Source organism: Burkholderia sp. Ax-1724 (assembly GCF_011752995.1).
GTDB lineage: Bacteria > Pseudomonadota > Gammaproteobacteria > Burkholderiales > Burkholderiaceae > Paraburkholderia.
Genome location: NZ_VWWL01000010.1, coordinates 173,015 through 288,357, shown reverse-complemented (window position 1 = coordinate 288,357; position 115,343 = coordinate 173,015). Strand labels below are relative to the sequence as shown.

Below are 115,343 nucleotides of genomic sequence, written 5' to 3'. Positions count from 1 at the left end.
TCGCCGAACTTCAACGGCGGCAAGCTGCCGCAAACCCCGGCCGATCTCGCCAAAGTCCCGCTGCTGCGCTCCGACGACGAGCTATGGCGTCCGTGGTTCGACGCAGCCGGCCTGACCGACTGGCCGGAGCCGAAGCGCGGCGTGCTGTATCAGGATTCGTCGAATCTGCTGCAGGCGGCCATCGACGGCCAGGGGGTCGCGCTCACGCGCCGCTCGCTCGCGATGCACGAAATCGCGGCGGGCCGGCTCGTGCGGCTCTTCGACGTGGATGGGCCGAGTCCGTGGCAATACTATTTCATCTGCCCGCCGCAAATGCTCGAAACCGCGCGGGTCAAGGCGTTTCGCGACTGGGTGTTCGACGAGGTGGGACGCTTCAGGCAGCGCTTCGACCTCGCCTGCGAGGCCGGTCCCGCGGCCAGCGCGCGCCTCGCGGCGGAGGTGACGACGGAAGCGACGCCGGAAGCGGCGGCGCACGCATTGCGCGCCACGCCGTGAGCCGGGTCGTGTGAAGAAAGCAGGCGAGGAATCGCGCGCCGCTTACAGCACGACCTTGACCATCGGATGGCCGGTCAGCGCGCGATAGATGTCGTCGAGATGCGCGCGGCTCGTGGCGCGCACGTGGACGGTCAGCCCGGTGTAGGTGCCGCTGCTCGACGGCCGCGTTTCGACGCGCGAGGCGTCGACGTCGTTATCGAACTGGCGCACCACCGCGACGATCGTCTCGGCAAACTCGGGGTGCGATTTGCCCATGATCTTGATCGGGAAATCGCAGGGAAACTCGAACAGCGAGTCGTTCTCGGTACTCATTCTTTACTCCTTGCCGCACCTCGGCCTCAGCGGCCTCGGCTTGCCGATGCCGCAGCCGGCGAAACGCGCCGCGGCATCAACGGTGATTGCAGCGTAGCCCTTACTTTTTCTTGTTGAACATCAGCATCAGCGAATCCCAGACGCGGCCGACCACACCGGCCTGCGGCACCGGCTGCAGCGCGACCACCGGGAACTGCGCGAGCACCTTGCCGTCGGCAACGAACTTCGCAGTACCGACCTGCTGGCCGTTCGCGATCGGCGCGACGAGCGGATCGTTCAGCTCGATCTGCGGCTTCGCCTTGTCGCCCGCGCCCTTCGGCAGCGTGACGTACTGGTCGCTCTTCACGCCGACCTGCACGCTGTCCTGCGCCCCCTTGTAGACGCGCGGCGTGGCCACGACCTGGTTCGCCTTGTACAGACGCGTCGTGTCGTAGGCGGTGTAGCCGTAGTTCAGCATCTTCAGGCTGTCCTGCACGCGGTCGTGCTCCTTGGTCTCGCCCATCATCACCGAGACGAGACGGCGCGACGCGTCGGTCGTGCCCGGCAGCGAACGCTTCGCGCTCGCGATCAGGCAGTAGCCCGCCGCCTGCGTGTGACCGGTCTTCAGGCCGTCGACGGTCGGGTCGATCCACAGCAGACGGTTGCGGTTCGGCTGCTTGATCTTGTTGTACGTGAATTCCTTGACCGAGAAGATGTTGTAGTAGTCCGGATAATCGCGGATCAGCCGCGCCGACAGCACCGCGAGATCGCCCGCCGTGGTGTAGTGCTGCGGGTCGGGCATGCCGTTCACGTCGGCGAAATGCGTGTGCGTCATGCCGAGCTTCTGCGCTTCGGCGTTCATCATGTTGACGAACTGCGCCTCGCTGCCGCCGACCAGTTCGGCCAGCGCGATCGCCGCGTCGTTGCCCGACTGCACGATCATGCCGTACACGAGATCGTGCACGGTGACGGGCTTGTTCGCCTCGATGAACATGCGCGATTCGTCCGTCTTCACGCGGCGCACGGCCTCGCTCGGCATGACGGTCTGATCCATCGTGATCTTCTTCGTGTCGAGCGCCTCGAACACGAGATAGGCGGTCATCAGCTTGGTGAGCGAGGCCGGCTCGACGCGCTCCTCGGCATTGCCGGACGCGAGCACCTGGTTGCTGGTGGCGTCGACGAGCACCCACGAGCGCGCATTCACGGCCGGCGGCGGCACCTGCGCGAACGCGCCCGAGGCGGCGAGCGCGGCCGGCAGCACGAGACCGAGGGTGAGGGCGCGATTCAGCGAGACGGGAACGAACGAGGCGACGGACGGGAATGACGTACGGCCAGAAGAGGAGAAACGCATAGGGTCGATGGAGGCAGAAAAATACGTTGCGCGAGAGCACGCGTAGTTGGGGGAGCCGGTCGGCGGGCATCTGGCCGTAAAACGGCACGGCGCCCATTGGACTTCCGGCGGCGCAATCGGTTCGCGAACGCAGCGCTTCCCGCCCGGCCGCGCTGCGCGCGAAGCGGAACTCCGCGGCGCGCGAACTGCCGGATGGGCGGCGCTGCGCCCAAAAAAAGAGCGCCCATTATACGCGCGCTACCTGGCCGGCTTCGCGCATGGAGCGGTCGCAGGATGGCGATTCGCACACGTTTGCGCATGCCGGCCCGCGGGACGAAGCGCGGCGCGCGTTTTTACCGCCACGCGTCGACGATGATCCGCTTCAGGATGTGCAGCTTGCGGTGCAGGAAATGCTCGGCGCCCGGAATCACGACCACCGGCAGTTCCTGCGGCCGCGCCCAGTCGTACACGGATTGAATCGGCACGGTCTCGTCGACTTCGCCGTGAATCACGAGCGTGCTCTCCGGCACGGGCGCGACGTCCCAGCGGCTCGCCGCGGTGCCGACGAACACGATGCGTTCGATCTCCCGGCCTTCTTCGCGCAGCTTCGCGGCCACATGCGAGAGCACGACCGTGCCGAACGAAAAGCCCGCGAGCACGAGCGGCAGAGCGCCGTACTGCGCATCGGCGCGCATGTGTTCGAGCACCGCGCGCAGATCGTCGCGCTCGCCGACGCCCGCGTCGTGCTCGCCCTGGGTCTGGCCGACGCCGCGAAAATTCGAGCGATACGTGACGTAGTTCAGTTGCACGAGCGTGCGCGCGAGCGTCTGCGCGACCTTGTTGTCCATCGTGCCGCCAAAGAGCGGATGCGGATGCGCGACAAGCGCGATGCCGCGCGGCGCGGCGCCTTTTTCGCGCACGTCGTCGGGCAGGTCCAGCGCGACCTCGATCTTGCCGACCGGGCCGTCGATCAGATATTTCTTCGTGTTGACATTCATGAGGGTGCCTGTCGATCGTTCTGTGATTCGCGCCTGACGGCGCGCGTTATTAATCGATCTTCAGACGTTCGACGACCTTGCCGTTCGCGAGATGCGACTCGACGATCTCGTCGATGTCGCTCTCGTCGACGTAGGTGTACCAGACGCCCTCGGGATACACGACGAGCGTCGGGCCGAGTTCGCAGCGGTCGAGGCAGCCCGCCTTGTTGATGCGCACCTGGCCGGGACCGGCGAGGCCGAGCTGCTTCACGCGCTTTTTCGCGTATTCCTGCATCGCCTGCGCATTGCAGTTGGCGCAGCTCGGACGCTCGGCGCCGGGCTCGCGTTGATTGAGACAGAAGAAGACGTGATGCTTGTAGAAGGAATCCATGATGTCCGGGAGAGCGAAACTGAAAGGGAGTGCAATGGCGCTGTCAGCACACGGTATGCCGCGGCGCCCGTGGTGCGGACGATTATAACGAGCAGGCCCGGCGGCCGCCGGGGTCTGCTGGCCGGAAAGGCCGGCGCTTCGGCAGCACCGCATGGCGCTTCACGTGCGCTTGCATGGTATCCGACGCGGGCCCGCTGCATTTCGTGCGAGCCTCTTTCGCCCGGGCCGATGCGAACCCGAGCGAACCCGGCCCATCGGGCGCACTGCCCGCGCCTGTCCGCCCGATGCGCCCTCGCCTCGTTTTCCCCGGTCTCACGCGCGCTTCGCCCGACGCTTCAGCCACGCCTGCTCGACCGCGAACGCGAGCCACACCAGCGCCGCGTACGGCCAGACCCACGCGAGCCAGCGCGCGAGACCGTTGAAGTGCAGATACCGCCCTTGCCGCCAGTCGGCCAGCACCACGTCGAAATACGGATTCACCGGCAGCAGATTGACGAACACGAGCGCAACGACGAGCGCGATGGCCGCCAGCGCCGCGCGCACGCGGCGGCGCAACGGCAACGCAGCGAGTGCCGCGAGCGTGCCGCACGCGAGCCCGCTCAATGCGCCGGGCGTCGCCCAGTCGAACGCAAGGCCGGATTGCGATTGCAGAAACGTCGCGCCGGCCTTCACGCCCAAGGTCACGACGATGAACACCAGCAAGAGACGCACGCGCGGCGCATGCCGGCGCGCCGGCAACGACGCGAGCACGAGCGCGGCGAACAGGTTCAGCGTCGTGATCAGCGCTTCCCAGGCGTCGTCGGGCAGCCACGCGGCGGCGGCCGCCGGCCATGCGCCGACGTGCCACGCGGACGGCGTCCACGCAAGCAACGCGTCCTGGGTCGCCGGATCGACGCGCAGCCACAGCATGCGCGGCCAGTTACCGAGGCCGAACAGACGCGGCGCCGGATACATCGTCGCGAACGGCCAGGTGGCAACGAGACACGCGAGCGCCGCGCGGCCGCGCTCGAACCACAGCAGCCGCAAGCGCCTGAGCAAGCCGCGATCGAGCAGCGCGCCGGTCGCGGGCGACATCATCGCCGCGCCGAGCAGCGCGCCGAGCGTGTTGGCGGCGAGATCGAGATTGGACGCGACGCGCGTCGGCAGATAAGTCTGCACCGCTTCCATCGTGCCCGACAGCAGAGCGCCGAGCCCGAACGCCAGCGCAACGGCCACGGCGCCGCGCCAGCGCGGATACACCGCGAGCACCACGAGCGCGCCGAACGGCATATAGCCGAGCACATTGGTGACGACGTCGAACGCCGTCAGATACTGCGGCATCGGATCGAACAGATAGGCAAACGGCGCGATGCCGAGCGAGCGCCAGCCGGAAAACGGATACCACGAACCGTAGACGATCAGCGCCGCATACAGCAGCAGCGCCTGCCGGGCGAGCCCCGACGGACGGCGCAACCAGGGTCGTTCGCTCATGCAGCGCTCCCTCCCGTGCGCTCGTGCGCTACCCGCCCGTCACTGCGCGGCGGCGAGCGCCTGCGAGCCGAGCCATGCGACGATCTGCGCGACGAGGTCGTCGCTGGCCGCGGCGAGCGCCTGCGCGCCGCCGGCCGCGTCCGCCGAACGCGCGGGCGCGCGCGCCGCAAACGTCTGCTGGCCGACCACCTTGCCGTTCTGCGTCAACGTGACGCGCGCACCGACCGCGCCATGGCTCTCCGTCTGACTGTCGAACACCTGCTCGAACTCGGTCAGATCGACGCGCAGCACCGGTGCGGCCACGCCGTCCGCGCCCGTGAGCACGGTGCCGTGCGCGCCGAACGCGCCGCGCAGGCGCTGCGTCAGCAACTGCGACGGCATCATCGTCCAGTGGCTGTTCGCGTAGGTGGCCGTCTGCTGCGCGTCGGCGTAGCTCAGGCGATAGATGAGCCGGTCGGATTCGAGCACGGCCGGCGCGCCGACCTCGAGCACCTTGACGGCCGGCAGCCGGGCAGCGGCGGCCGTCTGCGGCGGCGGCCCGAAGTCGTAGCGGCTGTCCGACACCACCGCGGACGTGCCCGCGCAGCCCGCCGCCAGCACGCCGAACGCGAGCAGCGCCGCGAGCGCGGCGCGCGAGGACAACAGTCGGTGAATCGAGCGTGACATGGGCATCTTCCTTTCTTGAGCCAGCGGATTTAGTGGGCTGCCGGGGCGGCGCCAGCGGCGGGCCACGTGAAGCCGGCCTCGCCCGGACCCGGCGCCGGGCGCGGCGCGCCGAACAGCACGCTGCGCGGATTGGTGCTGAAGGTATCGGCGGCGCGGTCGATCGATTGCGCGGCCGAGCGCACGTCCTCGGTCAGCGAGTTCACGCGCGGCAGCGTCTCGTAGCCGACCCGCGCCGACAGATCCTGCAGCGACACGTTCATCTCGGCGAGCGCGTCGCCGGCCTGCTGCGCCGCCGTGCCGACCTTGTTCAGATTGCGCTCGAACGGGCCGTCCGGACGGTTCAGGCTCGTGATCATCCGGTTGGTCGAGGCGAGCGTGCGATTCAGCTGATCGACCGTGGCGGGCAGCTTGCCCGCGACCGGCGCGATCTGCTGGCTCAGCCCGGCGATCCCGGACGCGGCCTGCTGGATGCTCGCGGCCGTGTCGTGCAACTGCGCGACCATTTCCGGCGACAGCATGTCGTTGACGTTGTCGGTGACCTTTTCGAGCTTGCGCAGCAGCACGTCGCCGCGCTGCTGCAACTGGTCGAGCAGGCCCGGGCGCATCGGCAGCTGCGCGACCTGCTGCACCGACGACGGCAGCGGCGTCAGATCGCGCCCGGTGTCGTCGAGCTGGATGAACGCGATGCCGGTCACGCCTTGCAGGCCGAGGCTGCCGAACGTCGAATGGGTGATCGGCGCGTGTTCGTCGACCATGATGCGGATCATGATCTGCCCCGGATGGCTCGGATCGAACTTGATCGACTGCACGCGGCCGACGTCGAGCCCGCGAAAGCGCACCGCCGCGTCGGCAAAAAGCCCCGTCACGTTGGTGCGCGCGATCAGGTCGTACGGCACCCGCACGGTGCGATCGACGTTGAACAGAAATGCGGCGAGCGCGACCGCCGCCGTCAGCACGACCGTGAAAAGCCCGGCCCAGAATGCGTGTGCTTTGTTTTCCATTGTCAGGTTTCCTGGTTCATGGCGGCCCGGTTCATAACGGCAGACCTCATAGCGGCAACTCGGACGACGCCGCTTCGAGCGCGGCCCGCGGCAGCTTCGCGCGGCGCTCGGGCGGCAGCGCCTGCAGCGCGCGGCGCCCGCGCAGGCCGAGGAAATATTCGCGGATAAACGGATGATCGACGCCCGCCGCCTCTTCGACCGGCGCGTTGACGAGCACCTTGCGATCGGCAAGCACGGCGACGCGCGTCGAGATCGCGACCATTGTGTCGAGGTCGTGCGTAATCATCACGACCGTGAGGCCGAGCGCGCGATGCAGCGCGGAGATCAGCTCGACGAATTCGTCGGACGCCTGCGGGTCGAGCCCGGCGGTCGGTTCGTCGAGGAACAGCAGTTCGGGTTCGAGCGCAATCGCGCGCGCGATGCCGACCCGCTTGATCATGCCGCCCGACAGCGCCGACGGCATCTTCGACGCGTGCTTGCACGGCAGCCCGACCATTTCGAGCTTCAGCATCACGATGTCGCGCAGCAGGTCTTCGGGCACGCGGCCGAGCTCGCGCACCGGCTGCGCGACGTTGTCGAACACCGACAGCGACGAGAACAGCGCGCCGCGCTGGAACAGCATGCCGGAGCGGCTGCGCATCAGCAGCGCGGTGTCGGGCGAGATGGTCGCGAGGTCCTGGCCGAACAGCTTGATGGTGCCCGACGAGGGCCGCTCGAGGCCGAGAATCTGCCGCACCAGCGTGGTCTTGCCCGAACCCGAGCCGCCGACGATCGAGACGATCTCGCCGCGCCGCACCTCGAGGCTCAGGTGCTGATGCACGATGTTGCGGCCGTAGCGCTTGGTGATGTCGTTCACCTCGATCACCGGCTCGGCGATCGACGGCACGGGCTGGCCGCGCACGGCTTCGGTCAGTGGCGCGATCATCCGAGCCCCACGTTCTGGAAGAGGATCGCGAACACCGCGTCCGCGAGAATCACGATGGTGATCGAGGTCACCACCGAGGTCGTCGTGCCTTCGCCGAGACTCTGCGAATTGGCCTTGATACGGAAGCCGAAATGACAGCCGGTGATCGCGATCAGCATGCCGAACACCGCGCCCTTGCCGAGACCGATCCAGAGATTCGCGATCGGCACGACGACGGGCAGCTGCCGCGCGAAGAAGTTCATGTCGATGCCGAGCACGAGTTTCGCGGCGAGCGCGCCGCCCGTCAGCGAGATGATGTTGGTCCACATCACGAGCAGCGGCATCGCGATGCCGAGCGCGACCACGCGCGGCAGGATCAGCCGCAGGCCGTGCGGGATGCCCATCACGCGCATCGCGTCGAGTTCCTCGGTCACGCGCATCACGCCGATCTGCGCGGTGATCGCCGAGCCCGAGCGGCCCGCCACCAGAATCGCCGAGAGCACCGGGCCGAGTTCGCGGATCACCGCGAGGCCGAGAATATTGACGATGAACTGGTTCGCGCCAAAGATGCGCAACTGCTGCGCCGACAGATAGCTGAGCACGATGCCGATCAGGAACGCGACGAGCGCCGTGATCGGCAGCGCGCGCGCGCCGGCGTTGTAGATGTTCGCGGAGATTTCGGTCCACGGCGTGAGCTTCGGCTTGCGCACGATCGCGAGCAGGTCGAGCACGACGCGCCCGAGCATTGCGACGCCGCCGTACAGATGCTCGAAGAACGAGAAGAGCCCGAGGCCGAGGCGCGTGAACGGATCGAGGCGCTTGACCGGCTCGGCGCCCTCGCGCACCGTGTCGAGCAGCGCGATGCGCTCGAAGATGTCGCGTTGCGTGTCGGTGAGCGCGGTGCCGGGCGGCATCTTGTGGCCCCATACGCGCCACAGCGCCTGGCCGCCGACGTGATCCATCCTGTCGATACGCGACAGGTCCCACTCGCCGATGCCCTGCGCGCCGGTCAGCGAACGCAGCAGCGGGATCACGTGCCCGGTGTCGCGATCGCGCGCGAGCGCGAGCGCCGTCCACTGGCCCGAGAGACGGACGATCTTGCCTTGGCTGCCGGCCGCGACTTCGAGGCCGGGCGGAGTGTCGTAGTTCAAGGATCGCGGAAGCTGGTTATCGGATGAAGGGCCATTGTAGCGAACGACGGGCCGATGATGTCCGCACCGATCCGCACGCCAATCCCGCCGAAGGTCGCTGTCGCTACAATAGGTGCCATGAATGCTTCCAAGTCTCCCACGCCCTCTCCTGCAACGGCCAATGCGGCCGAGGCCGACTGGCGCATCGACCGCGAGCGCGCGGTCAGGCTGTTCGGTGCGCATGCGCATGACTGGCCGATCGAAATCGTCGAGGAAACCGGCTCGACCAATGCCGACCTGATGGCCCGCGTGAAGGCGCTGCCGCGCCGCGCGAGCGCGCTGCCGCGGCCGATCGTGCGGGTCGCGTATCTGCAAACCGCGGGGCGCGGCCGCCGCGGCCGGCCGTGGTATGCGGAACCCGGCAATGCGCTGCTGTTTTCGGTCGCCTGCGTGCTGCCGCGTCCGCTCGAAGGGCTCGCGGGACTGAGCCTCGCGGTGGGCGTCGCGCTCGTCGACGGGCTGCGCTCGCTGCCGGTCGCCGGTCCCGGGCAGATCGCATTGAAGTGGCCGAACGACGTGCTGCTCGAAGGCGACAAGCTCGCCGGCATCCTGATCGAAACCGCGTGGAGCACCGAGTACGCGAGCGCGGTCGTGATCGGCATCGGCACCAACGTGAAGGGCGCCGACGCACTCGCGGCGAAGGTCGGCGCGCTGCATGCCGACGTGCCGCCGCAGGCGCGCGGCACCGTGCCGACCGCGCTGCAGCGCGCGCTGCCGAACGCGAATCTGACCGACACGCTCGCCGCCGAGCTGAACGCGCTCGAACCGGCGTTGCAGCGCTTCGGCGCCGACGGCTTCGCGCCGTTCCAGCCGCGCTGGAACGCCGTGCATGCGTACGCGGGCCGCGACGTCGTGCTGCTCGAACAAGGCGAGGAAATCGCGCGCGGCGTGGCAGCCGGCGTCGACGAACACGGCCAGTTGCTGCTCGATACGGCCGCCGGTCGCCAGAGCATCGCGACCGGCGACGTGTCGCTGCGCCTCGCCGACGGTGCCGCATGACGCAGCACGCGCCTTCTCTGCTGATCGACGCGGGCAATAGCCGGATCAAATGGGCATGCGTGGACGCGGATGGCACGCAACTGGCGGCCGGAGCGCTAGCACACGAGGATGTCGCGCGGTACGGCTTGCAAGCCGATGCGGGGCCGGTGTCCGGTCTGCGGGGGGATTCGACGCCTGGCTTGCAGTCGGGCTTGCAGGCTGTGTCGCGGAGTAACGCGTCGGCGGGCTCGACGCCCACGTTGCGGCCTGCTTCATCGCCCGGATGGTCGGGCTTGCCGACACCGCGCGGCGCGTGGTTGTCCAACGTCGCCGGCGCGGACGTCGCGGCGCGCATTGCCGCGCTCGTCGACGCGCACTGGCCGCAACTGCCGCTCACGACGATCCGCGCGAGCGCGCGTCAATGCGGCGTCGTCAATGGCTACACGACGCCGCACACGCTCGGCAGCGATCGCTGGGCCGGCATGATCGGCGCGCATGCGGCGTTTCCCGGCGAACATCTGCTGCTCGCGACATTCGGCACCGCGACGACGCTCGAAGCGTTGCGCGCGGACGGCTCGTTCGTCGGCGGACTGATCGCGCCGGGCTGGACGCTGATGATGCGCTCGCTCGGCGAACACACCGCGCAATTGCCGACGCTCGATGCCGCGCGCGCACGCGGCCTGCTCGACGCCGGCAACGACGCCGGGGCAGGCCGCCGCGGCCCGTTTTTCGCGACCGATACGCCGCGTTCGCTCTCGGCCGGCTGCACGCTCGCGCAGGCGGGACTGGTCGAGCGCATGTGGCGCGATCTGCAGGACGAGTGGCAGGTGCCGGTGCGGCTCGTCGTCAACGGCGGCGCCGCGGACGAGGTGGCGAGCGCGCTCAAAGTACCGCATACTCGCCACGATTCGCTCGTGCTGTCGGGCCTCGCGCTGATTGCCGCCGAGGATTCGGCGCGGCAGGGCGGTTGATCGACGTCATGATCGGTGCGCGACAAATGCGGGGAGCCAAGTCCGCGACCGGCACCCGACTCGCGCACTCGTGAACCGCCACGGCAGGTCGCCCGCGCGCCCGCTTCCGGCACCTCACCCTGATCCCGGCTCAACTTCTTCTGGACTGGAACCCTCAACCATGCTTCGCGGGCTGATCGCCATTCTGATTCTTGCCAACGTGCTGGCTTTCGCCACATCGCTGGGCGCATTCGGGCCGGTGCCCAGCGCCAGTAGCCGCGAGCCCAATCACCTGAACCGGCAGATTCATCCGGAGTCGCTGACAGTGCGGCCCGTCAGCGCCGCCGATGCGGCCGACCAGGCGGTCGTCGGCGGACCGGCGCCGCAAGCGCCGATTTCGACGTCGGCGTTGCCGCAGTAGCGAAGCGGCTGAAGCGATCGAAGCAGTCGGTCAGCCCTGCGTGCGCACCTTCTTCAGCAGCGCGGTCGTCGAGCGATCGTGCTCGAACGGAATCGCCAGCGCCTTGCCGCCCCAGCCGCGCACGATTGCCGATTCGGGCAGCGCGTCCATATCGTAGTCGCCGCCCTTCACGAGCACGTCCGGCCGCAGCGCCGAAATCAGTTCGACCGGCGTTTTTTCGCCGAAGCTCACCACGTAGTCGACGCTTTCGAGCGCCGCGAGCAAGGCCATCCGGTCGGCTTCGTGGTTGATCGGCCGGTCGTCGCCCTTGCCGAGCATGCGCACCGACGCATCGCTATTCACGCCGACGATCAGACAGGCGCCGAGCGCCTTCGCATCGGCGAGATAGGTCACGTGTCCGCGATGCAGAATGTCGAACACTCCGTTCGTGAGTACGACCGGCGCGGTCAGCGAAGGACGCAGTTTCACCAGGGCATCGCGCGTCAGAATCTTGCGTTCGAAAATAGCGGGCATCGCGGGGGTATGGAAAGAGGAAAAAGAAAGTGCCGTCACGATACACGCTGGACGGCCTCAAGCAAAACGGTCCGGCAAGCTCGCGCCTGCCGGACCGTTTCTATTTGCCTTTCGATGCCGTGCTTTAAAGCAGCGCCTCAAGGCAATGCCTCAAAGCAACAGGGGAACCGTGCAACCTCGTTTGCGGTGACTGCGCCGCAGCCCGGCTCCGCGCATCGGGATCGAAGCGCCACCACCACTGCCGGCGTCAGCGCTCATGCCCTCACGCCGGTTGCGCCGGCGCCTGACCGTCGGCCTGCAAACGCGCGACCACTTCCTTGCGATAACGATTCAGTTCCTGCGCCGTGTCGAACGTGCGCTCGAACAGCAGCGACAGGTTGTGGAGGATGCGCTCGACCACTTTCTTTTCCCAGCCGTCGTCGAAACGGATCTGCTCGTCGAGCCAGCGCTCGAGCCATTCCGGATCGGGCAGGCGCGATTGAATCGTGTCGCGCGGGAACAGCGCCTGATTCACGTGCAGGTTGGTCGGGTGCAGCGGCTTTTCGGTGCGGCGCGCCGACGCCATCAGCACGCCGATTTTCGCGAACGCGGCACGCGCGATGTCGCCGGTTTGCGCCATCGCCTTCTTCATGTAGCGCAGATACGCGCCGCCATGCCGCGCCTCGTCGCGCGAAATGGTTTCGTAGATGTGCTTGATGACCGGCTCGGTGTGCCATTCGGCGGCACGGCGATACCAGTGATTGAGGCGGATTTCGCCGCAGAAGTGCAGCATCAGCGTTTCGAGCGGCGGCGCGGGATCGAACTCGAAGCGCACCGCGTGCAGTTCCTCTTCGGTCGGGACCAGTTCCGGCTTGAAGCGGCGCAGATATTCCATCAGCACCAGCGAATGCTTCTGTTCCTCGAAGAACCACACGCTCATGAACGCGGAGAAATCGCTGTCGTGATGGTTGTCACGCAGAAACATTTCCGTGGCGGGCAACGCCGACCATTCGGTGATCGCGTTCATCTTGATCGTCGCGGCCTGCTCGTCGGTCAAGAGCGATGCATCGAACTTGTCCCAGGGAATGTCCTTCTCCATGTCCCAGCGAACGGATTCGAGCGATTTATAAAGTTCCGGATAAAGCATGGTGTTCATAGTCCCGCCCCTGTTCTGCGCATACTGTCTGTGTCTGTTGCTGCTACGTGTAACCGTTTTGCCACGGCGAACGAACGTACCGTTTGTCGGCCAAGCATTCAATTTTACGCGCTAATCTGCTGCCCATAGGCATCGGGAAGCAAAGAAGTCCGGGCGTTGGCACAGGAACCTGAAACATGAATCAGGCGCTGTGCGGCCAACCGTGGGTGAGGAATACCCTGTGCCTGAGGTCGAGCCAGTCTGCGTTGGAAACCGCACCGTCCAGCCCTGCGCCGGTGGTGCCGGCGGCAAACGACGCGTGGGCGGCGGGATTGGTTCTTTTCTGCGTGCCCCCAAAGCCAGATAAAGCTTACACAATCATAGCATGCGGACCAGGTGAAATCTGTGACAGAACCGGCTCGATCGCACGATGGTATTGACTTTCCGCAACACTGAGCCGAGTTCGCGGAAGCGGCAATGAGCGACGCTGCGGCAATGGCGGAGCGCGGCCGAAGCGACGCCCCGCCACCGCGCTCATTGCGGCTTCTTCGCCCCCCCTGCGCTCGCGCCAGCCGCGCGTTTGGCCGCCGGCGCCGCGCGCTTCGCGGCCGGCCGTTTCGCGGTGGGCTTCGCGCCTCGCGCTGCGGCATCGGGCGCGGCGGCGCCACCCGTCGCCGCGCCCTTGTCCGGCGTGCCGCCGGCGGCTGCGGCCGGCTGCGTCATCGCGAACTGCGCAATCTGATTGAACTGCGATTGCAGCAGATTCCACCACGCCGATGCATCGAACGACGCCGCCGCGGGTGCTTCCTCTTCCCGGCTTTGCGTGCCTTCCGCTGCGGCCGCGCTGTCCGGAGCCGGAGCCGGCGCTGGTTTCGCGGGCTGCGTCCAGCCCGGCGCTGGCGCGGGGCTCGCCGCCTGAGCGGGTGCGGGACTCGGCACCGGAGCCGGCGCGGCAGCGGCCGGCTGCGCCATCGACGACTGCGCGAACGCGCCGAAAGCACGCAAGGTCGACAGCGTCGCGCGCTGCACTTCGAGCGCCTGGATCGCCGATTGCAGCATGCTCAGATTCAGCTTCAGCCACTGCTCGACCGCGCGCATGTCGGTGATGCGCTTGTCGAGCTCCTCGACATTGGTGAGCGGCGCCATCATGTCGGACATCATCGACAGCGACGGCGCGAGGCCGCCGCCCGGCTGCGCGCCGGGCAACGCCGAGCCGAACGGCGACAGCCGCATCATGCCCCACATGCGATCGAGCATTTCAGCGGGCGGGAAACCGGGAAAGCCGGGAAAGGGCGGCGTGGTGCCAGTCGTGTCGGTCATGCTTGTCGCCTCGGTGCATAAGAAGATGTCGGGCGCGCGGAGCCGCGCGGGTTGAGTCGATCATACCGTGTGAAATGGTGGCTCAGGGGGCTCGCCGCGTTGCGTGCCGGCAGCCGCCGACCCGCCACGCCAACCCGCCCGCACGGCTGCCCGCGTCCTGGCTGCGCCGTTATCTGCCTCTACCTGCGGCTACCGGCTTCTACCTACCGCTGGCCGTGCCGCCATGTTCTCGTGCCACGCCCCACGCGACCCGTTGCGGCCAGTCGGTCGTGCCACGCCCCGCGCCACTACTCGCTGCGATCCGTTTCGCCACCCGCAGCGCCACCGCTCTCGCTTCCACCTCCGTCACCGGCCCTCTCCCGCGACGCCTCCCGCCACGGATCGCCGCCGCCAAAATCCGGCGCGCGCCGCTCGCGCAGCGAGTTCAGCCCTTCGCGCACGTCGGGCCCGGCGAAGCCCATGAATTCGAGCGCGAGCGACGTATCGAACGCCGGCCCTGCCGTGCGCAGCCAATTGTTCAGCGCGTACTTGGTCCAGCGGATCGCCGTCTGCGAACCGTCTGCGAGTTTGCGCGCGACGTCGAATGCCTTCGGCAGCAGATCGCTCTCGTCGACGGCCAGCGATACGAGGCCGATGCGCTCTGCTTCCTCGCCGCTCACGGGCTCGCACAGCAGCAGGTAGTACTTGGCCTTCGCCATCCCGCACAGCAGCGGCCAGGCGATCGCCGCGTGATCGCCGGCCGCGACGCCGAGGCGCGTATGACCGTCGATGATGCGCGCCGTCTTCGCCGCGATCGAGATGTCGGCGAGCAGGCCCGCGACGAGTCCCGCGCCGACCGCGGGACCGTGCATCGCCGAGACGATCGGCTTGCCGCAATTGATCACGTTGTAGACGAGATCGCGCGCCTCGCGCCACACCCGCGCGCGCACATCGAAGTCGTTCGCCATGTCTTCGACGAGTTGCAGATCGCCGCCCGCCGAAAAGCCCTTGCCTTCGCCGCGAATGATCGCGACGCGCGTGTCGGGATCGCGCTCGATGTCGCGCCAGATTTCGGCCAGTTCGTAATGCATGCGCGCGTTCGCCGTGGCGAGTCCGCTGCGGTTCGCGCCCTCGCCGCTCATCACGATTTCGAGCACGCCGTGCGGATGGCGATGCAATTGCAGCGAGCGGTAGTAGGCGTAGTAGGCGTCGTTACGGTGAGGTGCGTCGGACATGATGGGCGATCCGTCGGTTGGTGAAGCGTGGACTCGTCGTGCGCGTGTTCGAACCGTGCCCGCAGACCGGAGCTACGGAGCCGGAACTGCGAAGTCGAAGCTGCGAAGCCGGAGCTACAAAGCCGGACCCGCGAAGCGAGGCAGCAACGCGGCCGCAAACCACGCTCCCCCGGCCGACACGATGACACGCTTCATCGCGGCTGATAAACCCACTTCCCGTTGCTGATCTCGACCATCACCCGGGCGCGCTGATCGAGGCCGATGTGATCGGTCGCGCTCATGTTGACGACGCCGTTGGTATCCGCGACACCCTGCGTGGTTTCGAGCGCGTCGCGCAGCGCGCGCCGGAACGGCGGCGTGCCCGGCGCGCCCGCCTTCAGCGCAACCGGTATCGCGTGATCGAGCAGCACGCCCGCATCCCACGTGTAGGAGCCGAACGCCGACACGCTGCCCGCTCCATGCTGTGCCTCGAAGCGCGCGATGTAGTCGAGCGCGAGGCGCTTCGCCGGATGATCGGCCGGCAATTGCGCGGCCACCAGCACCGGGCTCGCGGGCAGGAACGTGCCGTTGCAATCGGCGCCGCACACGCGCAGGAAGTCGTTATTGCCGACGCCGTGATTGTGATAGATCAACCCTTTGTAGCCGCGCTCGCGCAGCGTCTTCGGCGGCAGCGCGGCGGGCGTGCCGGCCGCGCCGACCACGACCGCGTCGGGATGCGCCGCGAGAATCTTCAGCACCTGGCCCGTCACGCTCGGGTCCGTGCGATTGAAGCGCTCGCTCGCCACCATGTCGATGTGATGCAGTTTCGCAAACTTCGCGACCTCGGCGTAGAACGTCTCGCCGAGCGCATCGGCCTGGCCGATGAACGCGATCGTCTTGACGCCGTGCGCGCTCGCATGCTCGGCGATGGCCGAGGCCATCATCGCGTCGGTCTGCGGCGTCTTGAAGACCCAGCGGCGTTTCGCGTCGACCGGCTCGATGATTTTCGCCGACGACGCGAGCGAGATCATCGGCGTTTCGCCGTCGGACACCACGTCGATCATCGCGAGCGAATTCGGCGTGATGGACGAGCCGATGATCGCGTCGACGTGATTCTCCGAGATGAGCTTTCTCGTGTCCTGCACGGCCTGGGTCGTGTCGGACGCATCGTCGAGCACGATGTATTCGACGCTCTGTCCGCCGATCTGTTTCGGCAGCAGCGCGACCGTGTCGCGCGCGGGAATGCCGAGCGATGCGGCCGGCCCGGTCAGCGACAGCACGAGACCGATCTTGACCTGGGCGAGTGCCGTCAGGGGCAGTAAGCAGGCCAGCGCGGCACACAGCGTCGCGGCACGGCGCGCGAGGCGCGTGCGGCGCCTGGACAGACGGCTCGCGCTGGTGTCCAGGCGTGCGCTCACAGCCGTGCCAGCATGAGCACCCACGCCCATGTTCGCGTTCGTGCCTGCGTTTGTGCCTGCGTTCGCCCGTAACGCGCCAGCACCTCGGTTTCCAGCTTCGGGGAAGTCAAATCGCGGCATGCCGTCTCCTCACGTCGGGTTGTCGTTCTGATGTTGCCGATGCGTTGCTGCATTCGATCCGCCGGCCGCGCCGGCCATGCCGGCGCGCCAGTCAGTGTAGCCGCGCGTGAAAGCCGCGGCATCGGGCGAAACCCTTTCGTAAGCGGTGCCGCGCAAACCGCGCACGCAAGCGCGTTAGTCCGCCGCGTCGTCGAGCGGCGCGATGCTCTGCTCGATCGAACCGAAAATCGACTTGCCTGCTTCGTCGAACATTTCGATCTTCACGATATCGCCATACTTCATGAATTCGGTTTGCGGCGCGCCGTGCTCGATCGTTTCGAGGCAGCGTTTCTCGGCGATACAGCAGTAGCCGCGCTTCGCATCCTTGTTCGACACCGTGCCCGAACCGACGATCGAGCCGGCACGCAGATTGCGCGTCTTCGCCGCATGCGCGATCAGTTGACCGAAGTGAAACACCATGTCGGTGCCGGCGTCGGGCTGGCCGACCTTCCGGCCGTTCCAGTGGACGATCATCGGCCGATGCACGCGGCCTTCGCGCCAGTGCTCGCCGAGTTCGTCGGGCGTGACCGCGACCGGTGCGAACGAGGTGGCCGGCTTGCTCTGGAAGAAGCCGAAGCCCTTCGCGAGTTCGGCGGGAATCAGATTGCGCAGCGAGACGTCGTTCGCGAGCGTAATCAGCCGCACGCCGCGCAGCGCCTGCTCGGGCGTCGCGCCCATCGGCACGTCGCCGGTGATAACCGCGACTTCCGCCTCGAAGTCGATGCCGAACGCTTCCGATGCGCACGGCACGTCGTCTTTCGGGCCGATGAAGTCGTCGCTGCCGCCCTGATACATGAGCGGATCGGTCCAGAATTCCGGCGGCATCTCGGCGCCGCGCGCGCGCCGCACGAGCTCGACGTGGTTCACGTACGCGGAGCCGTCGGCCCACTGGAACGCGCGCGGCAGCGGCGCCATGCAGTCTTTCGCGTCGAACGCGAAGCTGTTGCGCGCGCGGCCCTGGTTGAGCGCTTCGTAGAGATCGTGCAGTTGCGGCGCGTAGAAAGCCCAGTCGTCGAGCACGCGCTGCAGCGTGGGCGCGATCGCGTCGGCAATCGCCGCGGTGTGCAGGTCGCGGGACACGACGATCAGTTGACCGTCGCGCGTGCCGTCCTTCAGCGAGGCAAGTTTCATAGAGCTGTGAACCGTAGGTTAGTGACGAGGGAAGGAATCTATTCTACGATGGTGAATCGGCGTGGCCGCGGTTCGTGCGGCGCAGCGGTTGCCGTGCGCGAGTTGATCCGCGCTGCACGCTTCCTGCTGGAGGTTGTCTGCACGTTTCCGCTGCGCCGTTATCGCACTGCCGTGGCGCTGTATTGTGCCGCTGCTTCGGCGTGATTTCGTTGCTATGTCGTCGTTGTTATGTCGTCGCTATTTTTCGTCGCCGTTGCGCCGCCGTTACGTCATCGCGCGCACCTTGATTCGCGCCGCCACGCCATTACCGAACGCCCCATCCCGCGCCTTTTGCACATGTCCGCCAACGCCCGCTCCGGTACGCTTCGCCCTCACGCCGCCCCCACCTCGGCCGATCCGCTCGAAACCGATCCGGCCGACGCCGCCAGTCTCGACGACGACACCGGCGAGCCCGGCGAAGAGAAACTGCGCTCGGGCATCCAGTCGATCGAGGTCGGCTTCAGGCTGCTCGACGTGCTGACCTGCGAACCGCGCGCGATGATGCTGCGCGATCTCGCGCAGCGCGCGGGCATGAGTCCGGCGAAGGCGCATCGCTATCTCGTGAGCTTTCTGCGTCTCGGCGTCGTCGCGCAGGACCCGCTCTCGGGCCGCTACGAACTGGGCGGCTTCGCGCTGCAACTGGGGCTCGCGCGGCTCGCGCGCGTCGATGGCGTGGCGCTCGCGCGCATCGCGCTCCCCGAACTGCGGGACCGGCTCGACCTGACCGTGGGCATCGCGGTATGGGGCAACCAGGGACCGACGATGGTGCACTGGATGGAATCGAGCCATCCGGCCAAGGCCTCGCTGAAACTCGGCGACGTGATGCCGCTGCTCAGTTCGGCCACCGGTCTGCTGTTCGCCGCCTACCTGCCGCAAGGCAAGACCGCCGCGATGCTCGAACGCGAACTGGCCGACTCGCGTCGCTCGTCGTATAGCGGTGCACCACGCACCCGCGAAGAGGTCGGCAAGGTGCTCGACGAAGTGCGCGCGCACGCGGCGGCGCGCGTCGAAGGCATGCTGCTGCCGACCATCCACGCGTTCTGCATGCCGGTGTTCGATTCGACCGGCGCGCTCGCGCTCGGCCTCGTCGCGCTCGGCCATGAAGGCGCGTTCGATATCCGCTGGGGCGGCGAGGTCGATCTCGCACTGCGCGAATGCGCGCGCAAGCTCTCGTACGAGCTCGGGTATAGCGCCACGCCGCGCAGCGAAAACGGCTGACGGCACGCGCACGGATTCGATCGCCGATGGTTCACGCTCCCGTCACCCGCGCCGCCGATCGCATGCCGCCCGACGGCAATGGGCGGCCAGGCGCATTGCGCATCGGGCGCTGGATCGTGGTGCTCGCGGCGGTGGCGATTCTGCACTGGATCGCCGCACAGTGGTTCGAGCGCACACGCCTGAATCTGACGCCGGCCGATCGCGAGCATGTGCCGGTGCAGGTCGCATTGCTGACGCCCGAGCGGGTCGAACGTCAACCCGAACCTCAGCCCGAACATCCGCCTGCCGCGACGCCGCCCGCGCCGTCTTCCGCGCATAGGCCCACGGCGCATCCGCCGCGCGAGCACGTGTTGACCGCGTTGCAGCCGGCCAGCCCACATGAGCCGGCCGAAGCGCCGGCCTCGGAAGCGGCGGCGAGCGCGCCGGCCGCCGCGGCCGGCTCCCATGCAAGCACCAATGCCAATACGAACGCCGCGGCGAGCGCCCCTGCCGCGGCCAGCGCGCCGCAAGCGTCGAAGGGCGTGAAGTTTTCGGTGCCGCCGTCCGCCGAACTCGAATACGACACGTTCTACAACGGCGTGCGCAATCAGCCCGGCACGATCCACTGGGCCAGCAACGCACAGGGCTACGAAATGATCGTGTCGGTGCCGCTGCCGTTCGTCGGGCCGTTCGTGTTTGCGAGCCACGGCGGCATCGACGCGTTCGGCCTCGCGCCCGCGCAGTACAGCGAAAAACGCGGCCGCCGTGCGGAAGACATTGCGATCTTCAATCGCGCCGACAAAAAAATCGCCTTCACGCGCACACCTTTGACGCTGCCGCTTCCCGACGGCGCACAGGATCGCTTCAGCGTCGTGATGCAACTCGCGAGTCTCGTGCGCGGCGATCCCGATGCCTATAAGCCCGGCGTCACGCGACAGTTTTTTGTCGTCGATAACGACAGCGGCGAGAACTGGCCGATCGAGACCATCGGCGACGAAACGATTCGCGCGGCGCAAGGCTATCTCGAGACGCGCCATTTCAAACGTCTGCCGCGCCACGACGGCGATCAGCGCCGCATCGACGTATGGCTCGCGCCGTCGCTCGGCTGGCTGCCCGCGCGCATCCTGCAAACGGAGCCGAACGGCACGCAATTCGAACTCGTGTGGCGCGGCAAGCTCGGGTTAGAGGGCGCGTCGCCGAATGGGGACGGCAATGGTGGTACCGCTTCCGTTCCGCCTGGGAGCACACCCGTCTCGTCTGGTGACAACGCGCCCGCGAGCGCATCGGCGGTGATGCAAGGAACGCCACCCGCCGCGCCGGTCGATTCGGGCACACCCGAAATCATCAAGCCCTGAGCGCGGTCGGGCCGGGGCCATGCGCCGATCCAACCCGGCACAGGCCGGGGGGCCGGGCGCTTCGCGATGGTTTGCGAGGCAACGAAAAATTTCGCTCCGCGCGGCAGACACGGAGCGATCCGATGCCCTACACTGACGATGGCGTGTCGCCACGATCCAGGCAGATACGGGCACGCCGCCTGCTGTCACACAGGCGACAGCGGACGCGCTCGAAGGCGCCCGCTTCACAAGCTGCCCGATGCCGCGCATCCCGCGTCCATCGGGCGATCCCATCGATTTTCCGCATGACTTGAATCGTTTCTGGAGAGGCCGGTCTAACCGTTAGGTTCGGAATTTTTACCCGCGTCGCACGAGCGTCAATCCGGACCCACCCCTTGAATTCCATCACACATGCTCCACCTATGGTGCAGAAAGGGCGGAAGCCCAACGGAAATAAGGAGTGTCGCCATGCAAATGATCTACAACAGCCCCAACTATTGCGTCGTCGAGTTTCCGCCGCAGGAAGGCCTGCTGGCCATGAAGTCGGGCGGCTACGAGATCGTCGACAAGAACATGCAGCGCGAAATCTATATCGACGGTGCACTGGCGGCGCGTTTTCGCGAACATGTCCAGCAACTGATCGCAGGCGAGCCGTCGCTCGACGAGGTCGATGAATTCCTCGGGCAATTCGACAGCCTCATGCATCAGCCCGTGGTGCTTCACTAAGCTTCTTCACCGAGGTTCTTCACGAATCCAAGGTGATCCGGCCTTGGGTATCGCCATCGTCTTTTGGTATGAATTTCCGCGTTCGCGTAGAGCGAACCTGCATTGGACTGGACGGTGTCGGCCCGCACTCCACCGACACTGCCTCAGACTCGCTACGTCCAAGGCAGCCCGGATCGACCAGCAACCATTCAACCGCCAACACCCTGTTGCGCGATGTCGCGGCTCGCACGTCGCGTCATTTTTTTGGAGCCCGGCTTATATAGCCGCCAGCGATCGCTGCGACAGCCGTAAGAACGAACCACGCGCAGAAGAAGATATTGGCTGCCTCGGGGTTCGTGTCGAACAGACTTCCAACACCATGAAGTGCCAGGACGCCATATAAATACAGGCCGCCCCACACGATGACCGTCATCGCACCTGCACCTGAAGCGGCGCCAAAGACGATACGCAAAATAGTGCTCATTTGATTGGGAAGAAAAGAATTACGCTCGCCGCTTTCGAATGCAACGGGTAACCGCAAACCATGCGGCGCCCAATACGAGCGCGACGACGACCCAACACGCAATCGTTAGCGCCAAGAGACAAAGCGTTTCAACGTCGTCTTCGTCGTACATTGCGACAATGCCGCTTGCCCAAACGGCAGCGCGCATCGCATGCCATAGCCACACTGGAATCCATAGCGAGGTATGGGAGATAAACGCTCCAAGAAACCAGCCTCCGACAAGCGACGAGGCGATATACGCTAGCGCGCATATCATGCGCCGAAGACGTCCCTTCATCGCCCCCACCGTTCCGTAGGCATGCAACGTGGAACCCCTCAAACGAAATGTTGTAAGGCGGCCTTTATAGCATCGACGAGAATTAGCGAATCTCAATAATGGCCGCACATCAAACGCATGGCCGATGCGTCAGCGGCACTCACCATCCTTGCCGTTCAATTAACGACCGCCACCCGCACCTCACACCTGCGCGACGTCTCCCCCGCCACATAACGCGCGCCCAGCGCCCGCGCCAGACGCATCCGCCCGTCAACGGCTACAATGACGGGTTTCCCGCCAACGCCGGCGCAAGCCCCCGTCCGCCATGAACCAGCCTGCCCAAACCGTCACGCCAGTCCGTTCTGAGTCCGCCTACACGCGCGGCACGGCGCTGCCCGCGCTGCTGAATTCGCGCATCCTGATCCTCGACGGCGCGATGGGCACGATGATCCAGCGCTACAAGCTCGACGAAGCCCGCTATCGCGGCGAGCGCTTCAAGGACTACGAGCGCGACATCAAGGGCAACAACGAACTGCTGTCGATCACGCAGCCGCAAATCATTAGCGAGATTCACGAGCAGTACCTGGCGGCAGGCGCCGACATCATCGAGACCAACACGTTCGGCGCGACCACGGTCGCGCAAGCCGACTACGGCATGGAGTCGCTTGCCGTCGAGATGAACCTTGAATCGGCGAAGCTCGCGCGCGCCGCGTGCGACAAATACTCGACGCCCGACAAGCCGCGCTTCGTCGCCGGCGCGATCGGACCGACGCCGAAGACCGCGAGCATTTCGCCCGACGTCAACGATCCGGGCGCGCGCAACGTGACCTTCGACGAACTGCGCACGGCCTACTACGAGCAGGCGAAAGCGCTGCTCGACGGCGGCGCAGACCTGTTCCTCGTCGAAACGATCTTCGACACGCTCAACGCCAAGGCCGCGCTGTTCGCGCTCGACGAACTGTTCGAGGACACCGGCGAGCGTCTGCCGATCATGATCTCGGGCACCGTCACCGACGCCTCGGGCCGCATTCTGTCGGGGCAGACCGTCGAGGCGTTCTGGAACTCGCTGCGTCACGCGAAGCCGCTCACGTTCGGCCTGAACTGCGCGCTCGGCGCGGCGCTGATGCGCCCGTACGTCGCCGAACTCGCGAAGCTCTGCGACACCTACGTGTCGTGCTATCCGAACGCGGGCCTGCCGAACCCGATGAGCGACACTGGCTTCGACGAACTGCCCGCCGATACCTCGGGCCTGCTCAAGGAATTCGCCGAAGCGGGCCTCGTGAACATCGCGGGCGGCTGCTGCGGCACGACGCCCGAGCACATCGCGGCCATCGCGAAGGCGCTCTCCGAACTGAAGCCGCGCAAGTGGCCGAACCAGTACCGCGACGCGGCCTGAACCCCGGCCGCCACGCACCGCGCACAGGCACGACGCTCCGCTCGCCCTTTAATCCAGGTACCGCACGCACCCGACCCGCACCCACGCCATGACCGATCACACCATGCGCCTTGCCGGCCTCGAGCCGTTCAACGTCACGTCCGGGACGCTCTTCATCAACGTCGGCGAACGCACCAACGTGACCGGCTCGAAGGCGTTCGCGCGAATGATCCTGAACAACCAGTTCGACGAAGCACTCGCGGTCGCGCGCCAGCAGGTCGAAAACGGCGCGCAGGTGATCGACGTCAACATGGACGAGGCGATGCTCGATTCGAAAGCGGCGATGGTGCGCTTCATGAATCTGATCGCCTCGGAGCCGGACATCGCGCGCGTGCCGATCATGATCGACTCGTCGAAGTGGGATGTGATCGAGGCGGGCCTCAAGTGCGTGCAAGGCAAGGCGATCGTCAACTCGATCTCGCTGAAGGAAGGCAAGGAGCAGTTCGTTCATCACGCGAAGCTGATTCGCCGCTACGGCGCGGCCAGCGTCGTGATGGCCTTCGACGAACAAGGCCAGGCCGACACGTTCGCGCGCAAGAAGGAAATCTGCCAGCGCTCGTACGAGATTCTGGTCAACGAGGTCGGCTTTCCGCCCGAAGACATCATCTTCGATCCGAACATCTTCGCGGTCGCGACCGGCATCGAGGAGCACAACAACTACGCGGTCGACTTCATCGAGGGAACCCGCTGGATCAAGCAGAACCTGCCGTACGCGAAGGTGAGCGGCGGCGTGTCGAACGTGTCGTTCTCGTTCCGCGGCAACGACCCGGTGCGCGAGGCGATTCACACCGTGTTCCTCTATCACGCGATCCAGGCGGGGATGGACATGGGCATCGTCAACGCGGGCCAGCTCGGCGTGTATGCCGAACTCGATCCCGAGTTGCGCGAGCGCGTCGAAGACGTGGTGCTGAATCGCCGTGAAGACGGCACCGACCGCCTGCTCGAAATCGCCGACAAGTTCAAGACCGGCGCCGCGAAGAAGGAAGAGAACCTCGAGTGGCGCAACCAGCCGGTCGAAAAGCGCCTCGCGCATGCGCTCGTGAGCGGCATCACCACGTTCATCGTGGAAGACACCGAGGAAGTGCGCGCGAAGATCGCCGCGGCGGGCGGCCGTCCGATCAACGTGATCGAAGGCCCGCTGATGGACGGCATGAACATCGTCGGCGACCTGTTCGGCCAGGGCAAGATGTTCCTGCCGCAGGTCGTGAAGTCGGCGCGCGTGATGAAGCAGGCGGTCGCGCATCTGATCCCGTTCATCGAGGAAGAAAAGCGTCAGCTCGCGGCGGCCGGCGGCGACGTGCGCGCGAAGGGCAAGATCGTCATAGCAACGGTGAAGGGCGACGTGCACGACATCGGCAAGAACATCGTCTCGGTCGTGCTCCAGTGCAACAACTTCGAAGTCGTCAACATGGGCGTGATGGTCCCGTGCAACGAGATCCTCGCGAAGGCGAAGGTTGAGGGCGCGGATATCGTCGGGCTGTCCGGCCTCATCACGCCGAGCCTCGAAGAGATGGCCTACGTCGCCTCGGAAATGCAGCGCGACGACTACTTCCGCGTGAAGAAGATTCCGCTGCTGATCGGCGGCGCGACGACCTCGCGCGTGCATACCGCGGTGAAGATCGCGCCGCACTACGAAGGGCCGGTGGTCTACGTGCCGGACGCGTCGCGTTCGGTGTCGGTCGCCTCCAGCCTGCTGTCCGACGAGGGCGCCACGAAGTACATCGACGAACTGAACGCCGATTACACCCGCATCCGCGACCAGCACGCCAACAAGAAAGCGCAGCCGATGGTCACGCTCGCCGAAGCGCGCGCCAATAAGACCAGGATCGACTGGGCGAGCTATCAGCCGGTGAAGCCGAAATTCATCGGCCGCCGCGTGTTCAAGAACTTCGATCTGAACGAGCTCGCGAACTATATCGACTGGGGTCCGTTCTTCCAGACCTGGGACCTCGCCGGCCCATATCCGGCGATTCTCAACGACGAGATCGTCGGCGAATCGGCGCGGCGCGTGTTCTCGGACGGCAAGTCGATGCTCGCGCGCCTGATTCAGGGCCGCTGGCTGCAGGCGAGCGGCGTCATCATGCTGCTGCCGGCCAACACGGTCAACGACGACGACATCGAAATCTACACGGACGAATCGCGCAGCGAAGTCGCGCTGACATGGCGCAATCTGCGCCAGCAGAGCGTGCGGCCCGTGGTCGATGGCGTCATGCGGCCGAACCGCTCGCTCGCCGACTTCATCGCGCCGAAGGACTCGGGCGTGGCCGATTACATCGGCATGTTCGCGGTCACGGCGGGGCTTGGCGTCGACGTGAAGGAAAAGCAGTTCGAGAAGGACCTCGACGACTACAGCGCGATCATGCTGAAGGCCCTCGCGGACCGCCTCGCCGAAGCGTTCGCCGAAGCGATGCATGCGCGCGTGCGGCGCGACCTGTGGGGCTATGCGAACAGCGAGAACCTCTCGAACGACGAACTGATCGCCGAAAAGTATCGCGGCATCCGCCCGGCGCCGGGCTATCCGGCCTGCCCCGACCATCTGGTGAAGCGCGACATGTTCGAGGTGCTGCAAGCGGACGAGATCGGCATGAGCGTGACCGAATCGCTGGCGATGCTGCCGGCCGCGAGTGTGTCGGGCTTCTATCTCGCGCATCCGGACAGCACCTATTTCTCGGTCGGCAAGATCGGCGCGGATCAGCTCGAGGACTACGCGCAGCGCATGGCGCTGTCGAAAACGGACGCCGAACGCGCGTTGGCGCCGCTGCTGTAAGCGGCGGCGCATGGCATGACCGGGCACCGGGCAGGCCGCCGCATGACCCGGTGCGGCGCCCCCACTATATCGGCCCCGAAAGGCTGAATATTTCCGCCCGCCGAATTTTCGGCTTTGTAGACTGAGTCGGCTTTCACCCTGTCAGGCGCGGCCAAAACGCGCCGGCTCATCCAGATTGCAACCGTCAACGGAGAAAATCGCATGAAGAAGCTGACGCTGTTATTGACTGCCGTTTCGCTGGCCGCGGGCGCTTCCGTGGCGCTCGCGCAGCCGGCCGCGCCGGGTGGCTCGAGCGCGGTCAGTTCGTACTCGCCGCCTACAGAGAAACACGTGAAGAAGCCGAAGAAGAGCAAGAAGAAGAAAGGCGCGGCGGCATCGGCAGCCGCACCGGCTGAGTCCGCGAGCCAGTAGGCGGCCGCAGCGGCAAACAGCAGGCAGCCCCGCTTCGGAACCGGGGAATGGCAAAGAGCCCGCATCGAGCGGGCTCTTTTTGTTGCGGGCGGCAATCTGTGCCGCCGCGCCATTCGCAGCAGCCACCGCCGCCCTGTTCACCTGGCAGCTCGAATCAAAGCCCCCAAACGATGTCCGCGTCTTCTTTTTGCGCCGCGCGCAGCATGTCGAGGAACGGATACGCGCGCTGCGCGAGTCCCGGCGGAATCTCGTGATGCTCGTGGCCGTCCTCGTGCTCGTGGAAATGGCCATCGTGCTCGGCGCGCTCCTGCTTGTCGAACGTGATCGCCGCTTCAAGCTTCTCGATCGCGCTACCCAGCTCCTCGTGAGTGATGACGCCCCGCTCCCCAAGGCGTTTGCCGACAATGCCGACGAGATACTGGGCGAGATTTTCGAGCATCATCACGTCAGGGCTGGCGTGGCATTTGAAAGTAATCAACATAACTGTTCCCTTTGTCGTTATATGGAGTTGACGCGCGAGCGGCACCAACACGCGCCTCACGTGGGCTCGCCGTGCGGGCGCGGCGGCCTCGGCCCGTGACAGGCATCTCATTGAACATATTAGCACCTGCTAAAATCCGTCTGAACGGAAAAGCGCGCCGCCCGGCGCCGCGTGCAACGAAGCGCGACGAGCCTGCGCAAGCGCGTGGCCGGGGTGGCCAGGCGACGAGCCGCAACGCCCGTGCCACGCTCGACAACTCGACGGCGAGCCGCCGCGCGTGACCCACCGCATCGCGGATACCCCCCGCGGTTACGCCACGGGTCAAGCCGCCGCCGGCGGTCGACATGAGCGCCGCGTCACTTGCCGCCGCGCCTTCCATGCGGCCGACACCGGCCGCGGCCGGCGCCTCTTCCGCCTTACCGGATTGCCTCACTGGACTCGCAACACGCATGCTGCCCGCACATAAACACACACTCGAAACCCTGCTCGCCGAGACGGTGAACCAGGTCGCGACTGCCACGCAAGGCGCGACCGAAGCCACGTTCGTCCCGCCCGCCATCGCGCTGGAGCGCCCGAAAGTCGCCGCGCACGGCGACGTCGCGTGCAACGTGGCGATGCAGCTCGCCAAGCCGCTGCGCGCCAATCCGCGCCAGCTCGCGCAACAGATCGTCGACGCGCTGCTTGCGCACCCGCAAGCCAGGGGCCTCGTCGAGACCGCCGAAGTGGCGGGCCCCGGCTTCATCAACCTGCGTCTCACGGCCCAGGCCAAACAGGGCGTGATCGCCGCTGTGTTCGCCGAGCAGGACGCCTACGGCCGCTCGCGGCGCGACGCCGGCAAGCACGTGCTGATCGAGTTCGTGTCGGCCAACCCGACCGGCCCGCTGCACGTCGGCCACGGCCGCCAGGCCGCGCTCGGCGACGCGCTCGCCAACGTGCTGACCTCGCAGGGCTGGGACGTGCATCGCGAGTTCTACTACAACGACGCCGGCGTGCAGATCCACACGCTCGCGCTGTCGACCCAGGCGCGCGCGCGCGGCCTCGCCCCCGGCGACGCCGGCTGGCCCGCGTCGGCCTACAACGGCGAGTACATCGCCGACATCGCGAAGGATTACCTGAACGGCGTCACGGTCGAGGCGAGCGACGGCGCACCCGTCACCGGCGCGGGCGACGTCGAAGACCTCGAGGCGATCCGCCGCTTCGCAGTGACGTATCTGCGCCGCGAGCAGGACATGGACCTGCAGGCATTCGGCGTGAAGTTCGACCAGTACTACCTGGAATCGTCGCTGTACACCGAAGGCCGCGTCGAGAAAACGGTCGACGCGCTGATCGCCGCGGGCAAGACCTACGAGCAGGAAGGCGCGCTGTGGCTGCGCACCACCGACGACGGCGACGACAAGGACCGCGTGATGCGCAAGACCGACGGCACCTACACGTACTTCGTGCCGGACGTCGCCTATCACGTCGCGAAGTGGGAACGCGGCTTCACGAAGGTCATCAACGTGCAGGGCTCGGACCACCACGGCACGATCGCACGGGTGCGCGCGGGCCTGCAGGGTCTCGGCATCGGCATTCCGAAGGGTTACCCCGACTACATCCTGCACAAGATGGTCACGGTCATGCGCAACGGCGAAGAGGTGAAAATCTCCAAGCGCGCGGGCAGCTACGTGACGGTGCGCGACCTGATCGAATGGTCGGGCGGCGCGACGCCGGGCTCGGAAGCGGCTGTCGATCTGATCGACGAGGAAACGATTCGCCGCGGCCGCGACGCGGTGCGCTTCTTCCTGATCTCGCGCAAGGCCGACACCGAATTCGTGTTCGACATCGACCTCGCGCTGAAGCAGAACGACGAGAACCCGGTCCACTACGTGCAGTACGCGCATGCGCGCATCTGCTCGGTGATCGCCGAGTGCAACGCGCGCTACGGCCTCGACGAGAGCGCGCTCGCGAGCGTCGACCTCGCGCCGCTCGCGAGCGAACGCGCGATGGCGCTGCTCAACAAGCTCGCCGAGTTCCCGGACATGCTGCAACACGCCGCCGACGAACTCGCGCCGCACGCGGTCGCGTTCTACCTGCGCGACCTCGCCGGAGAATTCCACTCGTTCTACAATGACCGGGCCGAGCGCGTGCTGGTCGACGATGCGGCCGAACGCAACGCACGCGTCGCGCTGCTCGCGGCCACGCGCCAGGTGCTCGCCAACGGTCTCGCGACGATCGGTGTCTCCGTCCCCGTCAAGATGTAACTCCCCGGCGCAACATGTATGCGGCCGTCGTTATAATCGACGGCCGTTCCTGGATTCTTTTTGCAGGTGATTCGTACGATGGCAAAACCACGCCGCACAACAAAGCAGTCGAAGCAAACCGGGGGCACGTTTCTCGGTATCGTGCTGGGCCTGATCGTCGGCCTGGCGATCGCGGTCGTGGTGGCGCTGTATATCACCCGTGCGCCGACCCCGTTCGTCTCGAAGGTCGCGCCGCCGGCCGCGACCGACAACGGCGCGAGCCAGGCGCAATACGACCCGAACCGTCCGCTGCAAGGCAAGACGCCGGGCCAGCCGGTGCCGCAGGCCGCGCAACCGGCGCCGCCCAACACCGCGCCGGGTCAGACCAATGCGCAGACCCAGTCGGGCATGCTCGAAGAGCCGCAGATCGTCGAAGTGCCGCCGTCGGCCGGCAATGCGAACGGCACCGCGGTCGCGCCGAAGCCCGCGCAGGACAACGGCGGCGGCGAGATCGCCGCACCGGCGCCCGTGAAAAAACCGCAGGCAGCGGGCACGCCGGCCGCGACGGCGGCAGGCTCCGCGCCGAAGAGCGCGAACACCACGAGCACCGCGAACACCAAGGCGGGTTCGACCGCCGCGCCGGCCCCGGGTGACGCGAACACCGGCTACTTCCTGCAGGTGGGCGCGTACAAGACCGCCGCCGACGCCGAACAGCAGCGCGCACGCCTCGCGTTCCAGGGCTTCGAGTCGAAGGTGACGCAGCGCGACGCGGGCGGGGTGACCTACTACCGTGTGCGCATCGGGCCGTTCGCGAAGTTCGAGGACATGAATTCGAGCCGCCAGCGTCTGTCGGACGCCGGTGTCGATACCGCGGTGATCCGCTTCACCAAGCAATGAACACACCGTAACGCCGGCCCACGCGCCGCCGCCGAACTATCGGCGCGCGGCGCGTGTCACAAGCACGATGGCCGCGTCGCATAAGATAGCGGCCACGCCGAATCCGCATAACGGTGACGGGCATTTGCGCAGCGTCACCGCTCTACCGCCTACCTGGGTCAACTCAAATGAAAAAACTGCTGAGCATTCTGTTTCTCTCGCTGGGACTCGTCGCCGCCACGGCGCACGCGTCGCCGGCCGCGCCGGTCGCCGGCAAGGACTACACAGTGCTGGCCTCGCCGCAGCCGACCGACGTGCCGGCCGGCAAGATCGAAGTCACCGAGTTCTTCTGGTACGGCTGCCCGCACTGCAATGAATTCAACCCGTTCCTCGAAGCATGGGTCAAGAAGCAGGGTCCGGACGTCGTGTTCCGCCGCGTGCCGGTCGCCTTCCGCGACGACTTCATCCCGCATTCGAAGATGTTCCACGCGCTCGACGCGCTCGGTCTCGCCAACGAACTGACGCCGAAGGTCTTCAACGAAATCCACGTCAACAAGGACTATCTGCTGACGCCGGAAGACCAGGTCAAATTCCTCTCGAAGCTCGGCGTCGATCCGAAGAAGTACATGGACGCGTACAACTCGTTCTCGACGCAAAGCGCGCTGCAGAAGGACAAGAAGCTGCTCGACGACTACAAGATCGACGGCGTGCCGACGCTCGCGGTGCAGGGCAAGTATGAAACCGGTCCGGCCGCGACCAACAGCCTGCCGGGCACGACCCAGGTGCTCGACTATCTCGTCTCGCAAGTCCGCGCGAAGAAGATGTAATCACGGGCGCCGGAATGACTTCACCGCTGAAGGTTTTCATTACCGGCGCTTCGAGCGGCATCGGCCTCGCGCTCGCCGGCGAATATGCCCGGCGCGGCGCCATTCTCGGCCTCGTCGCCCGCCGCGGCGACGCGCTCGCCGCCTTCCGGCAGTCCCATCCCCACAACACCGTCTCGATCTATCCCGTCGACGTGCGCGACTCGGAAGCGCTCGCCGAAGCGGCCGCGCAGTTCATCGCGCAACACGGCCAGCCCGATGTCGTGATCGCCAACGCCGGCATCAGCCGCGGCGCGCTGACCGGTCACGGCGATCTGCGCACGTTCCGCGAAGTGATGGACATCAACTACTTCGGCATGGTCGCCACGTTCGAGCCGTTCGCCGCCGCGATGGCGGCCGAGCGGCGCGGCACGCTGGTCGGCATTGCCAGCGTCGCGGGCGTGCGCGGCTTGCCGGGTTCGGGCGCGTATAGCGCGTCGAAGTCGGCGGCGCTGAAGTATCTCGAAGCGTTGCGCGTCGAAATGCGACCGCAGGGCGTCGGCGTCGTCACGATCGCGCCCGGCTACATCCGCACGCCGATGACCGAGCACAACCCGTACTCGATGCCGTTTCTGATGAACGCGGACCGTTTCGCGGCAAAGGTCGCGCGGGCGGTCGAGCGGCAAACCTCGTTCGCGGTGTTTCCGTGGCAGATGCGCGTGGTAGCGATGCTGCTGCACGTGCTGCCGCGCTGGCTCTACGACCGCGTGTTCGAACGCGCGCCGCGCAAGCCGCGCGCCGCCGCCGAGTAGCGCATGCCAACCCGTGCGGTCGATGCAGCCGGCGTCGCGCACACTCCAGCGGGCGCCGCTGCGCGCATCGTCTCGCTCGTGCCGAGCCTCACCGAAACGCTGTTCGCGCTCGGCCTCGAGCAACAGATCGTCGGGCGCACCGGCTTTTGCGTGCATCCGCGCGACAAGGTGCGCGCGGTGCCGAAAGTCGGCGGCACCAAGACCGTCAGGCTCGACGCGATCCGCGCGCTGCGCCCGACCCACCTGATCGTCAATATCGACGAAAACGAGCGCGGCACCGTCGAGCAATTGCGCGCGTTCGTGCCGCACATCGTCGTCACCCATCCGCAAACACCGCGCGACAACCTCGCGCTCTACGCCCTGCTCGGCGCGATCTTCGGGCGCGAAGAAGAAGCGCGGCACCTTGCCGGCGCGCTCGAAGCGCGTCTACGGGAAGCCGCCGCGGGCAGCTTCGCCGCGCAAAACGTGCTGTACCTGATCTGGCGCGAACCGTGGATGAGCGTCGCGCGCGACACCTACATCGCCGCGACGCTGCGGCTCGTGAACTGGCACACGCTGCCCGACGTGCAAGGCGGCAGCGCGGGCGCGGCGCGTTATCCCGCGCTCGATTTCGACGACGCGCCGTGGCTCGGCGAGGTCGACCGCGTGCTGCTATCGAGCGAGCCGTATCGCTTCACGTCCGCGCATCGCGATGCGCTCGCGCGCGATCCGCGCCTCGCCGGCAAGCGCATCGAGTTGATCGACGGCGAGATGACGTCGTGGTACGGCGTGAGGGCGATCGACGGCATCGGCTATCTGCTGCGCCATGCGGCGGCGGCTTGAGCGTTGGCGGATTGCCTGCCTGAGCCTGGCCCCACGCGTCGCGGTACGTGCGGCACGTTCAGGCACACCGCACCAGCCCCCGGCCCCATATGAATATGTGGATTAAGTTGTTGTCGCCATCCGGCCCCTTCGATAAGCTTTCGCGAAGGCGCGCCGCCAGCAAGGCAAGGCTTCGGAGCCCCAGAGCCCGGAATCGCCCGGTCCGAGGCACTTGAGGGCAGCGCCGGGAACGTATCACAATCGTGGCGACGCCCGCGCCCATCCCGCGTCACCGCATAAACACAACCAGACGCACTGCCTGACTGCGCTCGTCATCGGAGATCCTATGCGCTTTAAACTGCTCGCAGCCGCCCTACTGCTCACGGCGCCCGCGCTCGTGCTCGCCAAACCGCTGACCGTCTGCACCGAATCGAGCCCCGACGGCTTCGACGTCGTGCAGTTCAACTCGCTCGTCACGACCAATGCCTCGGCCGACGTGATCTTCAACTCGCTGGTCTCGTTCGACGAAGCCGCGAAGAAGGTCGTCCCCGCGCTCGCAGATAAATGGGAAGTGAGTCCCGACGGCCTTACCTACACGTTCCATCTGCGCCCGAACGTGCAGTTCCAGACCACCGACTACTTCAAGCCCACGCGCGCGCTGAACGCCGACGACGTGGTCTTCACGTTCGACCGCATGCTCGACGACAACAACCCGTGGCACAAGGTCGCAGGCGCGAGCGGCTTTCCGCATGCGCAGTCGATGGGCCTGCCGAAGCTCATCAAGTCGGTCAGCAAGGTGGACGACAACACCGTCAAGTTCGAACTCAACGCGCCCGATGCGACCTTCATCTCGATCCTGACGATGGGCTTCGCGTCGATCTATTCGGCCGAATACGCGGACCAGCTGCACAAGGCCGGCAAGGAAGTCGACCTGAACGCGAAGCCGATCGGCACCGGCCCGTTCGTGCTGAAGAGCTACACGAAAGACGCGGTGATCCGCTACGACGTGAACCCGACCTACTGGGGGCCGAAGCCGAAGATCGACCGCCTGATCTACGCGATCACGCCCGATGCGACCGTGCGCGCGCAGAAGGTGAAGGCGGGCGAATGCCAGATCGCGCTGTCGCCGAAGCCGCAGGATCTCGCCGAGGCGAAGCAGGACAAATCGCTCGCGATCGTCGAAACGCCCGCGTTCATGACGGCCTTCGTCGCGCTGAACACGCAGAAGAAGCCGCTCGACAACCAGAAGGTGCGCGCCGCGCTGAACATGGCGTTCGACCGCACGACGTATCTGAAAACGGTGTTCGACAACACCGCGACACCGGCCGTGAATCCGTATCCGCCGAACACGTGGAGCTACAACCACTCGATCAAGGGCTGGCCGTACGATCCGGCGAGAGCGAAGAAGCTGCTCGCCGACGCGGGCTATCCGAACGGCTTCGAAACGACGATCTGGGTGCGGCCGAACGGCAGTGTGCTGAACCCGAATCCGAAGGCCGGCGCCGAACTGTTGCAGGCCGACTTCGCGAAGATCGGCGTGAAAGCGGACGTGAAAGTGATCGAATGGGGCGAGCTCATCAAGCAAGCCAAGCAAGGGCAGCACGATTCGCTGTTCATGGGCTGGGCGGGCGACAACGGCGACCCGGACAACTATCTGTCGCCGCTCTTTAGCTGCAACGCGGTGAAGTCGGGCATCAACTTCGCGCGCTTCTGCGATCAGGATCTCGACAAGCTGATCGCCGACGGCAAGGCCACGTCCGATATCGCGAAGCGCACGAAAGCGTATGAAGCCGCGCAGCAGATCATCCACGACGAAGCGCTGTGGATTCCGCTTGGCTATCCGACTGCCGCAGCGATCACGCGGACGAACGTGAGCGGTTATCGCGTGAGTCCATTCGGGCGGCAGAATTTCGGGGCCGTGGCGGTGCAGTGATTTCGTCGCGCGGCTGAAAGCGGCAACGGGGAAGCCGGCCTTCATGGGCCGGCTTTTTTATTGCCGCGTTTCGGCTTGATGCGGGACGCTCCGACCCCGCCGGCATGTGCCGCGCCGGATCTGTCCCTGCCGCCGTTTCGGCGGTATCGGCGGGCGTTATAATCGATCAGGCGGCTGTCGTCGATACCGTCGGCGAAGAGGCGCACAGGAGACGCAGGCAACCCATCCTCATCTTGTCGGGACGTACAGTGTCGCCGCGTACCGGGCATCCAGCCAGGCATGCCAAACCAATCGGACTGTGTACACGTGAGCAAAGCGCGCGCAAATTCAGCGTTGAGGGCCGAAAAAACACCTCCCCTGGTATTGGAGCCCGAGCCGATCCATGGCGAAACGGCCAAGCAAAAGCTCCCGACGGAAGGTGATCTGCACGATGTCTACCGGCGTGTCAGACGCGACATCCTGAGCGGCGAACTCGCTCCCGGCGACATTCTGAATCAGGTCCATATTGCCAGGCGGTATGGCGTAAGCCGCACGCCGGTTCGCGAAGCATTGCGGATGCTTCAGGCCGAGAATCTCGTCGATGCGCAGTTCCAGCATCGGACTCGGGTTACCAAGGTCACGTCGCAGGAAGTCGATTCGGTCTACGCGACCTGGATTCTCATGCAGTCGCTGGGTATAGCGCTCACCGTGCCGCTGATGTCCGCCGACGAGATTTCGGCATTGACAGCGCATCTCGATCAGATGAACGATCGCTCGCCTCTGCACGATGGCACGCAGGACGAGTGGGAGCATCTGCATATCGACTTTCACCGGATGCTCGTCATGCATGCGGGACCGATCATCAAGGATTCGATCGACAATTGCTGGTCGCGTTCGGAGCGAGCGCGGCGTTTGCATATGCGCTCGGCGCCGCAGTCCTGGCTGGCGTCGGAAGAGGAGCACCGCGACGTGGTGATCGCCTTCGAAGAGGGTTCCGCCGACCAGGCCGTTCATGCGGCAAGCCGCCAGCTCGCGCGGAATGCTTTGGGGGTCATCGCCAGTATCGATCCCAGCTATGAACCACGCGCGATTCGCCAGGCCTTGAAGTTGACGCTTCAGGCCGGTACGGCAGCCGCGGATTCGACAAGCGCGTCGTTCGTCGTGGGTGCCGGTTTGCCCGCGCGCTCTACGGCCCGGAAGCGGACACGGACCTGAGCCGAGGCGCAAGCATACCGCCGGCGCCGACGGCGGATGCATTGCGCTGTGGAACGCGACAAGGGGCGTAGCCTGGCTTTGGCTTGTAGCGGACACGCCTCTCGGTGGCCGAGCCGTATTGATCTTCCGCGCGGCATCGGCGGATTTCTCCCGTTCGACCGTCATCGATACGGTCTCCATCCAGGGCTGCAACACCAGGGGCCCCAACCCTGGTCGTCACGCATTCGCCGCCCGTCTCTCGCCGCCATGCCGATCACCCTCACGCAATTTCACGTTTCGCTGACTCCCACTGGATACGTCGTCCGCTTCGGTGCGCACCATACGATTTGGTGAGTAGCCAATTCACCAGGCTCGCCAGCTACGCATAAAGCACCCTGAAGCATCGCCTGCTAAATTACGACCGGCTTACGCTCTGACGAGGCTCAACGAGCCGCTCGAATCAGTACACGCGAACGCCATGCCGGTCACTTTTCGCATCGACACTGCACCCACATTAAAAACCGACCTGCCTCGAATTCTGCATACATTTATCGTGTATCACTCGAACAATCGAGCCGCGACGGTCTATAGAAGTCATCCCCGGGAAAATACCTAATCGGGCCATTCATGGTGGTCTGACGGTGAAAATCCTCATGTCAAAAAATTAATTTCCCCTTTAAAAACAATATCAAATAGATGCATATCGCTTTTCTGGAGAAATCAGTTTTCTAGCCTGTCGATCTCCTATGCCCTCCAAAAAATGTATCCACTTCAAAGTTTCTGTTGACATGTTGTTTTTGAAAAAGTGTACTTGCAACATGAAAAGTGCATCCATTTTTCACCCGCCGCACACGATGTCCACTGCCACTCGTCGAAGTTGGCAGGACACGCCGCAGAAGCTATTTGAAAGCGTTCAATTCCCCAATGTCTCGGAGTACACATGGAAACAGGCAACCTCACTGCGCGATTCGATGCTGAAGCTCAACCAAGGACAGATTCACCGCCGAAATACCGCTGGGCGATACTGTTTGCCGCCTGGATGGCGTTCATGCTCAGTTATGTAGACCGCGTCGCGTGGAGCAGCGTTGCGGCCTCGGTGGGCCAGAGCCTCGGGCTCTCGGTCGGGATGCTGGGAGCATTCGTGACCGCGTTTTATGTGGGGTACGTCGTTGCGAACGTAGCAGGAGGTTTGCTGACGGATACCATCGGGGCAAGACGCACCCTCACTTTTGCACTTCTGCCGCTTGGACTATCGACCTTTGCTTTCGGTTACGCCAATTCGCTCATGACAGGCATTGCACTGCAGATCGTGATGGGCGTGACCGCCGGCGCGGACTATGCCGCGGGAATGAAGATCATCGCCAGTTGGTTCGACCGCGAGCGCGGCCTCGCAATGGGTATCTACGGCACGGCAACGTCTCTTGCCGTTGTAGTGAGCAACGCGACCGTTCCTACGATTACGAAGAACTTCGGATGGTCCAGCGCGTTTCATCTGCTGGGTATCGTGACCTTCGTCTGGGGTCTCGTTTGCTTCGCAATGCTTCGCGATAGTCCGACGAAAACGAAGACGCCGTCGATCACACGAAGCGAAGTGCGCGAACTGCTGATGAATCGAAATCTCATCCTGGTCGCCCTTGCCGGCTTCGCGGGATTCTGGGCGACCGTCGGATTCGGCGCCTGGGGGAACGCATTGATGACCAAGCAGTACGGCCTTTCGCCCATTACGTCGGGAGCGATCCTGGCAGCGTTCGGTATTGGCGCGATGATCTCGAAGCCGCTGCTCGGCTGGTTCAGAGACTTCCTCGGGCACGGTTCCGGCAAGTATCTGCCCATCGTCTGTCTCCTCTGCTTCTCCGCGCTTCTGGTCGTGTTTGGCCGCTGCACGACGGAAACCATGTTCTACCTCGTTGCGCCGATTCTCGGAGCAGCCGCCTTCGGTTATACGCCGCTGCTCTATGTGCTTCTCACCGAGGCATCCGGTACGAAGGCCGCGGGCGCCGCATCTGGCCTCACCAATGCCGTGTGGCAACTCGGCAGCGTAATCGCGCCAATGGCAGTCGGTGCCGTGTACGGAAGTACCCACTCGTTCTCCCTTGCCATCGACACGCTCGCAGCCGGCCCGCTTTGTGGAGCGATCATTCTTTGTTTCTTGCGCCACAAGCCTGCCACCGCCTGACGAAAAGCGGCGGCGCACGCCTTCACGCACTGAGCTGATTTCGCGCTTCTCGCTCCCCGATTGGAAAGAGTAACGCCCGTATAAATTAAACAAGAACACACTTTTCCATTAGTAGAACTACTCATAATATATTTGGAGATTGTCATGAAGAAATGGATTCTGGCCTGCAGCCTGGTACCCTGCTGCGCCAGCCTTCCTGCATGGTCGCAAAGTTCTGTCACGCTCTATGGCCGAGCCGATGTATCGCTCCAGACGGGGAATGCCGCCGGTAGCAGTGCAACCCGACTCGATAGCAGCAATGTGGCTCCATCGGTTTGGGGAATGTTGGGTTCTGAAGACCTCGGGGGCGGCTACAAGGCCCTGTTCAAGCTCGAAAATGGCTTCAATCCCACCACGGGATCCATTGCGGGTTCGGGGAATCTTTTCGGTCGCGAAGCGTGGGTCGGCTTGAACGGACCCTTTGGTCAAATCCAGTTCGGATTGAATTACACGCCTTTCTTTACGACCTTGATCACGTTTGCTCAGGGTCCCCTCTCCACCTTCGGCTGGGGCAATGCATCGAACAACTACTTCTTTGTCGGGACGACGCGAAACAGCAATGCCATACGGTACAACTCGCCGACATTTGCCGGACTGACGTTGCGCGCCAGCTATTCCAACGGTTCGAATGGCGATCCGACGCTTCCCGCGTCGCTGGGTAGAACGGTTTCCGTAGGTCTGGCTTATCGTCTTGGCCAGTTCTCCGCCGACTTGAACTACCTTCAACAAAGTGCAGCCACGACGACTCCCGTGACCGCGGGTACGACGACCATCCAGGGCAATTATGTGATGGCAGCGATGATGTACGACTTTGACTGGATTCAACCCTCCATCATCTTCCAGACTCATCGCGGTGGTCAGAACGTGGCCGGTGCCAGCACGGCGACATTCCAGAACCCGAATAACAACTTCTATGATTTGTCCGTGCTGATCCGCCATATTGGTCCTGGCGTGTTCCTGCTCGACTTCGGTCAATACAAGCGACTCGGCGATAGTTCCGGGGACTCCACCACCTACGCGATTCGCTACGACTACTCCCTGTCGAAAAGAACCGGCGTCTATGTCGGCGCAGGACATGTCCGCAATGGCAGCAGCGCGACATTCTCGATGGCGGGCGCACAAGGAGCGGGACTGCCCACCAAACCCGGCGGTAGCGTGACGTCCTTTGTACTAGGTATGATCACGCGCTTCTGAGGCAGCGTTCGGCAGTCGTGCCGTTGGCGGGTTCGAATCCGAAAATTCGAACCCGCTTTTTTCTGGAGAAAGAAAAATGGCCCAATCCTGGGCCATTGTTCCTGCGTCATATTTTCCAGACCTAAACCGCAACTTACAGCGCGGAACTGACCACGCCTTTACCCGCGAAGAACGCATCGAGATTGTCTTCTGCGCGTTGCATCATCGCGGCGCGAGTCTCGACCGTATTGCTCGCCACATGGGGAGTCAGCACGACATTCTCGAGGCTTGCCAGTTCGGCGGACACGCCCGGCTCCTGCTCGAACACGTCGAGACCCGCGCCTGCAATGCGCGCGTCGCGAAGGTATTCAATGAGTACCTTTTCGTCGACCACCGAGCCACGCGAAACGTTGATCAAATAACCCTTCGGCCCGAGCGCATTCAGCACGTCAGTCGATACGAGCTTATTCGTCGCGGCGCCGCCAGCACTTGCCAGCACGAGAAAGTCCGCCCACTCAGCCAGTTCGACGGGTGTTGAAGCGTATTGAAATTGGCTTCCTTCGACCGGGCGGCGATTGTGATAGCGAACCTCCATGTCGAAGCCGAGCGCCCGGCGCGCGATCACCGAACCAATGCGCCCCATGCCAATGATACCGAGGCGTTTTCCCGAAACACGCGTGGTCATGGGGAAACCGCCCTTATACCAGTCACCACGACGCACAAACGCATCGGCTTTCGTGATGCCGCGAGCGACGTCCAACAGCAGTGCGAATGCAATATCTGCCACGCAATCGTTGAGTACTTCCGGCGTATAACCGACGGCGATATCGCGCTTGCGCAGCAATTCCAGGTCCAGTCCATCCAGACCCACTCCGAGACTCGACACGACCTTGAGATTCGGGAGTGCATCCAGAAGCGGGGCGCGCGCCCCGAATTTCGGATTGGTTGCGAGAGCCTCGATACCTTCGCCTTCAGCCTTGAGGAAACTCTCCTGATCCTGCGCCGCCGCGGGGAGAATGCGAGCGTCGTACTTTTTCTCCAGACGCGCCTGAAGCGCCGGAAGCAATGCACCTTGGGGAATTAGCAATCGATGTGCCATAGCGAAGACCTCTGGTTGGTTAAAGAAAGACGATCTAAATGTACCCACATTTCTCTCTCAGTGTTAGCATACTACCTAATCAGAACGTATGCACCTATCGATTGCGTGATGACGATGTAGTCCGGATTCCGGAGCAGTTGCGATCCGCGGCTACGCCATACCGGAACAGCGCATTTACTTTGGAGGATGATCAGTCATGACGGGCAGACTTAAGGCTTTCCTTACATACACGGACTATGAGCTTGCGAGCTACTACAGCGCGGCCGGACTTGAAAAACTCAGAAGCGTTGTCGAAGTCGTCATGAACGGCACGGGCCGCGTGCTTCAAGGGATAGAACTCGCCGAAGCGGCGCAAGGCTGCCAGATCATCCTCGCTCACCGCTCGTCACATGGTTTGTCGGAGACGTTCAAAGCATCGCCGGACCTGATCGCTTTCTGCCGGGCCGCGGTCGATATCAGCACGGTCGATATTCCCGCCGCAAGCGAGCGCGGCATTCTCGTGACCCGAGCCAGCGCCGGGTTTGGTACGGCGGTATCCGAGTTGGCACTCGCGATGATCTTCGATCTTGCGCGTGGCGTATCCCGTGCGCGGCATGCCTATGCGCTCGGAGAAGAACCCGCGCTTGCCAAAGGTCTGCAAGTCAGTACATCGACCATCGGAATCGTGGGGTTCGGCGTCATCGGTGCTCGCCTCGCCGCGCTCGCAAGCCAACTCGGCATGACCGTAAAAGTATCCGATCCATTCGCGGACCCGACGAAGCTCGGCAATATGGCCGCCAGTTTCGACGAAGTGCTGTCCACTTCCGACTTCGTCGTATGTCTAGCCGCCGCAACGCCACAAACCGAGAATCTGTTTAACGCATCGGCCTTTGATCGTATGAAGCAAGGGGCGAGCTTCCTCAATCTCTCTCGCGGCCAGCTCGTCGACGAAGATGCGCTCGAAGCGGCGTTGGATCGGGGTCATTTGCGTGGCGCAGGTCTCGACGTCGGTCGCGCCGCCGACCAGAAGCCATCGTCGCGTTTTATCGGACGTCCGGACGTGGTCGCGATGCCGCACGTTGGCGGCATGACCGCCGAAGCGCGCGAACACCAAACGATGGATACGGTTCGACAGATCTCCGCGCTGGCCGCAAGAGAGATTCCGCCCGGCTCGGTCAATCTGGAAAGTGCCTACCGTCTCGAACGGATCGGCATCAACCCGGGCGCCGCCATTCAGAAGAAGGAATCGTGATGACCCATCTTCCGACATGGACCGCGGGAGATGAGCCGGCCACGCTGTCAGTGCCGCCCTTGAGCGTCGATTGTCATCATCATATCTACGACAATCGCTTCCCTTACGACCCGGAAACGAGCTTGCGCCCCGCGGATGCAACAGTCGCTCAATATCGAATCCTGCAGAAGCGACTCGGAATTTTCCGCAGCGTCATCGTGCAGCCGTCCAGCTATGGCACGGACAACCGCTGTCTGGTCGACGCACTGAAACAGTTCGGCGACAACGCTCGCGGTGTGGCGGTTATCGATTCCCGAACGCCCGACGCGGACATTCGTGCAATGCACGACGCCGGCGTTCGCGGCATTCGATTCAATCTTTCGCGGCCCGCTGGCGCCAACATCGATCAGCTCGAAGCGCTTGCTCGCCGTATCGAACCCCTAGGTTGGCACGTTCAGGTACACACGCTCGGCGCCGCGTACGTTCAGCTCGAAAAATATCTCGCGGCTCTCCCGGTGCCTGTCGTGATCGACCATCTCGGCCGCGTCCCTCAACCGGCCGGCCTATCCCACGAAGTATTCGCGGTATTGCGCCGGCTCGTCGACAAAGGCAAGACGTGGATGAAGCTCTCCGGCGCCTATCACGATAGCCTCGATGGTGCGCCCTCTTATGCGGATACCGGCCGCATGGTGACCGAATGGCTGACGTCCGCTCCCGAGCGCGTCGTTTGGGGAACGGATTGGCCCCATCCCGCTGCCATGGTCGGCGAAAAACCAATGCCGAACGATGCCCGCCTGCTCGATCTTCTCGGCGAATGGGCGCCGAACAGTGCATTGATCCGAAAAGTTCTGGTCGACAACCCGATCGCGCTGTATGGCTTTTCAAGCGGTTCACAGGAGCGGTAAGCATGTCCTATATCGTCGTGTCGAAACACGAAACCTGGGCTCATCTGCGTATCGACCGCGCGGAGAAGCGCAATGCGATGAACCAGTCCGCGCGTCTTGACCTGTTAGCCGCGCTGGAAACGCTTGCGGGACACGTCAACGCGGTCGTCATCACCGGCTCGGATCAGTGGTTCTGCTGCGGCGCGGACATCAAGGAGCGCGCACAATTTCTCGCCGAAGGCCGGCAGGACACCGCCGGTCAGGAAGGCATCGATCTGGCCATGGCGATCCGCGAATTTCCCGGCGTGGTGATCGCGGCAGTCAACGGGCTTGCGCTCGGTTACGGCGTCAATCTCGTGAACGCTTGCGATCTGGCCGTCGGCAGCGAACATGCCCGATTCGGGCTGCCCGAACTGAAATCCGCGGCGTTTGCGAGCATGTCGGCAGCCACCAGTCATTTGTCCGGACTCAACCGGAAGCGTCTCGGATGGATGCTTTTCAACACGGAACCGGTCGACGCCGAGCTTGCCCTTTCATGGGGGCTGCTCAATGAAGTGGTTCCCGCCGGGAACCTCGATTCGCGCGTGCGAGAGTTGGCCGGCAAGATCGGCCAATTCGATCGCCAGGTCCTGAACGAGACCAAGTATGCGCTTGCAAAACTCCCTGAATTTACGACGGATTGGCGTGCCGCGCTGAATTACGGACAGGACGTCGCGGCACGCATCAAGAGCCGCATCGCTACTCCGTAAAACGTCAGTCAATTGACTTCGAAAGCGCCCGGTCGAGAAGTCGCCGCTGAATTCGCGCAGCATTGGACTCCTGATAATCTGCAGAGAATATTCATCATGTCATTTCCTCTTAAAGGCTTTCGCGTACTCGATCTGACCAACGTGCTGTCAGGTCCCTTCTGCTGCCATCAGTTGGCGCACTTCGGCGCGGAAGTCATCAAGGTAGAAAATCCGAAAGGCGGCGATCTTGCCCGTCAACTCGGCGCCGATCCCGAACTCGTCAAGCGAGGCATGGGCATCTCCTATCTCGCCCAGAATGCCGGCAAGCGCTCGGTCACGATCGACTTCAAGCACCCTGAGGGAAAGGAGATCTTCCGCACGCTCGTCAAAAGCGCCCATGTCGTGGTCGAGAACTTTCGTCCGGGCGTAATGGACCGGTTGGGCATCGGCTATAAGGATCTTCTCGAAGTCAATCCGCGTCTGGTTTACTGCGCGATCACCGGGTTTGGGCAGGACGGTCCTCTCGCGGCGCGTCCGGCTTACGACCAGATCATCCAGGGTATGTCGGGCGTGATGAGCATCACCGGGGCGCCCGACACGGCACCTTACCGGGTCGGCTATCCCGTTGCCGACACGGTCGGCGGTCTGACCGCGGCATTTGCGGTGGCGGCCGCGCTGGCACAACCCGATCGAACGGGCGGTACGTACCTGGATGTCTCCATGCTGGCGTCGACCATGGTCTCGATGGGTTGGGCCATGTCGAACATGCTCATTGCAAAAAAAGAACCCGCGCCGATGGGCAACGAGAACATTACGGCCAGCCCGTCGGGTGCCTTCAAGACCGGTAGCGGCCTGCTGAATATCTCCGCCAACAAGCAGGAACAGTTCGAAGCGCTTTGCAGGACCGTAGGACGTCCGGACCTCTATACGGACGAGCGTTTCCATGAACGTCATGCCCGCCTGAAGAACCGCTACGAACTTCGTGATGAACTGGAACAGGCCCTCGCCGCCCGCGGAGCGGATGAGTGGTGCGATCTGCTCAACGACGTCGACGTTCCGTCCGGGCCCGTCTACCTGGTGTCGCAGGCGCTTGCCCAACCGCAGATTGCGGAACGCGGCATGGTCGGCGAATTCAGGAACGTGCCCGGCGTCGATCGTGACCTGCATCTGGTGCGGACCGGCGTGAAGATCGACGGGAACGATCCCTCGGTCGATTTTCCGCCGCGAACCCTGGGCGCCGACACCGTTGACATCCTGCACGAACTCGGTTTGGATGATGATCGCATCGAACGGCTCAGAACAGCGAAAGCCATCTGAAGCGTGAATGACGACTGCAAAAAACTGGAGATATCGAAATGACTCAAAGCGCGAATCTTGACTGGCCCGCCGGCTACCGTATCAATCCCCGTGTGCCGTCGGTCGGCAAGGACATCATCGAAGCATTCAAGGCACTTCCCACCGCGGCCATTGGCGACGCCATGAGCAGAAACGTGGGGACGTACGGGCTGCGGCAATACCATAGCGGCCTCGACGTGAGCATGTGCGGTCCGGCGGTCACCGTCCGTGTGAGGCCCGGCGACAATCTCATGATCCACAAGGCGTTGATGCTCGTGGAACGTGGCGACGTGCTGGTCATCGACGGCGGCGCCGACATCACTCAGGCGCTCGTCGGCGGCCTGATGCGCACCACCTGCATCGCGAAGGGTCTCGCGGGTCTCGTCATCGACGGCGCCGTTCGCGATCTCGTCGAGTGGGCCGAAGAAGGCATGCCTTGCTATGCGCGCGGCCACACGAGTCGCGGACCGAGCAAAGACGGTCCCGGAGAAATCAATATTCCCGTGGTCTGCGGCGGCCTGGCCGTTCTTCCCGGCGATATCGTCGTGGGCGATGCGGATGGCGTGGTTGCAGTACCGGCCAACGACGCCGAGCGCATTCTGCGCAAGACGCTCGAGCATCTGAAACGCGAGGACGCCATACGGGAATCGAATCGCACGGGAACGTCCGACCCGGAACGCTTCGACGCGGTTCTGAGAGCAAAAGGCCTGCCCATTTGAGTCGATTCGAGGCATCCCTTTCCGACTGACTCCTCCTACTCCGGAACATGAAGATCTCTTCGATTCAATGCTATACCGTTGATCCCGGCTTCCGCAGCCGGACCTGGATTTTCGTCAAGGTATTGACCGATGCCGGCATCCACGGCTGGGGCGAGGCGTATACGTTACGCGGACGCGATCGGGCAATCGTCGCCCAGATCGATGAACTCGGCACGGCATGCCTCGGCCGCAGTCCATTCAACATCAAGCATTTCACTCAAATCGTCCAGGACGATTTCGCTCAGCGGCGTAGCTCGTTCGAACTCTATTGCGCGCAGAGCGCCATCGAGCAGGCGATGTGGGATATCGTCGGCAAAGCCTGCGGGCAGCCGGTTTATAACCTGCTCGGCGGCAAATGCCGCGAGAAGATTCGCGTCTATGCGAACGGCTGGAGCGATCACTGCAAGACGCCCGAAGAGTATGGCGAGGCGGCCGCGGCAGTCGTCGAGAAGGGCTTCACCGCCATCAAGCTGTCGCCGCTACCGGGCACCTGGAGAACGTACGTACCGCGGGAGCATGAACATCACGTCGTTTCCGTGATTCGCGCGGTTCGAGACGCGGTCGGCCCCAAGGTCGATATCCTGCTCGACATGCTCAGACGCCTCAACGCGGGATCGGCAAGCCGTCTCGGGCGTCAGTTGGAACCGTTCGATCTGTACTGGTACGAAGAACCGTGTTGGGCCGAGAACGTCGACGCACTCGCGGAAGTTCGCAGCAAGGTCGGCATTCCGGTCGTGACGGGCGAAACGCTCTACGGCAAAGCCGCATTCCAGCCGGTGCTCGAGCGTCGGGCCGCCGATATTCTGAATCCGGACATCTGCAACGTCGGCGGCATTCTCGAGCTGAAGGAAATCGCAGCGATGGCGGAACCCCACTATGTCGCCATCTCGCCTCACAACTTCAATTCGACCACGATCGCGCTCAATGCGACCGTGCATGCCGCAGCAGTCATGCCGAACTTTACGTTGACCGAGTACTATCTGCCGTTCGCCGATTTTGCAACGAAGATTTGCCCGGCTCAGTTGATTCCCGAAAACGGCTTCATCGCACTGCCGGATGCCCCGGGGCTGGGACTCGATCTGGATGAATCGCTTCTGCGGCAGTATGCGGGTTTTGCCGGCATTGCGCCGGCTCTGGCCAGTCCGGAAATCGAGCGCTAAATCAAACGATAACGTGCGGCCGGCGAGAGCTTTATTCCTGTACGACGCTCTCGTCCGCTGGAAACTCCGGCATGATCAACGGTGCACGCGCCCGATCCTCTAACGAGGTCGTCAATATCTTGAGCAGCTTGATGAACTGCTTCTGCTGAGTTTCCGTAAAACAATCCATGAGCGACGCCGAAGCATGCTCGGTGGGAGCCTGGGCTTCTTCGAGTAAGGCAACGCCCTTTTTGGTCAGCGCCAGCGCGATTCGACGCCCCCGGCCGGTGCCAGTATCCCGGGTCATCAATCCTCTTTCGACGAGACCGCGCAGCACGTACATCACCGTGACCTTGTCGAATCCAAGACACCTGGACAGGCGGGCCTGATCGATGCCCGGCGTGGCCGCGAGTACCGACAAAACCGCAAACTGAGCGGGAGTTAACGACAACTCCCGACACTCCTGCTCAAAAACGCCCGACGATATCTGGTAGGCACGTCGCAGGAGAAAACCAGGACGGTCATACATTTTGATAAGACGTGATTTAGGGTCTTTGTACATGTGGCTCAGGTCGTGAAACGTCGGAATTCGCTGAACCGGCGCTGGGGGACATCACCCGCCGGGCCTATCGATCAGACAATGTCGCGTATTTTCGCACATGATTCCAGGCGTACCGATCGCGGGCTCACACTCCTTCCATGCCGTTCGCGCTGCCGCGAACGAGACTTCACTGGCGACATAAACCAACGAAGAAGGACAGCCCCGCAGCTGCCCCTGTTCGGAAACGCAAGACGGGATACCGTCGCTTCAGCCTCGACGGCACGCACGCTCAGAGAATAAACGTCAGATTGCCCTGCCACGTATCGCGATTGATGAGAAGGACCTTCTTTTCAGCAATCCGAAGTTCGCCGTTCACTTCGCGCAGAACATAATCCACCTGCGAGACGACAGGCACGATATCGCCAATGCCTTTCTGCCCGAAGTCGCCTCTGCGCATCTCGTAGACGATCTGGCTCGACGACACCTTGTACAGTTCTTCGCGGTTCTCCACCATGACGTTGCTGATGAAGTGGACCGTGCGGGAACGCGGCGATTGCGCGGGAAAGTCCGTATGCAGGATGTGATAGACCCGCTCCTCGCGACGCAACGTCGGGTCGTAAATGATCGCACTCTGCGACTGGATCGGGGCATTCTCGACAATGGGAATCCAGTACAGCCCGTCTTCGGCGAACAGCGTCAGCCATTCATCCAGCTTCAGATCGTCCAGCAGGCGAGCTTCCCGATACAGGAACTGCTCGACCCTGCCGCGCACGCTCGCCTCTTCTTGCAGGCTAATGGTTTCGGAAAAGAACACGACACAAGTCTCCAGGTTGGCATTTCAATTCGATGTTGAGCCGGGCGGCTACTTGCCGGTCATCAACTTGTCCCACTCGCGCCACAAAGCGCGTTGCGGAGCCTCGCTCGTTGTCAGGCCCTTGAAGTCGCCGTCGCCAGTCGGCTTGTCGGTCTCGACGCCGCGCTCGAGAATGAGCCATTCGACAGCGCTGCCCGCGAGACCTTGCTGGTTGCGCGCGAAAATTTCCACGTCGTCGGCCTGCCCGTGACCCGCCGGGCCGTAGAAGCGCTCCTGGCTACGCAGCATGCCTTCGTTGTAGCCGGCCGGCGCGCCCTTGAGTTCGTAGGGATAGATGGTCACTTCGGTGAGGTCCGGCGCAATCGGTCTCCAGACTCGCACCTGATTGTGAATCAGTCCGAGATTCGGGAAGATCGATGCCGACAGCTTTCCGGTCATCGAAGCGAGCGTTTGCGCGCCATGCCGGTCGACGATGCCCTGGAAATAGTCGCCATACTCGCCGTTCAGATACGAGTCGATCTCTCCGGACGGCGTCTCGACCAGTCCATGACCGTTCTCGCAATCCCACGTCACGCCGGAGAACCGCACCTCGCGCATTTTCTTGGCCGAGCCGCCTTTATGCACATCGAAGTCCCCGGTCGTCTGACCGTACTTCGCCTGAAGCTGAACGAACGCCTTATGCGTATGCATGAAGTGGTATTCGTCGACGATATTCTCGGCCTGGAACTTCCAGTTGCCCTGATAGCGGCTCACATACGGACGCGAAACGAAGTCGATCTCGCCAACCGGCGACATGTCGAGCTTGCGGTCGATGACGCCCTTGGCGCGGCCCAGGTACTCTTCGAGCGGTTGAACGTCCGGATTGAAGCTCGCGAAAATGAAACCGCGATAGGTCTCGACACGCAGACGCATCAGCCCCTCGGGAGCAGCAAAGTCATCCGAGTACCCGCCCGCCTCGCGCCGTTCGGACATGGCAAGCAGCTTGCCGTCCAAACCGTAGACCCAACCGTGGTACGGACAGTTGAATTCCGTTCCGTGACCGTGGCTATCACGGCAGATCACCGCGCCGCGATGCACGCATCGATTGACGAGAACATGCACCTTGTTCTCGGCGTCGCGGCTGACGATCACCGGCTGCATGCCGATATAACTGGTTTGATAGTCGCCGGCATTCGGAATCTGGCACTCGTGTGCCACGAAGACCCAGGTCTTCTTGAAGATTTTCTCCATCTCGGCGGCAAAGACCGACGGATCGGTATAAGCACGCGTATGAATGCGGAACGTCCTGGGTGCCCGCTTGACGAGGCCGTGGGTATCGGCAGCAGATTCGCTTTGGGCAAACCAGATCTTTTCACTGACGCACTGAGTTTCAGACACGATCGATCACTCCTTCGTTTGCGTTGGACGCAAGTGTTTAGTCCATGAAGCGGCCGCCCGAGAGATTGAGCGTCTCTCCGGTGACATAACCCGCGTCTTTGGAAGCGAGAAACAGAACAGCGTGCGCGGCCTCTTCGGAGCGCCCCGGGCGGCCAACCGGAATGCCCTTGACCACTTCGGCGCCGTCCGGCATGGAGGCAACCTGCACGTCGAACAGCGCGGTCGCCAGCGTGTTGACCGTTACCCCGGTCGGGGCGAGCTCGGCGGCCAGCGTGCGCGAGAAGGTGACGAGGCCGCCTTTGGCCGCCGCGAACGGCGCAACGTGCTTATGCACACCGGTCTTTCCGGACATCGAGATGAAGGACATGATCCGGCCGAATCCGCGTGGCACCATGCGCCTCGCGCCTTCCTGCATGCACAGAATCGGCCCGATCAGTTCCTGCTCGACGACCGCCCGATATTCATCCGGCGTGAAATCCAGCGCATTGCCCGAGGCAATCGGCGGAGCGACGTTGACCAGAATCTCGACCGGACCGTGCTCTTTCTCGCATCGATCGAAGAATTGACGGATCGATGCCACATCGCTCGTGTCGACATCGAATTGCACGGTGCCGGACAAGGGCGTTTTCTCTCCGCCCCGACTCGGCGTTCCTACCGCGACCCGCGCACCCTGTTCGACAAACGCGCGGACGACGGCCGGCCCGGTGCCCGCATGGGCGCCGATGATTGCAACGGAGGTTCGTTCGAATTCCATAACATTCCTTTCTTGATCCATACGGTGAGCCGTAGCCGAAGCCATTCGCGATTACCCGTCAATCAGAATGGATTCGCCTTCGACCTTGATCGGGAAAACTCGCAATGGCTTCTGTACCGGGCCCGAAACCGCCTCACCCGTGGAGATCCGGAAAACGCCGCCATGCAGAGGACATTCGACGCAATCGCCATCGATATACCCGTCTGACAGATGCGCATGAGCATGCGTACAGACGTCATGCGTTGCGAAGAACGTGCCACCCACGTTGTAGATGGCAATGGGCTCCCCGGAGACACACACCTGGAGTGCCTCGCCCTCCTCTACATCTGATTTCTTTGCGACTTCTTGCCAGCTCATCGGGTTTTCCTCTCATCAGGCCGCAACGGCCGCCGTCGAAGCGGCCAGTAGTTCTTTCAGGGACAGGCCGGTATCGCCGAGTTTCTCCGCGGGCAACGGCCATCCGGTCTGCAGAAGCTTCTTGACCAATGGACGCTCTCTGCCTGTCGAAATAAGCTCTGCGCCAATCAGGTCACGTCCGCGAAAATGAAAAATCGTGCCTTTCTCACCGTCGTCGCTCATCCGCCTGACCGAGCTTTCCGAATCGCAAACGCAACCGAGGATCTGCAGATTGAGTCCGTACTGGTCACTCCAGAACCACGGTGGAGGTTCTTCTTCGCCTTCGGCGGCATGCGTGCCGACAAAGCTGGCCACAATCGAGAGTCCTGCAATCCGGGCCTGGTTCTCCGCACTCTCCCAGGATTCCAGGCGCATGTCCTTTCCGAACCAGGGATGAACGCGCGTGGCGACATCCCCCGCAGCCCATACGATCCCGGCTGAGGTCCGGCAGTTTTTATCCACGCTGATTCCGTTCGTACACCTGATCCCGGCCGCGTCCGCCAGCTCTGAATTAGGCAACGCCCCGACACCGGCGACGATGACATCCGCCACGACCGAAGTGCCGTCGCTCAGCATCAACTCGGTTTCGGTCGCGCCCTGTCGTCCCGAAACGATCGTTACGCCGAACCTGAACTTCACGCCGTTATCCGCGTGCAGGCGTTGCAAGTGCGTCGATACGTGCGGACTGACGGCTCGCTCGATGAGCCGTGGCCGCGCTTCGATGACCGTCACCGCGCAACCCCGGCGAATCGCACCCGCGGCAATCTCCAGCCCGATGAATCCACCACCGATCAGCACAACCCTGTTGCGGCCATCGAGCAACGGCTTCAAGCGCTTCGCGTCTTCAATATTCCTAAGCGACAGAATCCGCTCGGGCGCCACACCCGGAATGGAAACAGTCCGGGCACGCGAGCCTGTCGCGATCAGAATGCGATCGGACTTGATCCGCAACCCGTTCCCGAGGTCGACAGCACCGGACCCGGGATCGATCGCCTCGACACGCTTGCCAAGCTCGATATCCACTTCATGGTCGCCGTAGAAACTGTCGTCCAGTACGTAAGGCGCTTTGAAGCCGGTCTCGCCAAAGAGCGCTTCTTTCGACAGCGGCGGGCGTTCGTAAGGTAAATGGGTCTCCTCGCCGATTAACGTAATGCCACCGTCGAACCCCGCATGGCGCATCGTCGAGATACATCGGGCAGCAGCCTGTCCAGCTCCAATTACAGTTACACGCACGTCCCGCCGCATGGTTTTGCCCTCTTACGCCACTTCCGCCGTCTTCAGGCTTTCCGGATTCGGATGAACCAGCAGCCCGACCAGGTCCTTGACGTTCGGATGGGTATCGAAGCTCCAGATTGCATGCAGCACGTTCTGCGAATGTGCGTGACCGAAGATCGGGTCCACGTTCTCGTAGAACTTCGCTTCCATGTCTTCGCGGGTCAGCGGCTGCAGCGGGTGGCCCGGATGCGGCCGGGCGTCGCCCTTATGCACCTTGCCGCTCGCATCCGTCACTTCGACGCGCGTGATGAAGCCGCCTGCCGAGCCCAAGCAAAGCGCGGGATCGACCTCGACTTTGACCTTCTCGTTGAGGAACGTCTGCCGCGCCGGATCGATAACGCGTTCGACGTCGAAGCTTTCCAGCTTGATCTGGCCTTCGAGCAGCGCGGCAGTCACGATATACGGCAGCGAATGGTCGGCCGTCTCGCGCGAGAACGGATGCCACGGGTCCGAACGGCGACGGACCAGATGGTCATAGACCATTTCGTCGGTGTACACGGTCACGCTTTGCGCCGAAGCCATGTCCTCGATCTTGCCCGCGAGGCTGATGGCCGACTGAATGGCGCTCTGGCCGCGCGAACCCACCGGCCAGCGCTTGTAGCGCACTTCGGTGACACGCTTGAGCGGCTTCGACGGATCGAGCCGATCGAACAGGCGTTGAATCACATCGTCCGGCGTCCTGATTTTCGCCAGCAAACCGCTGCGGCCCTCGAACGGGCGCACCACGCCCTCGACACCGACTTCCGCGAGCAGAACCGAATAGACCGCATGGCGGATCGCGTCGCTGCCGTTGAAACGCTTCCACATGGTCAGATCGCCGCGAGCATTCAGTTCGTGCGATTCCGATTCGTCGCTCACGTAGTTCGATACGACCGCAATCGCGATGGCCTCGCGCGCAGCCGCTTCCGAAAGACCGACGAGGCGGGAGAACGCGCAGACCGCGGCAATCGTCACCAGCATCGGGTAGTCCCAGCCGTTCGAATCGATGTCGAACGTATCGAACAGGCTGATACAGACGTCGTACCCGACTGCCAGCGCCGTCAGAACCTGCTTGCCGGTATGGCCGCGCGATTCGGCGAGCGCCAGCAGACCGGGAATGATGTCGCTCGGATGCCCGGCGGCCTTGCCGAAATAGAAGTCGTTGTAGTCGTATCCGCGCAGCGGAACGCCGTTGACCAGCGTTGCGGCTTCGACGTTCGTGCGCTGACCGCTGCCCCAGATAGTGACGCCTTGCGGAACATCGAACAGCGCGGCGTACTTGCGGGCGCGCTGCGCCGGGGGATGAGGCAAGGCGCCGAGCGAGACTGCCAGCGCGTCGACGAGCGCCGACTTCGCCGCCTGGGTCGACTCCGCATCGAGGTCGCCCGACACCTGGGTCGCAAATTTAGCGAAAGCGGTAAGCAGTCGATCTTCCTTCATGGTATTGCCAGCCATAAGTTGCTCCATGTGAGTTAGTGCACTACCTTTATTAAGGTAGCATGCTAACAATTATGGCGATAAAAGCAAGTGCTCGAAATTGATTTTTTGCGGTGTGGGGCATGCGGAGTGCCGTGCGGTTCCTCTGCAACCGCTACCTGAAAAATGCGGGGATTCAGGGCTGCGGGACCGCCAGCACGGGCTGATGCGAAGTTGAAGCGCAGGGAGAAGAGGTCACGGCGCCCGCGCCTGCCTGGCGTAAACACCTATCTGTCGACTGGCGGGATGTAAGGGGAATGGCGGGTTCGGGTGGAAAGGATGGCGGTTTGGCGCGCCGCCGAACGTTGGTCAAGAATCGGGGTTGACGGAAAAAGCGGCGGGGATTTCAATCACTGCTTTTACGCTGACTTTCCCGCTCGCGTAAGCGTTGGCTATCCCACACACCAAGCTCTATTGCATGCTGAAGCATCGCAATGGTCAGAGTTTGCTTCTCATACAGGCGATCGCCCAGGATTTTCTTGCGGATCCACCTGTCAAGAAAAGGAATCGGGAACCCCGATGCCTCAATTTCAAAGTACCGGTGAAAATCATAGTCGCCGCGCGCGACGTGGAATTGCTCAAAAAAATCTTCCATTAATTGATTGGCATCGTCACCCGTTATGCCGAAATCATCTTCTATGACGCTTGAAGAGAAGATTTTTTTACCATCGGGGATGCCAACTTCTTTGTGAAAGAATTGCTCCAGCTCAACCGAAGCTTCCCGCTGTCGCGTCATTTATCCGATCCTCTTCGTTGACAATCTGGTTGTAGCGCATCACGGAAAGAATGACTATTTTCACCACATCGTAGACTGCGAGTGTTGCACCGAGCCATGGAATCCAGCGCCCAATGAACGCTCCCAAATTTCTTGTCATCGAGAATTGGAATCGCCGAACCGATCTCGATGTAAGCGTAGGCAGGATAGCCTTTTCAAAATTGACATCAACAAGGACCCGGAGAACAAGCGATGCAATTGATGTTCCGGCCGTTGCTCCCCCAGGTTTCGAGCGGGTTGGAATCCACGGACGGCCAAGCAGAATCATCGTTACGGCCGTCACACCGCTATAGTCCTTTAATTCAAAATATTTGCAGGTTTCCTCGACCGTTATGCAGAGGAAAAGCGTTTGAGCATCTACGGATTTTCCACCATAGCTATAAGCGAGAGGTTTTTCCGTTAGAGCATCATTTATAAGGCGTTCGTAATCGTTCATTGTCGCTTCTAGTCCTTAACCCGGCATCAACTAACGCTGTTCCGTTTCACATCAATCAGCGCGGTCACAGCGCCTTGACTCACACCGATCGGGCTCTGCACTGCGTATTCCTTCTTCATTTGCACAAAAGACAGTGCCACATGTTCCAATGCCAATCCGGCTCCTGCTGCTAGCTCGACGCGCGTCACGATCACGTCAAACATCGTGATTTTCAAATATTCAAGAGGAATGTCACCTGCTTTACGCATGGTAAGCACGACGTTGGGAACATGCCTCCCCTGAAAACAGTAGCTCGCAAGATTCGGGCTTGCCGTGTCGATCATGTGAGTGAAGCTCAACGCGGAAGCACTGACCTTTGCCACGCTGCCAGAACAGGAGCGCGTTCTGGACTGCTGACTCGCGCTCCAGTTCCAGCCAAGCACTTCGATTTCGTCGCGATGTGTTAGATCCTGTGATTCGCCGTCAATGCCGTTGATCTTGATAAAAATATCGTGCGCCATTCGGAAACTCCAAAGCGATGAGGACGGTTCATGCTGTGCAGAGACTGCGTGCACACTCGGCTAGCCATGTCTCCCCAGTCATTCCAGAGCATTGCGAACAGTATTGATATCGGAGAACTCCGAAAAAACGATCACCCGTGGAAAAATTTCCAAGGAAATGGCATGAGACGTTGCCAAGAGTGATGGAAGCGTTGCAATCTCAACGAAGCAGCGTTTACTTTGTTTTTTTTGTTTTTGCTTCAAGGAATAAGCGACGCGCTGCCGCTCAAAGGCACAATCGTGACGATCGACGAGACGGAATACCAGTCGGATGCAAATCGCGCATCGACGGCACGATTATCGAGGCTCAGGCCAATTACGCCCCGGCGATGAAGGAAAGCCTATCGGCGCTCTCGAAGCTGATGTGGAATGCTTTCTACGCCTATACGGCGCCGGCCCGCGCTCCATGCAGGCAAATCAAACGAACACTGCAAGGCTGTGCTGAATTATCCAAAAAGCCCGCCACACACGCGGGCACTCCCCTCGCCCCATCAATCCAAAACGCGATCCAAGCCCAGATCACGCCGCCGTAAAACGAATCACCCCATCCGCATCCTGCGTGCGCTTCAACTCCCCCGCACGCCACAGCAGATGCAAATGCGCGAGCGCCTCACCCATCGCGAACGTCATCTGATGAATATCGAGTTGGCGCTTGAACATCAGCGGCACGATGTCGGCGGCGCTGCGCGGTTTCTCCGCGCACGCTTCGCGCACCTCGGCGAGCCGCGCGTCGTGATGCTCGCGCAACTGGCGAATGCGCGTGCGCACGCCGCGAAACGGCTTGCCATGCGAAGGCAGCACGAGCGTCGCTTCCGGCATCGTCTCGTAGCGGCCGAGCGATTCCAGATACAGCTCCAGCGGCGAACCCTCTGGCTCGATATCGAACACCGACACGTTCGTCGAAATGCGCGGCAGCACCATGTCGCCGGAAATCAGCGTGCCGGTCTCTTCGCAATGCAGCGCGCAATGCTCGGGCGAATGACCGAAGCCCGTCACGACACGCCACGTTCTGCCGCCGATCCTCACGTCCTCGGCTTCGCGCAGACGCCGGTATTGCCCCGGAATCGCCGGCACGAGGCTCGAGTAATAACTCTTGCGATTGCGCAGTTTGTCGAGCGATTCGTCGTCGTTCAGGCCATGCCGCGCGAAGTGCCGCGCCGCCGCCTCGCCGCCCGCGTTCGAACCGTCGCCGGTTGCCATCACGCGCGCCTGCATGTATTCGCCGAGCGTCATCCACAGTCGCGCGTCCCAGCGCTGTTTCTCGCCGCCGCCGCACACCCAGTGCGCGAGGCCGATATGGTCCGGGTGACAATGCGTGACGATCACGCGCAACACCGGCAGGCCGTCGAGCACCGACTCGAACACACGCTCCCAATTCGCCTTGATCGTGTCCGACGTGATGCCGCAATCGACCACGGTCCAGCCCTGTTGCCCGTCGATTTCATCGCGCAGCAGCCACAGGTTGATATGGTCGAGCGCGAACGGCAGCGGCATACGTAGCCACAGCACGCCCGGCGCGACTTCCATCGTGCTGCCCGCGTCGGGCAGCGTGTCGTTGAATGGGTATTGGAGTTGGTGTTCGAGTGCATTCATGGGGACTGTCTTCCTCCGGCGGCCGTCCGGCATGGCGAGGTGTGCGATGCCGCCCGGCGTGGTTGTGGTTGCGTTCCGTTCAGCTTGACGATAACGTAAACGTCGATTCTATCGTCCAATCCGGTTTTGTGCCCGGCCATCCGGCCACGAGATGTCCCGATGAACACGCAATACACGATCACCGAACTCGCACGGGAATTCGACGTCACGCCACGCGCGATCCGTTTCTACGAAGATCAGGGTTTACTCTCGCCGAGCCGCGAAGGATCGAGCGGCTTGCGGCGCGTCTATTCGGGCCGCGACAGAACGCGGCTCAAACTGACGCTGCGCGGCAAACGGCTTGGCTTTACGCTGTCGGAAATTCGCGATCTGCTCGACGTCTACGAATCGCCGACCGACACCGTGCCGCAACTGCAAGCGTTTCTCGCCACGGTGGCGCGTCATCGCGAAGTACTCGAACGTCAGCGCGAAGATCTCGACGCGACGCTCGAAGACCTCGTGCAATATGAAACACAAGCGCGCGAGTTGCTGGAGCACGGCCAGCGCAGCGCGAAACCTGCCTGAGATGACCTGAGTTTTTCCGACCTTGACTCGCGTTCGCGGAGCCCGCGTCTCATGAATCACTTCCCCAAGCTGTTGTCGTCGCAAATCGGTTTCGACGTCGCACAGACGATGCTCGAAGGGTTCGACCGCCACTACCGGGTCTTTCGCGACGCCGCGATTCACGCGAAAACGCTTTTCGAAGCGGGCGACTGGCACGGTCTGCAAAAGCTCGCGCGCGATCGCATCACGTCCTATGACGATCGCGTGCAGGAATGCGTGGAACTGCTCGAAGACGAATACGACGCGGAGAACATCGACAGCGAAGTGTGGCAGCAGATCAAGCTGCATTACATCGGCCTGCTCACCACGCACCGGCAGCCCGAATGCGCGGAAACGTTCTTCAATTCGGTGTGCTGCAAGATTCTGCACCGCTCGTATTTCAACAACGATTTCATTTTCGTGCGCCCGGCGATCTCGACCGAGTACATCGAGAACGACGAGCCCGCTGCAAAGCCGACCTATCGCGCGTACTACCCCGGCAAGGATGGCCTCGCGGCGACGCTCGAACGGATCGTCACGAACTTCCAGCTCGATCCGCCGTTCGAGGACCTGCAGCGCGACGTTGGCTGCGTGATGCAGTCGATCCACGACGCGTTCGGCGTGTTCGACGAAGCGCCGAACTTCCAGATTCACGTGCTCTCGTCGCTGTTCTATCGCAACAAGTCGGCGCATATCGTCGGGCGCATCATCAACGGCGACGCGCTGCTGCCGTTCGCGCTGCCGCTGCGTCATGTGAAGCCGGGCGTGCTCGCACTCGACACGGTGCTGCTCAGGCGCGAGCAGTTGCTCATCATCTTCAGCTTCTCGCATTCGTATTTTCTCGTCGACATGGAAGTGCCGTCGGCCTACGTCGAGTTTCTCGGCACGATCATGCCGGGCAAGCCGAAAGCGGAAATCTACACGTCGCTCGGCCTGCAGAAGCAGGGCAAGAACCTGTTCTATCGCGATCTGCTGCATCACCTCTCGCATTCGAGCGATCACTTCATCATCGCGCCCGGCATCAAGGGACTCGTGATGCTCGTGTTCACGCTGCCGTCGTTTCCGTACGTCTTCAAGCTCATCAAGGACAACTTCCCGCCGCCGAAGGACACCACGCGCGCGCAGATCCAGGAGAAGTATCAGCTCGTCAAGCGCCACGATCGCCTCGGCCGCATGGCCGACACGCTCGAATATTCGAGCGTCGCGCTGCCGCTTTCGCGGCTCGACGAAACGCTCCTGCGCGAACTCGAAAAGGAAGTGCCCTCGCTGATCGAATACGAGGGCGCGAACCTCGTGATCCGCCATATGTACATCGAGCGGCGCATGGTGCCGCTGAACCTGTTCCTGCAGAACGGCAACGACGACGACGTCGAACACGGCATCAAGGAATACGGCGACGCGGTGAAGGAACTGATTCAGGCGAACATCTTCCCCGGCGACATGCTGTACAAGAACTTCGGCGTCACGCGTCATGGCCGCGTCGTGTTCTACGACTACGACGAGATCGAATACCTGACCGACTGCAACGTGCGCGTGGTGCCGCCGCCGCGCAACGAGGAAGACGAAATGTCGGGCGAGCCGTGGTACGCGATCGGTCCGCACGATATTTTCCCGGAGACGTACGGCACGTTTCTGCTCGGCGATCCGCGCGTGCGCCGCTCGTTCATGCAGCATCACGCGGACTTCTTCGATCCGGCGTTGTGGCAAAGGCACAAGGATCATCTGCTGAAGGGCGAGCTGCCCGACTTTTTCCCGTATGACCAGAGCGTGCGCTTTTGCGTACGCTATCCGGAGCGCTTCAGTAAGGTATCCGATACGCAGGCCGACGAACCCGACGTGCGCGTGGCCTGATAAATCTCACGAGGATTCGCATCAGGCCACGCGCGACGCTAGCCATCCAGGCTATGACCAAGGAGCAGAACCATGAGTGAGACGAACCCCAGCGGCGCCCACGCCGATCCGATCGTGATCGTCAGCGCGGCGCGCACGCCGATGGCGGGCTTTCAGGGCGACTTCGCGGCACTCGCCGCGCCGCAACTCGGCGCGGTCGCGATCGAAGCCGCCGTGCAGCGCGCAGGCCTGAAACCCGGGCAGATCGACGAAGTGGTGATGGGCTGCGTGCTGCCCGCCGGCCTCGGCCAGGCGCCCGCGCGCCAGGCCGCGCTCGGCGCGGGCTTGCCGCTCGCCACCGGCTGCACGACCGTCAACAAGATGTGCGGCTCGGGCATGCGCGCGGCGATGTTCGCGCACGACATGCTCGCGGCCGGCTCGCTCGACGTGATCGTCGCGGGCGGCATGGAGAGCATGACGAATGCGCCGTACCTGCTGCCGAAGGCGCGCGGCGGCATGCGCATGGGCCACGGCCAGGTGCTCGACCATATGTTCTACGACGGCCTCGAAGACGCCTACGAAAAAGGCCGTCTGATGGGCACGTTCGCCGAGGAATGCGCGGCATCGTTCGCTTTCACGCGCGAGGCGCAGGACGCGTTCGCGGTCGAATCGCTGAACCGCGCAAAGCGCGCGAACGAGGACGGCTCGTTCGACTGGGAAATCGCACCGGTCAAGGTGGCGAGCCGCAAGGGCGAGGTCACGATCACGCACGACGAGCAGCCGTTCAAGGCCAACCTCGAAAAGATCCCGACGCTCAAGCCCGCGTTCAGCAAGACAGGCACCGTGACGGCGGCGAATTCGTCGTCGATCTCGGACGGCGCCGCCGCGCTCGTGATGATGCGCGAATCGACGGCGAAGCGGCTCGGCGTCGCGCCGCTCGCGCGCGTGGTTGGTCATTCGACCTTCGCGCAGGAGCCCGCGAAGTTCACCACCGCGCCGGTCGGCGCCATCCATAAGCTGTTCGGAAAGAACGGCTGGCGTGCCGGCGAGGTCGATCTGTACGAGATCAACGAAGCGTTCGCGGTCGTCACGATGGCCGCGATGAAGGAGCACGGCTTGCCGCACGACAAGGTCAACGTGCATGGCGGCGCATGTGCGCTCGGCCATCCGATCGGCGCCTCGGGGGCGCGCATTCTCGTCACGCTGATCGGCGCGCTCCGCAAGCGCGGCGACAGGCGCGGCGTCGCGACGCTGTGCATCGGCGGCGGCGAGGCGACGGCGATGGGTATCGAACTCGTCTGACGCGCCGGCTTCGACACCTGATTCACGGCGCCGAAGCCGCGCCGGCAATGAATGAGAAACAAGCGAGGAATGCGATGAAAACAGTGTTGATCGTCGGTGCGTCACGCGGCATCGGCCAGGAATTCGTACGGCAGTACAGGAAGAGCGGCTGGCGCGTGCTCGCCACCGCGCGCGACGGCGCCGCGCTCGACGCGCTCAATGAACTCGGCGCCGAAACCTTCGCACTCGACGTGACCGCGCCCGAGGAAATCGCCGCGTTCGGCTGGAAGCTCGACGGCGAACGGCTCGATGCGGCGATTCTCGTGTCGGGCGTGTACGGCCCGCGCACCGAAGGCATCGAAACGATCACGGCCGAAGACTTCGATCACGTCATGCACACGAACGTGCGCGGCCCGATGCAACTGATGCCGATCGTGCTGCCGCTCGTCGAAGATGCGAACGGCGTGTTCGCGGTGATTTCGAGCCATATGGGCAGCATCGCCGATGCAACCGGCACGACCGGCTGGCTCTATCGCGCGAGCAAGGCCGCGCTGAACGACGTGCTGAAGCTCGCCTCGCTCGAAACGCGCCGCGCGACCTGCGTGTCGCTGCATCCGGGCTGGGTGCGCACCGACATGGGCGGCGCACAGGCGGCGCTCGATCCGGCGCACAGCGTCGCCGGCATGCGCGACGTGCTCGCCCAAGCCGCGGCCGCGCGCGACGCGTTCCACGGCCGCTTCTTTCAATACGACGGCACACAGCTCGACTGGTAAGGAACTAGACCATGGTGCTCGATCAGGATCACCTGATGGTGCGCGACGCGCTGCGCACCTTCGTGCGCGAAGCAATCACGCCCTATGCGGCCGCCTGGGACCGCGAACGCACGTTTCCGCGCGACGTGCATCGCCAGCTCGCCGAACTCGGCGCGTATGGCGTGCTCGTGCCCGAAGCCTATGGCGGCGCGGGCATGGACGCCCTTGCGCTCGCCTTGATTCTCGAAGAAATCGCGGCCGGCGACGGCGGCACCTCGACTGCCATCTCGGTCAACAACTGCCCCGTGTGCAGCATCCTCCTGAGCTATGGCAACGACGCGCAGAAACGCGCCTGGCTCACGCCGCTCGCGCGCGGCGACATGCTCGGCGCGTTCTGCCTGACCGAGCCGCAGGCGGGCTCCGACGCCTCGGCGCTACGCACCACCGCCACACGCGATGGCGACAGCTACGTGCTGAACGGCGTCAAGCAGTTCATCACGAGCGGCAGGAACGGCCAGGTGGCGATCGTCATGGCCGTCACCGATAAAGCCGCGGGCAAGCGCGGCATCAGCGCGTTCATCGTGCCGACCGATACGCCCGGCTACGGGGTCGCGCGCATCGAAGAAAAGCTCGGCCAGCATTCGTCGGATACCGCGCAGATCGTCTTCGAGAATTGCCGCGTGCCGGCCGCGAACCGGATCGGCGCCGAAGGCGAAGGCTACCGGATCGCGCTGTCGGGACTCGAAGGCGGGCGCATCGGCATCGCCGCGCAAAGCGTCGGCATGGCGCGCGCCGCGTTCGAGGCGGCATTGGGCTATGCGAAGGAGCGCGAGAGCTTCGGCGCGCCGCTTTTTTCGCATCAGGCGGTACAGTTCCGTCTCGCCGAGATGGCGACGCAACTCGAAGCCGCGCGTCAGCTGATCTGGCATGCGGCCTCGCTGAAGGACGCCGGCCAACCCTGCCTGACCGAAGCCGCGATGGCCAAGCTGTTCGCCTCGGAAGCCGCCGAGCGCATCTGTTCGGCGGCCTTGCAGATTCACGGCGGCTACGGTTATCTGAGCGACTTCCCGGTCGAGCGGATTTACCGCGATGTGCGTGTATGTCAAATCTACGAAGGCACGAGCGACATCCAGAAGATCCTGATCGCTCGCGCGCTGAACTGAAATATCGATGAACAAGCCATTGCTGTCGCAGCAACGACCCGCCGACTGCCCATGCGGCGGCGCCACCCCCGAGCCACGCAGCGGCGCCGCCACGCGAGCGCCGCGCTTCGCGCAATGTTGTGGACGCTACATCGACGGCGGCGAAACGGCGCCGCGCGCGCTCGAACTGATGCGCTCGCGCTACAGCGCCTACGTGCTCGGCGCGAACGACTATCTGCGCGCGACGTGGGATGCGCGCACCTGCCCCGCCGATCTCGACGCGGCCCCCAACGCGCCCGGCGCGCCGCGCTGGCTTGGACTCCAGATCAAGTCGTTCGCCGAGAGCGACGCGCATCACGCAACCGTCGAGTTCATCGCGCGCTACAAGGTGGGCGGACGCGCGCATCGGCTGCATGAACTGAGCCGCTTCGTGCGCGGCGACGACGGCCGCTGGCGCTACGTCGACGGCGACGTCAGCGAGTAAGCCTCATCGCATCAGCATTGCCGTCAGCGCGCGCCGAACCTTTCTCTTCCCCTTCACCGGCTGACGCCAGGGTCGGCACACCACCGCACCGACAGCCCTCGATCAGGGCTTTTTTTCGTGTTGGCCTCGCACCACAGCACGCAACCGACCATCGTTCGCCACTTGCTGCCATCCCGCGCCCAGGCCCGCCCGCCGTGGCTTTGCGGGCCCCGGCGCGGGTCCGGCAATTTCTGCGGCGCGGGTTCTCCTTGATTGCACAAAACAAAATTGTCGTGCCAGGATGAGTCCGTTGTTTCATGACGTCACCTTGCGAGAGCGGGTCACACCCGCTCCGCGACATGCGCAGGAAACCGTGCCGGCCGCCACGTCAACGCGAGCCGCGGCGGTTCGCAGTGCATGAAGTGACGCTCATCATCGGCGCGTGGGGTCGCGTCGGCCGTTGGGTTCATCCCGTGCGATCTCGATTGGCGTGCGTGCGCTTGGCGCACAACGTACGCGAGTGAGTCTGTTTGTCGAAAACGCTGACGAAAGCAGGCTGTCAGCAAGCGTTGTCGAGGAACGGACCGCACGGAGTTCAGGACAGGTCTTTCAGGCAGGTGCGTCAATGGTGTTGAGCAAGGTTCTGAAAAAGTGTGCGGCGGTCTGCGCCGCGACCACTTGCGCTGTCGCGATCGCACATGCCGATCCGCTCTCCTACGCGTCGACCTCGTCCAAGCTGAACGCCACGCCGCTCACCGACAACCAGGGCGGACCGCTCACGCGCGCCCGCGTACCGCGCATCGCGCTCGACGACGACGCCTATCTGCCGACCGCGCACCTGAACGAGCAGATCATCCGCGTGCCGGTCAACGCGGATGGCTCGATCACGCTCGAAACGACGATCTACAAACCGGACGGCCCCGGCCCGTTCCCGATGATCGTGTTCAACCACGGCAAGATTCCGGGCGATCCGCACCTGCAGGAACGCAGCGACCCGCTGCCGTTCGCACGCGAATTCGTCCGCCGCGGCTACGTGGTGGTCGCGCCGAACCGCCAGGGCTTCGGCCATTCGGACGGCGTGTACGAGCAGGACGGCTGCGACGTCGAACTCAACGGTCTCGGCCAGGCGAGCGACGTGGCCGCCACGATCGACTACATGGCAAAGCAATCGTATGTCGACGCGGCGCATATCGCGGTAGCCGGCACCTCGCACGGCGGTCTCGCGACGATCGCCTACGGCACCGAAGCCGCGCCGGGCGTGCGCGCGCTGATCAATTTCTCGGGCGGCCTGCGCCAGGACGCCTGCACCGACTGGCAGGGCAATCTGACACGCGCGTTCGGCGCGTATGGCGAAAAGAGCAAAGTACCGTCGCTGTGGCTGTACGGCGACAACGACTCGGTCTGGAACGCGCCGCTCGTCGCCGGCATGTATGCCGCCTATGGCGCGCACGGCGCGAGCGCGAAGATGGTCGATTTCGGCAACTACAAGAACGACGCGCATCGGCTGGTCGGCGATCGCGACGGCGTGCACGTGTGGTGGCCGGCCGTCGAGTCGTTCCTCGCGCGCGCCGGCATGCCGACGGCCGTGCAGTATCGCGTGGCCGATCCGTCCGCGCCGAAGGCCACCGGCTTTGCCGCGCTCGACGCGGTCGATGCGGTGCCGTATCTCGACGCGGCGGGCCGCGACGGCTATCGCAACTTCCTGCATCAGTATCCGAGCCGCGCGTTTGCGGTGTCGGATTCGGGCGCGTGGTCGTGGGCCGAGGGCGGCGACAATCCGATGTCGGTGGCGATCAACAATTGCCAGAAGCAGAGCGCCGATCCCTGCCGCCTGTATGCGGTCGACAACGCCGTCGTGTGGAACAACCAGGCTTCGCAGACGGCGGATGCGAACGGTTCTGCGCCGACGGCCGATGCCGATGGCCGGCACGCCATTGCGAGCCGCGAGTGAAGCGCGCGTAGCGCCGGCCTTTCTAGCTGTTTCGCATAAATCGAGACGAGGAATTTCACCCTCTATCTGCTGCGCATAAGTTAGGACAAGGAACTTCGCTGTTTGCGCGCTCGCTTCGCACGGGTCACTGGAGCGTCATCGGGCAAATCGATAGTGGGCCGCATGCCGCTATTGCTTCCGACCGCCCATGAACAATCCGATCCAGCCCACCTCCCGCAGGGATGCCGCAGTCTCGCAACTGCAAGGCGCCACCCCGCAGAACGCCTCCGCCGCGTCCACCTCCCGACCGGCCGCACCGCCCACGCCTGAGCGGAGCGGCGGCTTGCTCGAAGGACTGAAGCCGCGCCTGCACGTGACGCACAAGGCCGCCGACGTCACCCTCGGATCGCTCTTCAGGTTCAGCACAAAGGGCAAACCGGTCCTGCCGTCGCATACCGTCGATGCCAGCAAGGCGGTGAAGATGCCGCCGGTCGTCGCCGGCGATGAGAGCCAGGCCGCCGAGTTTGCCTTTCCCGATCGGCGCTCGGCAGCGCCCAAACCCGTGAACTCCATGCAGAAAGCGCTGGAGAGTTTCCATGCACGTCGAGGCGGGAACCCGGGCGTCATGAACACAGCCCCCGCGCATCTCGGGGCCAGCGAGGATCTCGAAACCGGCCGGATGCCCGTGCGCTTTTTCCCCCGTGCGAAGCCAGACCAACTCGAAGGGCTGACGGACCAGATCGATGAGGCGCTGTTGAAATTGCCCAACTCGCAATTTCACGAGGTGCGGACGATGCAGCGCGCGTTGGTGTTGAGCGCGCTGGAAACGGCTTCGGGTGGAGACCTTGAGATCGCGCAACAGGTGTTCGGCCGCATGCAGGCGGGACTGAGTTTCGACACTGGCGCAGCGGTCCAGCCGCGCCAGCCCGCAACGGCACCATCAGCGGCACCGGCGCCCGCGCCCACCACCACCCTTGACGCCTCGATGCTGGCGGTCTTCGACGATTTCGCCCGTAGCGCGCCGCGCGCCGACATCGCCGACATTCACCTCGCGTCGCGCGACAACGACGGCGCGCCTTCGACACCCGCGACTCAGACACACGACCTCGATACACGCAACCTCGAAGCACGCGCCTGGCGCGCCGCCCAGGAACTGTCCATGACGGCGGGCGGTTTCGAGAGCCTGCGCGAAATCGCGGGACAGCATTGGCCCAGCGATGGCGAAGCACGCTTCGCGCCGCGCGCCTGGCTTCAGGCCGCCGAGCTGCTCGCGCGGACGAACGGACACACGCCGCTCGACGCCGATCCGCCTAGCATCGAGCGAAGCGCGCAGCGCATTCTGAATAGCCCGGCACCCGCGCGCAACGACACCACGGCCCACACCCAACGGCATCTTGCCTCGATCGCTCTCGCGGCCACGAAGCTGATGCGCGTGAACGATCTGGAGCAGATGAGCACGCGCGAAGCGGGCGCGCTGCTTGCCGCCCGTCAGGGCTTTTTTGCCGACGGCGCCGGCACACCGCTCGCCGCGAGCAAGAACCGCCTCGAACGCTTCCTTAATCAAACGGTGCCGCGGGCGACGTCGACTCGCCCCGAACAGGACGGCCAACACGGCGACGGCGCGATGCCGGTGGCCCGGCAGCGCGGCCTCAATCGCCAATGGTACAAATCGATTGGACGGCCGTTCGGCTTCAACAAAAGCCCGCTCGTGGCGATGCAGGGCGGCATCGAAGGCACGGGCCTCGGCTCGTGGGACAAAGACGAACAGGCACTCGACAAGGCCACTGGCAAGATGATCGACGAACTGAACCGGGCGCTGTCGACGGGTGAAAACGCGGCGTCCGGCGCCCCGGCGAGCGAGCCGGGTGTCAAGGGCGACGGTACGGTCTCCGACCTCGTGAGCCGCACGCTGCTTCAGGTGCTCGCCGGTCGCCCCGAAGGCAGCGATGCAAGAAAGTTCGAAGCCCCTCTCGACGACAGCGTGATCGACGAAATCGCCGAACGTCTGCGCACGCATCTCGATACGCCCGGCGGCGCGCCGGCCTCGGGGTTTCGCGCCGGCCGCAAAGCGAAAGCGCTCGCGGCGTTCCGCGCGCGGCTCGCCACGCCGGAGAACGGCGGCAACGCCGACGACGCGCGCAAGGCGATCCGCAAGCAGTTGCCCGGCGGAGCAGGCATCATCGACGCGAAGCTGCTTCGCAAGTGGCACAAGTCCTACGCCAAAGGCACCGGCACCGCGAATAGCGATGCGCTGGACCATGCGCTCGACGTCATCGACCGGGTTGCGCTCGGCAAGGCAATCAAGCCCGCCGGCGATACGAACGAGGATTACCGTGCCGTGGGCGCGCGCATCATCGCCAACCTCGAAGGCGGCGGCAAGGCCATCGTGACCGAAGGCGGCATAGTCGGTCTGAGCACGCGAGGCGTGAGCGCAGCAGCGGCCTCGCTCCCGCTGGTCGCGCCGCGCCTGAACCTGCAAAGCTCGCGCGGGCGTCAGGCCGTACTCGAATACAGCCGCTCGACGCCCGCGTACAAGATCAGCTTCGGCACGCAGAAGCGCGCGCGAGCGAGCGCGGGTGCCGGCCTGCAGGTCGGCCACGATTTCGGCATGGCGCGCCTCGCGGGCAACCTCGAAGCCGCGCACGAGTGGGACGACACCGAGCAATGCACGGTCGATCTGAGCATGGCCCGCCGTCTTCGCAGCGATAAAGATGCCTATGACGACGACCGCAGCAAGGAACAGCTCACCCAGATCAACAACTATCTGTTCGACAACGCCGGACGCGGCCGCAGCGGCGACGAACTGTGGGGCCATCTCGGCAAGCAGTTTCTGAACAACGACGATTTCTCCGTCGCCTGGAACAATCAGAAAGGCGCGGTGCGCCACCACGGCGAATCGTTGACGTTCCGGCCCGGGCTCAAGATCGGCACGGGCACGGTGTCGGCGCGCACCAACGGGATCGTCGGCGTTTCGCACGACCGCGTCTACAAGGCCACGCTCGACGTGCAGGACGAGGCCGGTCACACGCAGATCGAATCGCACCGCTTCGGGCGCGGCAATCGCGTGACGTTCCAGGCGGGTGCGAACTTCAGCGTCAGCGACAAGGTCGAGAAGACCGGCGCCAGCGGCGCCGACCCCACCGACATCGCGAGCGTCTCGGTGTTCGCGCCGAACGCGGTGTCGCTCGAAATACCGATCTACGACGGTTTTCACCAGGCGAAGGCCACGCTCGTGCGCGAGGGCGGCAGGCTCCAGGCGCGCACCTCGCTCGCCGACACCGAGTTTTCGAGTCTCAACGACTACAAGAAAGCCTTGCGCGAAGACCCGGCGTGGCAGCTCACGTTCGGCGTCGCGCCGGGCGAGCCGATGCCCGAGGGCGGCAACCTGACGGCGACGATGGAGCGAGGGCGGCGGCGCATCGAGAAGTATCTGTCCGATCTCTCGGCCAACGAGGTGCAGAATCTTCGCTTTGTCGCGCGGCGGCGTCTGCGCAGTCACGCGGCGATCGGCGCCGATGCGCTCGACGACCAGATCGCGATGCTGAAGACGCGCAATCGCGAGGACGAGCGCGGCAAGATCGACGTCCTGACGCAACGGCGCGATGCGCTTCTTCGCAGCGACAACGCCTGGCTGCCGACCGAGCTGATGGCCGTGCAGGCCAACGATCGTCAGGTGGCCGTGGGCCTGCGCATGGGCTTGCAGATGACGGCGACGAAGGGCTCGCGCGGCGAACGGGAAGTCGAATCGCTCAAACTCACGCCCAAGGACACCGACAGGCTCGACGGCGTGTGGCCGAGGCAGGCGTAAGCGTCGCCGCCTGCGTGCCCGATGCGGCCGGTTCCGGCACGGCTGTCCTGTCGGCGATTCATGTGAGCGCATCATGTGGCGCAGCCGAGCAGCCGGCCCGAAAAAAACCTGCTCGCCGCCGATTTCCGCTCATTCCCCCCAATTCCCGCCGGTCATGGCCCATTACTTTGACGTCGTCATCTGCAGCGATCGGCGGGCTTCGATCCCAAAGTGATTCCAGTTGCGCCGAACGGCGCCAAACCCCGGCGCCACAAGGAAAACCGCGCCTCAAGTCGCTGATGCGCGCGATTAAAGAAACCGCTAATCTCGACCCCGTGCGCGCGCCGAGGCCGGCGTGCCGTGGTGCGAACAGTCCCATCGGCACGTCGAAAAAGCCCTGAAAAAGGGCTCAAAACCATCGGGCTCAAAAACACCCTCGCGCGCCAGCGGCAAAAAAGCATCCTGGAGTACCTTTTTGGACAATTCAGCAGTACCTTCCGTCGCCCCGCCAGGGACGTCCCCGAACGCCCCTGACGACTGGGTCGCCCGCAGCCTGCGCGCGGTATGGCATCCGTGCACGCAGATGAAGCACCACGAACGTCTGCCGCTCGTGCCTGTCGCGCGGGGTCAGGGCGCGTGGCTCTACGACCGCGCCGGCCATCGCTATCTCGACGCGATCAGTTCGTGGTGGGTCAATCTGTTCGGTCACGCGAACCCGCGCATCAACGCGGCGCTGAAAGATCAGCTCGATACGCTCGAACACGCGATGCTCGCCGGCTGCACGCACGAGCCCGCCGTCGAACTCGCCGAACGTCTCGGCGCGCTGACCGGCAACACGCTCGGCCACGCGTTCTTCGCCTCGGATGGCGCGTCGGCGGTCGAGATCGCGCTGAAGATGAGCTTCCACAGCTGGCGCAACCGGGGCTTTGCCGACAAGCAGGAATTCGTCTGCATCGCCAACAGTTACCACGGCGAGACGATCGGCGCGCTCGGCGTGACCGACGTCGCGCTGTTCAAGGACGCCTACGATCCGCTGATCCGTCACGCGCATGTCGTCGCCTCGCCCGATGCGCGGCTCGCGCAGTCGGGAGAGACCGCCGCCGACGTCGCGCGCCGCGCGCTCGACAACGTGCGCACGCTATTCGACGCGCGCGCGAACCGCATCGCCGCGCTGATCGTCGAGCCGCTCGTGCAATGCGCGGCCGGCATGGCGATGCACGACGCGTCGTATATCGCGGGCTTGCGCGCGCTGTGCGACGCATACGGCGTGCATCTGATCGCCGACGAAATCGCGGTCGGCTGCGGACGCACCGGCACCTTCTTCGCCTGCGAACAGGCGCGCGTGTGGCCGGACTTCCTGTGTCTGTCGAAAGGCATCAGCGGCGGTTATCTGCCGCTGTCGATCGTGCTGTCGCGCGACGAGATCTTCGCGGCCTTCTACCACGACGACACCGCGCGCGGCTTCCTGCACTCGCACTCGTACACCGGCAATCCGCTCGCGTGCCGCGCGGCGCTCGCGACGCTCGACCTGTTCGCGAGCGACGACGTGCTCGCCGCGAACGCACGCAAGTCGGCCACGCTGAAAGCCGCGCTCGCGCCGCTCGCCGGGCATGCGCAGGTGCGCAATCTGCGCCAGTGCGGCACGCTCTTCGCATTCGATGCGGTGATCGACGATGCTCAGCAGGCCCGAACGTTTTCGCGCCGCTTCTTCGACAACGCGTTGCAGCGCGAGTTATTGCTGCGCCCGATCGGCACCACCGTGTACCTGATGCCGCCGTACATCCTCGACGACGAAGAACTCGCGCTGCTTGCCGCCCGCACGCGCGAGACCTTCGACGCCACGCTCGCGGAGGTCCGCTGATGCATCTGCTCGACACGCTCGCCGCAGGGCTCGCAGACATCGACGCGCGCGGATTGCGCCGTCGCCGCCGCACCGCCGATACGCCCTGCGCCGCGCACATGACGGTCGACGGCCGCGAGATCATCGGCTTCGCGAGCAACGACTACCTCGGCCTCGCCGCGCATCCGCAACTGATCGAGGCCATCGCCGAAGGCGCGCGCCGGTACGGCGCGGGCAGCGGCGGCTCGCATCTGCTCGGCGGCCACTCGCGCGCGCATGCGCAACTCGAAGACGATCTCGCGGAATTCGCGGGCGGCTTCGTCGACGACCCGCGCGCGCTGTATTTCAGCACCGGTTATATGGCGAACCTCGCGACGGTGACCGCGCTCGCGGGCCGCGGCACGACGCTGTTCTCCGATGCGCTCAATCACGCCTCGCTGATCGACGGCGCGCGGCTGTCGCGCGCCGATGTGCAGGTCTATCCGCACGGCGACATGGACGCCTTGAGCGCGCTGCTCGAAGCCTCGGCGTCGGACGTCAAGGTGATCGTCTCCGACACCGTGTTCAGCATGGACGGCGACATCGCCCCGCTGCCGCGTCTGCTCGCACTCGCGGAACGGCACGGCGCCTGGCTCATCGTCGACGATGCGCACGGCTTCGGCGTGCTCGGCCCGCAAGGCCGTGGCGCGGTTGCGCAGGCCGCGCTGCGCTCGCCGCATCTGATTTCGATCGGCACGCTCGGCAAGGCGGCCGGCGTCTCGGGCGCGTTCGTCGTCGCGCATGCGACTGTGATCGAATGGCTCGTGCAGCGCGCGCGTCCGTATATCTTCACGACCGCGTCGGTGCCGGCGGCCGCGCATGCGGTGTCGGCGAGCCTGCGCATCATCGGCGGCGAGGAAGGCGAGGCGAGGCGCGCGCATCTTCGGCAGTTGATCGAGCGCACGCGCGCGATGCTGAAGGCGACGCCGTGGCTGCCCGTCGACTCGCATACCGCCGTGCAGCCGCTCATCATCGGCGCGAACGATGCGACGCTCGACCTCGCCGCCGCGCTCGATCGCGCCGGTTTGTGGGTGCCCGCGATCCGGCCGCCGACCGTGCCCGCCGGCACGTCGCGTCTGCGTATTTCGCTCTCGGCCGCGCATTCGCATGCGGACCTCGACCGGCTCGCAGCGGGCCTGCAACAACTCGAAGGGCACGGCGCATGAGTCATAAGAATTCCACCGGCGAGGCGCTGTCGCTGTTCGTCACCGGCACCGATACGGAAATCGGCAAGACGTTCGTGTCGTCGGCGCTGTTGCGCGGCTTCGTGCGCGAGGGTCTGCAAGCGGCCGCGATGAAGCCGATCGCCGCGGGCGCGTTCGACGTGGACGGCGTGCTGCACAACGAAGACGCGGATCAACTCGATGCCGCGTCGAGCGTGCTGCTGCCGCCCGCGCTGCGCACGCCGTATCTGCTGAAGGAACCGGCTGCGCCGCATATCGCGGCCGCGCTCGAAAACGTGACGTTCGATCTCGACCATATCGTCGCCTGCCACCGGGAAGCGCTGACGCGCGCGGACGTCGTCGTGGTCGAAGGCGTCGGCGGCTTTCGCGTGCCGCTCACCGCGACGCAGGACACCGCCGATCTCGCGGTCGCGCTGAAGCTGCCGGTCGTGCTCGTGGTCGGCATGCGGCTCGGCTGCATCAGCCACGCGCTGCTGACCGCCGAAGCGATCGCCGCGCGCGGCCTCACGCTGGCGGGTTGGGTCGCCAATCGCATCGATCCGGACATGACGTTCCCCGACGAAAACATCGCGTCGATTCGCGCGCATCTTTCGCGCGCCTACGGCGCGCCGCTGCTCGGCAGCGTGCCGCATCTCGATCCGCTTTCGCCCGAGCTTGCGGCACGGCAACTCGACCTTCAACCGCTTCTGCACACGCTGCGCCGATTGCGCGCGGCCTAGCCGCTGCCTCGCAGCGCTGAACCCTATTTCATCCGTACACGAGGATCGATCACATGACACAACTGAACATCGCGGCGGGTACCGCCGACACGAGCGCCGACAGCAATCCGAACCCCACCGCCGCTGAAGCAAAGCCGCTCGCGCGCTGGCGCGTCGCCGATATCGTCGCGCTGTACGAACTGCCGTTCAACGACCTGCTGTTCCGCGCGCAGCAAACGCACCGCGAGCATTTCGACGCGAACGCCGTGCAACTGTCGACGCTGCTGTCGATCAAGACCGGTGGCTGCGAGGAAGATTGCGCGTACTGTCCGCAGTCGGTGCATCACGACACGGGCCTCGCCGCCGACAAGCTGATGGCCGTCGACGACGTGCTCGCCGCCGCCCAGGTTGCCAAACGGAACGGCGCGACGCGCTTCTGCATGGGCGCCGCGTGGCGCAATCCGAAGGACCGTCACCTCGAACCGATCAAGGACATGATTCGCGGCGTGAAGGCAATGGGCCTCGAAACCTGCGTGACGCTCGGCATGCTCGAAACGCACCAGGCCCAAGCGCTGCGCGACGCGGGCCTCGACTACTACAACCACAACCTCGATACGTCGCCCGAGTTCTACGGCCAGATCATCTCGACGCGCACCTATCAGGACCGTCTCGACACGCTCGAACGCGTGCGCGACGCGGGCATCAACGTGTGCTGCGGCGGCATCGTCGGCATGGGCGAATCGCGCCGCGAGCGCGCGGGGCTGATCGCGCAGCTCGCCAACATGGAGCCGTATCCGGAATCGGTGCCGATCAACAATCTCGTGCAGGTGCAAGGCACGCCGCTCACCGGCACCGAGGCGATCGATCCGTTCGAGTTCGTGCGCACGATCGCGATCGCGCGCATCACGATGCCGCGCGCGATGGTGCGTCTGTCGGCAGGCCGCGAGCAGATGGACGAAGCCTTGCAGGCGATGTGCTTCCTCGCCGGCGCGAATTCGATTTTCTACGGCGACCAGTTGCTGACGACGAGCAACCCGCAAGCCGAAGCCGATCGCAAGCTGCTCGCGCGTCTGGGCATTCGCGCCGAGGCCGCGCAGCAGATGCCGGTCGAACAGAGCGGTTGCGAGCATGGCTGTGCGCAGGGTCATGAGGAGCATGCGGCGCCGAACTGAGCCGCTGAATCGTTGCGCCTCGCAGCGCCTTTGTACCGCCTGGCCGCATACGCCGGGCGTGCGTGCATGAAACAAGGCTGCCTCGTTTCGCGAGGCAGCCTTGTTCTTTTGACGCGAAACCCGGTGCTGACGTCCAGCGCACGATGATCCGATCGAACCTGCCGCCATCGGCACGATGAAAAACCGTGGCCGCCCATGCGCGGCGCGCAGCGCTCACACGAACGCGTGCTGCGCGGCCTCGAACGTCTCTTCGCGAAAGCGCAGCGGCGCCGCGCAATGCACGAGCGTATCGACGAAGTACTTCGCGCGCGGCCACGGCCCGAAGCCGGCCGCCGTGTTGATATGCCCCGCATCGCCGAGATTGACGAACGCACTGCCTAAACGCTGCGCGAGATCGCGCGCATCGGCGAGCGGCATCCACGGATCGGTTTCGCTGCCGATCAGAATAGACGGCACGCCGATACGCCGCGCCTCGAACGGTCCCGCGAACGCGAATTTGCGCGGACTCGCGGGCGCGACGAACAGCACGCCGGCCACCTCGTTCGCGAACGCGCTCTGCTGCAACGCCTGCGCGGTCGCGAGGCAGCCGAAGCTATGCGCGGCCAGCACGAACGGCCCGCGTTCGCGCGCGAGCAGATCGCGCAACGACTTCGCCCATCGCGCGATATCGGGCGCATCCCAGTTGGCCTGCTCGACGCGCAGCGAGCGCGCGAACTGCCGCTCCAGCCACGTCTGCCAATGCGCGCCTTCGCTGCCATGCAGACCGGGCACGGTGACGAGCCGTGGCGGCCATGTCGATCGGGTGCATGAAAACATGGAGATGCCTCGCTGCGGGAATCCGGGCAATCATTGTCATGCCGCGCGGCGCGCGGGCGAACCAAGTTTTTGTGCTTTGGTTATCGGGGTAAGGGGGAACATGAGGAAATGGGGGAATGGCAAAACCCGGCGAAACCCGGCCACGCCATGCGCCAACGAGGGCAAACCTGTGCGAACGCGCGCAATCCGCGTCGAAAAAGTAGAATGAGGCCTATCCATCACGGGAGGAGACCCGATGCCGCACGCGTCGTCCCATGCGCTTCAACCGCCGCCGTCCTTGCCGCCATGCCGGCTTGCCGTGGCGGCGGTCCGCCCCGCTCCCGCGGGCCTCGGCCCGGATACCTCCGCAGCCCCCACCACGAACGCGTTCCGGACCGTATGAAAATCCTCTTCTACATGCCGCATGCCGATGCCGCCGCCTGGCTGCGCGATCTCGCGCGTGCGCTGCCCGCCGCCGAATTGCGCGAGTGGCAACCGGGCGATACGGAGCCGGCCGACTTCGCGATCGTGTGGCGCCCGCCGCGCGAAATGCTGGCCGGGCGCGACACGCTGCGCGCGATCTTCAATCTCGGCGCGGGCGTCGATGCGATCCTCGCGCTCGAACGCGAGCATCCAGGCACCCTGCCGCGCAGCGCGCCGCTGATCCGCCTCGAAGACACCGGCATGGCCGCGCAGATGGCCGAATACGTGACGCACGCGGTGCTGCGCTATCAGCGCCGCTTCGACGAATATCAGGTGCTGCAAAACGAGCGGCGCTGGCAGGTGCTCGCGCCGCATCCGCTTGAGAGCTTCACGGTCGGCATACTCGGACTCGGCGTGCTCGGCACGCACGTCGCTCGAACGCTTGCGTCATTCGGCCTGCCGGTGCGCGGCTATAGCCGCAGCGCGAAGCAGATCGACGGCATCGCGACATTTGCGGGCGACACGCAGTTCGATGCCTTCCTCGACGGCGTGAAGGTGCTCGTGAATCTGCTGCCGCACACGCCCGACACCGAGAGCGTGCTGAACGCGCGCAACTTCGCGAAGCTCGCGCACGGCGCGTATCTGATCAACATCGCGCGCGGCGCGCACCTGGTCGAGGCGGATCTGCTCGACGCGCTCGCGAGCGGTCAGCTTGCCGCCGCCACGCTCGACGTGTTCCGCGAAGAACCGCTGCCCGCCGCTCATCCGTTCTGGCGCGAGCCGCGCATCACGATCACGCCGCACATCTCGGCGCTGACGTTGCGCGAGGAAGGCATCGCGCAGATCGCGCTCAAGATCGATGCATTGACGCGCGGCGAGCCGGTCAGCGGCGTGGTGAATCTGGCGCGCGGGTACTGAGGCCGGGCGCGCGAGGCGAGGCGAAGCGCATCGGCCTGAACGACAGCAACGCCGCAAGCAACGGCGGCCCCCATCTCAGATGGGACCTAGATGGGATCGCAATAAACGCAAGGGATCGGAGACAGATCATGGCCTTACCCAAGCAGGTGAAAATCGTCGAAGTCGGTCCGCGCGACGGGCTGCAGAACGAAAAGGAATTCGTGCCCACCGCGACGAAGATCGAACTGATCGACCGTCTCTCGGCGGCCGGGTTCGTCAACGTCGAGGCGGCGTCGTTCGTGTCGCCGAAATGGGTGCCGCAGATGGCCGACGGCGCCGACGTGATGGCCGGCATCGAGCGCCGTCCCGGTACGATCTACTCGGTGCTGACACCGAATCTGCGCGGCTTCGAAGGCGCCGTCGCCGCGCGTGCCGACGAGATCGTGATCTTCGGCGCGGCAAGCGAAGCGTTTTCGCAGAAGAACATCAATTGCAGCATCGCCGAAAGCATCGAGCGCTTCGTGCCGGTCGCCCAGGCCGCGAAGGAGCACGGCCTGCGCATTCGCGGCAGCGTCTCGTGCGCGCTCGGCTGCCCGTATCAGGGCGACGTGCCGGTGGCTTCCGTCGTCGACGTGGTGCAGCGCTTCGCGGCGCTCGGCTGCGACGAGATCGATATCGCCGACACGATCGGCGTCGGCACCGCGGAGCGCACGCGCGAAGTGTTCCAGGCAGTCACCGAGGCGTTTCCGCGCGAGCATCTGTCGGGGCACTTCCACGATACCTATGGCCAGGCGCTCGCCAACATCTACGCGGCGCTCCTCGAAGGCATCGAGATTTTCCATGCGTCGGTCGCGGGGCTCGGCGGCTGTCCGTATGCGAAGGGCGCGACCGGCAACGTCGCGACCGAAGACGTGCTGTATCTGATGAACGGCCTCGGCATCGAAACCGGCATCGATCTCGCGCAGGTGGTCGCCATCGGCGATTTCATTTCGAACGCGATCGGCCGGCCCAACGTGTCGCGCGCCGGCAAGGCGCTGCTCGCGAAGGCGCGCAGCGAAGCGAATACCTGCGCGTAACGAACGAATAATCGCGCGCCTCACCCGTATCGTCACATCTCAATCAGGATCACCCACGATGAGCGACCTCGCCCCCTTCGACTCCGACGATCTCGCCGCGCTGCCCGACTCGGCGCGCCGCGTCGCGCTGCTGCTGCGCGAACGCGGTCACGCGGGCCGGATCGTGATGTTGCCGGAAACCGGCAAGACTTCTGCCGAAGCCGCCGCCGGACTCGGCTGCGCGGTCGCGCAGATCGCCAAGTCGATCCTGTTTCGCCGCCGCGAGGACGACGCGCCCGTGCTCGTGATCGCGAGCGGCGCGAATCGCGTCGACGAACGGAAGGTGGCCGCGCAGGTCGGTGAAGTCGGCCGCGCGGATGCGAAGTTCGTCCGCGAAAAAACCGGCTATGCGATTGGCGGCGTCTGTCCGGTCGGCCATGCCACGGAGCCGGTCACGCTGATCGACGCCGATCTGCTCGCGCTCGACAGCCTGTGGGCCGCCGCCGGCCATCCGCACGCGGTGTTCAACCTGACCGCGCAGGAGCTGGTCGCGCTGACGGGCGCGCCGGTCGTCGACGTCGCGCTGCGCGAAACGGCCTGAGCACCGCGATGACGACGACGAGCGGCAGCGGCTACGAGCACCTGAACGACGACGGCTCGGTGCCGTCGCCGTGCATCAGCGTGTGCAGGATGGATGCGGCGACGGGCTGGTGCGAAGGCTGCCTGCGCACGATCGACGAAATCGCCGGCTGGTCGATCTTCGACGACGACGCGAAACGCGCGGTGTGGGACGCGATCGAAGCGCGTCACGCGGAGTTCATGGCGAAGCACACGAAGGAGCGGCCATGAACGCGCCGCGTGTCGTCACGCTGGGCGAGACGTTCAGCTCGACGGTCTCGTTCCCGGCGGATTCGATCAAGTCGTTTTCGCGGCTCGTCAACGATCTGAACCCGCTGCATCTCGACGAAGCGTATGCGGCGCAAAGCCGCTTCGGCGGGCTGATCGCCTCGGGCACGCAGCCCACCGCGTATTTCATGGCGCTGCTCGCGACGCATTTCTCGACCTACGCGCAGCCGCTCGGCCTCGAGTTCGACATCAAGCTGAAAAAAGCGGTGCATGTGCACGACACGCTGACGCTCACCTGGCGCGTGCGCGACGCTCACTGGAAGCCGAGCCTGAACGGCGATCTGACCTGTCTCGAAGGCTCGGCCGTCAATCAGCATGGCGAACTGATGTTGACCGGCACGTCGACGATTCTGGTCATGCCTAAACTCACCGAGTCCGCCGAACAGGCGGATGGCGGGCCCGCGCTATCATGATCGCGCTGCCCGCCTCGATGCGCGTGTTCGAGCGCGGCTGGCTGTCGTCGAACAACGTGCTGCTCGTCGACGACGCCTGCACCGCGCTCGTCGACACCGGCTATGCGACGCACGCGCCGCAAACCGTCGCGCTGGTACGCTCGGCCCTGAAAACACGGCCGCTCGACCTGATCGTCAACACCCATCTGCATTCGGACCACTGCGGCGGCAACGCGCTATTGCAGGCGACATGGCCGTGCCGCACGCTGATTCCAGCATCGGAAGCGAGCGCGGTGCGCGAATGGGACGAAGCCCGCTTGAGCTTTCGCGCCACCGGTCAGACCTGCGAGCGCTTCGGCTTCACCGGAACGATCGCGCCCGGCGCACAGTTGCGGCTCGGCGCGCTCGACTGGCAGGTGCTCGGCGCGCCCGGTCACGATCCGCATTCGCTGATGCTGTATTGCGCCGACGAACGCATCCTGATCAGTGCCGACGCGCTCTGGGAAAACGGCTTCGGCGTGATCTTTCCCGAGCTCGAAGGCGAGAGCGGCTTCGCCGAACAGCAGGCGGTGCTCGATACGATCTCGACGCTCGACGTGCGCGTCGTGATTCCGGGCCATGGCGCGCCGTTCACGCATGTCGAACAGGCGCTGGAACGCGCGTTTTCGCGCATCGCGTGGCTGCGCGCCGATCCCGCGCGCAATGCACGCAATGCGCTGAAGGTGCTGATCGTGTTCAAGCTGCTCGAAGTGCGCGAGATGAGCTTCGACGCGCTGCTGCGCATGACCGGCGAGGCGGCCGCAATGCGCGCCGCCGCGTCGCTGCTGAAGCCGAGCAGTGAATGGCCCGCGTTGCTGCGAGGCATGATCGAGGAACTGGCGGCCCACCAGGGGCCGCTCGCGGTGGATGGCGCGCGCATCGTCGCGCGGCGTTAAGGCACTCAGGCGAACCGGCCGCCCAAACCGTCCCCACAAAAAGAAAGCCGCTCGACGAAGCGAGCGGCGGAACTTCTGTTGGACGTGATCAGCGTCGGTACGAATAATACGCGTGCTGTTTTTTGCAACGCATCGGTGATTTCCCTACAGAAATTTGACGGCGTGTTTCAAAAGCGCATACACGGCCGGTTGCAAAGCGGCGGCAGGCGCCTGAGTCCGTGCGATTGGCCCGCTCATATGAACAATGACAGGCGCGTGTTACTCCGGAATCCGTAGCATTTTCGTTTGCGGCGTGGCATTCATCAAACCGTCAAACCAGCGCATCGTCACGTCGACGACCAACGCTTGCGCGGCACGATCCGCCAGCCGAGATTGACGCCGGCCGCCGCAATCAGAATCAGCGCCGCGCCGAGCACCTGAATCCACGCGAGCGTTTGCCCGAACGCGAACCGATCGACAATGATCGCCACCACCGGATAGATGAACGACAGCGCCCCTGTCATCGACGTCGGCAGCTTCTGGATCGCGCCATACAGCAGCACGTACATGAGCCCCGTGTGCACGACGCCGAGCACAACCAGTTCGAGCCACTGCGCGCCGCTTGCCGGCAGCGCATCGAAGCGCACGAACGGCGCAAGCAGCAGCACGCCGAGCGCCACCTGGAGCAGCGCGATCAGATGCGGCGGCGTGCCCTTCAAGCGCTTCGTGATGATCGACGACACCGCGTACATCGCCGCCGCGCCGACCGCATACGCGACGCCGACCAGATACTGCCCCGGCACCGCGAGCACGGCCGGCTCGACCTTCACGACGAACACGAGGCCGACGAAGGCGACCGCGAGCCACGCCATCGTCGAGGCGCTGATGCGCTCGCGAAACACGAGCGCGCCGAGCGCGACCAGCATGAACGGCTGCGTGTTGTAGACGGCCGTCGCCATCGAAATCGACGCGCGCGAATACGCGGCGAACAGCAGCACCCAGTTGATGACGATCGCAACGCCGCCGAAGAGCGCGAGGCCGAGCATCTTCCACGAGAACAGCTCGCGCCGGAAAAGACCGAGCACCGCGCAAACGAGCGCGAGCGTCGCGCCGCCGAAGAGGCAGCGAAAAAACACCACGTTGAAAGGACTTTGCTGCGACGACACCACGAGCCAGCCGATGGTGCCCGACATCAGCATCGCCATGCTCATCTCCGCCGCGCCGCGGCGGATCTCGCTGGAACGCTTGTCTGAAGCCATGATTCGATCCCGTCGATACCTGCATGCGGGCAGTGTAATCAATCCGCCGGCGCCAATACATGGCTAAACTTAAGCGTCGCGGCGATTTCACCGCTTAAACGAAGGTCATCATGAGCAAACGCCTTGCTTCGGCGGCCCCCGTCGCGCTCGACGCAACCGACCGCCTGCTGCTGGCCGCGCTCGCGCAGGACGCGCGCCAGGCGGTCAGCGAACTCGCGCGCCAGGTCGGCCTATCGGCGCCCAGCACGGCCGAACGCGTGCGGCGGCTCGAAGCGCAGGGCGTGATCGAGCATTTCACGGTGCAGATCGATCCGCGCGCGCTCGGCTACACGCTGCAGGCGATCGTGCGCGTGAAGCCTCTGCCCGGTCAGCTGCATCTGGTGGAAGACGTGATCCGGCGCATTCCGGAATTCGTCGAATGCGACAAGGTGACCGGCGACGATTGCTTCATCTGCCGCCTTTATCTGCATTCGATCGAACAGCTCGACGAGATTCTCTCGAAGGTCACCGAGCGCGCGGAGACGAGCACGGCGATCGTCAAATCGACGCCGGTCGCGCGACGCCTGCCGCCGCTCGATTGAGGGGCGTGGGCCCAAGCCCGAACGAAGCGCGCTACTGCTCGACCGCCTCGAAGAACGACAGCATCTCGGCGACCAGTTCGCCCGGCGCTTCCTCGGGCAGATAGTGCCCGCAGGCCAGCGCGCGGCCGCTCACGTCGCGCGCGACGTGCCGCCATTCGGCCAGCGCGTCGAAGCATTTCTCGATCACGCCCTTGTCGCCCCACAGCACGCGCAGCGGACAGCCGATCTTGTTGCCGCGCTCGATGTCGGCGCGATCGTGTTCGAGGTCGATGCTGGCCGACGCGCGGTAGTCCTCGCACATCGCATGCACCGCGCCCGGTTGCGCGAGCGCGGCGCGATAGGCGTCGAGCGCGGCGGGCGCGAACGGCGCGAGGCCCGCGTGACGGCCGCCCATCACCGCATCGACATAGGCGGCCGGATTCGCGCCGATCAGCGTTTCGGGCAGCGGCTCGGGCTGGATCAGGAAGAACCAGTGGAAATAGTGCGTCGCGAACGTGCGGTCGGTGGCTTCGTACATCGCGAGCGTCGGCGCGATGTCGAGCAGCATCAGACGCTCGACCGCGTCCGCGTGATCGAGCGCCATGCGATGTGCGACGCGCGCGCCGCGATCGTGCGCGCAGACAAGAAAGCGCTCGAAGCCGAAGTGGCGCATCACCGCGACCTGGTCGGCGGCCATCGTGCGTTTCGAGTACGGCGTGTGCGCGGCATCGCTCGGCGGTTTGCCCGATGCGCCGTAGCCGCGCAGGTCGGTAGCGATCACGGTGAAATGTTGCGCGAGCGGCGCGGCACAGCGCTCCCAGATCAGATGCGACTGCGGATGGCCGTGCAGCAGCAGCAGAGGCGGCCCCGCGCCGCCCTTCACTCCGAAAATATCGACATCGCCCACGGCGACGCGAAAGGGCGTGAAATTCTCGAAGGCCATGGCGTCTCTTGGTCGTTTGAGGGTGTCAGCATTGTAGAAGCCCGTCATGTCCGCGCGAGGTGGGTTAACCCACGCAAACATAGAACCTGAACACTCCTTCGAACTGTTCCGCACGCGCTGGCCGCACCGAGGCTATGGGCTTCACCTATAATCGCACGATCGTTCTTAAATTTTTGGGTGGCTTTGGGCGACCGCACCGTGGTTCAGCCACGAAGGCGGTCGACGCCGCGGCAAGCAGAGATACCGCCTGGGCATCGACGCGGCGCAGGCCGGGTGCCGCTACACTCATCGAAGACACAGGAGACTCCCATCATGGCATTGCCCGCCGTTCTGCAAAATCTCGCGCTGCCCGTCGTCGCCTCGCCGATGTTCATCGTCAGCTATCCCGAACTGGTGCTGGCCCAGTGCAAGGCTGGCATCGTCGGCTCGTTCCCGGCCCTCAACGCGCGTCCGGCCGAACTGCTCGACGAATGGCTCACGCAAATCCAGGCGCAGCTCGCCGAGCACAAGGCGGCCAACCCCGCGGCGATCATCGGGCCGATCGCCGTCAATCAGATCGTCCATCAGTCCAATACGCGGCTCGAACACGACGTGCGCGTGTGCGTCGAGCACAAGGTGCCGATCTTCATCACGAGCCTGCGCGCGCCGGCGCGCGAGATCGTCGACGCGGTGCACAGCTATGGCGGCATCGTGCTGCACGACGTGATCAACCTGCGGCATGCGCAGAAGGCGCTCGAGGCCGGCGTCGACGGTTTGATTCTGGTTGCCTCGGGCGCGGGCGGCCATGCGGGCACGACCTCGCCGTTCGCGCTGGTCGGCGAAGTGCGGCGCATTTTCGACGGCCCGATCGTGCTGTCGGGTTCGATCGCGAACGGCGGCTCGATTCTCGCCGCCCAGGCGATGGGCGCGGACCTCGCGTACATGGGCACGCGCTTCATCGCGACCCAGGAAGCGCACGCGGTCGACAGCTACAAGCAGGCCATCGTCAACGCCAGCGCCTCGGACATCATTTACACGAACCTCTTTACCGGCGTGCACGGCAACTACATCCGCGAGAGCATTCTGAACGCGGGGCTCGACCCGGACGCGCTGCCCGAATCGGACAAGACCAAGATGAACTTCGGCAGCGACAAGGCAAAGGCATGGAAGGACATCTGGGGTGCGGGCCAGGGCGTCGGTCTGATGGACGACGTGCCGAACGTCGGCGAACTCGTGCAGCGCCTGAAGCAGGAATACGACGACGCGAAGGCGCGGCTCGGTATCGTTCGCTGAGCGCGCCCGCCGCTCACCCGCATCCGTTACTGCGCGCCACGCGCCTCATGCCGGTATCGAAGCTCGCGCAACACTCGAAGCGAAGCGGCAAGGCCGCCGCTTCGAGCCGCGCGCCTACATGTTGCGCCGATACTGCCCGCCCACCTCGAACAGCGCGCGCGTGATCTGCCCGAGCGAACACACGCGCACCACGTCCATCAGCACCGCGAACACGTTGGCGTCGTCGATCACCGCGCGCTTCAGGCGTTCGAGCGCTTCGGGCGCGGTGTCGCGATGGCGCGTCTGGAACGCGCGCAGCCGCTGCAACTGACTCTGTTTTTCCGCATCGGTGGAACGCGCCAGCACGATCGGCCGCGGCGCTTCGTGCGGATGCGCGCTCAGAAACGTGTTCACGCCGACGATCGGATACGAGCCGTCATGCTTGCGATGCTCGTACAGCATCGACTCGTCCTGGATGCGTCCGCGCTGATAGCCGGTTTCCATCGCACCGAGCACGCCACCGCGCTCGGTCAACCGCTCGAACTCGGCCAGCACCGCTGCCTCGACGAGGTCGGTCAGCTCGTCGATCACGAAGCTGCCCTGGTGCGGATTCTGGTTCTTCGCGAGCCCCCATTCGCGATTGATGATGAGCTGGATCGCGACCGCGCGGCGCACCGAATCCTCGGTCGGCGTCGTGATTGCTTCGTCGAACGCATTCGTATGCAGCGAGTTGCAGTTGTCGTAGATCGCGATCAGCGCCTGCAGCGTCGTGCGGATGTCGTTGAAGTCGACCTCCTGCGCGTGCAGGCTGCGGCCCGAGGTCTGCACGTGATACTTGAGCTTCTGGCTGCGCTCGTTCGCGCCGTAGCGCTCGCGCATCGCTACCGCCCAGATGCGTCGCGCGACGCGGCCAAGCACCGTGTACTCCGGGTCCATGCCGTTCGAGAAGAAGAACGACAGATTCGGCGCGAAGTCGTCGATCGACATGCCGCGCGCGAGATACGCCTCGACGTACGTGAAGCCGTTCGCGAGCGTATAGGCGAGCTGCGAGATCGGGTTCGCACCGGCCTCGGCGATGTGGTAGCCGGAGATCGACACCGAATAGAAATTGCGCACGCCGTGCTCGACGAAATACGCCTGGATGTCGCCCATCACTTTCAGGCTGAACTCGGTCGAGAAGATGCAGGTGTTCTGCCCCTGGTCTTCCTTGAGGATGTCGGCCTGCACGGTGCCGCGCACGTTTTCGAGCGCAACGCGGCGCGTTGCCGCGAGTTCGCTTTCGCTGAGCGGGCGGCCTTGCTCCGCTTCCTTGCGTGCAATCTGCTGGTCGATCGCAACATTGAAGAACATCGCGAGGATCGTCGGCGCGGGGCCGTTGATCGTCATCGAGACCGAGGTTTCCGGCGAGCACAGATCGAAGCCGTCGTAGAGCGTCTTCATGTCGTCGAACGTCGCGACCGATACGCCCGAATTGCCGACCTTGCCGTAGATATCGGGGCGCTCGTGCGGCTCCTCGCCGTAGAGCGTCACGGAGTCGAACGCGGTCGATAGCCGTTTGGCCGGCATCCCTTCGGAGAGCAGCTTGAAGCGGCGGTTCGTGCGCTGCGGATCGCCCTCGCCCGCGAACATGCGGGTCGGGTCTTCGTTCTCGCGGCGAAACGGAAACACGCCGGCCGTGAACGGGAAATAGCCAGGCAGATTGTCGAGCAGCAGCCAGCGCAGAATCTCGCCGTGATCGGCGAATTTCGGCAGCGAGACTTTGCGGACTGGCAAGCCCGAGAGCGTCGTCACCGTGAGTGCGGTGCGGATTTCGCGCTCGCGAATGCGCACGACGTGTTCGTCGCCGGAATAGGCGGCGACGATTTGCGGCCAGGTGTCGAGCAGTTGGCGCTCGCGTTTGCCGAGCGCGACACTGCGTTGGTCGATCAGGGCATCGAGGGAGGAGAGCAACGGGTTGGATTGGGTCGCATCGAGGCTTGCGTTCGAGCTTGCGTGCGCTCGCGTATCGGACGATTCGTTGTCGGCAGCCTGCACCGCGTTTGCATCGCTCCGCGCATTGGCGTTCATATCCACGCCTGAACTGGCGGTCCCCGTCGCCACCATCGCCGTGCTCGCCCACGCCTGTGCTGCCACTCCTGCTTCGCCAAGCATCCGGCGCGTCTCGACCAGTTGCCAGCGTTCGCGTGCGATACGCGCCTGCGCGTCGGCACGCTCGCGGTAAGCGCGCAGCGTCCCGGCGATATCGGCCAGATAACGCACTCGCGCAGACGGCACGATCGCATGCAGGTTGCTCGAACAGCGCGCACCGTCGGGCGCGCCGAGCCGTCCGCCGCCCTCGCGCAAACCATGACGGCGCAGCGCCTCGGCGATATGCCGGTACAGCGCGGTCACGCCGTCGTCATTGAAACGCGACGCGATCGTGCCGAACACCGGCATCGCGCCCGGCGGCGTCGCGAAGTCGGCGCGGTTGCGCTGCACCTGTTTCGCGACGTCGCGCAGCGCGTCCTGCGCACCCTTGCGGTCGAACTTGTTGATCGCGACGAAGCTCGCGAAGTCGAGCATGTCGATCTTTTCGAGCTGGCTCGCCGCGCCGAACTCGGGCGTCATCACGTACAGCGACTCGTCGACGAACGGCACGATCGCCGCATCGCCCTGACCGATCCCGGACGTCTCGACGACGATCAGATCGAAGCGCGCCGCCTTACACAGCATCAGCGCGGCGGGCAGCGCATCGGAAAGCTCGCTCGACGCCTCGCGCGTCGCCATCGAGCGCATATAGACGCGCGCGCCGCCGCCCCAATCGCCGATCGCGTTCATGCGGATGCGGTCGCCGAGCAAGGCACCGCCCGATTTGCGGCGCGACGGGTCGATCGCGAGCACGGCGATGGTCAGCGCGTCGCCGTAGTCGAGCCGGAAGCGGCGGATCAGCTCGTCGGTCAGCGACGATTTGCCCGCGCCGCCCGTGCCGGTGATGCCGAGCACGGGCACGTAGGCCGCATCGGCCAGCGATCGCAGTTGGTCTCGCGCGGGAGCGTCGGCGCTGGCGGATTCGAACGCGCTGATCAGTTGGGCGAGGCGGCGGAAGACGGGAGTGGTGGAGTCGGTGGAGTCGGCGCAGCGCGTGCTCGCGCGCGCCGCTTCGCACGGCCGGCTCGCTCCGGCACCTTGCCCACCTTGCACGTCGTCTGCCTCGCGAATTGCCGGGGCGGCCTCGCTCGCCTCGGCTCGCCGCTCATCGATATGCGCCGTCTCCAGCGAACCAGAACCGCCGAAGCGCGGCAACGGCTGCGCGGCAAGCCCGGCGAGCCATTCGTCCACCGGCGCCGGCCGTGCCGCACCGGCCGCGCGCGCGCCTTCGACACAGCGCGCGATCATGTCGTCGATCATGCCTTGCAGACCGAGCCGCTGGCCGTCGTGCGGCGAGTAGATTTTCTCGACGCCGTCGCGTTCGAGCGCGGCGATTTCCTCGGGGACGATCACTCCGCCACCGCCGCCGAACACCTTGATACGCTCGCCGCCGCGCGCGCGCAACAGCTCGACGAGATAGCGGAAGTATTCGTTGTGGCCGCCCTGGTAGCTCGACACGGCGACGCCGTCGGCGTCCTCGTTGAGCGCGGCGGTCGCGACTTCATCGACGGAGCGGTTGTGGCCGAGGTGAATCACCTCGACGCCGCTCGCCTGCAGGATGCGTCGCATGATGTTGATCGACGCATCGTGGCCGTCGAACAGCGCGGCGGCGGTAACGAAGCGCAGCCGCCGGCCGGCGGGCAACGCGTGGCTGCCGGCGCGCCGCGGCGTGGACAGATCGGTCATGTCTCCCCCGGATCATGAGCTGACGGGTGCTGGCAACCAGTATAGCCAAACGGGGTAAGGCGGCAGGAGCGCAGGCCCGGCGAGCGGTCCGGGGGCTTGGGCGGACGGTTCGGCGTCGTTGTCCGACTGCGCTTTTGAGCACGCTTTTTTGAGCACGCGGAGCGACGTATTCGGCGCGCGCCCGCGAAGCGTTTTTCGACTCGCTACCGCACCGCCAGCGCCTTGATCTGTTCGAGCGACGGCCACAGCGACTCGCTCCCGAAGCGCGCGACGAGAAAATCGACGAACGAACGCACCTTCGCCGACAGATGCCGCCGGCTCGTATAAACGACGTGAATCGGCAACTCGCGCGGCGGCACTTCGTCGACGAGCAGCGGCACGAGGCGCCCTTCGGCGAGATCGCCGCCGATCACCTCGGTGCCGAGCATCGCGATGCCCGCGCCGTGCAGCACGACCACGCGCTGCGCTTCGAGCTGGTTGACGACCAGATTGCCCGACAGACGCGCGCGCGAGGACGCCTCTCCGGTCACGACTTCGAGCGCCGACACGCCCGAGTACTGCAGATAGTTGTGGCGCGCCAGATCGGCGACGCTCTTCGGCGCGCCATGCTTGCGCAGATAGGCCGGCGAGGCGCACAGCACGAGATGCGCGGTCGCGATCTGCCGCGCGATCAGCGACGACGACTTCAGCCCGCCCGGCGAGGCGCGGATCGCGACGTCGAAGCCCTCGTCGATCAGCTCGACGACGCGGTCGGACAGCGTCATATCGACGGTGACCTGCGGATACTGCGCGGCGTAGTCCGCGACCGCGGCCATCACATGACTCAGGCCGAATGCCGACAACGACGATACGCGCAGCCGCCCCTGCGGCACGACGCTCGCCGCGCCAACCGCCTGGCCGGCTTCGTCGAGCTCGGTGAGCGCCTGGCTCAGACGCTCGTAGTATTCGCGGCCCGCCTCGGTCGGCGCGACGCGGCGCGTGGTGCGGTTCAGGAGCCGCGCGCCGAGCTGCTGCTCGAGATGCATCACGTGCTTGCTCGCCATCGCCGCCGACATCTCCATGCGCTCCGCCGCGCCGACAAAACTGCCGGCCTCGACCACGTGGCGAAACACTTTCATGCTGACGAGGGTATCCATCTCAATCGCTCGCTTCAGGAATCAATCGACGCCATTTTGCCGGGTTTATCAAAAGAACGGCAGCAAAGGCTCGTCTCGACGATGCCCGAAAACGACAAAGCCCGCGTTCCGGCCGGAACGCGGGCTTTGTGGCGAGACTTGGGTGCTACTCAGAACTTCGTGCGCAGCCCCGCGCCGTACGTGTTGCCGCTCGACTGACCGGTGATGTGGTCATACAGGTACGCGGCATAGATGTCCGTGCGCTTGGACAGCGGGTAGTCGTAGCCGACCGCCGCCGTCTGGCGCGTCTGGTTCGAGCCGCCGCCGTTACGCGAATACGCGTACGACGCCATCACCGAGCCCGGGCCGAACGGCACCGTCACGCCGCCCTGTCCCGTGTTGACGTGCCAGCTCGTGACCTGCTGGTTGTTGTACGTGTACATGTACTGGCCGTACAGCTTGACGAACTTCAGGTCGTACGAGACGCCCGCCTGCGCGACGCTCTGGCTGCGCAAGCCGGGCACGCCCGAGGTCTCGAAGCTGCCGAGGTCGCCCGGCACGTTGTTGAAGTTCACGTACTGGTACACCGCGGTCGCCGCGAACGGGCCGTGGAAGTACAGCACCTGGCCGCTCCACTTCTTCGCGCCGTTCTGCGTCGTGTTGCCGAGCGCGTACATCGCCGTCGCCGAGAGTCCGTTGAAGTTCGGCGTCGCATACGACACCGCGTTGTTCCAGCCCGAGTCGCCGGTTACGCCCTGATCGGTCGTGTAGCTCGGGAACGTACCGAGGCCGAGATAGGTGTGATAGACCATCGGCGAGAACACGTACGAATCGATGAACGGATTGAACAGGATCGTCGAGACGAACAGCGGCGTCGTGAGACGGCCGGCCGTGACCGTGCCGTACGGCGATTCGATGCCGACGTAGGCGTTGCGCGAGAACGTCGTGTCGCCGGTGAAGCGGCCGTACTCGCCGGTCTGCGCGCGGAAGAAGCCTTCGATCGTGAAGATCGCCTTGTAGCCGTTGCCCAGATCCTCGGTCCCCTTGAAGCCCCAGTACGAGGTGGACATGCCGCCGCCCGACACCACCGCCGCCGCCTTGCCGTCCGGGAATTTCTGCGAGCCGACCCATTCGTCGACCTGGCCGTAGAGCTGCACGCTCGATTGCGCGAAAGCGGACGATGCGCTCGCCAGCAAGGCAGCGCAGACGCTGGCCTTGAGAGTGGTCTTCAGCGCGCTGCTGAGGCTTGTTTTCATGGAATCTCCAATCTTTGTCAAAAGGGTGTGGCTGTGCGAAAGGGGGCGCTCGCGCGAACCATTGTTGTTATCCGTTCGACCGTCGAGCCAATCGGGGCTGGACCATCTTTACGGACCATTTTTATGAACAAAAATAGTGCTGCTTATTGCCGGTATATCGGTCTGCTTAGTTTGGTCGTTGATCGGCCTGATACGGCGGCTTGCCGGGGGCCTCGCCGGCCCGCCGAAGATGGCGCGAGTGCCGCATGGGGCGCGGCGGACGGCGCGCCGAAGGGGTAGTGACGCTCCGTATGACAGCGAAATGACGCGCCGCCGCGAGAATGCCCTGATTTGGCAGTGGCGGGTACGTCGCAGCCTGGCGTTTTCAGAAAAGTGTGGCGTCGAAACGTCAGATTGGGGATGACGCGGGGGATGGGAGGGGAGAACGTGAAGCGGTGGACGTAAAACGGCGGCGGTGATGCGGCGGAATCGCCGCGAGCGCCAAGGGGAAACGGAGCAGCGGAGGACTGGAAGATTGGAGCGACGGCAGCAGGCGCTGCCCGATGAGCGCCGCTAACCAGACCGGTTAGTTGCGATAAGGCGAGCCTTCCGGCTGACGCGGATCGTCGGACGGGCGCTGCATCGCGCGCGCGGCGCCGCGCTCTTCGTTGTAGCGGGCAACGTCGGCCCGAATCGAGCCGTTGCGCATCGGCACGCTGGGCGGCGGACGCGGCACCGGCCGCGCGTCGGCGCTGACCGGCGTGATGGCGCCGGCGTATTGCATATGCCCGCGCCCGTCGGCGTACCCGGACGATGGTCCTGTGACGCGGCGCATGCCCGGCTTATAGCCGCCGAAGCCGTCGCCATAATTGGCGTCCGCGAAGTTCGCGCCACGCGGCATGCGCGGATCGCGCGCGCTCATCGCATTGCGGAAAGGCCGTGCGCTGGAGAGGCCGACGGCACCGGCATAGTGGCCGCTGTGCATCTGCATGCCCATGGCGCGGTTGGCGCCGCCATGCGCAAAACCGGCACCGCCGCCGTGCGGCATGCCAGGTCCTTTTGCATAGGCGAACGAACACAGCGCGGCAATGACCACGCCCCACGCCCAGCGCCTCGTTCTCGACAACCCGTCCACCTTGTGACTCTCGCGCCCGAAGACTTGCCTGACATCCACCGTTCGAGCTGCGGTGGACGATTGCGGGACTGGCGAAAAGCGCCGCGTTCATCGCGCGGCGCGGGTATCCCTACGGCCTTTGAACCGTAATTTATGGGCGTCGGCAAAGGGTGTCGAGCCAAAAAGTGTTAGGTCTCATCGGTTGATGTAACACCTTGTTACTGCGACGTTTTTCTGCGACAAAGCCCTTGCGCGACGGCTCTGGAAGGGCTTCCTGGCGGGCGTTTGCGCGATTCCGCGCGAACCTCGCGCAGCCGCCGCGGCATCGGCTTGCCTGGCCGATTACGTGTCCGATCGTTAAACCGGCGAGGCCTCGGCGAAGCGCGTTACCCGTACTGAAACCTTACAGCGGCCAGCACGGGCCATGCCGCTCGCGGCTGGCCCGTTGATGCACAGCAATCATTAATCGATTCGGCAAATGAATTTGCTTTTTGAATCGAATTTCAACAACAATAGCCGCTTCCCATTGCGGGAAACGGCGCTCCCGGGCGCGTCCCGCACTCTTTCGCGTCATTGAATCGAGATTCCGACATGGCTCGCCCCAAACTACTTCCCGACAACTTCACCCTGTGCCTCGTGGGCACCGTGATCCTCGCCAGCCTTCTGCCCGTGCACGGGCAAGCCGCCGTGGGGTTCAACTGGGTGACCAACATCGCCGTCGGTCTGCTGTTCTTCCTGCACGGCGCCAAGCTCTCACGCGAAGCGATCATCGCGGGCGCGACGCACTGGCGCCTTCATGCGGTAGTGCTGCTGAGCACGTTCGCGCTCTTTCCGCTGCTCGGCCTCGCGCTTAAGCCGCTCCTTTCGCCGCTTGTCACGCCGGCTCTCTATGCGGGGGTCCTCTTCCTCTGCACGCTGCCATCGACGGTCCAGTCGTCGATTGCGTTCACGTCCATTGCCAAGGGCAACGTACCGGCCGCGGTGTGCAGCGCGTCGGCCTCGAGCCTGCTCGGCATCTTCATCACCCCAGCGCTCGTCAGCGTCGTCATCACCAATCAGGCGGCGAGCGGCGGCGGCTCGCCGTGGCATACGATCGGCAACATCGTGCTGCAACTGCTGGTGCCGTTCATTGCCGGCCAGCTGCTGCGCCCGCTGATCGGCAAGTGGATCGAGCGCAATCGCAGCGTGCTGAAGTTCGTCGACCAGGGCTCGATCCTGCTCGTCGTGTACGGCGCGTTCAGCGAGGCTGTCAACGAAGGCCTGTGGCATCAGATTCCGCTCTCCGCGCTCGGCGGCCTCGTGGTGGTGAGCGCCGTTCTGCTGGCGCTCGCACTGGCCGTGACGATGTTGACCAGCAAGCGGCTCGGCTTTAGTCGTGCCGACCAGATCACGATCATCTTCTGCGGTTCGAAGAAGAGCCTTGCCGCCGGCGTGCCGATGGCCAAGGTCATCTTCGCCTCGCATGCGGTGGGCGCCGTGGTGCTGCCGCTGATGCTGTTCCACCAGATCCAGTTGATGGTGTGCGCCGCGCTCGCGCAGCGCTGGGGCGCCCGCGACCTCAGCGGCGAAACTGCGGCCGCCGCGCAGCAGCCCGCCGCGGCCGTCGCGCGCCGTTGAGAACACGCGCAATGCAAACAGGACATTCATAAGCGCCCTCCCTGAGCGTCGTCGTTTGAAAAAGCCGCCTTGTGCGGCTTTTTTTCGTTGGCTGTGTCGTTATTTCACGCCCAAACGCTCGCGCTGTCGCCTCGGCCTGATGGCATAGGAAAATTCCTGGAGCCTTGCCCACACCATGTTTAGTGAATTTTACTAAACATAAAAATTCACTTTAACTCCATAAAATACGGGTATTTACGGGTGATTAACCACGCGTTTTCGGGGTGTTTCGCGTACGTTTTACTATACAATCGCCCGAACCCAACCCATGAGCCGCGTCGGCGCGGCTGCTTCATTCGATGGCTACAACCATCCGCGACGTCGCCCGCGCGGCCAGCGTTTCGATCGGCACCGTCTCGCGTGCGCTGAAAAACCAGCCCGGTCTCTCCGAGGCCACCCGCGAGCGCGTCGTCGAAGCGGCGCGGCAGCTCGGCTACGATCCGGCGCAACTGCGTCCGCGCATCCGCCGCCTGACCTTCCTGCTGCATCGTCAGCACAACAATTTCGCCGCCAGCCCGTTCTTCTCGCACGTGCTGCACGGTGTCGAAGATGCCTGCCGCGAGCGCGGCATCGTGCCGTCCGTGCTAACCGCCGGCCCGACCGAGGACGTGATTCACCCGTTGCGCCTGCACGCGCCCGACGCCGTGGCGATCGCCGGCTTCGTCGAGCCCGAAACGCTCGCCGCACTGGTCGCGATGCAGCGCCCGCTCGTGCTGATCGATCTGTGGTCGCCGGGCCTGCGCTCGGTCAATCTCGACAACGCCGCCGGGGCCGCGCTCGCGATGCGCCATCTGTTCGGGCAGCAGCGCAAGCGCATCGCGTTCATCGGCGGCTCGCTCGCGCATTTCAGCATCGCCGAGCGTGCGCTCGGCTACCGGCGTGCGTTCTTCGAAGCGGGACTGCTGTTCGACCCGTCGCTCGAAGTGAACATCGACGCCGGGCTCGACCCCGACACCGGCGCCGCGCGCGCGATGCAGCGCCTGCTCGACGCGCCGGGCCCGCGCCCCGACGCCGTGTTCGCCTATAACGACGCCGCCGCGCTCGCCGCGCTGCGCGTGTGCCTCGCGCGCGGCCTCAGCGTGCCCGACGACATCGCGATCATCGGCTTCGACGATATTCCCGCCGCCGCCCACGCCACCCCGCCGCTGTCGACGATCGCGGTCGACAAGGAAGCGCTCGGCCGGCGCGGCGTCGAACTGCTGCTCGAAGACTCGCCCGCCGAGCTCGAGGTCCGCTTGCCCGTTCAACTCGTTGCCCGTGCCAGTACTTTGGTGAAAACGCCATGACGCAAACCGATCCGCTTCACCCCGCCGCCGACGCCGCCAAGGCGCCGCCCGTCGCCAGCTTCCGCCACCGCGCGTTCCTGCTCGCGCACATCGAGGACACGCTGCGCTTTTACGCGCCGAACGTGCTCGACCCGAGCGGCGGCTTCTATCATTTCTTCCGCGACGACGGCTCGATCTACGACCACACCACGCGCCACCTCGTCAGCAGTTGCCGCTACGTGTTCAACTACGCGATGGCGTATCGCCAGTTCGGCGACCCCAAGCACCTCGACTATGCGCGCCACGGTCTGCGCTTTCTGCGCGACGCGCACTGGGACGCGCAGCACGAGGGCTACGACTGGGAGCTCGAATGGCGCGACGGCAGCAAGCGCACGCTCGACGCGACGCGCCACTGCTACGGCCTCGCGTTCGTGCTGCTCGCGTACTCGCATGCGGCGATGGCCGGCATCGAGGAAGCGAAGCCGATGATCGGCGCGACCTTCGAGCTGATGGAGCACCGCTTCTGGGATGCCGCCGCCGGCCTCTACGCCGACGACGCCTCGGCCGAATGGCAGGTCAGCTCGTATCGCGGGCAGAACGCCAACATGCACACGACCGAGGCGCTGCTCGCCGCCTACGAGGCGACCGGTCATCTGGTCTACCTCGATCGCGCCGAGCGCGTCGCGTCGAACATCACGCTGCGCCAGGCGAAGCTGTCGCAAGGGCTCGTGTGGGAACACTTTCACGCGGACTGGTCGGTCGACTGGCATTACAACGAGGAAGACAGCTCGAACATTTTCCGCCCGTGGGGCTTCCAGCCCGGCCATCAGACCGAATGGGCGAAGCTGCTGCTGATTCTCGAACGCTTCCGCCCGCTGCCGTGGCTGCTGCCGCGCGCAATCGAACTGTTCGACGCCGCCATGACGCACGCCTGGGACGAAGACCACGGCGGCCTCTATTACGGCTTCGGCCCCGACGGCACGGTCTGCGATCACGACAAGTACTTCTGGGTACAGGCCGAAACGTTCGCGACCGCCGCGCTGCTCGGCAAGCGCACCGGCAACGAGCGCTTCTGGGACTGGTACGACGAAATCTGGCGCTATAGCTGGACGCATTTCGTCGATCACCAGTACGGTGCGTGGTATCGCATCCTCACCTGCGACAACCGCAAGTACAGCGACGAAAAGAGCCCGGCCGGCAAGACCGACTATCACACGATGGGCGCGTGCTACGAGGTGCTCGCGCATGCGCTCGGCGAAAACGCGGCGGCTGAATCCACCGCCCCCGCCGCAGCGGCTTCCGCGGAGAAAACACAATGAGCGCAACCACAGGCTTCCCCGTTTTTGTCTCCGCCGGCGACATCCTCACCGACCTCGTGCGCACCGGCGCCTCGCAGTGGCTCTCGCGTCCAGGCGGCGCGGGCTGGAACGTCGCGCGCTGCGTCGCGCGGCTCGGCTTGCCGAGCGCGAGCGCGGGCTCGCTCGGCGTCGATAATTTCTCCGACGAACTGTGGGACGCGAGCGTCGCCGCCGGCCTCGACATGCGCTTCCTGCAGCGCGTCGAGCGCCCGCCGTTGCTCGCGATCGTGCATCAGACGCATCCGCCCGCGTACTTCTTCATGGGCGAGAACGGCGCCGATCTCGCGTTCGATCCGGCACAGCTGCCGGCCGGCTGGATGAGCGAGGTGAAGTGGGCGCACTTCGGCTGCATCAGCCTCGTGCGTCAGCCGCTCGGCGACACGCTGGCGAAGCTCGCGGCCGAGTTGCGTGCGCGCGGCGTGAAGATCAGCTTCGATCCGAACTATCGCAATCTGATGGAACACGGCTACGAGCCGACATTGCGCCGGATGGCCGCGCTCGCGGACCTCATCAAGGTATCGGACGAAGACCTGCGCATGATCTTCAAGACCCACGACGAAGCCGCCGCGCTCGCGCAATTGCGCGCGCTGAATCCGGCCGCCACGGTGCTCGTCACGCGCGGCCCCGACGCGGCGCTGCTGCTCGACGGCGCCGCGGTGATCGAGGCGAAGCCGCCGCGCGTCGCCGTGGTCGATACGGTCGGCGCGGGCGATGCGTCGATCGGCGGGCTGCTGTTCAGCCTGATGAGCGCGCCGCAACGCGCGTGGCCCGAGCATCTCGCGTTCGCGCTCGCGGCGGGCGCGGCGGCCTGCGGACATGCGGGCGCGCATGCGCCGACGCTCGACGAGGTCGTGGCGTTGCTGTGATGACCTCGCCGTGATGGCGTCGCTGTAACTTTCCTGCCTTGGGGTGCGCGTAGTGTCGTCGGTGTCGGGAACATCCTGCACGCGAAGCGCCGCCCCGAGCGCTCTCTTGGGCACGCTCGGGCCCGGAGCCGAACCGCCATTGCCGTGCTACGATGAAAACATCGAGACCTTTGCAAAAAGGAGCGAGGCCATGGAAGACGTCACCTACACCAAAGGGATCTACACGGCCACGGCGTCGATAAGAGAAATCGCACAGGACGCCTGGCAGGGTCTCGTCACACTGGCGCGCGACGAAGGCGAGCCCGCCGCCGATCAGGAAACCACGCTCTACGAAGTCGAATCCACTTCGTCGACACCGGAAGAGGCGCTCGAAGAAGCCAAGGCGCTCGCTCATCGTATCCTCGGGGAAATCGAACTGTAGGCCGAACTTCAGGCAGCGCGCCGCGTTCGCCCACCCGCGCATCGCGCGCGCCGCTGCCGGAATCGGCCGGCTGGAGGCGATCATGGCTGAGCAGCTTTTTCTCTACGGCGTGTATTCGATACACGTCCGCCCGCTCGAACTCGACGGCGCGCGCTGGGATGCAGAGTACGAAATCCGCCATCGCGAAAAAGCCGTCAAGACGTGGACCACCGTCGGCGGCGACGCGGGCTATGCCGATCAGGCCGAAGCGGTGGAAAACGCGCATCGGCAAGCTGTGAACGATATCGAACATGGCGCGGGAATTCCGAAGCCGCGCGTGTTTCCGTGAGGGGTCGGGATGCGCCTGTTTGGGCGCGGTGAGATTCGCTGCTTCGCAACGCGGTGCGGCGCGGCGCGATTGAGCGCCGTACGCTGCGAAGCACGGCAACACGTCGGCGATTACCGGTAATCGAGGGTATCCACGACCTTCGTGATTTTCCAAGTGCCGTTTTCCTGACGCAAAAATACGATATTGGTCTGCTTGTCTTTCGAGCCGAACGTAACGGGTACGAGCGCCACCTTGTCAAGCATGACGGCGGGATGCACGGCGATATGTGCGGCCCAATCCTTCTCGTCGAAGTCTTGTGCTTTCGTGAAGTATTCCGCGTCTTCGGCCAGGTTATTGGCCTTGTATTGCTTTCGTAAAAAATCAACGGTTGCTTTGGCAACGTGCCGGTTTATCTCTGCGTTCATGACCGGATAATCGCGATCAGCGGCAAGGTGTGGAATAAACCATGTATAGAAATCTTTGACTTGTGTCTCGGGAGTGATCTGCCCGTCATGGGTCGTGCTTCCCGCGTATGAAATGTTATTAAAGGCCAGTAACAGAGTGGCGATAAAAATCGTCAGATATTTTTTCATGTACTCAAAATCCCAGTCGTAACGGCGCGCGCAATCCGCGCTCTCATCCCACGGTCAAAATTTCATCCTAACCCGGTTTGCCCCCCTCTGCGCGAGCCACGCGCCATGCTACGCTGTGCCCGTTTTCATCCTCACGAGCAGGTGATGGCAAGCGAACCGTCAGACCGTTTTGCGCCCCTCGGCGACGCCGACGCAGACGCGCCGAAGCGTCGCGCGCGCGGCAGCCGCGAAATGCGTCTCGACGATCGCGTGGTGATCGCGCACGGCATGCCGACGCCGCTCTGGCAGGACCTCTACCATCGCGCGCTCGGGGTGCGCTGGCCGGTGTTTTTCGTGGCGCTCGCGGTGCTGTTCCTGCTGCTCAACACGACGTTCGCCGCGCTCTACATGTTCGGCAACGCGCCGATCGCGAATCAGTTTCCGAAGGGCTTCGGCGGCGCGTTCTTCTTCAGCGTCGAAACGCTCGCGACGGTCGGCTACGGCGACATGCATCCGCAAACCGTCTACGCGCACTGGGTCGCGACGCTCGAAATCTTCGTCGGCATGTCGAGCATCGCGTTGGCGACGGGGCTCATCTTCGCGCGCTTCTCGCGGCCGCACGCGAAGATCATGTTCGCGCGCTACGCGGTGGTCCGGCCGATCGACGGCCGCATGACGCTGATGGTGCGCGCGGCCAACGCACGCCAGAACGTGATTGCCGAAGCGCGCGCACGGCTACGCATCCTGCGTCAGGAGACGTCCGTCGAAGGCTTCTCGCTGTACAAGCTCTACGACCTCGCGCTCGTGCGCGACCAGCATCCGGTGTTCAAGCTCGGCTGGATGCTGATGCACGTCATCGACGAAAGCAGTCCGCTGTTCGGCGAAAACGCCGAAACGCTCAAGGGCAGCGACATGTCGCTGCTGCTCACGCTCGAAGGCATCGACGAATCGACGTCGCAAACGATGCAGGCGCGCCATATGTGGACCTGCGAGCAGATCTTCTGGCAGCACCGTTTCGTCGACATCATGAGCGAGCGCGACGGCATGAGCCACATCGACTATTCGCATTTCGACGAGATCGCGCCGCTCGAGGCGGCGCCGTTGCAAATGGACCCCGCCGCGCGGCAAACGCCCTAAGCGGCGCGCCGCGCCATCAGAACTTGTGGCGTATGCCCACCACGCCCACCACCTGCGTTCTCGAACTCGACGGATTGCTCACCCCCTCGATAGCCGCCACCGTATTCGCCGACGAGCGCTGATAGATCGCATTCAGATAAAGATCGGTGCGCTTCGACAGGAAATACTGCACGCCCGCGCTGGTTTGCAGGTAATGCATGCTCGGCTCGGTACTCTGCGTCGTCAGAACCTGCGTGTAGGTCTCGCCGATCGCGAACAGCAACGCGGGCATGAAACGGTAGCGGAAGCTGCCTTCGTAGTTGTTGAAGCGCTGCGACGACCCTGTCTGTAAATTGAACAGTGAGGTCGTGTACAGCAAGCCGAACGTGGCGTCGCCGAATTCGTAAGTACCGGCCGCGCCCCATATCTGCTGCTTCGTAATGCCCTTCAGGAACGTATAGTAGTTATCCGAAGGAATCGCACCGGTGGTGTCGAGCGCCGGATTGTCGAGCACCACGTAGGCCACGCCGAGATGCACCGGTCCCTGCGCATAGGTGCCGCCGACGCTCCAGCTGCGGTTCGCCGCGAAGTTCGTCGAATTGGAAAAGCCGTACATCGCATTGCCCTGCAAACCGGAGAAACTCGGCGTCACGTATTTCACCGAGTTGTCGGTGCGGAACGTGTTGTTCAGGTCGTCGGTATCGAAGGGATGCAGCGCGAACTGCGTCAATGACGTGCTTGCGCCGATCTGCAACGGCGCGAGCGAATCCTGCGCGGCGTTGTACTGGCGGCCCATCGTAAAGGTGCCCCAGCGCGGGTTCGACATGCCGACCCACGCCTGGCGGCCGAACAGGCGGCCGTTCGCGCTCGCGGTGCCGGTCTCGATGTTGAAGCCGTTCTCCAGCTTGAAGATCGCCGTGGTTCCGCCGCCGAGGTCTTCCGAGCCCGTCATGCCCCAGCGCGTGCCCTGCTCGTTGCCGCCCGTCGCCTGCCAAGTCGAACTGCCCTTCTGGTTGCTCGTGTACGTGATGCCGGAATCGACGATGCCGTACAACGTCACGCTCGATTGCGCGACCGCGTTGCCGCACAGTGCAACGCCCATTCCGGCGCCCGCCAGCGCCATCGCCAAACCTTTGCTGTTCATCTGTGTTTTCCCCTGTCTTGAGTGTTCGGATCTGGATGCCGAAGCCGCGGATACCGTTTGTGCCTACGCCACCCACATGTTTTATTGAATAAAACAATGTGTTATTAATTATTTGAAATGCAAAAACGGTAGGTCAAGGCAGGGATAAAACTCTGGTTTTCACGCATTGACGACAATATGCGACACAGGAAGTTTTATCAGCCGATACGGCGCAAATCCTTACCTATCAAGGTCTATCGAATTGAACACCCGAATGGCAAGGCTTTGGACGAACGACTTGACCTGCAATAATGTCTGTCGTTAAATATTGATATGCTGTTTTATTAAATAAAACACGCGAAGCGTTTATCGGGCGACGTCCCCCTTCGGAGGGACGCCGGCCATCGCAAAAGGAGTTCTGTTTGACGCCCAATAACAACACTTCGGCGGCCTCTTCAAGCGCGCCGTTCTTCGTCGCCGAACCTGCGGGTGCCCGGCTGCCGATCGTTTTCGATTCGCCCCACAGCGGCATTGCGCTGCCGGCCGACTTCGGCACCTGCGCGCCGGTGTCCGCGATCCGCACGTCGTGGGACGCATTCGTCGACGAACTGTGGGCGGGCGTGCCTGAACACGGCGGCGTGCTGATCGGTGCGCATTTTCCGCGCGCCTATATCGACCCGAATCGCGCGCTCGCCGATATCGACGCGCAACTGCTCGCCGAGCCGTGGCCCGAACCGCTGTCGCCCGAGAAGTACACGCTGCGCGGCATGGGGCTGATCCGGCGCGATGCCTTGCCGAACCAGCCGATGTACGACCGCAAGCTGTCCGTCGCCGAGGTGCGGCACCGGATCGACGCGTACTACCGCCCCTACCGCGCGGCGCTCGCCGCCGCGGCGGAACGCGCGTACGCGGAACACGGCGCGCTGTGGCACGTCGATTGCCATTCGATGAAATCGCGTGGCAACGAGATGAACGTCGACGCGGGCGCGGCGCGGCCCGACTTCGTCATCAGCGACCGGCGCGGCGCCACCGCCGCGCCGGCCTTCACGCAATGGGTGGCCGACTGGTTCAGCGGCGCCGGCTATCGCGTGCAGATAAACGAGCCGTATCAGGGCGGCGACCTGCTGACCGCCGTCAGCGATCCGGAGCGGCACCGCCATAGCATCCAGATCGAACTGAATCGCGCGCTCTACATGGACGAAGCCGCGTTCGTCAAACACACGGGCTTCGCCGCGCTCAAGCGCGATCTCGACGCGTTTGCCGCCGCGCTCGCCGCTTACGTGCACGCGCAACTCGCCGCCTTGCGCGCGGCGCCGTGAATCGTGAAGGAGCAACCGTGAACTACATCGTCGATTCCGTCGACAGCGCGCTCAAGCTGCTCAGCCATGTCGCCGAGCATCTTGGCCTGGGCGTCACCGAACTCGCGAACCGACTCGGCATCAACAAGTCGCGCGCGTACCGGATGCTATGCACGCTCGAACTGCATCGCTTCGTCGTGCTGGACACCCGCGCGTCGACCTACTCGCTCGGCCCGCAGGCCTTCGTGATCGGCGTCGCCGCGGCCCAGCAGAACACGCTGGTGCGCTCCGCGCAAAAGCACATGCTCTCGCTGAACCAGGCGATCAACGAAACCGTCGTGCTGCGCGTTCGCGAAGGGCTGGAAACCGTGTGCGTCGCCCGTTGCGAGACCACGCACGAAATGCGCACCGTCGGTGCGGTCGGCAATCGCCGGCCGCTCAATAGCGGCGCGTCCGGCCGAATCCTGCTCGCGTTCGCGCCCGCCGCCGTCAGGACCGAATATCTGGCACGCCTGAAGAAATTGCCGCAGCCCCCGGACTTGATGAAGCTCGTCGACGAACTCGATGCGATCGCGCGCAAAGGCTATGCGGTCAGCGTAGGCGAGGTCACGGCCGGCGCGGTCGCGATCTCGGTGCCGGTGCACGACGTGAGCGGCGACACGATTGCGGCGGTCAGCATTTCGGGGCCGGAAATGCGCATCAGCCGGATCGAGATTCCCGATTACCTCGAACGTCTGCAGGCATGCAGCCGCACGATTTCCGCCGAGCTAGGCTACGCCGCGCCGCAGCTCACGCCGCAACCGGCATGACAGGAAGCCGCCCATGACTCCACTTGGTCCCTCCGCGGCGCCCGTCGCCGACGATCCTCTTGCGCCGCGCAGCCATGCCGGCGACGCCGTCCGCGACGAGGACAACCACGGCGGCAGCGGCAACAAACCGCACGGCAAGATGCTGCACCCTGTCGTGATGATGATCTGGGTGCTGCTCGCCGCGGTGGCGCTCACCTATCTGATCGATGCCGGCCACTTCGAGCGGCGCGACAAGCTGGTGGTGCCGGGCACGTACCAGGTCGTACCGAAGAGCCGAAGTCTCGCCACGCTGGCCGCACCGCGCGTCAGCAAAAGCACGCCCGAACAGGCCGCGCCGGCGAGCCTCGTCTCCGCGTTCGTCGCGGTGCCCAACGGCCTCATCAAGAATGCGCCGCTGATCTTCATGGTGATGTTCGTGGGCGGCATGTTCGGCGTGATGCGCAAGACAGGCGTGGTAGACGCGGGTATCGACAGGCTGTTGCAACTCACCGCCGGCAACGTCTATGTGCTCGCACCGCTGCTGATGCTGCTGATCGGTCTCGGCAGCACGCTGCTCGGCTTCATCTCCGAATACCTCGTGATCATTCCGATGGTGCTGGTGCTGTCGCGGCGGCTCGGCCTGTCGAACCTGTTCGCGGTCGGCCTCGTCGCGATTGCGGCGAAGATTGGCTATATCGCGTCGGTGACCAACCCATTGTCGCTCGCGGTCGCGCAGCCGATCGTCGGCGTGCCGCTCTTCAGCGGCATTGCCATGCGTATCGGCGTGTTCGTCGTGTTCCTGACGCTCGGCATCCTGTATCTGCTGATCCACGTGCGGCGCAGCGGCTACCGGCTCGCGGCCGCGCGCGCGAGCATCGGCGAACATCCGCGGGCCGCGCTGTCGCGCCGCCACAAGGCGACCCTCGCCGTGCTGGCGATCGCCGCCGCCATGCTGGTGATCGGCACGCGCGAGCTGCATTGGGGCAATGTGGAGCTATCGGCGTTCTACATCTTCATCAGCATCGTGACGGCGGCGGTCGGCCGGCTCGACTCGCGCGGCGCGGCCGATGCGTTCGTCGACGGCATGAAGGGCATGATGCTGGCGGGTCTGCTGATCGGGCTCGCCGCCTCGGTCGAACTGATCCTGCAGAACAGCCTCGTGCTCGATACGCTGATCGAGCGCTTCACGCGCCTTGCGAATGGCCAGTCGCCGGTCTGGGTCGCCAACGGACTAATGGCGGTGCAGATGGTGCTCGACGTGTTCATTCCGTCGGTGTCCGGCAAGGCCGCGGTCAGCATGCCGATCATCGGACCGATCGCGCAACTCTCCGGCGTCAGCGGACAGACCTCGGTGCTCGCATTCGTGCTGGGGGGCGGCTTGACGAACATGGTGACGCCGACCTCGGGGATGCTGCTCGCCTATCTCGCCACCGCGCGGGTCGGCTTCGGCCAGTGGCTGCGCTTTATCCTGCCGCTCTTCGTGATGCTGCTTCTGCTCTCGGGCGGCGCACTGGCGCTCGCGGTGTGGACCGGGTACTGAACACGCGGTGAACGCCCCAGGGCATACCCGAAGCGCGCCGCCGCGTGGCAAATCCAGCTCAAAAGCCCGTCAAAACGCGCGACTCCTCGCGCCCGTTCACGGGCGCGCGATTAAAGAAGAAAGAAATCACTCCGAGGGCGGCTGAAAAATAGAGTCTCTTCCGCTGCGTCGTCTGCGTGGTCCCCACCACGGCGCGCGGAACCGAAAGCAACGAAGTTGCATGGGACCGGCGTAAGCGCTAAAGCGCCAACTCCGGTCGACCGCCTTGCGTGGGATCGGAGTAGGCGCTAAAGCGCCAACTCCGATCGACAAATGGAGACTCGCCCATGACTGCCCGCCTGCCCATCGACGGCACGCCTGCTCTCGCCGATTACCGGCTATCCGACAACCTCACCGCGACGCGCGGCCGGATCTTTCTGACCGGCACGCAGGCGCTCGTGCGCCTCGCCTTGATGCAGCGCGCGCTCGATCAGGCGCGCGGCCTGAATACCGCCGGCTTCATCAGCGGCTATCGCGGCTCGCCGCTCGGCATGGTCGATCAGCAACTGTGGAAAGCGAGCACGCTGCTCGCCGCGAGCGACATCCGCTTCCTGCCCGCGATCAACGAGGAACTCGGCGGCACCGCCGTGCTCGGCACGCAGCGCGTCGAAGCAGACCCGGAGCGCACCGTCGAAGGCGTGTTCGCGATGTGGTACGGCAAGGGCCCCGGCGTCGATCGCGCCGGCGACGCGCTCAAGCACGGCAACGCGTACGGCTCGTCGCCGCACGGCGGCGTGCTGGTGGTGGCGGGCGACGATCACGGCTGCGTGTCGTCGTCGATGCCACATCAGAGCGACTTCGCGATGATCGCGTGGCACATGCCGGTCGTGAATCCGTCGAACATCGCGGATATGCTCGAATTCGGCCTGTACGGTTGGGCGCTGTCGCGCTTCTCGGGTGCGTGGGTCGGCTACAAGGCAATCTCGGAGACAGTCGAATCGGGCTCGACCGTCGATCTCGACGCGCTGCAGACCGACTGGACCGTCCCCGAAGATTTCGCTGCACCGGCGGGCGGCCTGCACAACCGCTGGCCCGATCTGCCGAGCCTCACGATCGAAGCGCGTCTGCATGCGAAGCTCGACGCGGTGCGCCACTTCGCGCGCACGAACAGCATCGACAAATGGATCGCGCCGAGCCCGCAGGCGAACGTCGGCATCGTCACCTGCGGCAAGGCGCATCTGGACCTGATGGAAGCGCTGCGCCGGCTCGACCTGACCGTCGCCGATCTCGACGCGGCCGGCGTGCGCATCTACAAGGTCGGGCTGTCGTTTCCGCTCGAAATGACGCGCATCGACGCGTTCGTCTCGGGCCTCGCCGAAGTGCTCGTGATCGAAGAGAAAGGCCCCGTGATCGAGCAGCAGATCAAGGACTATCTGTACAACCGCACGCAAGGCACGCGACCGGTCGTGATCGGCAAGCATGCCGAGGACGGCACGTTGCTGCTGTCGTCGCTCGGCGAACTGCGGCCGTCGCGCATCCTGCCCGTGTTCGCGAACTGGCTCGCGAAGCACAAGCCCGCGCTCGATCGCCGCGAGCGCGTAGTCGATCTGGTCGCGCCGCAAATCCTCTCGAATGCCGCCGACAGCGTGAAGCGCACGCCGTACTTCTGCTCCGGCTGCCCGCACAACACCTCGACGAAAGTACCGGACGGCTCGATCGCGCAGGCCGGCATCGGCTGCCACTTCATGGCCTCGTGGATGGAGCGCGACACGACCGGCCTCATCCAGATGGGCGGCGAAGGCGTCGACTGGGCCTCGCATTCGATGTTCACGAAAACGCGCCACGTGTTCCAGAATCTCGGCGACGGCACCTACTTCCACTCCGGCATTCTCGCGATCCGCCAGGCGGTCGCCGCGAAAGCGACGATCACCTACAAGATTCTCTATAACGACGCGGTCGCGATGACGGGCGGCCAGCCCGTCGACGGCAGCATCTCGGTGCCGCAGATCGCGCGCCAGGTGGAAGCCGAAGGCGTGTCGCGCTTCGTCGTGGTCAGCGACGAGCCCGAGAAATACGATGGCCATCACGGCCAGTTTCCGAAGGGCACGACGTTCCACCATCGCAGCGAAATGGACGCCGTGCAGCGCGAATTGCGCGACACCGACGGCGTGACCGTGCTGATCTACGACCAGACCTGCGCGGCCGAAAAACGCCGGCGCCGCAAGAAAGGCGAATTCCCCGATCCGGACCAGCGGCTCTTCATCAACGAGGAAGTCTGCGAAGGCTGCGGCGATTGTGGCGTGCAGTCGAATTGCCTGTCGGTCGAGCCAGTCGAAACCGCGTTGGGACGCAAGCGCCGCATCGATCAATCGTCGTGCAACAAGGACTATTCGTGCGTGAACGGCTTCTGCCCGAGCTTCGTCACGGTCGCGGGCGGCAAGCTGAAAAAAGCGGCCGGCGTCGCGTTCGATCCGCAAGCACTCGCCGCGAGTGTCGACGCGCTGGCGCTGCCCGCGACGCAGCTCGATGCCGCGCCGTACGACATCCTCGTCACGGGCGTGGGCGGCACCGGCGTCGTGACGGTCGGCGCGCTGATCAGCATGGCCGCGCATCTCGAAGGCAAGAGCGCGTCGGTGCTCGACTTCATGGGTTTCGCACAGAAGGGCGGCTCGGTGCTGTCGTTCGTGCGCTTCGCCGCGCGCGACGAATGGCTGAACCAGGTGCGCATCGACACGCAGCAGGCCGACGTGCTGCTCGCCTGCGACATGGTGGTCGGCGCGAGCGCCGATGCCTTGCAGACGGTGCGGCATGGCCGCACGCGCATCGTCGTCAACACGCATGCGATTCCGAACGCGAGCTTCGTGCAGAACCCGGACGCGACGCTGCATGCCGATGCGCTGATCGACAAGATGCGTCACGCGGCCGGTGAAGAGCGCATGTCGACCTGCGACGCGCAGGCGCTCGCGACGCGTTTTCTCGGCGACACGATCGGCGCGAATATCCTGATGCTCGGTTTTGCATGGCAGCTCGGTCTCGTGCCGGTGTCGTTCGCGGCGATGATGCGCGCGATCGAACTGAACAACGTCGCCGTGCAGATGAACCAGCTTGCATTTTCGATCGGCCGCATGGCCGCCGCCGATCCGGCCGGGCTCGAATCGCTCTGGCAGGCACGTCATGCGCCTAAGCCGGGCGTGCGCGTCGATACGCTCGACGAGCTGATCGCGCATCGCGAAAGCCGCTTGCTCGCCTACGGCGGCGCGGCGTATGTGAAGCGCTATCGCGCGCTCGTCGATGCGGCACGCCGCGCCGAAAGTGCGGTCGACACCGCGAGCGAACGCGTGACGCGCGCGGTCGCGACCACGTTCTACCGGCTGCTGGCGGTGAAGGACGAATACGAAGTCGCGCGCTTGCATACCGATGCCGCGTTCCGCGAAGCACTCGAAGCGCAATTCGAAGGCGTGGCCGGCAAGGACTTCAGCATCAGCTTCAACCTCGCGCCGCCGACACTCACGCGTGCGCAAGCGGGCGTCGCACCGCGCAAGAAAACCTTCGGTCAATGGATGTGGCCGGTGCTCGGCATGCTCGCGAAGTGGCGCGGTCTGCGCGGCACGCCGCTCGATCCGTTCGGCCGCACGCTCGAACGCAAGATGGAGCGCGAACTCGCGAGCGATTACGAAACCACGTTGCAGCGCGCGCTCGCGAAACTCGACGCCAGCCATCTCGACGACATCGCCAAACTCGCCGATCTGCATGCGCGCGTGCGCGGTTATGGTCACGTGAAGCTGGCGAATCTCGCGGGCATGAAGCGCGCGGAGCGTGAACTCGCGACACGTCTCGGCATCGATGCGGCGACGGGTGCCGCCGTGAAGAAGTCACTCGAAGAGATGAAAGGCGCCGGGCAGTTGCGCGGGATTCCGGTGGTGGTCGCGAAGTAGGTCGCGGCGCGCTGGCCGATTGTCATGCTGGGTTGCGTTGGGTCACGTTGCATCAAGCCGGGCCACGTTGGGTCACGCGAGCATGGCCGCGCCGCAACGAAAAGCCGCTTCGGTTCAGCGCCGAAGCGGCTTTGTTTCTGGCTCGCGATTCTGCACGCGTCAGCGCGCCACCGCATCGAGCAGCGCCCTCGCCTGCACCACTTTCGCGGCCTCGACGGGCGCAAGCCCGTGGCCATTCACGCGCACGCCCGAGCCGAAATGCACAGCCTCGACGTGCGTCTCGCTCACGAAGTCCGCCACCGCCTCCAGCGTCAAACCGGCGCCGGCGAGCACCGTGCACGGCGAGCCGTCCGCTTGCCGCACGAGTTCGCGAATCACGGCTTGCGCCTGCAACACCGACGGTTTTCCGCCCGACGTCAGCACGTTTTTCACCGCCTCGACACACAGCAGCACGTCGAGCGCCTCGCGCAGATCGCGCGCTTCGTCGAATGCGCGGTGAAACGTGACGTCGAGGCCATCGGCGGCTTCGCAGGCACGCGCGAGACCTTCGCGGTCGATCGCGCCAGCGGCGTCGAGCATGCCGATCACGATGCCGTTCGCGCCCGCCGCCTTCGCCGCACGAATGTCGCGCAGCATCACCGCGTAGTCGTCGGCGTCGTAGACAAACGAGCGGCTATGCGGCCGCACGATCACGTTGACGGGAATCGCGACCGCGTCGACCACCGCCTCGATCAGCCCGACGCTCGGCGTGAGGCCACCCTCGCCCATCGCGGTCACGAGTTCGAGACGGTCGGCGCCGGCCCGCGCGGCAACGCGCGCATCGGCGACGGTCGTGGCAATCACTTCGAGCAGCACGGGCATGAGCGCAACCTGGTGTCGTTGAAAGCGACATCATCGCAGAAGCGCGCTCAGCGCTCTTCGTCCACCCAGTCGATATCGCCGCACAGCACGCAGATCTGCTCGCCGACTCGCGTCGCCACCGACAGCGTCACGCACGGCAACGCCTCGTTGATCGACAGATACGGCCGCGTCACGTGCACGCGCTCCGGCGCATTGATCGCGGCGCTGAAATACGGCCGGCGCAGCCAGTTCGCGCCCTGCGCGTCGGCGAGCGGCAGAAAGCGCGTTTCGTGCGCCGCGCGGTCGGCGCGCAGCACGACGTTGCGGCCCGCCTGCCGGCCCTTCGCGTCGAGCAGGAAACAGCGCGCGGCGTGATCGAGCGCGAGGAAATTCCAGCACACTTCGTCGAGCGGTTCGCCGGCGGCCAGCCGCTCGGCGGCACGCTCGAACGCGCGCAGATACGGCGCGAGACGGCTCGCGCCGCGCCGCTCGCGCGCTTCGGCCTGCTCGCGATAACGCTCGGTGACTTCGCCGATGCACGCCGCCGCCTGCGCGGCGTCGGCCACGCCCGGATTCGGCCGGCCGAAGAAAAAGCCCTGCACGAAGTCGGCGTTGCAGGCGAGCGCCATCTGCGCTTCGTGCTCGGTCTCGACGCCCTCGATCAGCACGAGCTTGCCCGCTTCGTGCAAGAGCGCCACGAGGCCCGGCAGGATCGTCGCCATGTCGGGGCGATGCGCGGCGTGCGAGAGCATGACGCGGTCGAGCTTCACGATGTCGGGATTCAACTGCCAGATCCGCTCGATGTTCGAATGGCCGGCGCCGAAGTCGTCGAGCGCGATCAGGAAACCGCGCTCGCGAAACTGGCGCACCGCATCCGCGAGCCGTTCAAGGTCGTCCGCGCTCTGTTCGAGCACTTCGAGCACGATGCGCCGCGGCGACAGATCGAGCCGTTGCAGGCTCGCGAGCAGCGCCGCGGCGAGATACGGATCGGTCAGCACGCCGGGATGCGCGTTGAGGAACAGCCATTCGCGCTCGGCGCCGAGCACCTTGAAGTTTTCCAGATGCAGCGTCTGCGCGAGCCGGTCGACCTGCAGCGCCTCGCCGACCCGCGCGGCGGCGCCGAATACGTCGAGCGGCGAGACGGCGCGATCGAGCGCGTCATGCGCGCGCAGCAAGCCCTCGTAGCCGACCGCGCGCATGTGCGACAGGCTGAAAATCGGCTGGAAGACGCTCGTCAGCGTCAGCTCGCCATGCTGCACCGAATAGCGTTGCAGGCCCGAGGCCACCTCGACCTCGAAGCCGTGCGGCATGCTCGCCGCCCTGTCCTGTTGCTCAATCGTCATGCCGTCCTCTCGCGCCGGAGCCGGTTCTAAAAATGTGCGTCATCGGCAGCGGTTAAGCAAGCTCCATGCGCACGCTGGCCCACAAAGCGCTGTCATCCGGCTGACCGGACGCACCGCCGACACGGCCCGTACGCCGCGCATGGGCGCGGCGCGCACCGTTGCGGTGCACGACTCGATGCGCATTTAGGGGCTGCCTCGCGCGCCGGCGGGCTACACTCGACCCTGCGCCTTGCGTGGCCTTGCTTGTGGCCTTGCTTGTGGCCTTGCTTGTGGCCTGTGCTTGCGGCTCCTGCTTGCAGCCCTTGTGGTGCGAACGGTGGCCGCACGTAACGCGCGGCGGCGCACCTGCCACACCTGCCACACCTGTCGCCCCTGCCGTGCCACCGCCACCTGAAACGCCCTCGTTCATCTGCCCGGAACACCCGATGGAAATTGTCTTCACCGTCCTGATCCTGTTGCTCGCCGTTGCCGCTTCCGGCGTGCTGACGCACGCGCTGCCGTTCAACCTGCCGTTGCCGCTCGTGCAGATCGCAATCGGCGCGCTGCTCGCGTGGCCTCGCCTCGACCTGCACGTCAGGTTCGATCCGGAAATCTTCATGCTGCTGTTCATTCCGCCGCTGCTGTTCGCGGATGGCTGGCGCATCCCGAAGCGCGAATTCTTCATGGCGCGCCGCGCGATCCTGATGCTCGCGCTCGGCCTCGTCTTCATGACGGTGCTCGTGGTCGGCTATTTCGTGCACGCGCTCGTGCCGGAAATCTCGCTGCCGGTCGCGTTCGCGCTCGCCGCGGTGCTGTCGCCGACCGACGCGGTCGCGCTCTCGGGCATCGCCGGCAAGGGCAAGATTCCGGGACAGCTGATGCACATCCTCGAAGGCGAGGCGCTGATGAACGACGCATCCGGCCTCGTCGCGCTGAAGTTCGCGATCGCGGCGGCGCTGACCGGCGCGTTTTCGCTGCGCGACGCCTCGGTCAGCTTCGTCATCATCGCGCTGGGCGGCCTCGCGGTCGGCGCGGCGGTGAGCGCGATATTCAGCTTCGTGTCGGCGCGCTTCCTCTCTCTCGTCGAAGAGGGCGACCCCGCCCCCGGCATCGTGATGACGCTGCTGATTCCGTTCGCCGCCTACCTGACCGCCGAGCGCTTCGATCTGTCGGGCATCCTCGCGGCGGTGGCGGCCGGCATGATGATGAACTACGCAAGCATCGCGAATACGTGGCAGGCGACCTCGCGCGTGCGGACCACGAGCACATGGACGATGATCGAGTTCGTCTTCAACGGCATGGTGTTCATCATGCTCGGGCTGCAGTTTCCGCACATCCTCGGGCGCGCGCTGCTCGACGCGCACGAGACCGACGACGCGCAGGTCGCGCTGCTGATCGGCTACATCGTCGCGGTGGCGTTCGCGCTCTATGCGATGCGCTTCGTGTGGGTATGGCTGCTGCGCTGGTTCGCAAGCCGCGGCGCGGCCAAGCAAGGCGTCGCGAACGCGGTGCCGGGGCTGCGCATGGTGTCGGTCACGACGGTGGCCGGCGTGCGCGGCGCGGTGACGCTGGCGGGCGTGCTGTCACTACCGGAGCTGCTGCCGAACGGCACGCCGTTGCCGGGGCGCGATCTGGCGATCTTCATCGCCTCGGGCGTGATCCTGCTGTCGCTGCTGGTGGCGGTGGCCGCGTTGCCGCTGCTGCTGCGCGGCTGGCGGCGCGGCAAGGACCCGCACGCGGCCGAGGAAGCGCTCGCGCGCACGCTCGCCGCCCAAGCCGCGATTCGCGCCATCGACGATATTCACGATACCGAGTGCGCGGACCTCGAAGAATCGGCGCAGGCGTATGCGACCGACGTGACCGCGCGCGTGATGGACCTGTACCAGCGCCGCCTCGCGACGCTCGACTGCGAACAGGAACCGCGCGAACTCGCGCGGCGCGCCGACGCGCTCGAATTCCACATGAAGCTCTCGGCGATGCGCGCCGAACGCAAGGAGTTGCTCGAATTGCGCAGCAGCCAGCAGATCAACGACGAGACGCTGAACAAGCTGATGCGCGAGGTGGATCTGTTGGAGACGGCGCTGACGGCGCGCAAGAGGTAGCGGCTCGGGCGCCTGGGTGACGGCGGCGGCCGTCGGGCCGCTCGCCGGCTCCGATATCGGCAAGGCCGGCTGTGCGCGCTGAGCGGCGCGGGCCGTCACCGACGGCGAGCGGCAGCCAGCGCCGCCGGCACCACCCAGAAGAAGCTCAGGCCACCGGCCCTTGCATCGGCTTCCTTCTCAGAAGCGCATACAGGATGATCGCGCCGAACGTCGCGGTGCCGATGCCGCCAAGCCCGAAGCCGCCGAGCTTCAGCGAGAAGTCGCCGGCGCCGAGCACGAGCGTGACGGCCGCGACGATCAGGTTGCGGTTATCGGAGAAGTCCACCTTGTTGACGACCCAGATGCGCGCGCCCGTCACCGCGATCAGCCCGAACACGACGATCGACACGCCGCCCAGCACCGGCCCCGGAATCGTCTGGATCACCGCGCCGAATTTCGGCGAGAAGCCGAGCACGAGCGCGATCAGCGCGGCGATCACGAACACCAGCGTCGAGTAGATTTTCGTCACCGCCATCACGCCGATGTTCTCGGCGTAGGTCGTCATGCCGGTGCCGCCCGCGAAACCGGACACGATCGTCGCGAGCCCGTCGCCGAGAAACGCGCGGCCGACGTAGCGGTCGAGGTTCTGCCCCGTCATCGCGCTGACCGCCTTGATGTGGCCGAGATTTTCGGCGACGAGGATCACCGCGATCGGCGTGAGCAGCGTCATCGCGTGCGGGTCGAACACCGGCGACATGAAGTGCGGCATGCCGAACCACGCGGCGTTCGCGACGATCGCGAAGTCGATCGGCTTGCCCATGCCGAGACCGTTGGTGACGATCGCGTAGATCGCGTAGGCGAGCAGCAGGCCGATCAGGATCAGGAGACGCTGCAGCATGCCGCGCGTGAACACCGCGACCGCGCCGACGCACAGCACGGTCACGAGCGCCATCCACGAATCGAAGTTGCTGCCGCTCACGCCGTGCACGGCGATCGGCGCGAGGTTCAGGCCGATCACGCAGACGATCGCGCCGGTCACGACCGGCGGCATCAGCGTTTCGATCCAGCGCGTGCCGACCGCCGAGACGATCAGCCCGACCACCGCATACGCGACGCCGCACGCGATGATGCCGCCCAGCGCCACCGGGATGTTCTGATTCGCGCCGTGGCCGCCGTAGCCGGTCACCGCGATCACGAGGCCGATGAACGCGAAGCTCGAACCGAGATAGCTCGGCACGCGGCCGCCGACCAGCACGAAGAACAGCAGCGTGCCGATCCCCGACATGAAGATGCACAGGTTCGGATCGAAGCCCATCAGGAGCGGCGCGAGCACGGTCGAGCCGAACATCGCGACGACGTGCTGGATGCCCATCGCGAACATCTGCGGCCATGCGAGCCGTTCGTCGATGCCGACGATGCCGCCCTCGGCGGCGGCAGGCTGGCGGCGCCAGCGGGGGAAATAGGATTCGGCCATCGCGGGGGTTCTCCTCTTGGTCGGCTCGGTGTGGGTGGGGTGTGCGCCGCACGGCGGCATCTCGCGCGCGCGGGCGGGGTCCAGCAAAGTCACGCGCGAGTTTACGGAGCGCAATCAGGACTGGCAAGCGCCGTCGGCGCGCGCCTCAGCTTACGCCGCGCCCGTCCGTGGCCGGCGTCGCTGCGGCGCCGTTCGCCGCCGCCGTGTCGGCCGACGCGCGGTCCATCATCACGCGGTTGCGGCCCGCATCCTTCGCGCGGTAGAGCGCCTCGTCGGCGGCGTCGACGAGCGCGCGGCGCGTCGCGAGCGCCGTGCCGTACGCGGTGGCCGCGCCGACGCTCACCGTCAGGACGTGGTGCACGCTCGCCACGTGGCGGCATTGCAGTGCCTGCACCGCCGCGCGAATCTGCTCGCCGATGCACCGCGCGCCGGCCGAGTCGGTGTCCGGCAGCAGCACGGCGAACTCTTCGCCGCCGTAGCGCGCGGCCGTGTCGCCGGGGCGCCGCACGTTTTGCGCGATGCAGCGCGCCACGCCGATCAACGCTTCGTCGCCGGCCGAATGGCCGTACAGGTCGTTGAAGTCCTTGAAGTTGTCGACGTCGATCAGCAGTAGCGAGAGCGGCCAGCCGTTGCGCTGCGCGCGGCGCCATTCCTCGCCCACGTGTTCCTCGAACGCGCGGCGGTTGTTCAGCCCGGTCAAGCCGTCGGTGCGCGCGAGTTCGCGCAGCTCTTCCTCGGCCGCGCGACGCAGGCGCAACTGGTACGCGAACAGGATCGCGAGCGCGATGATCGTTACGTCGAGCCCGGCGATCAGCGTGCCGATGATCCACGCGCGCCGCCGCCATTGGACATAGATGTCGTTGGTCGACAGCGCAACGTCGAGAATCAGCGGATAGATGTCGATATGGCGGAACGCGTACCAGCGCTCGACGCCGTCGATCGCCGCCGTGCCGAAGAAGTCGCCGCTCGGCTGCTGGACGAAACGGGAATAGTTCGCGGTGCCGGTCAGGTTGATGCCGATCGTTTTCAGATCGTAAGGACGGCGCATCAGCATCGTGCCGTCGTTGAGCATCAGCGCCATCGAGCCGCTCGGCCCGAGCTTCATGCCATCGAACAGGCGGTGAAAATACGTGAGGCGCATGGTGCCGACCACCACACCGCCGAAGCTGCCGTCCGGCTGCGTGATGCGCCGGCTCAGCGCGATGCGCAGGTCTTTATCGCTGACGCTACCTTCGGGGCCGAACGGATGGCTGATGAAGAGGCCGGCATCCGGCTTATCGCGATGCACCTTGAAGTAATCGCGGTCGGCGAAATTGCCCGGCTGCGGCTCGGTCGTACGCGAATCGAAGCGCACGTTGCCGCGGGCGTCGAGCACGAACACCGAGCCCATGTCCTTCGCGCTGATCGAGCCGTCGAACAGCACCATCTGGCGAATCGTCGGCGGCAGTTCGAGCACGCCCGGCTGTTCGAGTCCGTCGATCACCGCGCGCAGCGACAGGTCGTAGATCTCGAGATTGCGCGACACGTCGCGCTCGACCAGCAGCGAGACGTTGTCGACCGAATCCTGCGCGCGCCGCAAGGCGTCGTCGCGCATCTGCGCGAGCAACCAGACGGCGATCGCGAGAATCGCACCCGCTAGCACGATGCTGATCGCAATCACGGCGTTCGGTCGGCGCGTCACCATTTGCTGTTCGTTTTAAACCTGCGCTCGACCACGCGCGTGAACGGTATTGGCCGCGTCCCGCGCGAATCTCCGGAGTACGCGTCCCCTGAACCGGTAGGGTAGCAGACGCGAGCGCCCGCCATGACGCGAAGACGCATGATTTTGCGAACTGGCGCCGGGGCCGGCCGTGGGCGGCAAGCGCGCCAAGCCACGCAAAGGCCGTGCAAGGCCGCGGCGGCCCGCCGTCGGGGGCTTCGGGCGACCGTCGGGCCGTTTTCGGGCCGTTTTCCGGCGCTCGCCCCGCCACCTTCCAGCCGCCTGACTGAGCGCCTTCCGGGCCGCCCGCGCGCCTGTCCGGCCGCCGTCGAATTATCCGGATAGCGAATGCAAATTGGCCGGATAGTTCGCCTCGCCACTTGGGTATTCAATCGAGCCTGTCACGTTCAAACGATTGGACACAAGGAGAGAGACCTCATGAGCGAAAAGCGCAGCGCCAGCCAATGGCGCGAATTCGTTAGCGGCTGTCTGGACTTCCGCCCGGCGGAAGGCGTCTACCGGATTGCCCGCGAAATGTTCACCGAGCCCGAGCTGTTCTCGCTCGAGATGGAGTACATCTTCGAGAAGGCCTGGATCTACGCGTGCCACGAAAGCGAAATTCCCAACAGGAACGACTTCCTGACGATGCGCGCGGGCCGCCAGCCGCTCATCATTTCGCGCGACGGCGCCGGCAACCTCAACGCGATGATCAACGCGTGCCAGCACCGCGGCGCCACGCTCACGCGCATGACGAAGGGCAACCAGTCGACCTTCACGTGCCCCTTCCACGCCTGGTGCTACAAGAACGACGGCCGCCTCGTGAAGGTGAAGGCACCCGGCGAGTACTGCGACGACTTCGACAAGTCGGCGCGCGGCCTCAAGAAAGCGCGTATCGCGAGCTACAAGGGCTTCGTGTTCGTGAGCCTCGACGTCGACGGCACCGACACGCTCGAAGACTATCTCGGCGACGCGCGCCTCTTCTTCGACATGATGGTCGCGCAGTCGCCGACCGGCGAGCTCGAAGTGCTGCCCGGCAAGTCGACCTACACGTTCGACGGCAACTGGAAGCTGCAGAACGAAAACGGTCTCGACGGCTATCACGTGAGCACCGTGCACTACAACTACGTGGCGACCGTGCAGCATCGCATCGAATCGAATGCGAAGAACGGCGGCAGCGGCGAAAGCGCGAGCGGCACGCTCGACTACAGCAAGCTCGGCGCCGGCGACCACGAAACCGACGACGGCTGGTTCGCGTTCAAAAACGGCCATAGCGTGCTGTTCAGCGACATGCCGAACCCCGAAGTGCGCCCCGGCTACGCGAGCGTGATGCCGCGCCTCGTCGACGCCTACGGCCAGGGCAAGGCCGAATGGATGATGCACCGGCTGCGCAACCTGAACGTCTACCCGAGCCTCTTCTTCATGGACCAGATCAGCTCGCAGCTGCGCATCGTGCGGCCGCTCGCCTGGAACAAGACCGAGATCATCAGCCAGTGCATCGGCGTGAAGGGCGAGTCGGCGAAGGATCGCGAGAACCGCATCCGCCAGTTCGAAGACTTCTTCAACGTGTCCGGCATGGGCACGCCCGACGACCTCGTCGAATTCCGCGAGCAGCAGCGCGGCTTCCAGGCACGGCTCGAACGCTGGAGCGACATCTCGCGCGGCCATCACAAGTGGGCCAGCAGCGCGACCGCGAACACGACGCTGCTCGGCATCGCCCCGAACCTGACCGGCACCGAACTGACCCACGAAGGGCTCTACGTGAACCAGCACGGCACATGGCGCGACACGATCCTCAAGGGCCTCGACCAATCCATCGCATCGCAGGGAGAACAGGCATGAGCCAGCTCCAGCACGCCATCGAGCAGTTTCTGTATCTGAAAGCCGATCTGTGCGACCGGCAGCAATGGGACGACTACCTCGAACTATTCGATCCGCAGAGCGTGTTTCACGTACCGCAGTGGGATTCGGAACACGTCTACACGACCGACCCGAAGCAGGGCATGTCGCTGATTTACTACTCGGACCGCTCCGGTCTCGAAGACCGCGTGTTCCGTCTGCGCACCGGCAAGTCGGCCGCGTCGACGCCGCTGCCGCGCACCATGCATCAGATCAGCAACGTGCGTCTGAGCGAGCGCGCGGATGCGGGCGTCGAGGCCAA

Annotated in this window: 102 protein-coding genes and 1 pseudogene (2 of these 103 running past the window's edge); 60 read left to right on the top strand and 43 right to left on the bottom strand. The window is 64.8% G+C overall.

From position 1 onward, the window contains the following. A protein-coding gene (locus tag F3J19_RS14600) for a transcriptional regulator GcvA (RefSeq protein WP_167042461.1) crosses the window boundary here: on the top strand, positions 1-495 show its end. The gene continues 510 nt to the left of window position 1, outside the view; the window shows 495 of its 1,005 coding nt (coding positions 511-1,005); its start codon lies off the left edge, out of view; the stop codon is at positions 493-495. Positions 496-537: 42 nt separating this feature from the next. On the opposite strand, the gene F3J19_RS14595 is transcribed toward F3J19_RS14600, so the two are convergent. The 9 genes from F3J19_RS14595 to F3J19_RS14555 all read right to left on the bottom strand — a co-directional run bounded on the left by F3J19_RS14595 (position 538) and on the right by F3J19_RS14555 (position 8,676). Then, positions 538-807: a DUF493 family protein gene (locus F3J19_RS14595; RefSeq protein ID WP_167042459.1), complete on the bottom strand. Its 270-nt coding sequence runs from the start codon at positions 805-807 to the stop codon at positions 538-540. A 100-nt stretch (positions 808-907) separates the two neighbouring features. Further along, on the bottom strand, positions 908-2,137 hold the full coding sequence (locus F3J19_RS14590) for a D-alanyl-D-alanine carboxypeptidase family protein (protein WP_167042457.1): 1,230 nt from the start codon (positions 2,135-2,137) through the stop codon (positions 908-910). A gap of 332 nt (positions 2,138-2,469) precedes the next feature. Next, a complete protein-coding gene (locus F3J19_RS14585) occupies positions 2,470-3,114 on the bottom strand; it encodes an alpha/beta hydrolase (protein WP_167042455.1) in 645 nt (214 codons plus the stop codon). Positions 3,115-3,163: 49 nt separating this feature from the next. Continuing rightward, complete coding sequence (locus tag F3J19_RS14580; RefSeq protein WP_167042453.1) at positions 3,164-3,484, bottom strand: ferredoxin; 321 nt, start codon at positions 3,482-3,484, stop codon at positions 3,164-3,166. Between the two features lie 312 nt (positions 3,485-3,796). After that, positions 3,797-4,954 (bottom strand): VanZ family protein, encoded by a 1,158-nt coding sequence (locus F3J19_RS14575; protein WP_167042451.1) that lies wholly within the window; start codon positions 4,952-4,954, stop codon positions 3,797-3,799. Positions 4,955-4,993: 39 nt separating this feature from the next. Next, positions 4,994-5,620, bottom strand: coding sequence for an ABC-type transport auxiliary lipoprotein family protein (locus F3J19_RS14570; RefSeq protein ID WP_167042449.1), 627 nt, complete (start codon positions 5,618-5,620; stop codon positions 4,994-4,996). A 29-nt stretch (positions 5,621-5,649) separates the two neighbouring features. After that, positions 5,650-6,621, bottom strand: coding sequence for an MlaD family protein (locus F3J19_RS14565; RefSeq protein WP_167042447.1), 972 nt, complete (start codon positions 6,619-6,621; stop codon positions 5,650-5,652). Between the two features lie 46 nt (positions 6,622-6,667). Continuing rightward, positions 6,668-7,546 (bottom strand): ATP-binding cassette domain-containing protein, encoded by an 879-nt coding sequence (locus tag F3J19_RS14560; protein ID WP_167042445.1) that lies wholly within the window; start codon positions 7,544-7,546, stop codon positions 6,668-6,670. Beyond that, positions 7,543-8,676: an ABC transporter permease gene (locus tag F3J19_RS14555; RefSeq protein ID WP_167042443.1), complete on the bottom strand. Its 1,134-nt coding sequence runs from the start codon at positions 8,674-8,676 to the stop codon at positions 7,543-7,545. Before F3J19_RS14555 ends, F3J19_RS14560 begins: the two co-directional genes overlap by 4 nt. A gap of 117 nt (positions 8,677-8,793) precedes the next feature. On the opposite strand from F3J19_RS14555, the gene F3J19_RS14550 reads away from it, so the two are divergent. The 3 genes from F3J19_RS14550 (at position 8,794) to F3J19_RS14540 (ending at position 11,064) form a co-directional block, all read left to right on the top strand. Next, entirely contained in the window at positions 8,794-9,714 is a 921-nt protein-coding gene (locus F3J19_RS14550; RefSeq protein WP_167042441.1) for a biotin--[acetyl-CoA-carboxylase] ligase, read from the top strand. Next, the gene (locus F3J19_RS14545) at positions 9,711-10,664 is read left to right on the top strand and encodes a type III pantothenate kinase (RefSeq protein ID WP_167042439.1); all 954 of its coding nucleotides are present in this window, start codon (positions 9,711-9,713) and stop codon (positions 10,662-10,664) included. The genes F3J19_RS14550 and F3J19_RS14545 overlap by 4 nt, the downstream gene beginning before the upstream one ends. Before the next feature lie 160 nt (positions 10,665-10,824). Then, positions 10,825-11,064, top strand: coding sequence for a hypothetical protein (locus tag F3J19_RS14540; RefSeq protein WP_167042437.1), 240 nt, complete (start codon positions 10,825-10,827; stop codon positions 11,062-11,064). A 30-nt stretch (positions 11,065-11,094) separates the two neighbouring features. Here the strand turns inward: F3J19_RS14540 and rfaE2 are convergent, their stop codons facing one another. From rfaE2 to F3J19_RS14510, 6 genes are all read right to left on the bottom strand, one after another. Then, positions 11,095-11,577 carry a D-glycero-beta-D-manno-heptose 1-phosphate adenylyltransferase gene (rfaE2, locus tag F3J19_RS14535; protein ID WP_167042435.1) on the bottom strand — a complete coding sequence of 161 codons (483 nt, stop codon included), beginning with the start codon at positions 11,575-11,577 and terminating at the stop codon, positions 11,095-11,097. A 262-nt stretch (positions 11,578-11,839) separates the two neighbouring features. Then, the gene (locus F3J19_RS14530; protein WP_167042433.1) at positions 11,840-12,712 is read right to left on the bottom strand and encodes a ferritin-like domain-containing protein; all 873 of its coding nucleotides are present in this window, start codon (positions 12,710-12,712) and stop codon (positions 11,840-11,842) included. A 513-nt stretch (positions 12,713-13,225) separates the two neighbouring features. After that, positions 13,226-14,011, bottom strand: a complete 786-nt coding sequence (locus tag F3J19_RS14525; protein WP_167042431.1) for a PhaM family polyhydroxyalkanoate granule multifunctional regulatory protein — start codon at positions 14,009-14,011, stop codon at positions 13,226-13,228. Positions 14,012-14,298: 287 nt separating this feature from the next. Then, positions 14,299-15,225: an enoyl-CoA hydratase/isomerase family protein gene (locus F3J19_RS14520; RefSeq protein ID WP_240158943.1), complete on the bottom strand. Its 927-nt coding sequence runs from the start codon at positions 15,223-15,225 to the stop codon at positions 14,299-14,301. A gap of 191 nt (positions 15,226-15,416) precedes the next feature. Next, a complete protein-coding gene (locus F3J19_RS14515) occupies positions 15,417-16,742 on the bottom strand; it encodes an ABC transporter substrate-binding protein (RefSeq protein ID WP_167042429.1) in 1,326 nt (441 codons plus the stop codon). Between the two features lie 174 nt (positions 16,743-16,916). Further along, a complete protein-coding gene (locus tag F3J19_RS14510) occupies positions 16,917-17,912 on the bottom strand; it encodes a fumarylacetoacetate hydrolase family protein (protein WP_167042427.1) in 996 nt (331 codons plus the stop codon). A gap of 336 nt (positions 17,913-18,248) precedes the next feature. Here F3J19_RS14510 and F3J19_RS14505 point away from each other — a divergent pair, with 336 nt between their 5' ends. The 3 genes from F3J19_RS14505 (at position 18,249) to F3J19_RS14490 (ending at position 21,208) form a co-directional block, all read left to right on the top strand. Beyond that, a complete protein-coding gene (locus F3J19_RS14505) occupies positions 18,249-19,169 on the top strand; it encodes an IclR family transcriptional regulator (protein ID WP_167042425.1) in 921 nt (306 codons plus the stop codon). Positions 19,170-19,195: 26 nt separating this feature from the next. Beyond that, the gene (locus F3J19_RS14500) at positions 19,196-20,503 is read left to right on the top strand and encodes a DUF3108 domain-containing protein (protein ID WP_167042423.1); all 1,308 of its coding nucleotides are present in this window, start codon (positions 19,196-19,198) and stop codon (positions 20,501-20,503) included. A gap of 447 nt (positions 20,504-20,950) precedes the next feature. Further along, positions 20,951-21,208 (top strand): DUF3567 domain-containing protein, encoded by a 258-nt coding sequence (locus F3J19_RS14490; protein ID WP_167042421.1) that lies wholly within the window; start codon positions 20,951-20,953, stop codon positions 21,206-21,208. Between the two features lie 235 nt (positions 21,209-21,443). On the opposite strand, the gene F3J19_RS14485 is transcribed toward F3J19_RS14490, so the two are convergent. Further along, entirely contained in the window at positions 21,444-21,671 is a 228-nt protein-coding gene (locus F3J19_RS14485; protein WP_167042419.1) for a hypothetical protein, read from the bottom strand. Positions 21,672-22,291: 620 nt separating this feature from the next. Between F3J19_RS14485 and F3J19_RS14480 the strand changes: the two genes are divergently transcribed. From F3J19_RS14480 to F3J19_RS14470, 3 genes and pseudogenes are all read left to right on the top strand, one after another. Then, positions 22,292-23,362 (top strand): homocysteine S-methyltransferase family protein, encoded by a 1,071-nt coding sequence (locus F3J19_RS14480; RefSeq protein WP_167042417.1) that lies wholly within the window; start codon positions 22,292-22,294, stop codon positions 23,360-23,362. Between the two features lie 79 nt (positions 23,363-23,441). Continuing rightward, a pseudogene (gene metH, locus F3J19_RS14475) lies at positions 23,442-26,168 on the top strand (methionine synthase); the annotation flags it as partial. Positions 26,169-26,369: 201 nt separating this feature from the next. After that, positions 26,370-26,579 carry an acid-shock protein gene (locus tag F3J19_RS14470; protein WP_167042413.1) on the top strand — a complete coding sequence of 70 codons (210 nt, stop codon included), beginning with the start codon at positions 26,370-26,372 and terminating at the stop codon, positions 26,577-26,579. A 154-nt stretch (positions 26,580-26,733) separates the two neighbouring features. Here the strand turns inward: F3J19_RS14470 and F3J19_RS14465 are convergent, their stop codons facing one another. After that, positions 26,734-27,060, bottom strand: a complete 327-nt coding sequence (locus F3J19_RS14465; RefSeq protein WP_167042410.1) for a DUF1840 domain-containing protein — start codon at positions 27,058-27,060, stop codon at positions 26,734-26,736. A 449-nt stretch (positions 27,061-27,509) separates the two neighbouring features. Between F3J19_RS14465 and argS the strand changes: the two genes are divergently transcribed. From argS to F3J19_RS14435, 6 genes are all read left to right on the top strand, one after another. Continuing rightward, the gene (argS, locus tag F3J19_RS14460) at positions 27,510-29,300 is read left to right on the top strand and encodes an arginine--tRNA ligase (RefSeq protein WP_167042408.1); all 1,791 of its coding nucleotides are present in this window, start codon (positions 27,510-27,512) and stop codon (positions 29,298-29,300) included. 60 nt (positions 29,301-29,360) lie between these two features. Beyond that, positions 29,361-30,176: an SPOR domain-containing protein gene (locus tag F3J19_RS14455; RefSeq protein WP_167042406.1), complete on the top strand. Its 816-nt coding sequence runs from the start codon at positions 29,361-29,363 to the stop codon at positions 30,174-30,176. A gap of 167 nt (positions 30,177-30,343) precedes the next feature. Next, on the top strand, positions 30,344-30,982 hold the full coding sequence (locus F3J19_RS14450) for a thiol:disulfide interchange protein DsbA/DsbL (RefSeq protein ID WP_167042404.1): 639 nt from the start codon (positions 30,344-30,346) through the stop codon (positions 30,980-30,982). 14 nt (positions 30,983-30,996) lie between these two features. Next, positions 30,997-31,770, top strand: a complete 774-nt coding sequence (locus tag F3J19_RS14445) for an SDR family oxidoreductase (protein WP_167042402.1) — start codon at positions 30,997-30,999, stop codon at positions 31,768-31,770. A gap of 3 nt (positions 31,771-31,773) precedes the next feature. Next, a complete protein-coding gene (locus tag F3J19_RS14440; RefSeq protein ID WP_167042400.1) occupies positions 31,774-32,592 on the top strand; it encodes a helical backbone metal receptor in 819 nt (272 codons plus the stop codon). Between the two features lie 325 nt (positions 32,593-32,917). Continuing rightward, the gene (locus tag F3J19_RS14435; protein ID WP_167042398.1) at positions 32,918-34,504 is read left to right on the top strand and encodes an ABC transporter substrate-binding protein; all 1,587 of its coding nucleotides are present in this window, start codon (positions 32,918-32,920) and stop codon (positions 34,502-34,504) included. 327 nt (positions 34,505-34,831) lie between these two features. Here F3J19_RS14435 and F3J19_RS32635 read toward each other — a convergent pair whose 3' ends face one another. After that, entirely contained in the window at positions 34,832-35,101 is a 270-nt protein-coding gene (locus F3J19_RS32635; protein WP_240158941.1) for a hypothetical protein, read from the bottom strand. On the opposite strand from F3J19_RS32635, the gene F3J19_RS32630 reads away from it, so the two are divergent. From F3J19_RS32630 to F3J19_RS14420, 3 genes are all read left to right on the top strand, one after another. After that, complete coding sequence (locus F3J19_RS32630) at positions 35,060-35,698, top strand: FCD domain-containing protein (protein ID WP_345891032.1); 639 nt, start codon at positions 35,060-35,062, stop codon at positions 35,696-35,698. The genes F3J19_RS32635 and F3J19_RS32630 overlap by 42 nt on opposite strands. 919 nt (positions 35,699-36,617) lie before the next feature. After that, positions 36,618-37,853 (top strand): MFS transporter, encoded by a 1,236-nt coding sequence (locus F3J19_RS14425; protein WP_167042394.1) that lies wholly within the window; start codon positions 36,618-36,620, stop codon positions 37,851-37,853. A 144-nt stretch (positions 37,854-37,997) separates the two neighbouring features. Beyond that, positions 37,998-39,086, top strand: a complete 1,089-nt coding sequence (locus tag F3J19_RS14420) for a porin (protein ID WP_167042392.1) — start codon at positions 37,998-38,000, stop codon at positions 39,084-39,086. Positions 39,087-39,219: 133 nt separating this feature from the next. On the opposite strand, the gene F3J19_RS14415 is transcribed toward F3J19_RS14420, so the two are convergent. Further along, complete coding sequence (locus F3J19_RS14415) at positions 39,220-40,164, bottom strand: 2-hydroxyacid dehydrogenase (RefSeq protein WP_167042390.1); 945 nt, start codon at positions 40,162-40,164, stop codon at positions 39,220-39,222. Between the two features lie 196 nt (positions 40,165-40,360). Here F3J19_RS14415 and F3J19_RS14410 point away from each other — a divergent pair, with 196 nt between their 5' ends. The 6 genes from F3J19_RS14410 to F3J19_RS14385 all read left to right on the top strand — a co-directional run bounded on the left by F3J19_RS14410 (position 40,361) and on the right by F3J19_RS14385 (position 46,239). After that, positions 40,361-41,395, top strand: a complete 1,035-nt coding sequence (locus F3J19_RS14410; RefSeq protein ID WP_167042388.1) for an NAD(P)-dependent oxidoreductase — start codon at positions 40,361-40,363, stop codon at positions 41,393-41,395. After that, positions 41,395-42,279, top strand: coding sequence for an amidohydrolase family protein (locus F3J19_RS14405; RefSeq protein WP_167042386.1), 885 nt, complete (start codon positions 41,395-41,397; stop codon positions 42,277-42,279). Before F3J19_RS14410 ends, F3J19_RS14405 begins: the two co-directional genes overlap by 1 nt. Continuing rightward, positions 42,189-43,007, top strand: coding sequence for an enoyl-CoA hydratase/isomerase family protein (locus tag F3J19_RS14400; protein WP_167042384.1), 819 nt, complete (start codon positions 42,189-42,191; stop codon positions 43,005-43,007). Before F3J19_RS14405 ends, F3J19_RS14400 begins: the two co-directional genes overlap by 91 nt. Positions 43,008-43,103: 96 nt before the next feature. Beyond that, positions 43,104-44,303, top strand: coding sequence for a CaiB/BaiF CoA-transferase family protein (locus tag F3J19_RS14395; RefSeq protein WP_167042382.1), 1,200 nt, complete (start codon positions 43,104-43,106; stop codon positions 44,301-44,303). Positions 44,304-44,341: 38 nt separating this feature from the next. Then, positions 44,342-45,040, top strand: coding sequence for an RraA family protein (locus F3J19_RS14390; RefSeq protein ID WP_167042380.1), 699 nt, complete (start codon positions 44,342-44,344; stop codon positions 45,038-45,040). Between the two features lie 47 nt (positions 45,041-45,087). After that, positions 45,088-46,239, top strand: a complete 1,152-nt coding sequence (locus F3J19_RS14385) for a mandelate racemase/muconate lactonizing enzyme family protein (protein WP_167042378.1) — start codon at positions 45,088-45,090, stop codon at positions 46,237-46,239. Positions 46,240-46,270: 31 nt separating this feature from the next. Here the strand turns inward: F3J19_RS14385 and F3J19_RS14380 are convergent, their stop codons facing one another. From F3J19_RS14380 to F3J19_RS14335, 10 genes are all read right to left on the bottom strand, one after another. Further along, complete coding sequence (locus F3J19_RS14380) at positions 46,271-46,780, bottom strand: MarR family transcriptional regulator (RefSeq protein ID WP_167042376.1); 510 nt, start codon at positions 46,778-46,780, stop codon at positions 46,271-46,273. A gap of 268 nt (positions 46,781-47,048) precedes the next feature. Then, positions 47,049-47,573, bottom strand: coding sequence for an aromatic-ring-hydroxylating dioxygenase subunit beta (locus tag F3J19_RS14375; RefSeq protein ID WP_167042374.1), 525 nt, complete (start codon positions 47,571-47,573; stop codon positions 47,049-47,051). A gap of 48 nt (positions 47,574-47,621) precedes the next feature. Continuing rightward, positions 47,622-48,950, bottom strand: coding sequence for a Rieske 2Fe-2S domain-containing protein (locus F3J19_RS14370; RefSeq protein ID WP_167042372.1), 1,329 nt, complete (start codon positions 48,948-48,950; stop codon positions 47,622-47,624). 37 nt (positions 48,951-48,987) lie between these two features. Continuing rightward, positions 48,988-49,749 carry an SDR family oxidoreductase gene (locus F3J19_RS14365; RefSeq protein WP_205192856.1) on the bottom strand — a complete coding sequence of 254 codons (762 nt, stop codon included), beginning with the start codon at positions 49,747-49,749 and terminating at the stop codon, positions 48,988-48,990. Positions 49,750-49,755: 6 nt separating this feature from the next. Next, the gene (locus F3J19_RS14360; RefSeq protein ID WP_167042370.1) at positions 49,756-50,061 is read right to left on the bottom strand and encodes a non-heme iron oxygenase ferredoxin subunit; all 306 of its coding nucleotides are present in this window, start codon (positions 50,059-50,061) and stop codon (positions 49,756-49,758) included. 15 nt (positions 50,062-50,076) lie between these two features. Further along, positions 50,077-51,345, bottom strand: coding sequence for an FAD-dependent oxidoreductase (locus tag F3J19_RS14355; protein ID WP_167042368.1), 1,269 nt, complete (start codon positions 51,343-51,345; stop codon positions 50,077-50,079). 12 nt (positions 51,346-51,357) lie between these two features. After that, complete coding sequence (locus F3J19_RS14350; RefSeq protein WP_167042366.1) at positions 51,358-52,809, bottom strand: MmgE/PrpD family protein; 1,452 nt, start codon at positions 52,807-52,809, stop codon at positions 51,358-51,360. A 367-nt stretch (positions 52,810-53,176) separates the two neighbouring features. Continuing rightward, on the bottom strand, positions 53,177-53,566 hold the full coding sequence (locus F3J19_RS14345; RefSeq protein WP_167042364.1) for a DUF1493 family protein: 390 nt from the start codon (positions 53,564-53,566) through the stop codon (positions 53,177-53,179). Next, positions 53,538-54,041 carry an STM2901 family protein gene (locus tag F3J19_RS14340; protein ID WP_167042362.1) on the bottom strand — a complete coding sequence of 168 codons (504 nt, stop codon included), beginning with the start codon at positions 54,039-54,041 and terminating at the stop codon, positions 53,538-53,540. Before F3J19_RS14340 ends, F3J19_RS14345 begins: the two co-directional genes overlap by 29 nt. Positions 54,042-54,067: 26 nt before the next feature. Next, positions 54,068-54,541: a type VI secretion system tube protein Hcp gene (locus F3J19_RS14335; RefSeq protein WP_167042360.1), complete on the bottom strand. Its 474-nt coding sequence runs from the start codon at positions 54,539-54,541 to the stop codon at positions 54,068-54,070. 137 nt (positions 54,542-54,678) lie between these two features. Between F3J19_RS14335 and F3J19_RS14330 the strand changes: the two genes are divergently transcribed. Further along, positions 54,679-55,113 carry a hypothetical protein gene (locus F3J19_RS14330; protein WP_167042358.1) on the top strand — a complete coding sequence of 145 codons (435 nt, stop codon included), beginning with the start codon at positions 54,679-54,681 and terminating at the stop codon, positions 55,111-55,113. Here F3J19_RS14330 and F3J19_RS14325 read toward each other — a convergent pair. Next, positions 55,100-56,173, bottom strand: a complete 1,074-nt coding sequence (locus tag F3J19_RS14325) for an MBL fold metallo-hydrolase (protein ID WP_167042356.1) — start codon at positions 56,171-56,173, stop codon at positions 55,100-55,102. The two genes, F3J19_RS14330 and F3J19_RS14325, sit on opposite strands and share 14 nt — an antisense overlap. Before the next feature lie 159 nt (positions 56,174-56,332). Here F3J19_RS14325 and F3J19_RS14320 point away from each other — a divergent pair, with 159 nt between their 5' ends. From F3J19_RS14320 to bioB, 12 genes are all read left to right on the top strand, one after another. Continuing rightward, positions 56,333-56,737 carry a MerR family DNA-binding transcriptional regulator gene (locus F3J19_RS14320; protein ID WP_167042355.1) on the top strand — a complete coding sequence of 135 codons (405 nt, stop codon included), beginning with the start codon at positions 56,333-56,335 and terminating at the stop codon, positions 56,735-56,737. Between the two features lie 51 nt (positions 56,738-56,788). Next, a complete protein-coding gene (gene aceK, locus F3J19_RS14315; protein ID WP_167042353.1) occupies positions 56,789-58,606 on the top strand; it encodes a bifunctional isocitrate dehydrogenase kinase/phosphatase in 1,818 nt (605 codons plus the stop codon). Between the two features lie 72 nt (positions 58,607-58,678). Next, positions 58,679-59,887 (top strand): acetyl-CoA C-acetyltransferase, encoded by a 1,209-nt coding sequence (locus tag F3J19_RS14310; RefSeq protein WP_167042352.1) that lies wholly within the window; start codon positions 58,679-58,681, stop codon positions 59,885-59,887. 74 nt (positions 59,888-59,961) lie between these two features. Beyond that, positions 59,962-60,639, top strand: a complete 678-nt coding sequence (locus F3J19_RS14305; RefSeq protein ID WP_167042350.1) for an SDR family oxidoreductase — start codon at positions 59,962-59,964, stop codon at positions 60,637-60,639. Positions 60,640-60,650: 11 nt separating this feature from the next. Beyond that, entirely contained in the window at positions 60,651-61,781 is a 1,131-nt protein-coding gene (locus F3J19_RS14300; RefSeq protein WP_167042349.1) for an acyl-CoA dehydrogenase family protein, read from the top strand. A 7-nt stretch (positions 61,782-61,788) separates the two neighbouring features. Further along, entirely contained in the window at positions 61,789-62,244 is a 456-nt protein-coding gene (locus F3J19_RS14295) for a YchJ family protein (RefSeq protein WP_167042347.1), read from the top strand. A gap of 604 nt (positions 62,245-62,848) precedes the next feature. Further along, complete coding sequence (locus F3J19_RS14290; RefSeq protein ID WP_167042345.1) at positions 62,849-64,174, top strand: CocE/NonD family hydrolase; 1,326 nt, start codon at positions 62,849-62,851, stop codon at positions 64,172-64,174. 187 nt (positions 64,175-64,361) lie between these two features. After that, positions 64,362-67,961 (top strand): hypothetical protein, encoded by a 3,600-nt coding sequence (locus F3J19_RS14285; protein WP_167042344.1) that lies wholly within the window; start codon positions 64,362-64,364, stop codon positions 67,959-67,961. Between the two features lie 562 nt (positions 67,962-68,523). Further along, entirely contained in the window at positions 68,524-69,801 is a 1,278-nt protein-coding gene (gene bioA / locus F3J19_RS14280) for an adenosylmethionine--8-amino-7-oxononanoate transaminase (protein WP_240158938.1), read from the top strand. Continuing rightward, entirely contained in the window at positions 69,801-70,985 is a 1,185-nt protein-coding gene (bioF, locus tag F3J19_RS14275; RefSeq protein ID WP_167042340.1) for an 8-amino-7-oxononanoate synthase, read from the top strand. Before bioA ends, bioF begins: the two co-directional genes overlap by 1 nt. Further along, positions 70,982-71,722, top strand: a complete 741-nt coding sequence (bioD, locus tag F3J19_RS14270; RefSeq protein WP_167042339.1) for a dethiobiotin synthase — start codon at positions 70,982-70,984, stop codon at positions 71,720-71,722. Before bioF ends, bioD begins: the two co-directional genes overlap by 4 nt. A 53-nt stretch (positions 71,723-71,775) precedes the next feature. Further along, positions 71,776-72,873: a biotin synthase BioB gene (bioB, locus tag F3J19_RS14265; protein WP_167042337.1), complete on the top strand. Its 1,098-nt coding sequence runs from the start codon at positions 71,776-71,778 to the stop codon at positions 72,871-72,873. Between the two features lie 213 nt (positions 72,874-73,086). Here bioB and F3J19_RS14260 read toward each other — a convergent pair whose 3' ends face one another. Further along, the gene (locus tag F3J19_RS14260) at positions 73,087-73,689 is read right to left on the bottom strand and encodes an alpha/beta hydrolase (protein WP_167042336.1); all 603 of its coding nucleotides are present in this window, start codon (positions 73,687-73,689) and stop codon (positions 73,087-73,089) included. 378 nt (positions 73,690-74,067) lie between these two features. On the opposite strand from F3J19_RS14260, the gene F3J19_RS14255 reads away from it, so the two are divergent. From F3J19_RS14255 to F3J19_RS14230, 6 genes are all read left to right on the top strand, one after another. After that, positions 74,068-75,009 carry a glyoxylate/hydroxypyruvate reductase A gene (locus F3J19_RS14255; RefSeq protein ID WP_167042334.1) on the top strand — a complete coding sequence of 314 codons (942 nt, stop codon included), beginning with the start codon at positions 74,068-74,070 and terminating at the stop codon, positions 75,007-75,009. Positions 75,010-75,137: 128 nt separating this feature from the next. Next, entirely contained in the window at positions 75,138-76,064 is a 927-nt protein-coding gene (locus F3J19_RS14250; RefSeq protein WP_167042332.1) for a hydroxymethylglutaryl-CoA lyase, read from the top strand. 58 nt (positions 76,065-76,122) lie between these two features. Continuing rightward, positions 76,123-76,644, top strand: coding sequence for a YbaK/EbsC family protein (locus F3J19_RS14245; RefSeq protein WP_167042330.1), 522 nt, complete (start codon positions 76,123-76,125; stop codon positions 76,642-76,644). Positions 76,645-76,652: 8 nt separating this feature from the next. Then, a complete protein-coding gene (locus F3J19_RS14240; RefSeq protein WP_167042328.1) occupies positions 76,653-76,892 on the top strand; it encodes a DUF1289 domain-containing protein in 240 nt (79 codons plus the stop codon). Continuing rightward, complete coding sequence (locus tag F3J19_RS14235; protein WP_167042326.1) at positions 76,889-77,362, top strand: MaoC family dehydratase; 474 nt, start codon at positions 76,889-76,891, stop codon at positions 77,360-77,362. Before F3J19_RS14240 ends, F3J19_RS14235 begins: the two co-directional genes overlap by 4 nt. Beyond that, positions 77,359-78,276 (top strand): MBL fold metallo-hydrolase, encoded by a 918-nt coding sequence (locus F3J19_RS14230; RefSeq protein WP_167042324.1) that lies wholly within the window; start codon positions 77,359-77,361, stop codon positions 78,274-78,276. Before F3J19_RS14235 ends, F3J19_RS14230 begins: the two co-directional genes overlap by 4 nt. Positions 78,277-78,602: 326 nt before the next feature. On the opposite strand, the gene F3J19_RS14225 is transcribed toward F3J19_RS14230, so the two are convergent. Next, the gene (locus tag F3J19_RS14225) at positions 78,603-79,514 is read right to left on the bottom strand and encodes a DMT family transporter (RefSeq protein ID WP_167042322.1); all 912 of its coding nucleotides are present in this window, start codon (positions 79,512-79,514) and stop codon (positions 78,603-78,605) included. 110 nt (positions 79,515-79,624) lie between these two features. Between F3J19_RS14225 and F3J19_RS14220 the strand changes: the two genes are divergently transcribed. Further along, positions 79,625-80,095 carry an Lrp/AsnC family transcriptional regulator gene (locus tag F3J19_RS14220; RefSeq protein ID WP_167042319.1) on the top strand — a complete coding sequence of 157 codons (471 nt, stop codon included), beginning with the start codon at positions 79,625-79,627 and terminating at the stop codon, positions 80,093-80,095. Positions 80,096-80,126: 31 nt separating this feature from the next. On the opposite strand, the gene F3J19_RS14215 is transcribed toward F3J19_RS14220, so the two are convergent. Then, positions 80,127-81,017, bottom strand: coding sequence for an alpha/beta hydrolase (locus F3J19_RS14215; protein ID WP_167042317.1), 891 nt, complete (start codon positions 81,015-81,017; stop codon positions 80,127-80,129). 312 nt (positions 81,018-81,329) lie between these two features. On the opposite strand from F3J19_RS14215, the gene F3J19_RS14210 reads away from it, so the two are divergent. Continuing rightward, entirely contained in the window at positions 81,330-82,289 is a 960-nt protein-coding gene (locus F3J19_RS14210; RefSeq protein ID WP_167042315.1) for a nitronate monooxygenase family protein, read from the top strand. 114 nt (positions 82,290-82,403) lie between these two features. Here the strand turns inward: F3J19_RS14210 and F3J19_RS14205 are convergent, their stop codons facing one another. The 4 genes from F3J19_RS14205 to F3J19_RS14190 all read right to left on the bottom strand — a co-directional run bounded on the left by F3J19_RS14205 (position 82,404) and on the right by F3J19_RS14190 (position 89,566). Then, positions 82,404-86,081, bottom strand: coding sequence for a methylmalonyl-CoA mutase family protein (locus tag F3J19_RS14205; RefSeq protein ID WP_167042313.1), 3,678 nt, complete (start codon positions 86,079-86,081; stop codon positions 82,404-82,406). Between the two features lie 203 nt (positions 86,082-86,284). Next, a complete protein-coding gene (locus F3J19_RS14200; RefSeq protein ID WP_167042311.1) occupies positions 86,285-87,217 on the bottom strand; it encodes a LysR family transcriptional regulator in 933 nt (310 codons plus the stop codon). A 149-nt stretch (positions 87,218-87,366) separates the two neighbouring features. Further along, on the bottom strand, positions 87,367-88,452 hold the full coding sequence (locus F3J19_RS14195; RefSeq protein ID WP_167042309.1) for a porin: 1,086 nt from the start codon (positions 88,450-88,452) through the stop codon (positions 87,367-87,369). A 565-nt stretch (positions 88,453-89,017) separates the two neighbouring features. After that, a complete protein-coding gene (locus tag F3J19_RS14190; RefSeq protein ID WP_167042515.1) occupies positions 89,018-89,566 on the bottom strand; it encodes a hypothetical protein in 549 nt (182 codons plus the stop codon). A 570-nt stretch (positions 89,567-90,136) separates the two neighbouring features. Between F3J19_RS14190 and F3J19_RS14185 the strand changes: the two genes are divergently transcribed. From F3J19_RS14185 to F3J19_RS14160, 6 genes are all read left to right on the top strand, one after another. After that, complete coding sequence (locus F3J19_RS14185) at positions 90,137-91,162, top strand: bile acid:sodium symporter family protein (RefSeq protein WP_167042307.1); 1,026 nt, start codon at positions 90,137-90,139, stop codon at positions 91,160-91,162. A 338-nt stretch (positions 91,163-91,500) separates the two neighbouring features. Continuing rightward, positions 91,501-92,487, top strand: coding sequence for a LacI family DNA-binding transcriptional regulator (locus tag F3J19_RS14180; RefSeq protein WP_167042305.1), 987 nt, complete (start codon positions 91,501-91,503; stop codon positions 92,485-92,487). Then, positions 92,484-93,785 (top strand): AGE family epimerase/isomerase, encoded by a 1,302-nt coding sequence (locus F3J19_RS14175; protein WP_167042303.1) that lies wholly within the window; start codon positions 92,484-92,486, stop codon positions 93,783-93,785. Before F3J19_RS14180 ends, F3J19_RS14175 begins: the two co-directional genes overlap by 4 nt. Further along, positions 93,782-94,690: a carbohydrate kinase gene (locus F3J19_RS14170; protein ID WP_167042301.1), complete on the top strand. Its 909-nt coding sequence runs from the start codon at positions 93,782-93,784 to the stop codon at positions 94,688-94,690. The genes F3J19_RS14175 and F3J19_RS14170 overlap by 4 nt, the downstream gene beginning before the upstream one ends. Positions 94,691-94,880: 190 nt before the next feature. After that, the gene (locus F3J19_RS14165) at positions 94,881-95,111 is read left to right on the top strand and encodes a hypothetical protein (RefSeq protein ID WP_167042299.1); all 231 of its coding nucleotides are present in this window, start codon (positions 94,881-94,883) and stop codon (positions 95,109-95,111) included. Positions 95,112-95,193: 82 nt separating this feature from the next. Further along, positions 95,194-95,439 carry a hypothetical protein gene (locus tag F3J19_RS14160; protein ID WP_167042297.1) on the top strand — a complete coding sequence of 82 codons (246 nt, stop codon included), beginning with the start codon at positions 95,194-95,196 and terminating at the stop codon, positions 95,437-95,439. Positions 95,440-95,549: 110 nt separating this feature from the next. Here F3J19_RS14160 and F3J19_RS14155 read toward each other — a convergent pair whose 3' ends face one another. Further along, complete coding sequence (locus F3J19_RS14155; RefSeq protein WP_167042295.1) at positions 95,550-96,011, bottom strand: DUF3828 domain-containing protein; 462 nt, start codon at positions 96,009-96,011, stop codon at positions 95,550-95,552. Positions 96,012-96,155: 144 nt separating this feature from the next. Between F3J19_RS14155 and F3J19_RS14150 the strand changes: the two genes are divergently transcribed. After that, positions 96,156-97,127, top strand: coding sequence for an ion channel (locus F3J19_RS14150; protein ID WP_167042293.1), 972 nt, complete (start codon positions 96,156-96,158; stop codon positions 97,125-97,127). Positions 97,128-97,143: 16 nt separating this feature from the next. Here the strand turns inward: F3J19_RS14150 and F3J19_RS14145 are convergent, their stop codons facing one another. After that, positions 97,144-98,250: a porin gene (locus tag F3J19_RS14145; RefSeq protein WP_167042291.1), complete on the bottom strand. Its 1,107-nt coding sequence runs from the start codon at positions 98,248-98,250 to the stop codon at positions 97,144-97,146. A gap of 401 nt (positions 98,251-98,651) precedes the next feature. On the opposite strand from F3J19_RS14145, the gene F3J19_RS14140 reads away from it, so the two are divergent. The 4 genes from F3J19_RS14140 (at position 98,652) to F3J19_RS14125 (ending at position 105,769) form a co-directional block, all read left to right on the top strand. Continuing rightward, positions 98,652-99,548: an N-formylglutamate amidohydrolase gene (locus tag F3J19_RS14140; RefSeq protein ID WP_167042289.1), complete on the top strand. Its 897-nt coding sequence runs from the start codon at positions 98,652-98,654 to the stop codon at positions 99,546-99,548. 17 nt (positions 99,549-99,565) lie between these two features. After that, a complete protein-coding gene (locus F3J19_RS14135) occupies positions 99,566-100,336 on the top strand; it encodes an IclR family transcriptional regulator (protein ID WP_167042287.1) in 771 nt (256 codons plus the stop codon). Positions 100,337-100,349: 13 nt separating this feature from the next. Beyond that, positions 100,350-101,855 carry a YfcC family protein gene (locus F3J19_RS14130; protein ID WP_167042285.1) on the top strand — a complete coding sequence of 502 codons (1,506 nt, stop codon included), beginning with the start codon at positions 100,350-100,352 and terminating at the stop codon, positions 101,853-101,855. A 326-nt stretch (positions 101,856-102,181) separates the two neighbouring features. After that, complete coding sequence (locus F3J19_RS14125) at positions 102,182-105,769, top strand: indolepyruvate ferredoxin oxidoreductase family protein (protein WP_167042283.1); 3,588 nt, start codon at positions 102,182-102,184, stop codon at positions 105,767-105,769. Between the two features lie 159 nt (positions 105,770-105,928). Here F3J19_RS14125 and F3J19_RS14120 read toward each other — a convergent pair whose 3' ends face one another. Beyond that, complete coding sequence (locus F3J19_RS14120) at positions 105,929-106,630, bottom strand: copper homeostasis protein CutC (protein ID WP_167042281.1); 702 nt, start codon at positions 106,628-106,630, stop codon at positions 105,929-105,931. Between the two features lie 47 nt (positions 106,631-106,677). Further along, positions 106,678-107,952: an EAL domain-containing protein gene (locus F3J19_RS14115; RefSeq protein ID WP_167042279.1), complete on the bottom strand. Its 1,275-nt coding sequence runs from the start codon at positions 107,950-107,952 to the stop codon at positions 106,678-106,680. A 425-nt stretch (positions 107,953-108,377) separates the two neighbouring features. On the opposite strand from F3J19_RS14115, the gene F3J19_RS14110 reads away from it, so the two are divergent. Further along, positions 108,378-110,033 carry a Na+/H+ antiporter gene (locus F3J19_RS14110; RefSeq protein ID WP_167042277.1) on the top strand — a complete coding sequence of 552 codons (1,656 nt, stop codon included), beginning with the start codon at positions 108,378-108,380 and terminating at the stop codon, positions 110,031-110,033. 145 nt (positions 110,034-110,178) lie between these two features. Here the strand turns inward: F3J19_RS14110 and F3J19_RS14105 are convergent, their stop codons facing one another. Together F3J19_RS14105 and F3J19_RS14100 are read right to left on the bottom strand one after the other, a co-directional pair. Beyond that, complete coding sequence (locus tag F3J19_RS14105) at positions 110,179-111,486, bottom strand: solute carrier family 23 protein (protein WP_167042275.1); 1,308 nt, start codon at positions 111,484-111,486, stop codon at positions 110,179-110,181. Positions 111,487-111,631: 145 nt separating this feature from the next. Continuing rightward, positions 111,632-113,170 carry a sensor domain-containing diguanylate cyclase gene (locus tag F3J19_RS14100; protein WP_167042273.1) on the bottom strand — a complete coding sequence of 513 codons (1,539 nt, stop codon included), beginning with the start codon at positions 113,168-113,170 and terminating at the stop codon, positions 111,632-111,634. 453 nt (positions 113,171-113,623) lie between these two features. Here F3J19_RS14100 and antA point away from each other — a divergent pair, with 453 nt between their 5' ends. Both antA and antB read left to right on the top strand, forming a co-directional pair. Further along, entirely contained in the window at positions 113,624-115,024 is a 1,401-nt protein-coding gene (gene antA, locus F3J19_RS14095; protein WP_167042272.1) for an anthranilate 1,2-dioxygenase large subunit, read from the top strand. Further along, positions 115,021-115,343: the 5' portion of an anthranilate 1,2-dioxygenase small subunit gene (gene antB / locus F3J19_RS14090; RefSeq protein ID WP_167042270.1), read on the top strand. The gene runs 166 nt beyond the window's last position; only the first 323 of its 489 coding nucleotides appear in the window; the start codon lies at positions 115,021-115,023; its stop codon lies off the right edge, out of view. Before antA ends, antB begins: the two co-directional genes overlap by 4 nt.

Bases quoted from the DNA above. Each gene is read 5' to 3' on its own strand.
- F3J19_RS14595 (WP_167042459.1), bottom strand. From the start codon at position 807: ATGAGTACCGAGAACGACTCGCTGTTCGAGTTTCCCTGCGATTTCCCG.
- F3J19_RS14590 (WP_167042457.1), bottom strand. From the start codon at position 2,137: ATGCGTTTCTCCTCTTCTGGCCGTACGTCATTCCCGTCCGTCGCCTCG.
- F3J19_RS14585 (WP_167042455.1), bottom strand. From the start codon at position 3,114: ATGAATGTCAACACGAAGAAATATCTGATCGACGGCCCGGTCGGCAAG.
- F3J19_RS14580 (WP_167042453.1), bottom strand. From the start codon at position 3,484: ATGGATTCCTTCTACAAGCATCACGTCTTCTTCTGTCTCAATCAACGC.
- F3J19_RS14575 (WP_167042451.1), bottom strand. From the start codon at position 4,954: ATGAGCGAACGACCCTGGTTGCGCCGTCCGTCGGGGCTCGCCCGGCAG.
- F3J19_RS14570 (WP_167042449.1), bottom strand. From the start codon at position 5,620: ATGTCACGCTCGATTCACCGACTGTTGTCCTCGCGCGCCGCGCTCGCG.
- F3J19_RS14565 (WP_167042447.1), bottom strand. From the start codon at position 6,621: ATGGAAAACAAAGCACACGCATTCTGGGCCGGGCTTTTCACGGTCGTG.
- F3J19_RS14560 (WP_167042445.1), bottom strand. From the start codon at position 7,546: ATGATCGCGCCACTGACCGAAGCCGTGCGCGGCCAGCCCGTGCCGTCG.
- F3J19_RS14550 (WP_167042441.1), top strand. From the start codon at position 8,794: ATGAATGCTTCCAAGTCTCCCACGCCCTCTCCTGCAACGGCCAATGCG.
- F3J19_RS14545 (WP_167042439.1), top strand. From the start codon at position 9,711: ATGACGCAGCACGCGCCTTCTCTGCTGATCGACGCGGGCAATAGCCGG.
- F3J19_RS14540 (WP_167042437.1), top strand. From the start codon at position 10,825: ATGCTTCGCGGGCTGATCGCCATTCTGATTCTTGCCAACGTGCTGGCT.
- rfaE2 (WP_167042435.1), bottom strand. From the start codon at position 11,577: ATGCCCGCTATTTTCGAACGCAAGATTCTGACGCGCGATGCCCTGGTG.
- F3J19_RS14530 (WP_167042433.1), bottom strand. From the start codon at position 12,712: ATGAACACCATGCTTTATCCGGAACTTTATAAATCGCTCGAATCCGTT.
- F3J19_RS14525 (WP_167042431.1), bottom strand. From the start codon at position 14,011: ATGACCGACACGACTGGCACCACGCCGCCCTTTCCCGGCTTTCCCGGT.
- F3J19_RS14520 (WP_240158943.1), bottom strand. From the start codon at position 15,225: ATGTCCGACGCACCTCACCGTAACGACGCCTACTACGCCTACTACCGC.
- F3J19_RS14515 (WP_167042429.1), bottom strand. From the start codon at position 16,742: ATGCCGCGATTTGACTTCCCCGAAGCTGGAAACCGAGGTGCTGGCGCG.
- F3J19_RS14510 (WP_167042427.1), bottom strand. From the start codon at position 17,912: ATGAAACTTGCCTCGCTGAAGGACGGCACGCGCGACGGTCAACTGATC.
- F3J19_RS14505 (WP_167042425.1), top strand. From the start codon at position 18,249: ATGTCCGCCAACGCCCGCTCCGGTACGCTTCGCCCTCACGCCGCCCCC.
- F3J19_RS14500 (WP_167042423.1), top strand. From the start codon at position 19,196: ATGGTTCACGCTCCCGTCACCCGCGCCGCCGATCGCATGCCGCCCGAC.
- F3J19_RS14490 (WP_167042421.1), top strand. From the start codon at position 20,951: ATGCAAATGATCTACAACAGCCCCAACTATTGCGTCGTCGAGTTTCCG.
- F3J19_RS14485 (WP_167042419.1), bottom strand. From the start codon at position 21,671: ATGAGCACTATTTTGCGTATCGTCTTTGGCGCCGCTTCAGGTGCAGGT.
- F3J19_RS14480 (WP_167042417.1), top strand. From the start codon at position 22,292: ATGAACCAGCCTGCCCAAACCGTCACGCCAGTCCGTTCTGAGTCCGCC.
- F3J19_RS14470 (WP_167042413.1), top strand. From the start codon at position 26,370: ATGAAGAAGCTGACGCTGTTATTGACTGCCGTTTCGCTGGCCGCGGGC.
- F3J19_RS14465 (WP_167042410.1), bottom strand. From the start codon at position 27,060: ATGTTGATTACTTTCAAATGCCACGCCAGCCCTGACGTGATGATGCTC.
- argS (WP_167042408.1), top strand. From the start codon at position 27,510: ATGCTGCCCGCACATAAACACACACTCGAAACCCTGCTCGCCGAGACG.
- F3J19_RS14450 (WP_167042404.1), top strand. From the start codon at position 30,344: ATGAAAAAACTGCTGAGCATTCTGTTTCTCTCGCTGGGACTCGTCGCC.
- F3J19_RS14445 (WP_167042402.1), top strand. From the start codon at position 30,997: ATGACTTCACCGCTGAAGGTTTTCATTACCGGCGCTTCGAGCGGCATC.
- F3J19_RS14440 (WP_167042400.1), top strand. From the start codon at position 31,774: ATGCCAACCCGTGCGGTCGATGCAGCCGGCGTCGCGCACACTCCAGCG.
- F3J19_RS14435 (WP_167042398.1), top strand. From the start codon at position 32,918: ATGCGCTTTAAACTGCTCGCAGCCGCCCTACTGCTCACGGCGCCCGCG.
- F3J19_RS32630 (WP_345891032.1), top strand. From the start codon at position 35,060: ATGCTTCAGGCCGAGAATCTCGTCGATGCGCAGTTCCAGCATCGGACT.
- F3J19_RS32635 (WP_240158941.1), bottom strand. From the start codon at position 35,101: ATGCTGGAACTGCGCATCGACGAGATTCTCGGCCTGAAGCATCCGCAA.
- F3J19_RS14425 (WP_167042394.1), top strand. From the start codon at position 36,618: ATGGAAACAGGCAACCTCACTGCGCGATTCGATGCTGAAGCTCAACCA.
- F3J19_RS14420 (WP_167042392.1), top strand. From the start codon at position 37,998: ATGAAGAAATGGATTCTGGCCTGCAGCCTGGTACCCTGCTGCGCCAGC.
- F3J19_RS14415 (WP_167042390.1), bottom strand. From the start codon at position 40,164: ATGGCACATCGATTGCTAATTCCCCAAGGTGCATTGCTTCCGGCGCTT.
- F3J19_RS14410 (WP_167042388.1), top strand. From the start codon at position 40,361: ATGACGGGCAGACTTAAGGCTTTCCTTACATACACGGACTATGAGCTT.
- F3J19_RS14405 (WP_167042386.1), top strand. From the start codon at position 41,395: ATGACCCATCTTCCGACATGGACCGCGGGAGATGAGCCGGCCACGCTG.
- F3J19_RS14400 (WP_167042384.1), top strand. From the start codon at position 42,189: ATGGGCGCCGAACAGTGCATTGATCCGAAAAGTTCTGGTCGACAACCC.
- F3J19_RS14395 (WP_167042382.1), top strand. From the start codon at position 43,104: ATGTCATTTCCTCTTAAAGGCTTTCGCGTACTCGATCTGACCAACGTG.
- F3J19_RS14390 (WP_167042380.1), top strand. From the start codon at position 44,342: ATGACTCAAAGCGCGAATCTTGACTGGCCCGCCGGCTACCGTATCAAT.
- F3J19_RS14385 (WP_167042378.1), top strand. From the start codon at position 45,088: ATGAAGATCTCTTCGATTCAATGCTATACCGTTGATCCCGGCTTCCGC.
- F3J19_RS14380 (WP_167042376.1), bottom strand. From the start codon at position 46,780: ATGTACAAAGACCCTAAATCACGTCTTATCAAAATGTATGACCGTCCT.
- F3J19_RS14365 (WP_205192856.1), bottom strand. From the start codon at position 49,749: ATGGCTTCGGCTACGGCTCACCGTATGGATCAAGAAAGGAATGTTATG.
- F3J19_RS14360 (WP_167042370.1), bottom strand. From the start codon at position 50,061: ATGAGCTGGCAAGAAGTCGCAAAGAAATCAGATGTAGAGGAGGGCGAG.
- F3J19_RS14355 (WP_167042368.1), bottom strand. From the start codon at position 51,345: ATGCGGCGGGACGTGCGTGTAACTGTAATTGGAGCTGGACAGGCTGCT.
- F3J19_RS14350 (WP_167042366.1), bottom strand. From the start codon at position 52,809: ATGGCTGGCAATACCATGAAGGAAGATCGACTGCTTACCGCTTTCGCT.
- F3J19_RS14345 (WP_167042364.1), bottom strand. From the start codon at position 53,566: ATGACGCGACAGCGGGAAGCTTCGGTTGAGCTGGAGCAATTCTTTCAC.
- F3J19_RS14340 (WP_167042362.1), bottom strand. From the start codon at position 54,041: ATGAACGATTACGAACGCCTTATAAATGATGCTCTAACGGAAAAACCT.
- F3J19_RS14335 (WP_167042360.1), bottom strand. From the start codon at position 54,541: ATGGCGCACGATATTTTTATCAAGATCAACGGCATTGACGGCGAATCA.
- F3J19_RS14325 (WP_167042356.1), bottom strand. From the start codon at position 56,173: ATGAATGCACTCGAACACCAACTCCAATACCCATTCAACGACACGCTG.
- F3J19_RS14320 (WP_167042355.1), top strand. From the start codon at position 56,333: ATGAACACGCAATACACGATCACCGAACTCGCACGGGAATTCGACGTC.
- aceK (WP_167042353.1), top strand. From the start codon at position 56,789: ATGAATCACTTCCCCAAGCTGTTGTCGTCGCAAATCGGTTTCGACGTC.
- F3J19_RS14310 (WP_167042352.1), top strand. From the start codon at position 58,679: ATGAGTGAGACGAACCCCAGCGGCGCCCACGCCGATCCGATCGTGATC.
- F3J19_RS14305 (WP_167042350.1), top strand. From the start codon at position 59,962: ATGAAAACAGTGTTGATCGTCGGTGCGTCACGCGGCATCGGCCAGGAA.
- F3J19_RS14300 (WP_167042349.1), top strand. From the start codon at position 60,651: ATGGTGCTCGATCAGGATCACCTGATGGTGCGCGACGCGCTGCGCACC.
- F3J19_RS14295 (WP_167042347.1), top strand. From the start codon at position 61,789: ATGAACAAGCCATTGCTGTCGCAGCAACGACCCGCCGACTGCCCATGC.
- F3J19_RS14290 (WP_167042345.1), top strand. From the start codon at position 62,849: ATGGTGTTGAGCAAGGTTCTGAAAAAGTGTGCGGCGGTCTGCGCCGCG.
- F3J19_RS14285 (WP_167042344.1), top strand. From the start codon at position 64,362: ATGAACAATCCGATCCAGCCCACCTCCCGCAGGGATGCCGCAGTCTCG.
- bioA (WP_240158938.1), top strand. From the start codon at position 68,524: ATGAAGCACCACGAACGTCTGCCGCTCGTGCCTGTCGCGCGGGGTCAG.
- bioF (WP_167042340.1), top strand. From the start codon at position 69,801: ATGCATCTGCTCGACACGCTCGCCGCAGGGCTCGCAGACATCGACGCG.
- bioD (WP_167042339.1), top strand. From the start codon at position 70,982: ATGAGTCATAAGAATTCCACCGGCGAGGCGCTGTCGCTGTTCGTCACC.
- bioB (WP_167042337.1), top strand. From the start codon at position 71,776: ATGACACAACTGAACATCGCGGCGGGTACCGCCGACACGAGCGCCGAC.
- F3J19_RS14260 (WP_167042336.1), bottom strand. From the start codon at position 73,689: ATGTTTTCATGCACCCGATCGACATGGCCGCCACGGCTCGTCACCGTG.
- F3J19_RS14255 (WP_167042334.1), top strand. From the start codon at position 74,068: ATGAAAATCCTCTTCTACATGCCGCATGCCGATGCCGCCGCCTGGCTG.
- F3J19_RS14250 (WP_167042332.1), top strand. From the start codon at position 75,138: ATGGCCTTACCCAAGCAGGTGAAAATCGTCGAAGTCGGTCCGCGCGAC.
- F3J19_RS14245 (WP_167042330.1), top strand. From the start codon at position 76,123: ATGAGCGACCTCGCCCCCTTCGACTCCGACGATCTCGCCGCGCTGCCC.
- F3J19_RS14240 (WP_167042328.1), top strand. From the start codon at position 76,653: ATGACGACGACGAGCGGCAGCGGCTACGAGCACCTGAACGACGACGGC.
- F3J19_RS14235 (WP_167042326.1), top strand. From the start codon at position 76,889: ATGAACGCGCCGCGTGTCGTCACGCTGGGCGAGACGTTCAGCTCGACG.
- F3J19_RS14230 (WP_167042324.1), top strand. From the start codon at position 77,359: ATGATCGCGCTGCCCGCCTCGATGCGCGTGTTCGAGCGCGGCTGGCTG.
- F3J19_RS14225 (WP_167042322.1), bottom strand. From the start codon at position 79,514: ATGGCTTCAGACAAGCGTTCCAGCGAGATCCGCCGCGGCGCGGCGGAG.
- F3J19_RS14220 (WP_167042319.1), top strand. From the start codon at position 79,625: ATGAGCAAACGCCTTGCTTCGGCGGCCCCCGTCGCGCTCGACGCAACC.
- F3J19_RS14215 (WP_167042317.1), bottom strand. From the start codon at position 81,017: ATGGCCTTCGAGAATTTCACGCCCTTTCGCGTCGCCGTGGGCGATGTC.
- F3J19_RS14210 (WP_167042315.1), top strand. From the start codon at position 81,330: ATGGCATTGCCCGCCGTTCTGCAAAATCTCGCGCTGCCCGTCGTCGCC.
- F3J19_RS14205 (WP_167042313.1), bottom strand. From the start codon at position 86,081: ATGACCGATCTGTCCACGCCGCGGCGCGCCGGCAGCCACGCGTTGCCC.
- F3J19_RS14200 (WP_167042311.1), bottom strand. From the start codon at position 87,217: ATGGATACCCTCGTCAGCATGAAAGTGTTTCGCCACGTGGTCGAGGCC.
- F3J19_RS14195 (WP_167042309.1), bottom strand. From the start codon at position 88,452: ATGAAAACAAGCCTCAGCAGCGCGCTGAAGACCACTCTCAAGGCCAGC.
- F3J19_RS14185 (WP_167042307.1), top strand. From the start codon at position 90,137: ATGGCTCGCCCCAAACTACTTCCCGACAACTTCACCCTGTGCCTCGTG.
- F3J19_RS14180 (WP_167042305.1), top strand. From the start codon at position 91,501: ATGGCTACAACCATCCGCGACGTCGCCCGCGCGGCCAGCGTTTCGATC.
- F3J19_RS14175 (WP_167042303.1), top strand. From the start codon at position 92,484: ATGACGCAAACCGATCCGCTTCACCCCGCCGCCGACGCCGCCAAGGCG.
- F3J19_RS14170 (WP_167042301.1), top strand. From the start codon at position 93,782: ATGAGCGCAACCACAGGCTTCCCCGTTTTTGTCTCCGCCGGCGACATC.
- F3J19_RS14165 (WP_167042299.1), top strand. From the start codon at position 94,881: ATGGAAGACGTCACCTACACCAAAGGGATCTACACGGCCACGGCGTCG.
- F3J19_RS14160 (WP_167042297.1), top strand. From the start codon at position 95,194: ATGGCTGAGCAGCTTTTTCTCTACGGCGTGTATTCGATACACGTCCGC.
- F3J19_RS14155 (WP_167042295.1), bottom strand. From the start codon at position 96,011: ATGAAAAAATATCTGACGATTTTTATCGCCACTCTGTTACTGGCCTTT.
- F3J19_RS14150 (WP_167042293.1), top strand. From the start codon at position 96,156: ATGGCAAGCGAACCGTCAGACCGTTTTGCGCCCCTCGGCGACGCCGAC.
- F3J19_RS14145 (WP_167042291.1), bottom strand. From the start codon at position 98,250: ATGAACAGCAAAGGTTTGGCGATGGCGCTGGCGGGCGCCGGAATGGGC.
- F3J19_RS14130 (WP_167042285.1), top strand. From the start codon at position 100,350: ATGACTCCACTTGGTCCCTCCGCGGCGCCCGTCGCCGACGATCCTCTT.
- F3J19_RS14125 (WP_167042283.1), top strand. From the start codon at position 102,182: ATGACTGCCCGCCTGCCCATCGACGGCACGCCTGCTCTCGCCGATTAC.
- F3J19_RS14120 (WP_167042281.1), bottom strand. From the start codon at position 106,630: ATGCCCGTGCTGCTCGAAGTGATTGCCACGACCGTCGCCGATGCGCGC.
- F3J19_RS14115 (WP_167042279.1), bottom strand. From the start codon at position 107,952: ATGACGATTGAGCAACAGGACAGGGCGGCGAGCATGCCGCACGGCTTC.
- F3J19_RS14110 (WP_167042277.1), top strand. From the start codon at position 108,378: ATGGAAATTGTCTTCACCGTCCTGATCCTGTTGCTCGCCGTTGCCGCT.
- F3J19_RS14105 (WP_167042275.1), bottom strand. From the start codon at position 111,486: ATGGCCGAATCCTATTTCCCCCGCTGGCGCCGCCAGCCTGCCGCCGCC.
- F3J19_RS14100 (WP_167042273.1), bottom strand. From the start codon at position 113,170: ATGGTGACGCGCCGACCGAACGCCGTGATTGCGATCAGCATCGTGCTA.
- antA (WP_167042272.1), top strand. From the start codon at position 113,624: ATGAGCGAAAAGCGCAGCGCCAGCCAATGGCGCGAATTCGTTAGCGGC.